At 64.5% G+C, this 113,503-nt stretch carries 104 protein-coding genes and 4 tRNA genes (1 of these 108 cut by a window edge); 72 read left to right on the top strand and 36 right to left on the bottom strand.

Going from position 1 to position 113,503, the window contains the following annotated elements; translation table 11 throughout:
- A protein-coding gene (locus tag CEY08_RS00535; RefSeq protein ID WP_042792679.1) for a glutathione S-transferase crosses the window boundary here: on the bottom strand, positions 1-309 show its 5' portion. The gene continues 300 nt to the left of window position 1, outside the view; 309 of the gene's 609 nt are visible here — the first part of the coding sequence; it begins with the start codon at positions 307-309; its stop codon lies off the left edge, out of view.
- 161 nt (positions 310-470) lie between these two features.
- Between CEY08_RS00535 and purB the strand changes: the two genes are divergently transcribed.
- The 3 genes from purB (at position 471) to CEY08_RS00520 (ending at position 3,238) form a co-directional block, all read left to right on the top strand.
- Positions 471-1,847 (top strand): adenylosuccinate lyase, encoded by a 1,377-nt coding sequence (purB, locus tag CEY08_RS00530; protein ID WP_076812157.1) that lies wholly within the window; start codon positions 471-473, stop codon positions 1,845-1,847.
- A gap of 56 nt (positions 1,848-1,903) precedes the next feature.
- Entirely contained in the window at positions 1,904-2,362 is a 459-nt protein-coding gene (locus CEY08_RS00525; RefSeq protein WP_042792681.1) for a c-type cytochrome, read from the top strand.
- 126 nt (positions 2,363-2,488) lie between these two features.
- Positions 2,489-3,238: a class I SAM-dependent methyltransferase gene (locus CEY08_RS00520; protein WP_076812161.1), complete on the top strand. Its 750-nt coding sequence runs from the start codon at positions 2,489-2,491 to the stop codon at positions 3,236-3,238.
- A 54-nt stretch (positions 3,239-3,292) separates the two neighbouring features.
- Here the strand turns inward: CEY08_RS00520 and cml are convergent, their stop codons facing one another.
- The 4 genes from cml to CEY08_RS00500 all read right to left on the bottom strand — a co-directional run bounded on the left by cml (position 3,293) and on the right by CEY08_RS00500 (position 6,587).
- Positions 3,293-4,480 (bottom strand): CmlA/FloR family chloramphenicol efflux MFS transporter, encoded by a 1,188-nt coding sequence (gene cml, locus CEY08_RS00515; protein WP_084738513.1) that lies wholly within the window; start codon positions 4,478-4,480, stop codon positions 3,293-3,295.
- 132 nt (positions 4,481-4,612) lie between these two features.
- A complete protein-coding gene (locus CEY08_RS00510) occupies positions 4,613-5,305 on the bottom strand; it encodes a cytochrome b/b6 domain-containing protein (RefSeq protein ID WP_076812165.1) in 693 nt (230 codons plus the stop codon).
- Positions 5,306-5,389: 84 nt separating this feature from the next.
- Positions 5,390-5,671 carry a hypothetical protein gene (locus tag CEY08_RS00505; protein WP_076812168.1) on the bottom strand — a complete coding sequence of 94 codons (282 nt, stop codon included), beginning with the start codon at positions 5,669-5,671 and terminating at the stop codon, positions 5,390-5,392.
- 556 nt (positions 5,672-6,227) lie between these two features.
- Positions 6,228-6,587 carry a hypothetical protein gene (locus CEY08_RS00500; protein ID WP_042792684.1) on the bottom strand — a complete coding sequence of 120 codons (360 nt, stop codon included), beginning with the start codon at positions 6,585-6,587 and terminating at the stop codon, positions 6,228-6,230.
- 90 nt (positions 6,588-6,677) lie between these two features.
- Here CEY08_RS00500 and CEY08_RS00495 point away from each other — a divergent pair, with 90 nt between their 5' ends.
- The 5 genes from CEY08_RS00495 to CEY08_RS00475 all read left to right on the top strand — a co-directional run bounded on the left by CEY08_RS00495 (position 6,678) and on the right by CEY08_RS00475 (position 11,369).
- Entirely contained in the window at positions 6,678-7,196 is a 519-nt protein-coding gene (locus CEY08_RS00495) for a GNAT family N-acetyltransferase (protein WP_082884683.1), read from the top strand.
- A gap of 155 nt (positions 7,197-7,351) precedes the next feature.
- Complete coding sequence (locus tag CEY08_RS00490) at positions 7,352-8,065, top strand: DUF3053 family protein (RefSeq protein WP_063961866.1); 714 nt, start codon at positions 7,352-7,354, stop codon at positions 8,063-8,065.
- A gap of 54 nt (positions 8,066-8,119) precedes the next feature.
- On the top strand, positions 8,120-9,211 hold the full coding sequence (locus CEY08_RS00485) for an AI-2E family transporter (protein ID WP_076812172.1): 1,092 nt from the start codon (positions 8,120-8,122) through the stop codon (positions 9,209-9,211).
- Positions 9,212-9,329: 118 nt separating this feature from the next.
- Positions 9,330-9,551: a hypothetical protein gene (locus tag CEY08_RS00480; protein WP_076812175.1), complete on the top strand. Its 222-nt coding sequence runs from the start codon at positions 9,330-9,332 to the stop codon at positions 9,549-9,551.
- 243 nt (positions 9,552-9,794) lie between these two features.
- Positions 9,795-11,369 carry a sensor domain-containing diguanylate cyclase gene (locus CEY08_RS00475; RefSeq protein WP_076817559.1) on the top strand — a complete coding sequence of 525 codons (1,575 nt, stop codon included), beginning with the start codon at positions 9,795-9,797 and terminating at the stop codon, positions 11,367-11,369.
- A 27-nt stretch (positions 11,370-11,396) separates the two neighbouring features.
- Here the strand turns inward: CEY08_RS00475 and CEY08_RS00470 are convergent, their stop codons facing one another.
- Positions 11,397-11,669: a 6-phosphofructokinase gene (locus CEY08_RS00470; protein WP_076812178.1), complete on the bottom strand. Its 273-nt coding sequence runs from the start codon at positions 11,667-11,669 to the stop codon at positions 11,397-11,399.
- Between the two features lie 149 nt (positions 11,670-11,818).
- On the opposite strand from CEY08_RS00470, the gene yddG reads away from it, so the two are divergent.
- Entirely contained in the window at positions 11,819-12,727 is a 909-nt protein-coding gene (yddG, locus tag CEY08_RS00465) for an aromatic amino acid DMT transporter YddG (protein ID WP_063961868.1), read from the top strand.
- Positions 12,728-12,756: 29 nt separating this feature from the next.
- Here the strand turns inward: yddG and CEY08_RS00460 are convergent, their stop codons facing one another.
- Positions 12,757-12,948 carry a hypothetical protein gene (locus tag CEY08_RS00460; protein WP_013392602.1) on the bottom strand — a complete coding sequence of 64 codons (192 nt, stop codon included), beginning with the start codon at positions 12,946-12,948 and terminating at the stop codon, positions 12,757-12,759.
- 261 nt (positions 12,949-13,209) lie between these two features.
- Here CEY08_RS00460 and CEY08_RS00455 point away from each other — a divergent pair, with 261 nt between their 5' ends.
- From CEY08_RS00455 to CEY08_RS00445, 3 genes are all read left to right on the top strand, one after another.
- On the top strand, positions 13,210-13,458 hold the full coding sequence (locus CEY08_RS00455) for a hypothetical protein (protein ID WP_076817561.1): 249 nt from the start codon (positions 13,210-13,212) through the stop codon (positions 13,456-13,458).
- Positions 13,459-13,595: 137 nt separating this feature from the next.
- Positions 13,596-13,787 (top strand): hypothetical protein, encoded by a 192-nt coding sequence (locus CEY08_RS00450; protein ID WP_076812181.1) that lies wholly within the window; start codon positions 13,596-13,598, stop codon positions 13,785-13,787.
- A gap of 186 nt (positions 13,788-13,973) precedes the next feature.
- Positions 13,974-14,882 (top strand): hypothetical protein, encoded by a 909-nt coding sequence (locus CEY08_RS00445; RefSeq protein WP_088607553.1) that lies wholly within the window; start codon positions 13,974-13,976, stop codon positions 14,880-14,882.
- Positions 14,883-14,955: 73 nt separating this feature from the next.
- On the opposite strand, the gene CEY08_RS00440 is transcribed toward CEY08_RS00445, so the two are convergent.
- The 3 genes from CEY08_RS00440 to egtD form a co-directional block, all read right to left on the bottom strand.
- Positions 14,956-15,032: transfer RNA gene (locus CEY08_RS00440), tRNA-Met, on the bottom strand.
- Positions 15,033-15,191: 159 nt separating this feature from the next.
- Entirely contained in the window at positions 15,192-16,508 is a 1,317-nt protein-coding gene (gene egtB, locus CEY08_RS00435) for an ergothioneine biosynthesis protein EgtB (protein WP_076812184.1), read from the bottom strand.
- A 35-nt stretch (positions 16,509-16,543) separates the two neighbouring features.
- Positions 16,544-17,521 (bottom strand): L-histidine N(alpha)-methyltransferase, encoded by a 978-nt coding sequence (gene egtD / locus CEY08_RS00430; protein ID WP_076812187.1) that lies wholly within the window; start codon positions 17,519-17,521, stop codon positions 16,544-16,546.
- A gap of 420 nt (positions 17,522-17,941) precedes the next feature.
- Here egtD and CEY08_RS00425 point away from each other — a divergent pair, with 420 nt between their 5' ends.
- Both CEY08_RS00425 and CEY08_RS00420 read left to right on the top strand, forming a co-directional pair.
- Positions 17,942-18,277: an ElaB/YgaM/YqjD family protein gene (locus tag CEY08_RS00425; protein ID WP_042792695.1), complete on the top strand. Its 336-nt coding sequence runs from the start codon at positions 17,942-17,944 to the stop codon at positions 18,275-18,277.
- An 11-nt stretch (positions 18,278-18,288) separates the two neighbouring features.
- Positions 18,289-19,773, top strand: a complete 1,485-nt coding sequence (locus CEY08_RS00420) for a phospholipase D-like domain-containing protein (RefSeq protein ID WP_076812191.1) — start codon at positions 18,289-18,291, stop codon at positions 19,771-19,773.
- 18 nt (positions 19,774-19,791) lie between these two features.
- Here CEY08_RS00420 and CEY08_RS00415 read toward each other — a convergent pair whose 3' ends face one another.
- The 5 genes from CEY08_RS00415 to CEY08_RS00395 all read right to left on the bottom strand — a co-directional run bounded on the left by CEY08_RS00415 (position 19,792) and on the right by CEY08_RS00395 (position 26,084).
- The gene (locus CEY08_RS00415) at positions 19,792-21,462 is read right to left on the bottom strand and encodes an FMN-binding glutamate synthase family protein (protein WP_042792697.1); all 1,671 of its coding nucleotides are present in this window, start codon (positions 21,460-21,462) and stop codon (positions 19,792-19,794) included.
- An 84-nt stretch (positions 21,463-21,546) separates the two neighbouring features.
- Entirely contained in the window at positions 21,547-22,773 is a 1,227-nt protein-coding gene (locus CEY08_RS00410; protein WP_162726397.1) for a YeeE/YedE family protein, read from the bottom strand.
- Between the two features lie 153 nt (positions 22,774-22,926).
- The gene (locus CEY08_RS00405; RefSeq protein WP_076812194.1) at positions 22,927-24,207 is read right to left on the bottom strand and encodes an arsenic transporter; all 1,281 of its coding nucleotides are present in this window, start codon (positions 24,205-24,207) and stop codon (positions 22,927-22,929) included.
- A gap of 11 nt (positions 24,208-24,218) precedes the next feature.
- Positions 24,219-25,163, bottom strand: a complete 945-nt coding sequence (locus CEY08_RS00400; protein ID WP_076812198.1) for an AEC family transporter — start codon at positions 25,161-25,163, stop codon at positions 24,219-24,221.
- A 27-nt stretch (positions 25,164-25,190) separates the two neighbouring features.
- Positions 25,191-26,084 carry a DMT family transporter gene (locus tag CEY08_RS00395; RefSeq protein WP_088607551.1) on the bottom strand — a complete coding sequence of 298 codons (894 nt, stop codon included), beginning with the start codon at positions 26,082-26,084 and terminating at the stop codon, positions 25,191-25,193.
- Positions 26,085-26,197: 113 nt separating this feature from the next.
- On the opposite strand from CEY08_RS00395, the gene CEY08_RS00390 reads away from it, so the two are divergent.
- Positions 26,198-26,647, top strand: coding sequence for a GNAT family N-acetyltransferase (locus CEY08_RS00390; RefSeq protein WP_376785018.1), 450 nt, complete (start codon positions 26,198-26,200; stop codon positions 26,645-26,647).
- 223 nt (positions 26,648-26,870) lie between these two features.
- Here the strand turns inward: CEY08_RS00390 and CEY08_RS00385 are convergent.
- Positions 26,871-26,955, bottom strand: a tRNA-Leu gene (locus tag CEY08_RS00385).
- 161 nt (positions 26,956-27,116) lie between these two features.
- Here CEY08_RS00385 and CEY08_RS00380 point away from each other — a divergent pair.
- Entirely contained in the window at positions 27,117-27,728 is a 612-nt protein-coding gene (locus CEY08_RS00380) for a tRNA-uridine aminocarboxypropyltransferase (RefSeq protein WP_076812205.1), read from the top strand.
- A gap of 146 nt (positions 27,729-27,874) precedes the next feature.
- Here the strand turns inward: CEY08_RS00380 and CEY08_RS00375 are convergent.
- Positions 27,875-27,959 (bottom strand) — tRNA-Leu (locus tag CEY08_RS00375).
- 296 nt (positions 27,960-28,255) lie between these two features.
- On the opposite strand from CEY08_RS00375, the gene rnr reads away from it, so the two are divergent.
- The 12 genes from rnr to CEY08_RS00315 all read left to right on the top strand — a co-directional run bounded on the left by rnr (position 28,256) and on the right by CEY08_RS00315 (position 40,941).
- Positions 28,256-30,733, top strand: a complete 2,478-nt coding sequence (gene rnr, locus CEY08_RS00370; RefSeq protein ID WP_063641615.1) for a ribonuclease R — start codon at positions 28,256-28,258, stop codon at positions 30,731-30,733.
- Positions 30,734-30,863: 130 nt separating this feature from the next.
- Positions 30,864-31,601: a 23S rRNA (guanosine(2251)-2'-O)-methyltransferase RlmB gene (gene rlmB, locus CEY08_RS00365; RefSeq protein WP_042792700.1), complete on the top strand. Its 738-nt coding sequence runs from the start codon at positions 30,864-30,866 to the stop codon at positions 31,599-31,601.
- A gap of 52 nt (positions 31,602-31,653) precedes the next feature.
- A complete protein-coding gene (locus CEY08_RS00360; protein WP_042792702.1) occupies positions 31,654-32,898 on the top strand; it encodes a cystathionine gamma-synthase family protein in 1,245 nt (414 codons plus the stop codon).
- A gap of 61 nt (positions 32,899-32,959) precedes the next feature.
- Positions 32,960-33,640, top strand: coding sequence for a Fe2+-dependent dioxygenase (locus tag CEY08_RS00355; RefSeq protein ID WP_042792703.1), 681 nt, complete (start codon positions 32,960-32,962; stop codon positions 33,638-33,640).
- A gap of 353 nt (positions 33,641-33,993) precedes the next feature.
- Complete coding sequence (locus CEY08_RS00350; RefSeq protein WP_003812968.1) at positions 33,994-34,266, top strand: HU family DNA-binding protein; 273 nt, start codon at positions 33,994-33,996, stop codon at positions 34,264-34,266.
- Positions 34,267-34,421: 155 nt separating this feature from the next.
- A tRNA-Val gene (locus tag CEY08_RS00345) sits at positions 34,422-34,497 on the top strand.
- A gap of 317 nt (positions 34,498-34,814) precedes the next feature.
- Positions 34,815-35,618 carry an energy transducer TonB gene (locus tag CEY08_RS00340; protein ID WP_076812209.1) on the top strand — a complete coding sequence of 268 codons (804 nt, stop codon included), beginning with the start codon at positions 34,815-34,817 and terminating at the stop codon, positions 35,616-35,618.
- A gap of 1 nt (position 35,619) precedes the next feature.
- Positions 35,620-36,615 carry a MotA/TolQ/ExbB proton channel family protein gene (locus CEY08_RS00335; protein WP_042792706.1) on the top strand — a complete coding sequence of 332 codons (996 nt, stop codon included), beginning with the start codon at positions 35,620-35,622 and terminating at the stop codon, positions 36,613-36,615.
- Positions 36,615-37,097: an ExbD/TolR family protein gene (locus CEY08_RS00330; protein ID WP_063641614.1), complete on the top strand. Its 483-nt coding sequence runs from the start codon at positions 36,615-36,617 to the stop codon at positions 37,095-37,097. Before CEY08_RS00335 ends, CEY08_RS00330 begins: the two co-directional genes overlap by 1 nt.
- Before the next feature lie 65 nt (positions 37,098-37,162).
- Positions 37,163-37,834 carry a response regulator transcription factor gene (locus tag CEY08_RS00325; protein ID WP_006218435.1) on the top strand — a complete coding sequence of 224 codons (672 nt, stop codon included), beginning with the start codon at positions 37,163-37,165 and terminating at the stop codon, positions 37,832-37,834.
- Between the two features lie 66 nt (positions 37,835-37,900).
- Positions 37,901-39,016 (top strand): sensor histidine kinase, encoded by a 1,116-nt coding sequence (locus tag CEY08_RS00320; RefSeq protein WP_223306431.1) that lies wholly within the window; start codon positions 37,901-37,903, stop codon positions 39,014-39,016.
- Positions 39,013-40,941, top strand: coding sequence for a potassium transporter Kup (locus CEY08_RS00315; RefSeq protein WP_042792707.1), 1,929 nt, complete (start codon positions 39,013-39,015; stop codon positions 40,939-40,941). Before CEY08_RS00320 ends, CEY08_RS00315 begins: the two co-directional genes overlap by 4 nt.
- A 197-nt stretch (positions 40,942-41,138) precedes the next feature.
- On the opposite strand, the gene argG is transcribed toward CEY08_RS00315, so the two are convergent.
- Positions 41,139-42,479 (bottom strand): argininosuccinate synthase, encoded by a 1,341-nt coding sequence (gene argG / locus CEY08_RS00310; RefSeq protein WP_042792708.1) that lies wholly within the window; start codon positions 42,477-42,479, stop codon positions 41,139-41,141.
- Between the two features lie 82 nt (positions 42,480-42,561).
- Entirely contained in the window at positions 42,562-43,488 is a 927-nt protein-coding gene (locus CEY08_RS00305) for a LysR family transcriptional regulator (protein WP_063641612.1), read from the bottom strand.
- A gap of 97 nt (positions 43,489-43,585) precedes the next feature.
- Between CEY08_RS00305 and CEY08_RS00300 the strand changes: the two genes are divergently transcribed.
- The 4 genes from CEY08_RS00300 to CEY08_RS00285 all read left to right on the top strand — a co-directional run bounded on the left by CEY08_RS00300 (position 43,586) and on the right by CEY08_RS00285 (position 46,586).
- Positions 43,586-44,452: an amidohydrolase family protein gene (locus CEY08_RS00300; RefSeq protein ID WP_076812213.1), complete on the top strand. Its 867-nt coding sequence runs from the start codon at positions 43,586-43,588 to the stop codon at positions 44,450-44,452.
- 70 nt (positions 44,453-44,522) lie between these two features.
- A complete protein-coding gene (locus tag CEY08_RS00295) occupies positions 44,523-45,476 on the top strand; it encodes a Bug family tripartite tricarboxylate transporter substrate binding protein (RefSeq protein ID WP_076812215.1) in 954 nt (317 codons plus the stop codon).
- 2 nt (positions 45,477-45,478) lie between these two features.
- On the top strand, positions 45,479-46,009 hold the full coding sequence (locus tag CEY08_RS00290) for a carboxymuconolactone decarboxylase family protein (protein WP_042792711.1): 531 nt from the start codon (positions 45,479-45,481) through the stop codon (positions 46,007-46,009).
- A 13-nt stretch (positions 46,010-46,022) separates the two neighbouring features.
- Positions 46,023-46,586, top strand: a complete 564-nt coding sequence (locus tag CEY08_RS00285; RefSeq protein WP_084738660.1) for a DUF4286 family protein — start codon at positions 46,023-46,025, stop codon at positions 46,584-46,586.
- Between the two features lie 70 nt (positions 46,587-46,656).
- Here CEY08_RS00285 and argF read toward each other — a convergent pair whose 3' ends face one another.
- Positions 46,657-47,598: an ornithine carbamoyltransferase gene (gene argF, locus CEY08_RS00280; protein WP_076817569.1), complete on the bottom strand. Its 942-nt coding sequence runs from the start codon at positions 47,596-47,598 to the stop codon at positions 46,657-46,659.
- A gap of 58 nt (positions 47,599-47,656) precedes the next feature.
- Entirely contained in the window at positions 47,657-48,838 is a 1,182-nt protein-coding gene (locus CEY08_RS00275) for an aspartate aminotransferase family protein (protein WP_076812222.1), read from the bottom strand.
- A gap of 236 nt (positions 48,839-49,074) precedes the next feature.
- Between CEY08_RS00275 and CEY08_RS00270 the strand changes: the two genes are divergently transcribed.
- Complete coding sequence (locus CEY08_RS00270; protein ID WP_013392635.1) at positions 49,075-49,365, top strand: DUF3579 domain-containing protein; 291 nt, start codon at positions 49,075-49,077, stop codon at positions 49,363-49,365.
- Between the two features lie 78 nt (positions 49,366-49,443).
- Here the strand turns inward: CEY08_RS00270 and CEY08_RS00265 are convergent, their stop codons facing one another.
- A complete protein-coding gene (locus CEY08_RS00265) occupies positions 49,444-50,163 on the bottom strand; it encodes a GntR family transcriptional regulator (RefSeq protein WP_076812225.1) in 720 nt (239 codons plus the stop codon).
- Positions 50,164-50,409: 246 nt separating this feature from the next.
- Between CEY08_RS00265 and CEY08_RS00260 the strand changes: the two genes are divergently transcribed.
- The 8 genes from CEY08_RS00260 (at position 50,410) to CEY08_RS00225 (ending at position 59,510) form a co-directional block, all read left to right on the top strand.
- Positions 50,410-51,159 (top strand): aspartate/glutamate racemase family protein, encoded by a 750-nt coding sequence (locus tag CEY08_RS00260; protein ID WP_076812228.1) that lies wholly within the window; start codon positions 50,410-50,412, stop codon positions 51,157-51,159.
- A gap of 73 nt (positions 51,160-51,232) precedes the next feature.
- On the top strand, positions 51,233-52,810 hold the full coding sequence (locus CEY08_RS00255) for an ABC transporter substrate-binding protein (protein ID WP_042792715.1): 1,578 nt from the start codon (positions 51,233-51,235) through the stop codon (positions 52,808-52,810).
- A 61-nt stretch (positions 52,811-52,871) separates the two neighbouring features.
- Positions 52,872-53,864: an ABC transporter permease gene (locus CEY08_RS00250; RefSeq protein WP_063641605.1), complete on the top strand. Its 993-nt coding sequence runs from the start codon at positions 52,872-52,874 to the stop codon at positions 53,862-53,864.
- Positions 53,854-54,795 (top strand): ABC transporter permease, encoded by a 942-nt coding sequence (locus tag CEY08_RS00245; RefSeq protein WP_042796869.1) that lies wholly within the window; start codon positions 53,854-53,856, stop codon positions 54,793-54,795. Before CEY08_RS00250 ends, CEY08_RS00245 begins: the two co-directional genes overlap by 11 nt.
- Before the next feature lie 24 nt (positions 54,796-54,819).
- The gene (locus CEY08_RS00240) at positions 54,820-56,013 is read left to right on the top strand and encodes an amidohydrolase family protein (protein WP_076812231.1); all 1,194 of its coding nucleotides are present in this window, start codon (positions 54,820-54,822) and stop codon (positions 56,011-56,013) included.
- Complete coding sequence (locus CEY08_RS00235; RefSeq protein WP_076812234.1) at positions 56,013-57,500, top strand: amidohydrolase family protein; 1,488 nt, start codon at positions 56,013-56,015, stop codon at positions 57,498-57,500. Before CEY08_RS00240 ends, CEY08_RS00235 begins: the two co-directional genes overlap by 1 nt.
- A complete protein-coding gene (locus CEY08_RS00230) occupies positions 57,497-58,537 on the top strand; it encodes an ABC transporter ATP-binding protein (protein ID WP_084738514.1) in 1,041 nt (346 codons plus the stop codon). Before CEY08_RS00235 ends, CEY08_RS00230 begins: the two co-directional genes overlap by 4 nt.
- A complete protein-coding gene (locus CEY08_RS00225) occupies positions 58,527-59,510 on the top strand; it encodes an ABC transporter ATP-binding protein (RefSeq protein ID WP_076812237.1) in 984 nt (327 codons plus the stop codon). The genes CEY08_RS00230 and CEY08_RS00225 overlap by 11 nt, the downstream gene beginning before the upstream one ends.
- A 723-nt stretch (positions 59,511-60,233) precedes the next feature.
- Here the strand turns inward: CEY08_RS00225 and CEY08_RS00220 are convergent.
- The 3 genes from CEY08_RS00220 to CEY08_RS00210 all read right to left on the bottom strand — a co-directional run bounded on the left by CEY08_RS00220 (position 60,234) and on the right by CEY08_RS00210 (position 63,124).
- Positions 60,234-61,511, bottom strand: a complete 1,278-nt coding sequence (locus CEY08_RS00220) for a TRAP transporter large permease (protein WP_076812239.1) — start codon at positions 61,509-61,511, stop codon at positions 60,234-60,236.
- A gap of 35 nt (positions 61,512-61,546) precedes the next feature.
- Positions 61,547-62,047 (bottom strand): TRAP transporter small permease, encoded by a 501-nt coding sequence (locus CEY08_RS00215; protein ID WP_076812242.1) that lies wholly within the window; start codon positions 62,045-62,047, stop codon positions 61,547-61,549.
- 102 nt (positions 62,048-62,149) lie between these two features.
- Complete coding sequence (locus CEY08_RS00210; protein WP_076812245.1) at positions 62,150-63,124, bottom strand: TRAP transporter substrate-binding protein; 975 nt, start codon at positions 63,122-63,124, stop codon at positions 62,150-62,152.
- Positions 63,125-63,227: 103 nt separating this feature from the next.
- Here CEY08_RS00210 and CEY08_RS00205 point away from each other — a divergent pair, with 103 nt between their 5' ends.
- The 9 genes from CEY08_RS00205 to CEY08_RS00165 all read left to right on the top strand — a co-directional run bounded on the left by CEY08_RS00205 (position 63,228) and on the right by CEY08_RS00165 (position 72,100).
- Complete coding sequence (locus CEY08_RS00205; protein WP_063962288.1) at positions 63,228-65,759, top strand: ABC transporter permease; 2,532 nt, start codon at positions 63,228-63,230, stop codon at positions 65,757-65,759.
- Positions 65,759-66,181 (top strand): group II truncated hemoglobin, encoded by a 423-nt coding sequence (locus tag CEY08_RS00200; protein ID WP_042792721.1) that lies wholly within the window; start codon positions 65,759-65,761, stop codon positions 66,179-66,181. Before CEY08_RS00205 ends, CEY08_RS00200 begins: the two co-directional genes overlap by 1 nt.
- Positions 66,171-66,908 carry a 3-deoxy-D-manno-octulosonic acid kinase gene (locus CEY08_RS00195; protein WP_063641600.1) on the top strand — a complete coding sequence of 246 codons (738 nt, stop codon included), beginning with the start codon at positions 66,171-66,173 and terminating at the stop codon, positions 66,906-66,908. Before CEY08_RS00200 ends, CEY08_RS00195 begins: the two co-directional genes overlap by 11 nt.
- 145 nt (positions 66,909-67,053) lie before the next feature.
- On the top strand, positions 67,054-68,157 hold the full coding sequence (locus CEY08_RS00190; RefSeq protein ID WP_042792723.1) for a polyamine ABC transporter substrate-binding protein: 1,104 nt from the start codon (positions 67,054-67,056) through the stop codon (positions 68,155-68,157).
- A 6-nt stretch (positions 68,158-68,163) separates the two neighbouring features.
- On the top strand, positions 68,164-69,291 hold the full coding sequence (locus CEY08_RS00185; RefSeq protein ID WP_042792724.1) for an ABC transporter ATP-binding protein: 1,128 nt from the start codon (positions 68,164-68,166) through the stop codon (positions 69,289-69,291).
- Positions 69,288-70,208, top strand: coding sequence for an ABC transporter permease subunit (locus CEY08_RS00180; protein WP_042792725.1), 921 nt, complete (start codon positions 69,288-69,290; stop codon positions 70,206-70,208). Before CEY08_RS00185 ends, CEY08_RS00180 begins: the two co-directional genes overlap by 4 nt.
- Positions 70,205-71,014: an ABC transporter permease subunit gene (locus tag CEY08_RS00175; protein WP_042792726.1), complete on the top strand. Its 810-nt coding sequence runs from the start codon at positions 70,205-70,207 to the stop codon at positions 71,012-71,014. Before CEY08_RS00180 ends, CEY08_RS00175 begins: the two co-directional genes overlap by 4 nt.
- Complete coding sequence (locus tag CEY08_RS00170) at positions 71,011-71,367, top strand: arsenate reductase (RefSeq protein ID WP_042792727.1); 357 nt, start codon at positions 71,011-71,013, stop codon at positions 71,365-71,367. Before CEY08_RS00175 ends, CEY08_RS00170 begins: the two co-directional genes overlap by 4 nt.
- A gap of 46 nt (positions 71,368-71,413) precedes the next feature.
- On the top strand, positions 71,414-72,100 hold the full coding sequence (locus CEY08_RS00165; RefSeq protein ID WP_063962289.1) for a DNA-3-methyladenine glycosylase: 687 nt from the start codon (positions 71,414-71,416) through the stop codon (positions 72,098-72,100).
- Between the two features lie 35 nt (positions 72,101-72,135).
- Here CEY08_RS00165 and CEY08_RS00160 read toward each other — a convergent pair whose 3' ends face one another.
- Positions 72,136-72,834 carry a PhoP regulatory network YrbL family protein gene (locus CEY08_RS00160; protein WP_088607550.1) on the bottom strand — a complete coding sequence of 233 codons (699 nt, stop codon included), beginning with the start codon at positions 72,832-72,834 and terminating at the stop codon, positions 72,136-72,138.
- 139 nt (positions 72,835-72,973) lie between these two features.
- On the opposite strand from CEY08_RS00160, the gene CEY08_RS00155 reads away from it, so the two are divergent.
- The 5 genes from CEY08_RS00155 (at position 72,974) to phoU (ending at position 79,325) form a co-directional block, all read left to right on the top strand.
- On the top strand, positions 72,974-74,350 hold the full coding sequence (locus tag CEY08_RS00155) for a DNA recombination protein RmuC (RefSeq protein ID WP_042792728.1): 1,377 nt from the start codon (positions 72,974-72,976) through the stop codon (positions 74,348-74,350).
- 119 nt (positions 74,351-74,469) lie between these two features.
- Positions 74,470-75,999: an amidase gene (locus tag CEY08_RS00150; protein WP_076812248.1), complete on the top strand. Its 1,530-nt coding sequence runs from the start codon at positions 74,470-74,472 to the stop codon at positions 75,997-75,999.
- A 60-nt stretch (positions 76,000-76,059) separates the two neighbouring features.
- The gene (locus tag CEY08_RS00145; protein ID WP_076812252.1) at positions 76,060-77,721 is read left to right on the top strand and encodes an isovaleryl-CoA dehydrogenase; all 1,662 of its coding nucleotides are present in this window, start codon (positions 76,060-76,062) and stop codon (positions 77,719-77,721) included.
- 37 nt (positions 77,722-77,758) lie between these two features.
- Positions 77,759-78,439, top strand: coding sequence for a ribose-5-phosphate isomerase RpiA (rpiA, locus tag CEY08_RS00140; RefSeq protein WP_042792731.1), 681 nt, complete (start codon positions 77,759-77,761; stop codon positions 78,437-78,439).
- A gap of 169 nt (positions 78,440-78,608) precedes the next feature.
- Positions 78,609-79,325 (top strand): phosphate signaling complex protein PhoU, encoded by a 717-nt coding sequence (gene phoU / locus CEY08_RS00135; protein WP_063641595.1) that lies wholly within the window; start codon positions 78,609-78,611, stop codon positions 79,323-79,325.
- A gap of 48 nt (positions 79,326-79,373) precedes the next feature.
- On the opposite strand, the gene CEY08_RS00130 is transcribed toward phoU, so the two are convergent.
- From CEY08_RS00130 to argA, 3 genes are all read right to left on the bottom strand, one after another.
- Positions 79,374-81,323, bottom strand: coding sequence for a phosphocholine-specific phospholipase C (locus CEY08_RS00130; RefSeq protein WP_076812255.1), 1,950 nt, complete (start codon positions 81,321-81,323; stop codon positions 79,374-79,376).
- A gap of 149 nt (positions 81,324-81,472) precedes the next feature.
- Positions 81,473-81,745: an oxidative damage protection protein gene (locus tag CEY08_RS00125; RefSeq protein ID WP_042792733.1), complete on the bottom strand. Its 273-nt coding sequence runs from the start codon at positions 81,743-81,745 to the stop codon at positions 81,473-81,475.
- 96 nt (positions 81,746-81,841) lie between these two features.
- Entirely contained in the window at positions 81,842-83,200 is a 1,359-nt protein-coding gene (gene argA / locus CEY08_RS00120; RefSeq protein WP_063641593.1) for an amino-acid N-acetyltransferase, read from the bottom strand.
- Between the two features lie 215 nt (positions 83,201-83,415).
- On the opposite strand from argA, the gene hrpA reads away from it, so the two are divergent.
- On the top strand, positions 83,416-87,345 hold the full coding sequence (hrpA, locus tag CEY08_RS00115) for an ATP-dependent RNA helicase HrpA (protein ID WP_063962021.1): 3,930 nt from the start codon (positions 83,416-83,418) through the stop codon (positions 87,343-87,345).
- Between the two features lie 57 nt (positions 87,346-87,402).
- Here hrpA and lpxO read toward each other — a convergent pair whose 3' ends face one another.
- On the bottom strand, positions 87,403-88,302 hold the full coding sequence (gene lpxO, locus CEY08_RS00110; protein ID WP_042792734.1) for a lipid A hydroxylase LpxO: 900 nt from the start codon (positions 88,300-88,302) through the stop codon (positions 87,403-87,405).
- 140 nt (positions 88,303-88,442) lie between these two features.
- Between lpxO and dnaE the strand changes: the two genes are divergently transcribed.
- From dnaE to CEY08_RS00075, 7 genes are read left to right on the top strand one after another with little or no spacing between them, the layout of a single operon-like run.
- Positions 88,443-91,937, top strand: a complete 3,495-nt coding sequence (gene dnaE, locus CEY08_RS00105; protein ID WP_063641591.1) for a DNA polymerase III subunit alpha — start codon at positions 88,443-88,445, stop codon at positions 91,935-91,937.
- On the top strand, positions 91,937-93,037 hold the full coding sequence (locus CEY08_RS00100; protein WP_042792735.1) for a glycosyltransferase family 4 protein: 1,101 nt from the start codon (positions 91,937-91,939) through the stop codon (positions 93,035-93,037). The genes dnaE and CEY08_RS00100 overlap by 1 nt, the downstream gene beginning before the upstream one ends.
- Positions 93,034-93,882 carry a polysaccharide deacetylase family protein gene (locus CEY08_RS00095; RefSeq protein WP_076812258.1) on the top strand — a complete coding sequence of 283 codons (849 nt, stop codon included), beginning with the start codon at positions 93,034-93,036 and terminating at the stop codon, positions 93,880-93,882. Before CEY08_RS00100 ends, CEY08_RS00095 begins: the two co-directional genes overlap by 4 nt.
- Positions 93,879-94,631: a glycosyltransferase family 2 protein gene (locus tag CEY08_RS00090; protein WP_076812262.1), complete on the top strand. Its 753-nt coding sequence runs from the start codon at positions 93,879-93,881 to the stop codon at positions 94,629-94,631. Before CEY08_RS00095 ends, CEY08_RS00090 begins: the two co-directional genes overlap by 4 nt.
- Positions 94,628-95,752 carry a glycosyltransferase family 4 protein gene (locus CEY08_RS00085; RefSeq protein ID WP_042792739.1) on the top strand — a complete coding sequence of 375 codons (1,125 nt, stop codon included), beginning with the start codon at positions 94,628-94,630 and terminating at the stop codon, positions 95,750-95,752. Before CEY08_RS00090 ends, CEY08_RS00085 begins: the two co-directional genes overlap by 4 nt.
- A gap of 9 nt (positions 95,753-95,761) precedes the next feature.
- Positions 95,762-96,487 (top strand): polysaccharide deacetylase family protein, encoded by a 726-nt coding sequence (locus CEY08_RS00080; RefSeq protein ID WP_088607549.1) that lies wholly within the window; start codon positions 95,762-95,764, stop codon positions 96,485-96,487.
- Positions 96,462-97,610, top strand: coding sequence for a glycosyltransferase family 4 protein (locus CEY08_RS00075; protein ID WP_042792742.1), 1,149 nt, complete (start codon positions 96,462-96,464; stop codon positions 97,608-97,610). Before CEY08_RS00080 ends, CEY08_RS00075 begins: the two co-directional genes overlap by 26 nt.
- 31 nt (positions 97,611-97,641) lie before the next feature.
- Here CEY08_RS00075 and CEY08_RS00070 read toward each other — a convergent pair whose 3' ends face one another.
- From CEY08_RS00070 to CEY08_RS00060, 3 genes are read right to left on the bottom strand one after another with little or no spacing between them, the layout of a single operon-like run.
- Positions 97,642-97,932 (bottom strand): YkgJ family cysteine cluster protein, encoded by a 291-nt coding sequence (locus CEY08_RS00070; protein WP_063641588.1) that lies wholly within the window; start codon positions 97,930-97,932, stop codon positions 97,642-97,644.
- Complete coding sequence (locus CEY08_RS00065; protein WP_063641587.1) at positions 97,923-98,687, bottom strand: YdcF family protein; 765 nt, start codon at positions 98,685-98,687, stop codon at positions 97,923-97,925. The genes CEY08_RS00070 and CEY08_RS00065 overlap by 10 nt, the downstream gene beginning before the upstream one ends.
- Before the next feature lie 16 nt (positions 98,688-98,703).
- On the bottom strand, positions 98,704-99,675 hold the full coding sequence (locus CEY08_RS00060; protein ID WP_063641586.1) for a glycosyltransferase family 9 protein: 972 nt from the start codon (positions 99,673-99,675) through the stop codon (positions 98,704-98,706).
- 106 nt (positions 99,676-99,781) lie between these two features.
- Here CEY08_RS00060 and msbA point away from each other — a divergent pair, with 106 nt between their 5' ends.
- The 5 genes from msbA to CEY08_RS30095 all read left to right on the top strand — a co-directional run bounded on the left by msbA (position 99,782) and on the right by CEY08_RS30095 (position 105,409).
- Complete coding sequence (msbA, locus tag CEY08_RS00055; protein WP_063642299.1) at positions 99,782-101,557, top strand: lipid A export permease/ATP-binding protein MsbA; 1,776 nt, start codon at positions 99,782-99,784, stop codon at positions 101,555-101,557.
- Between the two features lie 181 nt (positions 101,558-101,738).
- Entirely contained in the window at positions 101,739-103,544 is a 1,806-nt protein-coding gene (locus tag CEY08_RS00050; protein ID WP_042792746.1) for a monovalent cation:proton antiporter-2 (CPA2) family protein, read from the top strand.
- 121 nt (positions 103,545-103,665) lie between these two features.
- Positions 103,666-103,896 carry a hypothetical protein gene (locus CEY08_RS00045; RefSeq protein ID WP_042792747.1) on the top strand — a complete coding sequence of 77 codons (231 nt, stop codon included), beginning with the start codon at positions 103,666-103,668 and terminating at the stop codon, positions 103,894-103,896.
- A 40-nt stretch (positions 103,897-103,936) separates the two neighbouring features.
- Positions 103,937-104,779 (top strand): cache domain-containing protein, encoded by an 843-nt coding sequence (locus tag CEY08_RS30100; RefSeq protein ID WP_249278894.1) that lies wholly within the window; start codon positions 103,937-103,939, stop codon positions 104,777-104,779.
- A 27-nt stretch (positions 104,780-104,806) separates the two neighbouring features.
- Positions 104,807-105,409, top strand: a complete 603-nt coding sequence (locus tag CEY08_RS30095) for a diguanylate cyclase (protein WP_249278893.1) — start codon at positions 104,807-104,809, stop codon at positions 105,407-105,409.
- A gap of 146 nt (positions 105,410-105,555) precedes the next feature.
- Here the strand turns inward: CEY08_RS30095 and CEY08_RS00035 are convergent, their stop codons facing one another.
- A complete protein-coding gene (locus CEY08_RS00035) occupies positions 105,556-106,257 on the bottom strand; it encodes a DUF3053 domain-containing protein (protein WP_042792749.1) in 702 nt (233 codons plus the stop codon).
- A 179-nt stretch (positions 106,258-106,436) separates the two neighbouring features.
- Positions 106,437-107,330 (bottom strand): LysR family transcriptional regulator, encoded by an 894-nt coding sequence (locus tag CEY08_RS00030; protein ID WP_042792750.1) that lies wholly within the window; start codon positions 107,328-107,330, stop codon positions 106,437-106,439.
- Positions 107,331-107,548: 218 nt separating this feature from the next.
- Between CEY08_RS00030 and CEY08_RS00025 the strand changes: the two genes are divergently transcribed.
- The 4 genes from CEY08_RS00025 (at position 107,549) to CEY08_RS00010 (ending at position 111,304) form a co-directional block, all read left to right on the top strand.
- Positions 107,549-108,088 (top strand): TRAP transporter small permease, encoded by a 540-nt coding sequence (locus tag CEY08_RS00025; RefSeq protein ID WP_232033752.1) that lies wholly within the window; start codon positions 107,549-107,551, stop codon positions 108,086-108,088.
- Positions 108,085-109,356: a TRAP transporter large permease gene (locus CEY08_RS00020; protein WP_076812273.1), complete on the top strand. Its 1,272-nt coding sequence runs from the start codon at positions 108,085-108,087 to the stop codon at positions 109,354-109,356. Before CEY08_RS00025 ends, CEY08_RS00020 begins: the two co-directional genes overlap by 4 nt.
- 66 nt (positions 109,357-109,422) lie before the next feature.
- Positions 109,423-110,409: a TRAP transporter substrate-binding protein gene (locus tag CEY08_RS00015; RefSeq protein ID WP_076812276.1), complete on the top strand. Its 987-nt coding sequence runs from the start codon at positions 109,423-109,425 to the stop codon at positions 110,407-110,409.
- A 61-nt stretch (positions 110,410-110,470) separates the two neighbouring features.
- Positions 110,471-111,304: an NAD-dependent epimerase/dehydratase family protein gene (locus CEY08_RS00010; protein WP_076812279.1), complete on the top strand. Its 834-nt coding sequence runs from the start codon at positions 110,471-110,473 to the stop codon at positions 111,302-111,304.
- A gap of 2 nt (positions 111,305-111,306) precedes the next feature.
- Here CEY08_RS00010 and rng read toward each other — a convergent pair whose 3' ends face one another.
- The gene (gene rng, locus CEY08_RS00005) at positions 111,307-112,770 is read right to left on the bottom strand and encodes a ribonuclease G (protein WP_042796885.1); all 1,464 of its coding nucleotides are present in this window, start codon (positions 112,768-112,770) and stop codon (positions 111,307-111,309) included.
- Positions 112,771-113,503: the final 733 nt, after the last annotated feature.

Below are 113,503 nucleotides of genomic sequence, written 5' to 3'. Positions count from 1 at the left end.
GGCGTCCAGGAGGCCATCGGCGATGGCTTCCCAGCATTTGACGGCCGCGCGGTCACGCCCCGGCTGGGGGATCAGGCGAGCGACGGGAGACAGCGTGTCGACGTACTCGACGATGACGCGAGAATCGAAGAGGGCGCCGCCGTCTTCCATGACCAGGCAAGGCACCTTGCCCAGCGGGTTGTACGTTTGGATCTGCGTGTCGGCGGACCAGACGTTTTCGAGTTCAAGCCGGTAGTCCAGCTTTTTCTCGGCCATAACGATACGCACTTTGCGCACGTAAGGACTGGTAAGCGAGCCGATCAGTTTCATGGAGTCACAAGCGGAGTCGGAAAGCGGCCGAAGTATAGCAGGCCGTATGACGGCAAGACGGTCAAGAGGCCGGAATCTTCGTCAGTTTGCCACAATGTTGCGTGCTTCCGGATGATAAAATCGGCCGATTCGCTCATTCCCCGCTTTTTCTTTCCCAGACCATGCAAATCGCCGATCAGCTCAGCCAACTCAACGCCCTCTCGCCATTGGATGGCCGTTACGCTTCCCGGGGCGACGCGCTGCGCGGCCTGCTTTCCGAAGCCGGTTTCATGGCGCACCGCGTCGAAGTCGAGGTGGCCTGGCTGATCGCATTGTCCGATGCCGGTCTGCCGGAACTGCCCACCTTCTCCGAAGCCGCCCGCGCCCGTCTGCAACAATTGGTGCGCGACTTCTCGGAGGCGGATGCCGCCCGTATCAAGGACATCGAACGCGTCACCAACCACGACGTCAAGGCCGTCGAGTACTGGCTCAAGGAAAAGGTGGCCGATGACGCCGAACTGGCCCGCGCCGCCGAGTTCATCCATTTCGCCTGCACCTCCGAAGACATCAACAACACCTCGCATGCGTTGATGCTGACGCGCGCCCGCAATGAGGTCGTGGTGCCGCGCCTGCGCGAAGTCGCTGCCAAGCTCAACGACATGGCGGTTGCCCAGGCTGATCAACCCATGCTTTCGCGCACGCACGGCCAGCCTGCCAGCCCGACGACCCTGGGCAAGGAATTCGCCAATGTGGCCGCGCGCCTGAATCGCGCCATCGCCGCCATCGAGGCCGTCGAGCCCCTGGCCAAGCTGAACGGCGCCACCGGCAATTACAACGCCCACCTGTCGGCCTATCCCGAGATCGACTGGCCCGCGTTCAGCCAGCGCGTGTTGGCAGGCCTGGGCCTGACCCAGAACCGCCACACCATCCAGATCGAGCCGCATGACTGGATGTCGGCCCTGTTCGACGCCATCACGCGCGCCAACATCATTGTGCTGGACCTGGACCGCGACGTCTGGGGCTATGTGGCGCTGGGCTACTTCAAGCAACGCCTGAAGGAAGGCGAAGTCGGTTCGTCCACCATGCCCCACAAGGTCAACCCGATCGACTTCGAAAACTCGGAAGGCAATCTGGGCCTGGCCAATGCCGTGCTGCGCCACCTGTCGGACAAGCTGCCGATCTCCCGTTGGCAGCGCGACCTGACGGACTCCACCGTGCTGCGCAACCTGGGCGTGGGCCTGGGCTACAGCGTGGTGGCCTGGGATGCCTGCATGCGCGGCCTGGGTAAGCTGGAGGTCAACTCCGTCGCGATCGACGCCGATATCGATGCTTGCTGGGAAGTGCTGGCAGAGCCGGTGCAGACCGTCATGCGCCGCTATGGCCTGCCGCAGCCGTACGAACAACTCAAGGCATTGACCCGGGGCAAGGGCATTACCGAGGAAGGCCTGCGAGAATTCATCCAGGGCCTGGCCCTGCCCGAAGAACCCAAGGCTCGCCTGCTGGCGATGACCCCGCGTTCCTACATCGGGCTGGCGGCTGACTTGGCCCGGGCGGTATAGTCGCCTAGCCGCGCGCTTGGCGCGCGCGGCCTCTGTTGAACTTACGGGAGATTGCAATGAAGAAGTTGTCCACGCTCGCCGCGTTGGCCTGTATGACGGTTGGGCCCCTGCTGGCGACGAGCGCGTCCGCGCAGTTCGCCAAGCCCGAAGACGCGGTCAAGTACCGCCAATCGGCGCTGACGCTGATGGCTTCCCACTTTGGCCGCATGGCGCCGGTGGTCAAGGGCCAGCAGCCCTACGACGCCGCGCAGATCAAGGCCAATGTGGAAGTGCTGAAGACGCTGTCCGGCTTGCCCTGGGCGGGTTTCGGGCCAGGCACCGAGGGTGGCGACGCCCGTCCCGAAGTCTGGAGCGACGCTGCGGGCTTTAAGCAGAAGCAGCAGGCCTTCCAGGACAACATCGTCAAGCTGTCGGCCGCCGCCGATGCGGGCGACCTCGACAAGCTGCGTGCCGCGTTCGGTGATGTCGGCGCAAGCTGCAAGGCTTGCCACGACGCATACCGCAAAAAGAAATAAAGCGCCTGCCGTTCGCGGGCGGCTGGGGGCAAAGAGGCGTCAGCGCAAGCGTTGGCGCCTTTTTTTCGTCATTGCATGGGCGTCGCGGTTTCCGGAATCCCAGGCATCCTTCGTAGGGGAGAACCGATGAGACCCTTTGATGATCTGGTGGCGGAGGCCGAGGCCGCGGATGTCAGCGGCTGGGGCTTTGATTGGCTGGCCGGCAGGGCTACCGAGGAACGTCCGCCATGGGGCTATGCCAGGCTGCTCGCGCAGCATCTGGCTGGCGTGCAGGCGGCGCTGGATCTGGATACGGGAGGCGGCGAGGTGCTTGGCGAAGCATCCCGGTTCCCGCCGGTGATGTATGCGACCGAAGCTTGGCCGCCCAATGCCAGAAAGGCGCACGACCTTCTGGTCGGACGCGGTGTACAGGTCATCCAGACCGCGCCAGGCGCCGCCTTGCCATTCGCCGACGCTTCATTCGAGTTGGTGACGTCCAGGCATCCCGTGAATCCGGACTGGGCAGAGATACGCCGCGTCCTTAAACCTGGGGGGCGCTACTTGGCGCAGCATGTAGGCGCTGCGTCGGCCTTTGAGTTGATCGAGCATTTTCTTGGGCCATTGCCGCAGCAGCGGCGCCTGCGCGACCCGCAGGAAGAAGCGGCGGCCGCCGCGGCTGCCGGGCTTACCGTGATGGATTTGCGTTCTGCACGCTGCCGGATGATCTTCCATGACGTGGGCGCCGTGGTCTGGATACTGCGCAAGTGCGTGTGGTGGGTGCCGGATTTTTCTGCCGACAAGTACCGCGGGGCCTTGCTGGCGCTGGATGACCGGATGCGCGCCGGGGAGCCGTTCGTCGCCCATTCGACCCGGCACCTGATTGAAGCACGGCGTTGAGCGGACCCTGGCCGGCAGGCAGCGCAGCGAGCGAACGCAGGGTCCGGAGGCGCATCAATCGTGTTTGCCGGTGAAAGACAGGCAAAGCACCGCGGTGGCCAGGCCCAGACAATAACCCGTGATGGGCCAACTGGTCTCGTTTGGGAGCAGGGTGATGGCGAGCGTGCCAAGTCCACCCAGTATCAGCCCGCCCAGGCAGAAGTACAGTGCGGTGGCGGTTCCTGCCATGTGGTCGTGGCCCTGCAGCGCGCCGTCGGGGGCCACGGAGACAGCCATGGCGATGCCGGCGCCCACCAGCCACATCGGAACGATGAGGCCCAACACTGAATGCGGCGCAAGCAATTCGGTAATGGCGAGGCAGGTAGCTCCGGCTATCATGCCGCCCATCCCGAACCGCAAGGTCTTCAGTTTGCCCCACCGGGGAATCATGCGTCCGATAAGGCGCGCCGTCCCCATCATCGCGAGCGCCACCGTCGCGAACAGCAGACTGAAATTCAGCTGCGACAGCCCTTGGCGCCCCATCATGAGCCAGGGCGCGGTCGAGAAAAAGACGAAGAAGCTGCCCATGGCCGCGCTGTAGCCTAGCGTATAGAGCCAAAAGCTACGGCTTGCGGCGGGCTCAAGGAGCCGGGGCCGTTGAGTGGGCTTCGCTTTCCGAGGCCTGGTCTCGGGCCAAAGCAGCCAGGCGGCAATGACGGCCCCTGTCATCCCGGTTCCCAGCAGACCGAAGATGGCGCGCCATCCCAGCCAGGCATCGACCAGGGCGCCCAGCAACGGGCCTGCAGCAGGTACCATCGCGAGCAGTGAGCCCAGCATGCCGTAGATGACGTGGCTTTCGTTGCTGCCCGCGTAGGCGTCGCGCACGGTTGCGAAGGTGGCAACGAGGCAGGCCGAGGCGCCGCAGGCCTGAAGGATGCGCAGGCCCAGAAACGCGTCAGGCGAGGAGGCTGCTGCGAGACCGAACGACGCCGCGCAGTAGGCGAGGCCGCCTCCCAGCAGGACCGGCCGACGGCCCAGCCGGTCGGACAGTGGGCCGAACACAAGCTGTCCGGTCCCAAGCAGAACCAAATAGGACGTCAATGTCCATTGGATCGTTGCGGGGCCGGTGCCTAGTGCATCGGCCATGAAAGGCACCACGGGCAGGTACATGTCCATGCCCAGCGAGGCCAGCAGATCGAACGGTGACAACAGGAAGAGTGTGGCGACAAGCGAGTGCCGCCAGGGAGAACCATTTGAGCGCACGAAACCATCTCCTTCAAAAAGGATCAGGCGGCGCTCTCCTTGAGCGACTGCAATCGTGAGAACGCCGCAACAACTAAAAAAAGCGAGTTGTTGCGGCTTACTTGTCTGCTTGCTTGGCGGTGTTCATGGGCATCAGGAAAAGGACATGTCGGCCGCCACTTCCAGCGACCGGATCCACAGCACCAGGCCGGTTACGCAGGCGCCCAGCACCAGGGCTCGCAGCCAGACGGCTAAACCGTCCTGGGTGGGCGGCGTGCCCGTGGGTACGTCCTTGGCGTCGACCTTGCCCGTGATGATCGCGCGCACGAGCCGTTTGCGGCGCACCAGTGCGTACCAGAGCACTGCGGCAAGATGCAGGGCGACCAGGGCCAGGATGACCCATTCATTGAGCTTGTGCCAGGAAGTCATTGCGGCCGACACGGCTTCGTTGACGTGGCCGAACAGCGGGCCCTGCGTCATGATGTCGTCAGTGGTGAAGAGGCCGCTGACGGCCTGCAAGCCGATGACGAGCAGCAGCGCCAGCACCGACAGCGCGCCGAGCGGATTATGGCCAGCGGGGGCTGCGGCCCCCTTGAGATAGCGGGCCACGGCGGCCGGGCCGCGCACGAACTGCGAGAAGCGTGCGTAGCGGGGGCCGAAGAATCCCCACAGCAATCGAAACAGGATGAGGCCCAGCGCGGTACAGCCGAAGCGCACGTGCCAGTCCATGTACAGGCCACCGAGTTTGACGCTCACGAATGCGCCGACGATGCAAACGACCAGCGCCCAATGGAAAAGGCGGGTGGGGAGGTCCCAGATGTGGACCGCGAGACGATTATTCTGCATGGGGGGATCGCCAGGGCTGTATTGCCGGGGACTTTATCACGCATAAATTGCCCCGTTGCAAGCGCAACGGGGCGGGGCACTGCTTCAGTGGGTGCTGTGGCGCACCGATTCAATGCGATGCACGTGCTCGTGGCGGAACCGGATGCGCTGGCCGGGGGCCTTTTGCGCGGGAGCTCCGCAGGGCACGATTTCGGTCGTGTAGGTCGTCGTGCCGTCGATGGGCGCGTTGTAGATGACCGTGGCGCGGATTTCCGGGCCGTTTGCAGGTTTCAGGTAAACGATGTCGCCGACATGGATCGGCGTGTTGTCCAGCGTGGTGTGAGCCGGGCGTCGGATCAGATCCGAGGTAGTGAAACGAGTATTCATGGTGTTTGTTCTCTTGGTTTCTAGTTATGGGAAAAGCCGCGTCTGGCCACGTGGCGCGCGGTATTGCCGCCGCGTGCCGCTGCCAGCCGTATCGAATCGGGCAGGCTTGTCGTGACACTAACGCATAAGTGCCGCCATTCCTTTGCGCATTCTCATGTTCTGCGCGCATGGGCGGACGGCGCGATGCTGCCCATCAGTCCGGGACGGCATCAATTGGGTTGCGGCACGCGAGTATGCGCAAGGCAGGCTTGCCGGGCGCCGCTGATGATGTGGTTGCTTCGTGCCAAGCCGGACTGGCGGTTTGGTGAAGGCGTTTTGTTCCTGGCCGCTATCCGGATTTATGTTCCGTCGACCGTGGGAGAGTGTTGGCAGGGATTTGCCCGGGGGGAGCGCTATGGCTCACCCTATTGGCCCACCCTGATTTCGCCGCTTTATTTTCGTTCTTTTCGAGTAAAAGCTGGCGTGGGTGGTGGACCCAACCGTTAATATTAATGCTTGCCGCTTGATTTTGCAAGCGTTTTTTCGCGAGGGGGGCGAGCCCCTCTTTTATTGACCGTTAATGTGCGGCAGGACGGGCCTGGCGTTGGGCTTCGATGATCAGGCCTTCCAGGCGCGCCGACATGCGCAGCGCTACTTGCGCGCTCGTCTGGCCGTCTGGCTGGCGCTCGGTTTCCAGGGCAAGTTCGATGCGTTCATTGTCGAATGCCTCGGGCGCGGCCTGGATTTCCACGTAGCGGGCCAGCAGGGCATCGACCGCCTTCTGCGCATCCGCCAGCGCTTCGTCAGACAACTGGCCGGGGCTCAGGTACTGGTTGACCACCCGTGCCAGGTCGTTCATGAAGAACAGCAGGGCGGCCGCGCCGCGGCAATCGGGATGGGCAAAGCCCCAGGTGTCGGAAGTGGCGTGTTGAGTCATGTCTTGGGGCTAGCCTGTGTCGCGAGGCCATTGTGGCCGAAGGCGCCATTTTATGGGATCGGGCTGCTGGCCCGCATGAGGCATACTGCCATGCCTATGATCAGACTCGCACGACCCTCAGACTTGGCCAGCCTGGCCGATATCGAACGTTCCGCCGCAGAGCGGTTTCTGGACACGCACATGGCGTGGGCCGCTGGCGACGGCACCGTGCCGGCGGCCGACCTGGCGCAGGCGCAAGCCGCCGGCCTGCTCTGGGTCGCCGAGACCGCCGACGGCGCAGCCGCGGGCTTCGCGCTGACCCGGCCCATGGACGGCGATCTCTACCTGGCCGAGATGGCGGTGGCTTTGCCGTGGCAGGGGCGTGGCCTGGGGCGTGCGCTGCTGCGTGCCGTATGCGCGCATGCTCGCGCTGCGGGCTGCTATCGGTCGGTGGTGTTGACCACCGACCGCGACTTGCCCTGGAACAAACCTTTTTACCAGCGACAAGGTTTTACCGAGGTGCCGGCAGCCGCGCTCTCGCCAGGCTTGCGGGCGCGCTTGCATTTCGAGCATGCCGCGGGTTTCGATGCCGCGCGCCGCTGCGCCATGATGTACCCCCTGGAACCTTGATGCGCGCGGCCGACCCTGTGTCAACACGCTTCGATGGCAACAAAATCCGCCCACCAGGGATGGCGGGAAGCGCCTTCGGGATAATCTGCCGGAAGGCGGCCTCCCTGGTTGGGGGCGGCGCCGATTTCGCGAACCCCCGTGCAAGGAGGATGGGCATGGCACTGCTGCGAGCTTGCCTGCTGGGCCTGACGATGGCCTCGATGCTGTTTCTGGCGGCTTGCGTCAATAAGGAGCCCCAGGAGCGGGCCGCGTTTATCCAGTTGCTGCAAAGCCGGATGAGCAGCGCGTCCTTGCTGCCGATAGGCTCGCTCGGCGAGCCGGAAAAAGAAGCCATCGGCGACTACGCCGATGCCTACGAAGTGATCACCGATTTCCAGCAGGCCATGGCGCAGTCGGCCGCTTCCCTGCTCGACGTGCTGGAAGTCGAGAGCATCCATTCGGTCGCCGAGATCGTGGAGCGGCGGACCCGCTTCGAGGCAGCGCGCAAGACACTGGCCGAGCAGGCTGCCGAGGTCCAGCAGGCCCAGGCGAAGGCAGACAAGGCGCGGGCTGCCCTGGCCTTGCCGGCCGATCTTGCGCCCGTCTATGACGGTGTCTATGACGAAGCCGTGACAGCGCCGGCAGCCGAATTGCTGGATGCCGCTGCCGGCATGGACGCCGTGGCGCGCGATGCGCTGGGCGTTGCGGATTTCGTGGCGGCGAATGCCCAGGATATCCTGCTGGCGGACGGGCAGGCGCGCGTCGCGACTCCCACGCTGCAACAGGAGCTGAACTTGCGTCTGCAGGGGCTGAACGCGCGGTCGGACGTCCTGGAGCATGCGCGCGCCGCCTTGCTGCAGGTCACCGGGCAGCCGCCGGACGCCCGCTGAGCGGCGCTTTGTACAATGCGGGTCTCGCGGCGTCAGCCGAGCCTGGGACGTAACATGAGCCAATCTTCCAGCGTGCACTACAGAACCTTTCTGCTCCTGCTGGTGGTGGTCACCATCGCATTCGGCTGGTTGTTGTGGCCTTTTTATGGCGCTGTTTTCTGGGGCGCCGTCCTCGCCATCATTTTTGCGCCTCTGCAGCGCCGGCTCGTGCCGCGCATAGGCGGACGGCGCAACCTGGCCGCGCTGATCACTTTGCTCCTGGTGCTGCTGCTTGTGATCCTGCCGCTCATCGTCATCAGCGGATCGCTGGTGCGCGAAGGGGCGAACCTCTATCAAAGCATCAAGTCCGGACAGATCAACTTCGGCGCTTATTTCCAGCAGGCCATGGAGGCTTTGCCGCCGTCGGTGCACGACCTGCTGGCGCGCTTCGACCTGGCGGACATCCCGAGCTTGCAGGAGAAGCTCAGCGCGGGCGCGATGCAGGCAAGCCAGTTCCTGGCGACCCAGGCCCTGAGCATTGGACAGGACACGTTCCAGTTCGTGATCAGCTTCGGCATCATGTTGTACCTGTTGTTCTTCCTGCTGCGCGATGGTCCGCTGTTGTCGGCGCGGCTCAAACGCGCCATGCCACTGAGCGACACGCATAAGCAGCATCTGCTGCGCAAGTTCACCACCGTCGTGCGCGCCACCGTCAAGGGCAACGTCGCGGTGGCGGCGGCGCAGGGCGCGCTGGGTGGCATCATCTTCTCCATCCTGTCCATCCAGGGCGCGCTGCTGTGGGGCGTGATCATGGGTTTCCTGTCCTTGCTGCCCGCGGTGGGCGCGGGGCTGATCTGGGCGCCGGTCGCAATCTACTTCCTGTTGACTGGCGCCACCATCAAGGGCGTCGCGCTGATTCTGTTCGGCGTGCTGGTCATTGGCATGGTGGACAACGTGCTGCGCCCCATTCTGGTGGGCAAGGACACCAAAATGCCGGACTACGTGGTGCTGATCTCTACGCTGGGCGGGATGGCTTTGTTCGGGCTGAATGGCTTCGTGATCGGCCCGCTGATCGCCGCGCTGTTCATGGCGAGCTGGGATTTGTTCGCCCCGCCGGTGGACGGGTTGCCCGGCAGCGTCGAAGATAAGCCGCGCGCAGAAAAGTAGGCGGGGCTTGCGCAGTGGCAATCCGCCCGTGCCAAGACGGGTGTATGGTGTAGCAGCGCCGGCTTCCATCGGGGCCGGTCTTTCGTATCAACCTCGTTTATTCGGGAGCGCGTGGGATATGGAATGGAAACTGCATCGATCCGGCTGGATCGAAGAACGCAACTTCGACATCGAATTCGCCGAGACCCCGGAGGGGTATCACACCCGCGTGCGGGTCTTCGGCTTTCCGGTGCTGGAAGACACCAAGCATGTGTTCCCCAACGAGGCGCTGGCCGAGAAGGGGGCGCTGACTTTGCTCAAGACTCAGTTCACCGGCACCCCGGATCTGGAAGATCAGTAAGGCCGGCAGCCTTTGTGCGTTCGAGATAAATCGGGGACGCAACTCTTCCACCACATCTGTATCGACGCGGCGAGGGGATTCCCATGGCGCGGATTGTGCGTTTGCGAACTTCTGCAATAATTTCTGACGTTCGTTCGTCCTCTGGAAATGGGCCGGGCGGAGCGTTTCGGGAGGCGCATGGGTCCAGAGGTGTGGTTTCGATCGGCAGGCCGACGCTTGCGCACGTCGCAGGGCGAGGTTCCCGTGGGTGACGGCGAAAGCCTGGTGGGCGCGCGGGTTCGCCGGCCGCGCCGCTATTCCATGCGCGCGGGCCTGCTGACCCTGGTCTTCGCCTGTATCACGCCCGCGCTGGTCATGGCTTCTGTGGCGGTCTACGAAAGCTATGTCATCCAGAAAGAGCGGATTTTCCGCGATACGATTTTCCTGGCGCGCAACCTTACCGCCATCCTCGACCGCGAACTGACCGGCGTCGAGGCCGGCTTGCAGATGCTGGCGTCGTCGCCGGACCTGGTGGCGGGCGATCTGGCCGGTTTTCATCGGCGGGCGCGTGAATCCGTGCGCTTCCAGATCATAGACAGCTACGTCCTGACCGATAAGGCTGGCCGCCAGCTCATCAATACGTCCGTGCCTTTTGGCAATCCGCTGCCGACCACCGGCGCCTCCATTGAACTGGCCCAGGTGTTCCAGACCCGCGCGGCGGTGTTGACGGGTCTCTTCACGAGCAAGGTCAATCAAGGTCCCCTGATTGCGCTTGGCGTGCCGGTGTTGCGCAACGGCGAGGTTGCCTACAGCCTTAATGTCGGCATCCTGCCCGAGCGCATCGGCAACCTGCTGGGCAGGCGGGCTTTGCCGGACGGTTGGGTGGCCGCCGTGCTGGACGATAGCGGCACGATCCTCGCGCGCACGCGCGACACGGCTAAGTTCGTGGGCCAGAAGGCCGTTCCCGAACTGGCGCGCGCGGTGCAGCAGGAAAGCGAAGGCTCGCTGGAGACCGTCACCAAGGAAGGCACGCCCGTCTATACCGCGTTCAGCCGTTCGTCGCTGTCGGGTTGGACCGTCGCGGCCGGCGCGCCGATGAGCCTGCTGACCACGGACCTCTACCGCTCCATCGCCTGGATCGCCCTGGGCACGCTGGTGGCATTCGGCTTGGGCTTGCTGTTGGCTCTGCGGCTCGCCAGCCGCTTGACCTCATCGGTGCAAAGCCTGGTCGAGCCCGCGCTGGCGCTAGGCAAGGGGCATGCGGTCACGGTGCCGGGCACGCGCGTCAAGGAAGTCGCGGAAGTCGGCGGAGCCTTGGTGCAGGCGTCCCGCATGCTGACGCATGCCCAACACCTGGCGCATTACGATCCGCTGACCGGCCTGTGCAATCGGGTGCTGTTCAACGAACTGGTATTGCGCGAACTGGCGGTGGCGCAGCGCAGCGGGGAATCCTTCGCGATTCTGGCCATCGATCTGGATGGTTTCAAGGCGGTCAATGACTTGCATGGCCATGCGGCCGGCGATGCGGTGCTACAGGAGGCGGCAGAGCGCATGGCCGATGCGATCCGCGTATCGGACGCGGCGGCGCGGCTGGGCGGCGATGAATTCGCCGTGCTGCTGCTGGGCGCGGACAAGGAGAATGCGCGGCGTGTGGCCCAGGCATTGGTCGAGAGTCTGTCCATGCCGTATCCCGACATTAGCGTCGCCGTATCCGCCAGCGTGGGGATCGCCGTCTATCCGCAATCCGGCATGGCCGTGCGCGAATTGCTGGAGCGCGCCGACATGGCGCTGTACAAGGCGAAAGGGCAGGGCAAGCGGCGGGTGGAGGTGGACCAGTGATCGCATCCGGCCGCCGGCGACGCGTCATCAGATATCGTGGCGAGGCGGCGTCAGGGCGGTAAGGACCTCGCCCGATTTCAACCGATACCGGTTCCGATCCAGCGGCAACACCCGCTCCCCCTCCGTCGTCCGGAGTATGTAGCGGGCCGCGTCAGGTCGCGCCGCGTCAGGCCGGGCCGCGTCAGGCCGCGCCGCGGTCACGCCCGGCTCGCCCGCTCGCAGAAACACTTCAATCCGGTAAAGCCGGCCCGATTCCGTGCTGGCAAGCACGTCGCTCAATCTGCGTATGGATATGGTCATGCGGCGCTTGCTCCTTCTTCTGTCCTGTTCGGGCGAGCATGTCGGTTTGAGGCGCTGGTTTTCCGCCAGCCGGAGACCGGCCGCGGGGCAAGCGGGTTTTCGCTACACTGCCCCGCTTGGCGCCCTATAACGGGCAATCGGAATCGGTAATGCAACTCTCCCTGAGCCGGAACACGGCGACTTCACTGGGCTTGCTGGCGGTGCTGTTATGGGGCACCGTGGTCGGCCTGATCCGCAGCGTCAGCGAAAGCTTCGGTCCCATCGGTGGCGCCGCGCTCATTTATACGACCGGCTCCGCATTCCTGGTGCTGCTGCTGGGCTTTCCAAAGCTGCGGACCTTTCCGCGCTCGTATCTCATCGTTGGCAGCCTGCTCTTCGTCGCGTACGAGATCTGCCTGTCGCTCTCGCTGGGATTCGCGGCCAACCGCGGGCAGGCGATCGAACTGGGTATCGTCAACTATCTCTGGCCCTGTTTTACAGTGATTCTTGCCATGCTCATCAATGGCCAGCGGGCCAGCGCATGGGTGGTGCCCGGCATATTGCTGTCCTTGGCCGGCATCGTCTGGGTCCTGGGTGGGTCCGGCGGGCTTTCCTGGGATCGCACCATTGCCAACGTCTCCAGCAATCCCCTCAGTTATGGGTTGGCCTTCAGCGGCGCCATCATCTGGGCCGTGTATTGCAACGTGACCACGCGATTCGCCGACGGCAAGAACGGCGTCGCCCTGTTCTTCATGCTGACGGCAGCGGCCCTCTGGATCAAGTACTTGGTGGGTGCCGAGCCTGCCTTGACCTTCACCTGGCCGGCCACGCTGGAATTGGCGGTGACGGGTGGCGCCATGGCGGCAGGCTATGCGCTATGGAATCTGGGGATACTCAAAGGCAACCTGACCTTGCTGGCCACGGCCTCCTACTTCACTCCCGTGTTCTCGACGTTCTTCGCGGCCGTGTGGCTCTCCACCCGCTTGACTGCCTCGTTCTGGCAGGGCGTGGCCATGGTGACCGCCGGGTCGCTGCTGTGCTGGGCGGCGACCCGCGGCAAGGCCGCCCGGGGCGCGTAGCCCCAGGCGCGAGTGTCGCGACTATGGAATTATTCGATCAACACGGTCTGCGCAACCGCGTAGCCGAGCGGAATCAACAAGAGTGAAGCGAACAGGGAACTGACTATCGCCGCCGAGATTTTCAGCCAGGGTTCGGACCCTGCGCTTTGAACCGTTTGAATCACCAACGCGACGATACCCACAACCATCAAACAGCTCATAACCACTGCTACATAAGTCATGTTGTCTCCGTCCTCGCCTGATTAAAGGGATGCGGCTGCCGCTGAGCGGTCTAGATGTTTGTATTGATTGTGCGCCTGTATTCGGGCAATAGGCCCTAGGGTTTTCCTGACGCGATGCGCGGTTTGTGGCGTATTTGCCTCGGGGGGTGCAGCATGAATTCATGTGCGGGCGCAGCATTTCCGCCGCCTGTTCGTGGGGGCGTGTTTGCTCGGGCATCTTGCGCTACGATGGCGGCGTCGAATCACGATAAAGGCCGCCACATGCCGCAACTGCGCCCAGGCACGCGCGCCACGTTGCAAGTCAGGCAGTTGATGCCGGGGGAGTTCGCCTGGATCATCACCCTGTTTGACCCCGAAACCGGCAATGTGCGCAGCACCAATTATTCGGCCAGGCGTTACGCCAGCCAGGACGAAGCGTCCGCGGCGGGAAAGGCCGCCGTCGTCGAATTCCTGGGGGCCGACAGTCAAAAATCCGCCGAACAGATCAGGGACGCCAAGAGCAAATCCTGATCAAGCACTGTGCGGTCTTGCTCGCCGCCCGCACGAAAGCCCTCGCAAGAGGGCTTTTTTATTGCTGCCGGCATGGACCGGGAATGCGGTTTGCTGAGAGGGGGGCGGCGCGCTAGGCGCCGCTTGAGGAGACCACTATGTCCCAGTCCATGCATCGGGAACCTGGCGGGGGCGACGAGCCTGCGCCCGATGATCCCGCCTTTCCCAATAATCCGCCACCGGACGATCCGCCGCTGGATCCGAAGCGCCCGCGTAACGATCCCGATGTCATCGATCCCGTGCCGCCGCCGCCGGACCCTCGGGCGCCCGGCACGATTGATCTGGCCTGAATGCTGCGCCCAGCGCGCAGGACATTATTCAAGGAGGTTTTATGCGTTCCATTTTGTTGTGGCTGCTTGGCGTGCCCATTCCCATCATCATTTTGCTGGCGCTTTTCTGGCATTGATCCGCGAGGCTTTCCTGCCGCGGCGGCGTGTGTGCGCGGCTGCGTTGAATCATGAACAAGGAACAAATCCATGGAAAACCCATCTTCATTGAGTCAGCCATATATGGGCGGAGTGCCTCCCCGGGAGTCCGCCATTTCTGCCGTGTCCTGGGCCGCCGTCATCGCCGGCGCTGTCATCGCCGCAGCGCTTTCCCTGGCGTTGTTCGCTGGCGGGACCGGCTTGGGCTTTCTTTCGATCTCGCCGTGGAGCGGCGAGGGAGCTACGGCGCCAGCGATAGGCATCGGTCTCATCGTCTGGATGTTGGCAACGCAGATCGTCGCCTACGGTATCGGAGGCTATGTCGCTGGGCGGCTGCGCACCAAATGGGTCGACGTGCATTCGGACGAGGTCTATTTCCGCGACACGGCGCACGGGTTCCTCGTATGGGCATTGAGCGCGGTTGTCAGCGCCGTGTTGCTGGGGGCGTCCATTGCTACCCTGGCATCCGGTGTTGCCCGGGCGGGAGCCTCCATGGCGGCAGGGGCCGGCACGGCCGCCACGGCAGCGGCTGCTGCGGGCGGAGGCGACGCAATGGCGCAGGTCCAAGGCTATTTCTCCGATGCGCTGCTGCGTTCGGAACGGCCTGATGCAGTGTCCGACCGCAACGGCGCGCGGGAAGAAGTGGGCCGCATTGTGGCGATGAGCGTGGCGCGCGGCTCCATGACGGGCGAGGATCGCGACTACGTCGTGAAAGTCGTGGCGGCGCAGACCGGCATGGATCCCGCGGCGGCGCAACGCCGAGTCGAGCAGGCGGTGCAGAACGTGAAGCAGGCCGCGGACGATGCCAAGCAAAAGGCCAAGGAAGCGGCGGACCAGGCGCGCAAGGCCGCGGCCGCATTCGCGCTGTGGGGTTTTGCTTCGATGCTGATAGGCGCCTTTGTGGCCAGCCTGGCGGCAACTTGGGGCGGCAGGCGCCGCGACGCGGTACGCCTGCCCTGAGGAGCACCCGCCTAAGCGCAACCCAAGCTGCAATGCAAAAGGCCCTCGCCGAAGCGAGGGCCTTTCTTGATTCTGGTGGCGCATCCCTGATTCGAACAGGGGACCTGCGGATTATGATTCCGTCGCTCTAACCGGCTGAGCTAATGCGCCATTTCGTTTGATCCCTGCGGCCGGTCTTGCGGGGTACTTGCGTGGTACTTCTTACGCAGAGCCGTTTGTTCAGCAGGAGGTGATCAACGAAGAACGAAATTCTAGCACGATTTTTTTGGCGTTTGCAAGCGGTCCGTCATCAAATATTCAAAGAATTCTTCAGGCGTCCCGCGCCAGCCGAATGCCCGAGAACTGCCAGCGGGCCTCGGGCGGGAAAAAGTTGCGGTAGCTGGGCCGGATATGGTCCCGGGGCGTAGCGCAGGATCCGCCTCGCAGCACGTACTGACCGCACATGAACTTGCCGTTGTATTCCCCCACGGCGCCACTGTCGGGCTTGAAGCCGGGGTAGGCGTCGTAGGCGCTGCAGGTCCATTCCCACGCGTCTCCAAACAGTTGCACGGGGCCGCCGGAGCCGCTGCGCGTGGGGGCGGGGCGTGTGTCCAGGTGGCCGTTTTCCAGCATGTTGGCGCGCCCCGTCAGCGCGCCTTCGGGCAATTGGCGGGCGGCATGCTCCCATTCGGCTTCGCGCGGCAACCGCACGCGGGCCCAGCGCGCGTAGGCATCGGCCTCGAAGTAGCTCACGTGCGTCACCGGCGCCTGCAGTTCCAGTTCCTGCATGCCGCGCAGCGTGAAGATGCGCCAATCGTCGCGCTGCCCTTCCCAGTAGAGAGGCGCGCGCCAACCTTCGGCGCAGACCCGGTCCCAGCCCAGCGACAACCAAAGCTCGGGCCGCTTGTAGCCGCCATCGCGGATGAAGGCTAGGTACTCGTGCTGGGTCACCAGGCGGTCGGCCAGATGAAAGGGGGCCAGCAGCACATCATGGGCGGGGCCTTCATTATCGAAACCGAAGCCGTGACCGTCATGGCCGATGCGGGTGATGCCGCCTGCGTAGCGAGTCCAGCCCACCGGGGTGGAAGGCGGCAGCGCGGGCGGCCCGGGCGCCACATAGGCAGGCTTGAGCGGATTGGCGGACAGCATGTGCTTCAGGTCGGTGAGGATCAGCTCCTGATGCTGCTGTTCATGGTTCAAACCCAGTTCCAGCAATGCGTCGAACGCGGGGTCGTTGCCGCCCAGGCGCGAGATCAGCTCGTGCATGGCGCTGTCCACGTGCCGGCGATAGTGCTGCACCTCCGCAAGCGCGGGGCGCGACAGCAGGCCGCGGCGCGGACGCGGGTGCTTGGCGCCGACGGCGTTGTAGTAGGAGTTGAACAGCATGCGGTACTGCGGATGGAAGACGGAATAGGACGGATGAAAACGCGTCAGCAGGAAGGTCTCGAAGAACCAGGTCGTATGGGCAAGATGCCATTTGACGGGGCTGCAGTCCGGCATGGACTGCACCTGGCAATCTTCGGGACTCAGTGGGGCGGCCAGGGCCGTGCTGGTCGAACGCACGGCATCGTAGCGGTCGTGCTGGCCCGCCTGGCCGGCAGCATAGGGTCCGGTGGCAGGGTGAGTCAGCAGGCACGCAGGTTCCATGGCGATCCTCCAGTGGCGTTAAGGGCGGGCCCGCGTCATGCGCGGGCGCTGAAAATTGAGAACCAGCCGCGGGAATCCGACCAGTGCGCGACGTCGCGGTAGCCGGCGCTTTGCAGCAGGTCGGCAAAGGCTTGCGGGGTGAACTTGTAGGAATTTTCGGTGTGGATGCGTTCGCCAGCGCTGAATGCGCGCGCGCCACCGGGCCACGCCACACGCACCGCGCGTTGCGCTTCCAGATGCATCTCGATGCGCGAGCTGGCGCTGTTGAAGAGCGCAATGTGGCGCCAGTCGTCCACGTCGAAGTCGGCGTCCAGCACGCTGTTTACGTGCCGCAACAGGTTCAGGTTGAAGGCGGCGGTCAGATGCAGCGCGTCGTCGTAGGCGGGTTCCAGGACGTGCTTGGGCTTGACGCGGTCCACGCCCACCAACAGTCCGCCGCCGGCGCATTGTTCACGGATCCGCCGCAGCATGGCGTGCGCGTCCTCGGGACTGAGATTGCCGATGCTGGACCCCGGATAGAAAAACAATCGCTGTTCGGCCGGGATCCCGGCGGGCAGGGCCAGTTCGTGGGTGAAATCCTGTCCGATGGCGGTGATCTGCAAGTCGGGATACGAAAGCTGCAGGCGGCGCACCGCAGCCTGCAGGTAGTCCGCGGAGATGTCGATCGGCACATAGTGGCGAGGCCGCAGGCTGGGAAAGAGGCGTTCGGCCTTGACGCAGTCGCCCGCGCCCAGATCTATCATCGATAGCACCGGTCCGATATGGCGCGCGATGTCGGCGCCGTGGTGCTGGAAGATCTCGGATTCGCAGCGCGTCGGGTAGTACTCCGGCAGCTGGGTGATCGCGGTAAAGAGCGCCGAGCCCAAGGCGTCGTAGAGGAACTTCGGATCGATGTGTGCAGGACGCGCCATCAAGCCTTCGCGCAGTTCGACTTGTTCGGCGCTGGGGGGCTGCGGGTTTTGCGCGATGAACTTCGGCGCGGTGGGGGCAAACAGTGCGGAAGGCGAAACCATGCGTCTGTTCCTTTTTTTGCCGGTTGGCGATCCCGCTTGGGCGCATCCCCGGAAGGGAGGGCCTGGCGGGGGGCGCACGGCGTTGGGAGGCTCAGTCCAGGCGGGGTTCTGGCGCATTGCAAAAGCTTATTGTGGCCGCCAGGGCGGGGCCGGTGTCAAGCGCCAAGCTGCTGAATGCAATGGACTTTTACGAATTTGGAACCGGCGGTTGCCATATGGGCGCCAGCGTGGGAGAACAGCCGCCGACACGTTTGCTTGCGCTGAAATATCGGTTTACGGCTGGTTGCCAAAGCTCTGGCGGGGGCGGCCGATGATCGTCACAATGGGGCCTGCAACGCGCAGCCCTGTCTGGGAACACGGCATGCTGCGTTGCGTCAGGCGGCCCGACTCCGTGAGGCCCAACAACGACAAGGAGCGACCATGAACCGAAAGCACCAACGCGCCGAAATGGCCCTGCATCGTGAACGGGTGAGCGACAGTCTCCATGAATTGCTGGCGGGAACCGAAGACCTGCTGCGCTCCACGGCTTCGTACACGGGCTCCGAAATCGAGGCGGCGCGCGCGCGCCTGAAGCGCCAATTGGCCGACGCGCGCGAATCCGCGGGCGATTGGGAGGGCGCGGCGCGTGAACGCGCGCGTCGTGCGACGGCCTATGCCGACGAGTACGTGCATGAGCATGCCTGGAAGTCGGTGGGGGTGGCAGCGCTGGTGGGCGCCGTGCTCGGTTGCCTGCTGGCGTCGGGTGGCCGGCGCTAAGCCGTAATGCCATGAAGCCGCCAGCGGCCGCATGCCGGCTGGAACTGCGGCGGTGGCGGAACGTGCGCGCGTGGCTGGCCAGCGCGCATCGGTGGCTGTTGCCGCTGATGTGCGCGGTCTTGCTGGCGGCGTGCGCCAGCGTTCCCGATGCCGCGGAGCGCCGCGCTCGCGAATCGCAGGCCAGCTTGTCGGCCGATGCGGCGCTCCAGAGCTATCGCCGCGGGCAGGGCATTGCCGCGGATCCGCGGACTCCGAAGGATGACTTCCTTGCGCGCCACCTGGCTGTGGAGCAAGCGGTCAGCGGCGCGCCATTGGTGGCGGGCAATCGCGTCAAGCTGCTGGCCGATGGACCCAGCACCTATCGCGCGATGCTGCAATCCATCGCCCAGGCCCGCCGATACGTGCACATGGAAACCTATATCTTCGATGACGATGCAGAGGGGGCGCGCTTTGCCGAAGCGTTGATCGCGGCGCGCAATCGCGGGGCCGAGGTGTCGTTGATGGTTGACGCGGTCGGCACGATCAAGACGCCGGATGCGTTGTTCCAGCGCCTGCGCCATGCGGGGGTGCAGGTGGCGATATTCAATCCGGTCAATCCGGCGGGCGCGCGAGCAGGTTGGTCGCCGAACCAGCGCAATCATCGCAAGGTGCTGGTGGTGGACGGCAAGGTGGGATACCTGGGCGGCATCAACGTCAGCAGCGTCTACGAGTCTTCACCAGGGTCAGGGTCGGGCTCCGGCTCCGGTGCGGGAGCGGGAAGCAGCGCCGGCAAGGCCGACGCGCCGGCAGCGGGGGATGCCAAGGCCGCGCCGTGGCGCGATACGCATTTGCGCATCGAAGGGCCTGCGGTCGCGCAGCTGGAGCAGGTCATCCGCTCGGGCTGGGAATCGCAGTCCAAAGAGCCCATCAAGGGAGGAGATTCGCGCGTGTCGCCGTCGGTGGGCGCAACGAGCGTGCGGATCCTCGCAAACCAGCCCGACCGTAGCGACGGCTACACCGTCTACCTGACGCTGATGTCGGCATTTGAAAGCGCGCAGGAGTACATACACATCACCATGGCGTACTTTGTGCCGGATCCGGCCTTCATCGAAGTGCTGACGGATGCGGCGCGGCGCGGGGTCGACGTGGCGCTGGTGTTGCCCGGTTTCAGCGATTCGTCGCTGGTATTCCATGCGGGGCGTTCACATTACACGGACCTTCTGCGCGCGGGCGTGAAAATCTACGAGCGGCGCGACGCGCTGCTGCATGCGAAGACAGCCGTGGTCGATGGTGTGTGGTCCACGGTGGGATCCAGCAATATGGATTGGCGCAGCTTTGCGCTGAACTACGAAATCAATGCCGTAGTGCTGGGGCCAGACTTCGCGGCGGAAATGGAGGCGCTGTTCCAGCGCGACGTTGCCGATTCGGTCGCGATCACGCCCGAAGCCTGGCAGGCCCGGGGCGTGGGAGACCGTTCAATGGAATTCTTCTCGCGCATGTTCGAGCGCTGGTTGTAGCGTCCGGCGTCCACCGGCTCAGACTTGGGCGGCCGCGGGCGTTGCGTGGGCGGCGTGTTCTTGTGCCAAGGCCGTGGTGATGTCGTGGGTCGGTTGGAACGAACTCGCCTGCGCCATCGCCCAGCCCGCACGGAATACCTGGTGGCGGAACTCCCCGCGCAGCAATTCGCCGGGCGCAAGTTCCGGGAACAACGCCGATAGCAGCCGGATTTCGCTGGGCGAGATACGGCGCGCGATATGGTGCGGGCGCAACTGGCCGGGATGGGTCAAACCGGCCGCCGCCAGCAGTTCCGCCAGCGCATGCAAGGTGTTGTGATGGAAATTGGCCACGCGCTGCGCTTTGTCCGGCACCACCAGCGCGCGCTGCCGCAGCGGATCTTGCGTGGTCACGCCCGTGGGGCACTTGCCGGTGTGGCAGGCCTGGGCCTGGATGCAGCCGATGGCGAACATGAAGCCGCGCGCGGCATTGCACCAGTCCGCGCCCATGGCCATGACGCGCGCCATGTCGAAGGCCGTGATGATCTTGCCGGATGCGCCCAGTTTGATGCGATCGCGCAGGTTCACGCCGATCAGGGTGTTGTGGACCAGGCGCAGCGCTTCGCGCAGGGGCGTGCCGACATGGTCCACGAATTCCACGGGCGCGGCGCCCGTGCCGCCTTCTGCTCCGTCGACCACGATGAAGTCCGGAGTGATGCCGGTTTCGAGCATGGCCTTGACGATGGCGAACCATTCCCAGGGATGGCCCACGCAGAACTTGAAGCCCACCGGTTTGCCGCCGGAGAGCTCGCGCAGGCGCGCCACGAACTTCATCAGCCCGATGGGGGAATCGAAGGCGGAGTGCGTGGCCGGCGAGTTGCAGTCTTGCCATGCCACGACGCCCCGCGCTTCGGCGATCTCGGGCGTGACCTTGCCGGCGGGCAGGATGCCGCCGTGGCCGGGCTTGGCGCCTTGGGACAGCTTGATCTCGATCATCTTGACCTGCGGCGTACAGGCATTCTTGATGAAGGCCTCTTCGGAGAATGCGCCTTGTTCGTCACGGCAGCCGAAGTAGCCCGAGCCGATGTTCCAGACCAGGCTGCCGCCCGGCTGGCGGTGGTAGCGGCTGATGCCGCCTTCACCGGTATCATGCGCGAAATTCCCTTGGCGTGCGCCTTCGTTCAGGGCCAGGACGGCATTGGCCGACAGCGCGCCAAAGCTCATCGCCGACACGTTGAAAACCGACATGGAATAAGGCTGCTTGCAATCGGGGCCACCCACCGTGACGCGGAAGTCGGTGTCGGCAATCTGCGATGGCGACATGGAATGGTTGATCCATTCGTAGCGGTCGCCGTAGACATCTTCCTGGGTGCCGAAGGGGCGTTTATCGATTTCGCGCTTGGCGCGCTGATAGACGATGGAGCGCTGCGCGCGCGAGAACGGCGCGGCCTGCGTGTCGTCTTCAAGGAAGTACTGGCGGATCTCGGGCCGGATGAATTCGAACAGGAAGCGCAGGTTGCCCAGGACCGGATAGTTGCGCCGGATGGCGTGCCGGGTCTGGATCAGGTCATAGAGGCCGAGCGCCGCCAGCATCGTCAGCGGCACGGCCAGCCAAAGCCACCAGGGCGAGCTGGACGCTGCCAGGGCGGCGGTGACCGCGGCGCCGATCAGGGTCAATAAAAAGGCCGTGTAGCGGCCGAAAATCCAGCTCATGTCCATCTCCGTATTTCGGGATGGAGCAACCATACACCAGGAGTAGTCCCGCCGCGCCGCGGGACGGTCCTGGAATTCTGTTTCTCAGCAGCTGGACGCCGCCGGGGTTTTTTCGACCGCCAGGCCGAACGCGGGACGCAGGCGCACGCCCAAGGCGCTGCCGGCAAAGGCGGCGGGCAGCCACAGCCAGGCGTGCAGGCTGCCGGACAGGATGCCGCTGAAGTAGGCGCCGATATTGCAGCCGAAAGCCAGGCGCGAACCGTAGCCCAGCAGCAGCCCGCCGATGATCGCACCGGCCAGCGAACGGGCAGGCACCTTCCAGACCGGCGCAAATTTGCCGGCCGCGCTAGCGGCGGCAAGCGCGCCCAGCATCAGGCCGATGTCCATGACGGTGGTGACGTCCTGGCGCAAAGGCGCGGCCAGCGAGGGTTGCTTGGCCCAGTAGGCCCAGGTAGCCACGTCGCCGCCCATGGCGTCCAGGGTCTTGGCGCCCCACAACGCGAAGGCCGACGTGATGCCCCAGGGGCGGCCGGCCAGGGCCAGCGTGGCGAAGTTCAGCACCACCAGCGCCACGCCGCCCCAGATCAGCGGCCAGGGGCCTTGCAGCAGGGAAACAGGCCGCGCGGTGCGCGAGGCGAACGAAATCACGTGGCCGTGGCGGCGCTTTTCCAGAGCGGTGGCCGCCCAGGCGATCAGGGCGAACACCGCCAGGTTTGCGATCAGCGCGGGAGCCAGGCCCCAGGTCTTGATCAACGAGGTCGGAGCCAGCGCCGGCAGGTTCGACCACCAGCCGAAGTTAGCGGTTGCGATGACCGACCCAATGATGAAGAACAGCAGCGTGACCACCATGCGGGTGTTGCCGCCGCCGACCGCAAACAGCGTGCCCGAGGCGCAGCCGCCACCCAGCTGCATGCCGATGCCGAACAGGAAGGCGCCCAGCAAGACCGAGATGCCCGGGGGCGACACGAAGCCGTTGACGGGCTGGCCGAACAGGGTGCCTGCCGCAAGGAAGGGGAAAAACAGCAGCACGCCCGCGGCCAGCATCAGCATCTGTGCGCGCAGCCCGGCGCCGCGGCGGTCGGACACGAAGACGCGCCAGGCCTGCGTGAAGCCGAAAGAGGCGTGATAGAGGGTCACGCCCAGCAGGGCGCCCACCACCCACAGCGCGCCCTGGCGCCAGCCGACGGTCTGGTGCAGATACAGCGTGCCGGCCAGTACCAGCAGCAAGGCGATCCAGAGCGGCTTGCGGTTGATCTGGATGGGCGGCAGGGCGGAAGACGGCAGGGGGAAAGTCGTGGCGTTGGTGCTCATGGGCGAGTCCCGGGATCTGATGCGTAAGAAAGCAAAACGGGCGCGCGCAGGCACCCGTGGGATGTCGAAAGTCTAAAGTGGCGGATGCCTGACTCAAACCATCAATTAATGTCTTTTAAATAACTAAAAGTAATATTGAGCTGGCCCGACGGGCTACTGGAGTCGCCACGCCAGTGCGGCTAATGTCAGCAATAGCACCGGCAGCGTCAGTACGATACCGACTTTGAAATAGTAGCCCCAGGTGATGCGCAGGCCCTTGCGCGCCAGCACGTGCAGCCACAGCAACGTCGCCAGGCTGCCGATCGGCGTGATCTTGGGGCCAAGATCGCTGCCGATGATGTTGGCGTAGATCATCGCGTCTTTCACCGCTCCGGTGGCACTGGTGTCCGCGATCGACAGCGCGCCCACCAGCACTGTGGGCAGGTTGTTCATGATGGACGAAAGGAAGGCGGTGATGATGCCCGTGCCCATCGCCGCGCCCCAGACGCCATATTCCGCGCACCGGTCCAGCACTTGCGCCAGATGCGCAGTCAGGCCGGCATTGCGCAGGCCATACACCACCAGGTACATCCCCAGCGAAAAGACCACGATGTGCCACGGTGCCTCGCGCATGATGCGCCGCGTGCCCACGATGTGCTGTCTGCCGGCGATCAGCAGCAGGCCCAGTGCGCCGACGGCGGCAATGGCGCTGACGGGGATGCCCATCGGTTCCAGGATGAAAAAGCCCGCCAGCAACAGCCCCAGGACGACCCAGCCCGCACGAAAGGTGGTCAGGTCGCGGATGGCGGAGGAGGGCGCGGGCAGCTGGTTCACGTCGTAGCGCGGCGGAATGCTACGGTGGAAAAACAGCAGCAGCACGGCCAGCGTGGATGCAACGGCCATCAGGTTCACCGGCAGCATGATCGACGCGTACTCGCCGAAACCGATATTGAAAAAGTCGGCCGATACGATGTTGACAAGGTTGGACACGATCAGCGCGATGCTGCCCGTGTCGGCAATAAAGCCCGCGGCCATCACGAAAGCCAGTGAGGCACCAGGGCCGAAGCCCAGCGCCACCAGCATTTCCATGACGATGGGTGTAAGGATCAGCGCCGCGCCGTCGTTGGCGAACAGTGCGGAAACCGCTGCGCCCAGCAGCACGATGAGGACGAACAGCAGCCGGCCCCGGCCCGCGCCCCAGCGCGCCACGTGCAGGGCCGACCATTCGAAGAAACCGGCTTCGTCCAGGATGAGGCTGGTGACGATGATGGCAATAAAGGTGGCAGTGGCGTTCCAGACTATGCGCCAGACATCCGCGATGTCGGCAAGGTGCACCACGCCCGTGGCCAGCGCCAGGGCTGCGCCCAGCACGGCGCTCCAGCCTATCGACAACCCCCGGGGTTGCCAGATGACCAGCGTAATGGTGACAACGAAGATGGCGGCGGCGAGCAGCATGGCGGGTTGCTTCAGGAAATCGGGTGGGCGCTGATCCACGCGACCAGCAGGCTGACGGTCAGTACCGATGCCACGGTGGAGACGAGGATGGCGCGCGAGGTCACTCGGGCGTCGCGGCCGTACATTTGCGCCAGCATGAAAGGGCCGGTGCCTATGGGCAGCGCGCTCATCAGCACGGCGGTCCAGGCCCAGACCGGCGGCATGGCGAAGACATAGAACGCCAGCAACGCGGTGACGGCGGGCTGCAGCAGCAGCTTGCCGCTGACCAGGCGCATGACGCCCGGGCCCGAACTGGAGGTTTCCGTCTGCGCCAGGAACAGGCCTATCGTGACCAGCGCGCACGGGCTGGCGGAGGCCCCCAGCAAGGCCACGTAGCGGTCTACCCCTTCAGGCAGCGCGAGACCGGTGAAAGCCCAGGCCAGGCCCAGCAGCGGCGCCGCCAAGAGCGGATTGCGCAGCAGCGCGCGTCCGACCTTGTATAGGGTGGAGGGCAGGTTGGGTGTTTGTTGGCGGTCGAATTCGATCAAGGCGATGGCGAAACCGAACAGCACGCTTGCAGTCAGCAGTGTGGTGAACGTGGCGGGCGCCATGCTGTTGGGTCCCAGCAGCGCCAGGCACAGCGGAATGCCCATATAGCCCGCATTGGCGTAGGATGCGGCCAGTCCCTGGATGCTGCGGTCGGTCAGTGCGCCTTGCGTGCGTCGCGCGCCGATGAACGATGCCAGGAACGTGACGGCGATGCCGCCCGCGAAGGCGCCCACGAAGCCCCAGTGCGCCATATGCGCCAGGTCCACCTGCGTCATGGCGCGGAACAGTAGCGCCGGCAGGGACAGGTAGACGACGTAGCGGTTCAACGCATCGGTGGCGCCGGGGCCAAGGATGCGCCAGCGGGCGGCGAGCCAACCGGTCAGGATCAGTGCGAAGACCGGCAGGGCAGAGGTAATGACGGCATTCATGGACGAGGACCTGGAAGGGCGCTCATTCTACTTGGCGGCCGCGCGTCCCGTGCGCGTCACCAGCAAAATCCCGAGCGCGGCCAGGGCCATGCCCGGCCAGGCCAGCGCCGGGATGGCTTCGTCCAGGATGAGCAGGGCGATGATGGCCGTACAGGGCGGAACCAGGAAGAACAGCGCGGACACGCGCGAGGCCTCGCCGTATCGGATCATGGTCAGCAGCAACGTGATGGCCACCAGCGAATTGCCCACTACCAGGTAGGCCAGCGACGCCAGCAGGGGAGCGGTCCATTCGATGTGCATCGGCTCCAGCCAGAATGCCAGTGGCGCCGTGGCGATCAGGCCCACCGCGTACTGAACCATATTCGACGTGACGGGGTGCGTCTGCACGCCAAAGCGCTTTTCATACAGCGTGCCGCCGGTGATGCAGAGCAGGGCGCTGATGGCGAACGCCAGGCCCAGCGGAGAAAGCACGTCGATCGAGGCCTTGGCGATGATCACCAGTGCGGCGCCCGACACGCCCAGGCCCAGGCCCGCCCAGCGGCGGGCGTCGACCTTCTCATGCGCGATCGCCGGCGCAAACAGGCCGATCAGGATGGGCTGCAGCGACGTGATCAACGCCAGGGCGCCGGCCGACATGCCCTGCTTGAGCGACAGATAGGTAAAGCAGAAGTAGCCTGCCTGCAACAGCAGCCCGACCATCGCCAGATGGCCCCACGCGCTGGCGCCGTGCGGCAGCGGCGGGCGCAGGACCAGCAGGAAAGGCATAAGAATCAGCACCACGCAGGCGTAGCGTAATGCCAGGAACGTCATGGGATCGGCATAGGCCAGCCCCACTTTGAGCACGACGAAACCGCTGGACCAGAGAAGCAGGAAGAGCGCGGGCGCGGCTTTCAGCCAGGCGGGGGGAGCGGCAGGCGGCATGTGGCGGAACCTGGACGACGTGGGCAAGCCGCGATCGTACCCCCTTTTGGCCATGGTTCATCCCTGCCAAAATGCGGCGTAGGATTCTTTTATTCATTTGCTGCACGCGAGGGATGGACATGTCGACCAACAAACAAGCTACGGTGCGTATCGCCCTGGGAACCTGGGACCGCTTGCGCGACGACGCGTATTCGGTGCGCCACGAGGTGTTCGTCGTCGAACAGAAAGTGCCGCCGGAGGTGGAGCTGGACGACGATGACGCCGTGTCCGTGCATGCCGTGGCCTATGGCCCGGATGGCACGCCAATGGGTACCGGCCGGCTCTTGCCCGACGGCCACATCGGTCGCATGGCGGTCCACAAGAGGGCGCGTGGAATGGGAGTGGGCGGGCAGTTGCTGGACGCCCTGATCGACCAAGGCCATGGCGACGGCCATCGCATGCTGGTGCTGCATGCGCAGACGCACGCGGCGGGCTTCTACCAGGCGCACGGTTTTAACGTGGAAGGCGAGGAATTCATCGAAGCCGGCATTCCGCACGTCGTCATGACGCGCGTGCTGAAGTAGGGAGAGGCTTGCCCCGGCTCAGCGATATGCGGGCCGGGCACCACAAATCGGCTGTGCAGTACACCCTTGCGAGGTTGATCGCGCCGCAGTTGGCCGAACGTGCATCTGGCCGCACATGCAGTTGGCCGAACATGCATTTGTGCCGCGCAAAGAAAAAACCCCGGACGCTTACACGTTCGGGGTTTTTTTGGCGCATCACGCAGGTACCTCGTGATGTAATAATTGGTGCCCAGGAGAGGACTCGAACCTCCACACCTTGCGGCACATGGACCTGAACCATGCGCGTCTACCAATTCCGCCACCTGGGCGCTGTTGCTTCACTTGTCGCTTCGCTTTCGCGTTGTTTCTTGTTCAGCAGCAGAGGAATGAGATTATGCACACTTTTTTAGAAGTGTGCAAGTCGCGCGGCTTTTTTTTCATATTTTTTTGCAGTCGGGCCGCTCGCGAACTTTCGATATAGTGTCGCCCCATGTCCCGCGCCCTCTGCACGCATTGCCTGCGTCCCCGATCGCACTGCTTGTGCGCCCTGATTCCTTCGCTTTCCTGCCGCACTCAAGTGGTCGTGTTGCAGCATCCGAGCGAGGCGCGCCACGCCTTGAACACGGCGCGACTGGCCGTCCTGGGCCTGGAGGGCGCGCGACGCGTGGTGGGCGAGTATTTTTCGCAAGAGGATTGGGCCTTGCCAGGTCACCTGCCTCGCTTGTTGTTTCCCGGCGAGGGCGCAGAGGTTCTGATGCCTGGTTACGGGCGGGATCTGGACAAGCCCATCCGATTGATCGTGCCTGACGGCACCTGGGGGCATGCGCGCAAGCTGCTGCATATAAACCCCGGGCTGGCCGCGTTGCCGCGCGTGATGTTGCCGGCGGGATTGTCCACGCGTTACCGGGTTCGTCATGCCGATGTGCCCGGAGCGCTGTCCACGATAGAGGCCGTGACGCATGCCTTGAACGCCATCGAGGCGCCGATGAATTTCGATGCCCTGTTGCGGCCTTTCGAGGCATTGATCGATGGGCAGATCGAAGGCATGGGCGCCGATCTTTACGCGCGGCACCATTTGAATCGGAAGGTGCCGTGGCGCTAAAGGGCAGGGCGGGCGCGGGCAAGGCGTGCGGATGCAAGAGGCGTCCGCGGATCCGCAAAGCAAAAGCCCCGGAAATCTTGCGATTTCCGGGGCTTTTTAGCCTTTGTCATCAAGACTGGCTTGCCTGGTCTTGATCGAAAATTCCGTGGTGCCCAGGAGAGGACTCGAACCTCCACACCTTGCGGCACATGGACCTGAACCATGCGCGTCTACCAATTCCGCCACCTGGGCACTGAGAGATACTGTCAGAACTATGTGATACGCTGCGGCTCTAGTTGCATCGCTTCAGTTAAAACACATTAACTAAAACATGCGTCTAAAGTGCAGTTGGTTCTACAATAAGGTTTTAAGCAACTTTGATTTCAACTTTGCTTTCAAACCCCGGCCAAGTTTTTAAGTTTGAAGTTCTAAGTTTCTTTTAACTTAAGCTTAAACTTAACAACCGAGCCTTTCTGACCATTTTCTGCTTCAGTGTTCAGCCTTGGGCGAACCACAGAAGCTGCGCATTATATACGGAAATTTTAGCTTTGGCAAAACGATCGAATAACGAATCGAATAACAACAGATCAACACCCTTGCCCGAAGCGCCGCCGGACTTCGATCCCGATGTCCCGTCTCGTGAAGCCATCCTGAAAGCGCTGCGCGCCGCCGGCTCGCCGCTGTCTCCCGTGGAACTGGCCGAACGCATGGGCGTCGAGCGCGCCGCGACGATGGTGGGGTTTGAACGCCGCCTGGGCGCCATGGAGCGCGACGGGCAATTGATGCCCAATCGCAAGGGCGTGCTGCTGCTGGCCACCAAACTGGACTTCATCGCCGGCAAGGTGCTGGGGCACCGCGACGGCTTCGGCTTTCTGCTGCGCGATGACGGCGGGCCCGATCTGTTCCTGTCGCCTCGCGAAATGCTCAAGGTGCTGCATGGCGACCGCGTGCTGGTCAAACCCTCCGGCGAATACCGCGGCAAGCCTGAAGGCACTATCGTCGAGGTCATTGAACGCCGCACCAACAAGCTGGTGGGACGCTTTCTGCACGAGCATGGCCTGTCCATCGTCGTCCCCGAAGACCAGCGCATCAAGCATGACATCCTGATTCCGCCCAGCGACACCAACGGAGCCCAGCATGGGCAGGTGGTCGCTGTTGAAATCATGGAGCAGCCCACGCGCCACACGCAGCCGCTGGGCCGCGTGGCCGAAGTGCTGGGCGAGATCGACGATCCCGGCATGGAAATCGAGATCGCGGTGCGCAAGTTCGACGTGCCGGTCGAGTTTTCGGAAGCTGCGCTCAAGCAGGCCGCGCGCCTGCCGGACGTGGTCCGCAAGGCCGATCTCAAGGATCGCGTGGACCTGCGCGACGTGCCGCTCATCACGATCGACGGCGAAGACGCGCGCGACTTCGACGACGCTGTGTACTGCGAACCCGTCGAGCTGGGCACGGGCCAGCGCAAGCGTCCGGGCTGGCGCCTGCTGGTGGCCATCGCCGACGTTAGCCATTATGTGCGTCCGGGCGATGCGCTGGATGATGACGCGATCGAACGCGGCACCAGCGTCTACTTTCCGCGCCGCGTCATTCCGATGCTGCCGGAATCGTTGTCCAACGGGCTGTGTTCGCTCAACCCGGACGTCGACCGCCTGGTGCTGGTCTGCGACATGGTCATCCCGGCCAGCGGCGCCAAGGCGGGAACGGTCACGGCTTACCAGTTCTACAACGCGGTCATGCACTCGCATGCGCGCACCACCTACACCAACATCTGGGCCGCGCTGCAGCAGCCCGGCGGTCCAGCCGCGCACGCCATGCGCAGCGTCATGCCGCAGGTCCAGCATCTGTATGAGCTCTACCAATTGCTGGCGCAAGGGCGCAAGAAGCGTGGCGCCATCGACTTCGACACCGTCGAGACCAAGATCGTCTGCAACGAACTCGGCCGTATCGAGCAAATCGTGCCATCGGTTCGCAACGATGCGCATAAGCTGATCGAGGAATGCATGCTGGCCGCCAATACCTGCGCGGCCGACTTCATGACCCGCAGCAAGCATCCTGGCCTGTTCCGCATCCACGAAGGGCCGACGCCCGAACGCCTGCAGTCGCTGCGTGAATTCCTGCGCACCATGGGCCTGTCGCTGGGCGGGGGCGAGACGCCCACGGCCAAGGACTACGGAGACTTCCTGGATTCGGTGCGCGGTCGCCCTGACTACCAGCTGCTGCAGACCATGTGCCTGCGCTCCATGCAGCAGGCAGTCTACAGTCCCGACAACATGGGGCACTTCGGCCTCTCGTATCCCGGCTACAGCCATTTCACGTCGCCCATCCGCCGCTATCCCGACCTGCTGACTCACCGTGTCATCAAGGCATTGCTGGCCGCAGAGCGGTATGTGCCCAGCCTGGAAGACCAGCCGGTGGTCATTGGCCGGACCCAGCGCGAACATGAACACGCCATCTGGGAAAAGCTGGGACTGGTCCTGTCCGCGAGCGAGCGCCGCGCCGACGAGGCCTCGCGCGATGTCGAGGCCTGGCTCAAGTGCTGGTTCGTCAAGGAGCGTGTGGGCGAGGACTTCAGTGGCACGGTGACCGGCGTCGCCAGTTTCGGCATCTTTGTCACGCTGGATACCCTGCACGTCGAAGGGCTGGTGCATGTTTCCGAGCTGGGCGGCGAGTACTTCCAGTTCAACGACGCCTTGCACGAGCTGCGTGGCGAGCGCACCGGCATGCGTTACCGCCTGACCGACAAGGTCCAGGTACAGGTGTCGCGCGTGGATCTGGAGGCGCGCCGCATCGAGTTCCGCCTGGTGCAGGGCACGAGCTTTGACGCCTTGCGCAAGGCGTCGGCCCGCGGGCCCGACGAACCCTCGCGCCGCGTGAAGAAGGCGGCGTCGCCCAAGCCCGCGGCGCTGAAGGGCCAGACGGCCAAGGAACGGCGTGCCGAGGCCAAGAAAGCCAGCAAGCCGCCCAGGGCTCCCAAGAAGGCCCCCAAGCGCGCCGCGCCGGCCAAGAAAGCCACGCACAAGCGCCATTGATACTTCTTTATGGCCACGCCGTCGTTTGGCGGCCTGGCCATAAGGGGTAACATTGCGTCTATGCCCGGCTCGATCCGGTGGCCCGCCCCGCTCTGGGGCGGGTATTCGTTTATCTAAAGGTATTGCATTTATGGCGTCGACCCAAGTCCTGGCCGGGTTTCACGCGGTAGTCGCGCGGCTGCGCCACGCGCCCGACTCAATCAAGGAAATCTATGTAGAGGCGTCGCGCCGCGACAAGCGGATGCAGGCGTTTATCGAGCAGGCCGAGAAAGCGGGCTGCCGCCTGCATCCGGTTCCGATGGAACGCCTGGACGGCCTGTCCCGCGGCACCCGCCATCAGGGGGTGGTGGCGCTGGCCGAAGAGCGTCAGCTGGCGGTGGACGTGGACGAGGTGCTCGACGTCATTGAAGGGCCGCCGTTGCTCTTGATCCTGGACGGCGTGACCGACCCGCACAACCTGGGCGCTTGCCTGCGCACCGCGGACGCCGCGGGCGTGCATGCCGTCATCGCCCCGCGGGATCGGGCCGTCGGCCTGAATGCGACCGTGCAACGCGTCGCCTGCGGCGCGGCCGATACGGTTCCCTATCTGATGGTGACCAACCTGGCTCGCACCATGCGCAGCCTGAAGGACCGCGGCGTCTGGCTGGTGGGCACCGATGACCAGGCGGCGGACAGCATGCACCAGATCGATGCCCGCCAGCCCATGGCCTGGGTCATGGGGGCGGAAGGCGAGGGCATGCGTCGCCTGACACGGGAAACCTGCGATCAGTTGGTGAACATTCCCATGCTGGGTTCGGTGGAAAGCCTGAACGTCAGCGTGGCCAGCGCCGTCTGCCTGTACGAAACCGTGCGCCAACGCCGTGCCTGATATCTCCGCCTTGCCTATCTTGTAGACCCCATCTTTTTAGCGTCAGCTCATCATGCACCAGAACGGCTTTACCACCACGATCCTCCATTCCGACCGCAAGCAATCCGTCGAGCACGGAGCGGTGCACAAGCCCATGCATCCGTCGTCGGAGTTCGCCTACGACGACGCGCGCGAGCTGGCCGCGGTGTTCCAGGGCAAGGCGGGCTTCACCTATGCCCGTCAAGGCACGCCCACCACCACCGCGCTGGAGGCCAAGGTCAACCAGATGGAAGGCGGCAAAGGCACGGTCAGTTTCGCGACCGGCATGGCAGCGCTGGCGGCTATCTTCACCACGTTGCTGCGCCGGGGCGACCATCTGGTGTCCAGCCAGTTCGTCTTTGGCAACACGAACAGCCTTTTGGGAACGCTGCTGGAGCTGGGCGTGGAAATCACCTTCGTGGATTCCACGGATTCGTCGCAAGTGCGCGCGGCGATCCAGCCCAACACCCGCATGGTCTTTACCGAAACCATCGCCAATCCGGGTACGCAAGTCGCCGACCTGGCGGTTATCGGCGAGATCTGCCGCGAGAAAGGGCTGGTCTATGTTGTCGATAACACGCTGACGTCGCCCTGGATGTTCCGTCCTGCCTCGGTCGGCGCGTCGCTGGTCATGAATTCGCTGTCCAAGTACATCGGCGGCCACGGCAATGCGCTGGGCGGAGCGGTGACGGACACCGGCCTGTATGACTGGTCCGCGTACTCCAACATTTACGATGCCTATCGCAAGGGGCCGTCCACCAGCTGGGGTCTTACGCAGATCAAGAAAAAGGGCCTGCGCGACATGGGCGGCACGTTGGCGGCCGAGCCCGCGCACCGTATCGCCGTGGGGGCCGAGACCCTGGCCTTGCGCATGGCCAAGCATTGCGCCAACGCGCTGGCGCTGGCGCGCTTCCTGGAAGAGCACCCGGGCGTGGCCAAGGTGCATTACCCCGGTCTGGCAAGCCATCCGCAGCATGCGCGCGCCGCAGCGCTGTTCGGATCGCGCTTCGGCGGCTTGCTGGGCGTTGAGCTGGCCGATGGCGTGGACTGCTTCGACTTCCTGAACCGCCTGCGCATCGTGCTGATGGCGACCCATCTTGGCGATACCCGCAGCCTGGCGCTGCCCGCCGCCCACACCATCTATTACGAGATGGGCGCCGAGCGGCGCAAGCAGATGGGCATTGCCGACAGCCTCATCCGCGTCTCGGTGGGCATCGAAGATGAGGCCGATTTGCTGTTTGATTTCGATCAGGCGCTCAACGGCTGTCTGCAGGGATAATGCTGCGGCACGCGCGCGACCATCGGGCGTGCGCGCTTGCAACACAATCGGGATAGCGCCCATGCTTATACAGATCGCAGAAGTTTTTACGCCGGAAGAGGCTGCCGAAATCCGGCGACGGCTGGACGCCGCTGATTGGGTCGACGGCAAGGTCACGGCGGGCTATCAATCGGCCGAAGTCAAACGCAATCGCCAATTGCCCGAGCAGCATCCGCTGGCGCAGGAGCTGGGCAACCTGATCCTGCAACGCCTGGCGGGCAACAATCTGTTCATGTCGGCCGCGTTGCCGCGCAAGATCTTCCCGCCTTTGTTCAACCGCTACGAGGGTGGCGAGGCCTTCGGCTATCACGTGGATAACGCCGTGCGCGGCATTACTGGCACCGCCGAACGCGTGCGCACCGACCTGTCGGCCACGCTGTTTTTCTCGGAGCCTGATTCCTACGATGGCGGCGAGCTGGTCATCGACGACACCTATGGTCCGCGCGCGGTGAAGCTGCCGGCTGGGCACATGGTGCTGTATCCGGGCACCAGCCTGCACAAGGTCAATCCGGTGACGCGCGGCGCGCGCGTATCGTCCTTTTTCTGGATGCAGAGCCTGGTGCGCGAAGATAGCCAGCGCGCGCTGCTGCTAGAGATGGATGTGGCCATACAGCGCTTGAATCAGGACGCCGCAGGGCATGCTTCCATCGTGCAGCTCACGGGCGTTTATCACAATTTGCTGCGCCGATGGGCCGATGTCTGACGCAAGTTAAATATCGTGTTCGGGGGTGTCGCACAAACCCCAAAATGCGTGTTTCTGTTTATTGCGAAACGGTCTAAAAGCTAGTATTGACGCGGGTTGTGGTGAGGTTTTCGCTTGACAGCCGCGCTACGCCAAGGCCTAATACACGTCTGCGTCGCTGACGATTTGAAGGCAATTTGCCATTGAATCTAAGCGGCGCAGCAGTTTAAAAGTTGTGCTTCGCAGCGCAAGAAAAAAGTTTATCCACTGTCTGTTCGTCGTTTGTCGGGTCTTGCGTCTTCAGCGGCGTCCAATCATGACGGCCATGAACTGCACTACCGACAGACTCCATACCTTGTGAGGGGTACACCTGAATGAACAAAACCGAACTCATCGATCACATCGCCAGCAAGGCCGACATCTCCAAGGCTGCCGCTGGTCGTTCGCTCGACGCCCTGATCGGTGCCGTGAAGACCACCCTGAAGAAGGGCGGTACGGTTACGTTGGTTGGCTTTGGCACGTTCGCTGTGTCGGCTCGCGCCGCACGCACCGGCCGTAATCCGCGCACCGGCGAAACCATCAAGATCAAGAAGGCCAAGGTGCCGAAGTTCCGTCCGGGCAAGGCCCTGAAGGATGCCGTCAACTAATGGACGGCAGGCAGATCGCAGGCATTCAGACCTGCTGATTTGCCGACAATTGCGCGGTCCGGTATACTCCGGCCCGCGTATTGCTTTTGAGTGCCCCGGTTGGCAGTTGCTTGTACGGATTTTTCGCGAATTTCGTCTTGAGGCTGCATCAGAATGGGTGCTTAGCTCAGTTGGTAGAGCGGCGCCCTTACAAGGCGTAGGTCACAGGTTCGACCCCTGTAGCACCCACCAAAAGCCCAGGCTGTATCCGATACGCGCTCCGCACAAAACCCGCACACGTCATGGTGGCGGGTTTTTTGTTTTTGGCGTTGATCTGTCGCCGTGCTGCTCCATGCGCGTGGGTCGCTGCCTGTAGTGTCCGCCTCGAGACGCATCGCTTGAATCCATTGATCCAGGTCAGAAATGTAGGACCGGATCAGATGAAATAGGACGTGCGAATCATTCGCATTTAAGATATTATTGTGGGCTTGTACCGGTCAGCCGGCGTCGCCATCGCGTGTGCGTCTTTCCCTGGCTGGCCGGATAAGTCAATGCACCCTGGCTGATTCATGCCTAGTTTTCAACGCGGTTGGAATTCATCTTCGCGCTCTTCATTCGGTATACGCGCAGGCGCTGGCCTGACGGTCCTGGCGCTTCATGCGGCAGTGATCGGCGCCATCTTCATGGCCCCCGAGAATCGCCCTGAACTCGAGGAACCGGAAGCCATCATGGTGAGCGTGGTGGATGCGCCCATTCCCCAGATCGCCAAGGCCGAGCCGACTCCCGAGGAACAGCAGCCGGTGACGGAAACACCGCCGGAGCCGCAGCCCGAGGTTGAACCCGAGCCCGAGCCTGAACTCAAGCCCGAGCCGGAGCCTGAACCCGAACCGGAACCGGTGGTTGAAAAGCCGCCGATGCCGGCGCCCAAACCCAAGCCCAAGCCGCAGCCCAAGCCTAAACCCAAGCCCGAGCCCAAGCAGGACGTCAAGCCCGAGCCCAAGCCCGAACCGCCCAAGGCGCCGCCCAGCGGCGCGCCCGAGGGCACGCAGGCGCCGCAAGGGCCGCAGCAGGGGCCGCCGCCGGACCAGCCGGTGCTGGTGTCCAGCATCGAGTTCCAGGGCGCGCGTCCGATGCCCAATTACCCGATGGCTTCGCGGCGCATGCGGGAGGAGGGCCGAGTGGTCGTGTTGGTCGAGATCAATACCCAGGGGCTGGTCGAGCGGGCAACCATCGACGCATCCTCGGGCTTTCCGCGCTTGGACGAATCGGCGCTGGCAGCCGCCCGCAAGGGCCGTTTCAAACCGTATACCCGTAACGGCGTGGCCTATCCCGCCAAAGCCAAAATTCCGTTCGATTTCGTAATGAGGAACTGAGATGTCCAACGCACTGCATAGCGCCACCCTGGTGGCGCAGGCGACCACCAGCCCGGCGGCGCCGGCTGCCGCCGCCGCTGCGCCCTCCGCGGCTGGGGCCGCGCCCGCAGCCCAACAAGCCGCCGAGACGGTCGGTGCCGCGGCTCAGCAAGCCGCTGGCGCCGTTCAGCAATCGGCCGACGCGCTGCACGGCGCCGCTGCCGCGCTGCCCTCGGCGTTGCCGGCCGCTCCGGCTCCCGCCGCGGTTCCCGACATGGGCTTTCTGCACTTTGTGGCGCAGAGCGACTTCGTCGGCAAGAGCCTGTTCATCATCCTGATCCTGATGTCGCTGGTGACCTGGTATCTGATCCTGGTCAAGGTCGCCAGCAACGTCAGCATGCGCAAGCGCTCGGCGGATTTCCTCAACAAGTTCTGGAATGCCAGTTCGCTTGAACAGGTCGAAAACGAGATCGTCACGCATGGCGCCCGCGATCCGTTCTCGCACCTGGCCAGCCACGCCATGCATGCGCAGGCGCATCACAACAAGTTCGGCGCGACCAAGCTGGAAGAGTCGGGCAGCAATTCGGATTTCGTCACGCGCACCATGCGCAAGGTGATCGACGAAGAAACCGCCAAGCTGGAAAACGGCCTGACCGTGCTGGCTTCGGTGGGTTCGACGGCGCCCTTCGTAGGTCTGTTCGGCACGGTTTGGGGCGTGTACCATGCCCTGGTCGGCATCGGCCTGTCCGATGGCGTGACCATCAACCGTATCGCCGGTCCGGTGGGTGAAGCGCTGATCATGACGGGCCTGGGCCTGGCGGTCGCCATTCCCGCGGTGCTGGCTTACAACACCTTCGTGCGCAACAACCGCGTGTTCCTCTCGCGCCTGGATGCTTTCGCGCATGATTTGTTCGCGTTCCTGACCACCGGCCAGCAAGTCGCGCTGTCCGACGGCAAGGTGCGCGCCCTGCGCCGCCAGGGCGGCAATGGCGCAGTGGCTCAACGCGGGAGCGAATAATGGCCTTTGGCAGCTTCGAGGGCAAAGGGTCCGGAAGCCATACGGTTTCCGAGATCAACATGGTGCCCCTGATCGACGTCATGCTGGTGCTGCTGGTGATCTTCATCATCACCGCGCCGCTGCTGGCGCATTCGATCAAGATCAACATGCCCCAGGTGGCCGCCGAGCAGATCGAGGAAGAGCCCAAGACCGTCGACCTGGCCATCGACGCCAGCGGCGCGTTGTTCTGGGACGAGAAGCCGGTCAATATCGACGACCTGCCCAACCGCTTCAAATCGATCGCCGGCACCAAGCCGCAACCCGAGATCCGCATCCGCGCGGACCAGAACACCCGCTACGAGACGCTGGCCAAGGTCATGGCCTCGGCGCGCCGTTCGGGCATGACGCGCATCGGGTTCGTCACCACGCCGCCCTCGGGCGGCGCCGCGGGCGCGGCAGCTCCTGCCGCTGGCGGGGCCGCCCCCGCTCCGTCCGCACCTTGAACGCTTCCCGGCCCCGGGGCGCATTTCGCGCCCCGCTCCGGCCGGGATCGCGCTAGAATCGCCGCATGCGAGTTCTGGTAATCGAAGACGACACCACCCTGGGCCATGCGCTCCAGGAATTTCTGGCCGACCAAGGCTATGCGGTCGACTGGCTGACCGAGGGCGACCGGGTTCTGGGTGCCTTGGCAGGCCAGCCCTATGACCTGATGCTGCTCGACCTCAACCTCCCGGGCATGAGCGGCCTGGACGTGCTGCGGCAATTGCGCCAGGACGGCAATCAGGTCCCCGTGCTGATCCTCACCGCCCGCGATGGCATCGAGGATCGCGTCGCCGGCCTGGACGCCGGCGCCGACGATTACGTCACCAAACCTTTCGAACTTCCCGAGCTGGCGGCGCGTGTGCGCGCTTTCGGCCGGCGTCGCGCCGGCCAGGCGCAGCCGCTGATCGAAGTCGGTCCGCTGGTGTTCGATACCGTCGGCCGCGAGGTCCGCGCCAATGGCCAGCGCCTGTCCTTGTCGGTGCGCGAGCTCTCCGTCCTGGAAATGCTGATGGCCCGCGTCGGCCGTGTCGTGACCAAGCGCCAGATCGTGAACTCGCTTTCGGCCTGGGATGCCGACTTCAGCGAAAACGCCGTCGAAGTCTATGTGTACCGCCTGCGCAAACGCCTTGAGGGCACAGGCGCCAGCATCCAGACGGTGCGCGGCTTTGGCTACATGCTGGATGTGGAAACGGCCTGACGGCCCGGCTACGGCCGGATTGCGCCGGCCGAGCGCATCCATCCGCCTAGGCGAGGGCATTGCGTCATGATGCAGGAACGCACTCCTACCGCTACCCCGGTTGCCCGTCCTTTGCTCCCCTCCCGTTCGCTTGCGCGGCATCTGGTCATCCGCCTGATGCCGCCGATCCTGCTGCTGGTCCTGCTGGACCTGGCGGCTACCTGGGTCATCACGCACAAGATCGACATGTCGCTCTGGATGCTGGAAGATTTCTTCTGGCTGATGGTGGTGGGGCAGGTGGCGCTGATCGCGCTGTTCACATGGGTCGTGGTGCAGGGCGTGCGATCCGGGCTGCGTTCGGTAAACCACCTTTCCGAAGAGATCAGGCAACGTTCCATCGACGACATGCAGCCGCTCGAAGTGGCCGGCGTGCCGGTCGAGATCGAGCCGCTGGTCACGCACACCAATGACTTGCTGCTGCGCCTGGATGCCTCGCTGGCGGCGCAGCGGCGCTTTATTGGCCATGCCGCGCATCAGTTGCGCACGCCCTTGTCCGGGCTGCGCCTGGAGTCCGAATTAATGCTGGCGCGTCCCTTGCCCGACGACGTGCGAGCTCGGGCTGAACGAATCAAGGCCGTGAGCGACCGCATGATACGCCTGGGCCAGCAGCTGCTGGTCCTGGCGCGCGCCGACCCCAACGCCCGCCCGCAAGACAGTTTCGTGCGCATCGACTTGTGTGAATGGGTGCGGGCGCACGGCGCGGAATGGTTTCCGCGGGTGCGCGAGGCGCACTATGAACTGGACCTGGTTGCTCCCGACGCGCCCATCTGGATCGACGCCGATCCCTTATTGCTGGCCGAGCTGCTGGGCAATCTCATCGACAATGCGCTGCGCTACGGCAACAAGACCGGCCGCATCACGCTGATCGTCGGTGCGAATCCGCCGTCGCTGACCGTGGAGGACGACGGGCCTGGGATTTCGCCGGACGAGCGCGAACGCGTATTCGAGGCTTTCTATCGTTCGCCCACGGCGACCGCGGGCGGGTCCGGCCTGGGCCTGGCCATTGTGCGGGAAATCGCCCACGCGCATGGCGCCTGGTGGAAGCTCACCAGCCGCCCGGACTTTGCAGGAACACGGCTGTCCGTCGTGTTTCCCGGCCCTCGCAAGGGGGCCCAACTTACTCGTCAAGAACCGACATCATGAGCCAAGGTTCGGTCAGCGTACCTACGTCGTCCAATGCGCAAGCCCCGGGCGGCCACGCCCCCTCGTCGCGGGCCGCACTCATCCTGGGGGCGCTGGGCGTGGTGTATGGCGATATCGGCACCAGTCCTCTTTATACGTTGCGGGCCTGTTTGACGGGCTTGAGCGTGCACACCGACTTGGAGCCTGCGCACCTGCTGGGCGTGCTGTCCATCCTGTTCTGGATGCTGATGGTAGTGGTGTCGTTCAAGTACGTGACCCTGGTGCTGCGCGCCGACAACCGCGGCGAGGGCGGCACGCTGGCCCTGCTGGAACTGGCAGTGCGCGGGCGCGAAGGCAAGCTGCGCTGGGTACTGATCGTGCTGGGAATCTTCGGGGCGGCGCTGTTCTATGGCGACAGCATGATCACGCCCGCGATTTCGGTGCTCTCGGCGCTGGAAGGGATAGGCATCGTGTCGCATCAGCTGGACGCCTGGGTCGTGCCGCTGTCGCTGGTGGTGCTGATCGCGCTGTTCGCGATCCAGTCGCACGGCACGGGCGCCATGGGCAAGCTGTTCGGCCCGGTGATGTTGCTGTGGTTCGGCACGCTGGCCGCGCTGGGCGGCTGGCAGATCTGGCAGACGCCGGAAGTGCTGCGGGCGCTGAATCCGATGTGGGGATTGCGCTTCATCGTCGAGTTTCCCTGGATCAGCTTCGTTCTGCTGGGCGCGGTGGTGCTGGCTCTGACCGGCGCCGAGGCGCTGTATGCAGACATGGGCCACTTTGGCCGTCCGGCGATCCGCCGGGCCTGGTTCAGCATGGTGCTGCCGGCCTTGACGCTGTGCTATTTCGGGCAGGGCGCACTGTTGCTGCGCGACCCGACCGCGATACGCAATCCGTTCTTCATGATGGCCCCGGAATGGGGGCTGGCTCCGCTGGTGGCGTTGGCAACCGTCGCGACCATCGTGGCTTCCCAGGCCGTGATCTCGGGCGCCTATTCGGTTACCCGCCAGGCGGTGCAACTGGGTTTCTGGCCGCGCATGCAGATCCTGCATACCTCGGCCATCGAGAAGGGCCAGATCTATCTGCCGCAGGTCAATGCGCTGCTGCTGTGCGCGGTGCTGATCCTGGTCCTGCTGTTCCGCAATTCGGACAACCTGGCTGCCGCTTATGGTTTCGCGGTGACGGGCACGATGTTCACGACGTCGGTGCTGGCTTTCGCGGTGTTGCCGCGCGGTTCGACCGGCCTCAAGCGTGTGCTGTGGATGGTGGCGCTGGGCCTGTTGCTGTTGTTCGACGTGCTGCTGTTTTCGGCCAACGTATTCAAGATCCACGAGGGCGGCTGGCTGCCGCTGCTGGTGGCGATCGTGGTGTTCACGCTGATGATGACGTGGCGTCGTGGCCGCCGGCTGCTGTCCGAGATGCAGCAGCGGGACCGCCAGCCGCTCAAGGAATTCATGTCGCAGCTCGAAGAGTATCCGCCGTCGCGGGTGCCGGGCACCGCGATCTTCATGACGATGAATTCCGGCAATGTGCCGCCGGCGTTGCTGCACAACCTGAAGCACAACAAGGTGCTGCACGACCATGTGCTGTTCCTGACCATCCTGGTGGCGGATGTGCCCTATGTATCGGCCGAGGAGCGCTTCTCCGTGACCAAGCTGTCGGCATCGAGCTGGCAGGCGACGATCAACTACGGCTTCAAGGAAGACCCGGATGTGCCGGAGGCGTTGCGGCTGGTGGCCGAGGCGTATCCGGAGATCGATCTGGAGCCGATGCGTACGTCGTATTTCCTGTCGCGGCAGACCGTGGTGGCAGCGAAGAAGCCGGCCTTGTGGCGGTGGCGGCGTGCCGTGTTTTCCTTCATGGCGCGCAATTCGACGCGGAGCACCAAGTTTTTCAAGATTCCGGCCAATCGGGTGGTGGAGATGGGGATGCAGGTGGAGCTTTAGGCTACTGCTTGCTGCTTGACGGCGCGTTGCATTCTTTTGACGCCTGGGGCGGGTTTGGTGGAGGATATTGCGGGGCTTGCCCCCTGCCGGCCGCGCGGGCGGCCTCTGGGGGCTTGGGTGTGTCTTGCGATTGGTGTTTGTAAAGCAAAAAGCCCTTCGGCATGCCGAAGGGCTTTCTGGTTTTTGGCGTTGAAGAATTACTTCTTCTTGCCTTCGTCGCTCAGCTGGGGCAGCGAGGTGCCGGAGGAGGCGAGCAGGCCGGTCTTTACGTAGGTGAAGAGCTTGCCGCGGGTGTCGACGATGTCGAGGTTGCGCATGGTGAGCTGACCGATGCGGTCCGCGGGAGTGAACGGAGCGTTTTCGACCTTTTCCATGGACAGACGCTCGGGAGCGTAGGTCAGGTTGGGCGATTCGGTGTTCAACAGCGAGTAGTCATTACCGCGGCGCAGTTCGATCGTGACTTCGCCGGTGACGGCGCGCGCGACCCAGCGCTGGGCGGCTTCGCGCAGCATGATGGCTTGCGGGTCGAACCAGCGGCCTTGGTACAGCAGGCGGCCCAGCTTGCGGCCGCTTTCGCGGTACTGCTCGATGGTGTCTTCGTTGTGGATGCCGGTGACCAGGCGTTCGTAGGCGATGAAGAGCAGGGCCAGGCCCGGGGCTTCGTAGATGCCGCGGCTCTTGGCCTCGATGATGCGGTTTTCGATCTGGTCGCTCATGCCCAGGCCGTGGCGGCCGCCGATGCGGTTGGCTTCGAGCATCAGTTCGACCGGGTCGCTGTATTCCACGCCGTTCAGGGCGACCGGATGGCCTTCCTCGAAGCGGACGGTGACTTCCTCGGCCTTGACGGCGACGTCGTCGCGCCAGAAGGCGACGCCCATGATGGGCTTGACGATGCGGATGCCGGAGTTCAGATGCTCCAGGTCCTTGGCTTCGTGGGTGGCGCCCAGCAGGTTGGAGTCGGTGGAATAGGCCTTCTCAGCCGACATCTTGTAGTCGAAGCCGGCTTGGCGCATGTATTCCGACATTTCGGAACGGCCGCCGAGCTCGTCGATGAAGCGCTGGTCCAGCCAGGGCTTGTAGATCTTCAGGTCCGGGTTGGTCAGCAGGCCGTAGCGGTAGAAGCGCTCGATGTCGTTGCCCTTGAAGGTGCTGCCGTCGCCCCAGATGTTGACGTCGTCTTCCTTCATGGCGGCCACCAGCATCGTGCCGGTGACTGCGCGGCCGATCGGGGTGGTGTTGAAGTAGGTGATGCCGGCGGTCGAGATGTGGAACGCGCCCGATTGCAGGGCGGCGATGCCTTCGGCCACCATCTGCGCGCGGCAGTCGATCAGGCGGGCCTTCTCGGCGCCGTAGGCCATGGCCTTGCGCGGGATCTCGTCATAGTCGGACTCGTCGGGCTGGCCCAGGTTCGCGGTGTAGGCGTAGGGGATGGCGCCGTTGTTGCGCATCCACAGGAGCGCCGCGCTGGTGTCCAGGCCGCCGGAGAAGGCGATGCCGACCTTCTGGCCGGTGGGAAGGTTCGGGAGGATAGTGGTCATTGTTTGAAGTGAGACGCCAACAGGACTTTGACAGCAGACTTTGACAGCAGCTAGCCGCCAAACAAGAAAAACAGACTCTATTTTAACTCTTTTGGTGGGAGCGGCCCGGCGGGGCGAACAGCGCCGGCAGCTCCAGCCGCCGGATCAGGAGCGCGGTGGCGGTAGCGAGCCGCGTGGCCGGCCGGTGGCGGGCGCTGGCCAGCACCAGGTTGTTGGTGATGGTGGGGGCCACGATGTCGCACAGCGACAGTTCGTGTTCCGCGGCGGGACCGCGCGCTGCCGAGCGCGGCAGGATGGCGTAGGCGTCGCCCTGGGCGGCCAGCTCGACGATGGTCTGGACCGCGTCGACCTCGACGGCGATGGTCAGGCGCACCCCTTGGGCGCGGCACACGCTCTCGACCAGGGTGCGGATGGCGTTGGGCAGGCTGGGCACGACCAGCGGGTAGCTGCCCAGTTCCGCCACCGCGATGCTTGGGGGCAGGGCGGGCCGGTGTCCGGCCGCGGCCACCAGCACCAGGTCTTCGCGGAACAGGGATTCATAGGCGAGCTGGGGCGAGGGCGCCGGGTCGTAGAGCAGAGCCAGGTCGACCCGCCCGGCCAGCAGCCATTCGCGCACCTGGGCGCTCAGGCCTTCGGCCACGGCAATGGAGGCCTCCGGGAAGCTGCGGCGGAAGGCCTGGACCAGCGGTGGCGTCAGCACCCGCGCGATCCGGGGCGGCAGGCCCACGACGACCTTGCCGGTGGGCGTTTCGCGCAGGGTTTGCAGGTCTTCCTTGGCACGTTCGGCCAAGGTGAGCAGGGCGCGCGCGTGTTCCAGAAAGCGCAGCCCGGCCTCGGTGGGCTCGGCGCCGCGTCCGTTGCGGTAGAGCAGGTGCTGGCCGAGCTCCAGTTCCAGCAGGCGCACCTGGCGGCTGAGCGTGGGCTGGGCCACATCCAGCATTTCGGCCGCGCGGGAGAAGCTGCGCCTCTCGGCCACACGCAGGAAGTACTCGATTTGCTTGAGGTCCATAAGATATTTGGAAAATCTATATCTGAAATCAAAGATATAGCATTGTTGGGAGGCGAGCAATCCGGGACCATGGCGTTTTCAACGTAGGAACCCGCCCGTGTCCGATTGCCGTCCTCCGCTCGCGTCGCCGTCCCGCCCCCGTCACGCTTTGCCGCCGGGCGCGTGCGATGCGCATTGCCACGTATTCGGGCCGGCGGACGTATTCCCATATGCCGAAGGCCGTTCGTACACCCCGCCGGACGCGCCCTACCAGGCCATGGCGGCGCTGCATGAGCGCCTGGGCGTGGAGCGCGCGGTGGTGGTGCAAGCCAATTGCCATGGATCGGATCATCGTGCCTTGCTGGACGCGCTTGCCCGCAGCGCAGGGCGTTATCGCGGCGTGGCGCTGCTGGGGGCGGATGCCACCGAGGCCGCCGTCAGCCAACTGCATGATGGCGGCGTGCGCGCGGCCCGCTTCAACTTCGTGCCGCATCTGGGCGGCGCGCCGGATCCGGCGGTCTTTGACCGGGTGGTGGCGCTGATTGCGCCCCTGGGCTGGCATCTGTGCCTGCATCTCGACGGCGCGATGTTGCCTGAGTTGCTGCCGCGCCTGACGGCGCTGCCGCTGCCTTTCGTGGTCGATCACATGGGGCGCCTGAAGGCGGGCGACGGGCTGGAGTCGCCGGCGATGAGGGCGTTGCTGGACCTGTCGAGCGTGCCGCAAGCCTGGGTCAAGGTGTCGGGCATCGACCGCATCTCGTCCGGCAAGCGGCCGTTCGCGGAGGGCCTGCCCTTCGTGCGAGCGCTGGCCGAGGCTTTGCCCGACCGCTGCCTGTGGGGCACGGATTGGCCGCATCCGAACGTGGCGGGCGACATGCCCGACGACGGCGAGCTGGTCGACCTGCTTTTTGATGCCTGTCCCGACGCGGCCCTGCGCCAGCGCATCCTGGTGGACAACCCGGCGCGGCTGTACGGATTCGAGTAGGCGCGGCAAACGCGGCCGCCATCAGACGGTGCGTGCAAGACAAGAAAATTCCATTCAATCAGGAGACATCATGTTCAAGAAAATACTGTCCGCCGGCTTGCTGAGCCTGGCCGCCCTGGGCGCAGCCCGGGCCGAGGGGCCCGTGCGCCTCATCATTGCCTTTCCCCCTGGCGGGCCGGTGGACCTGGTCGGCCGGGTACTGGCCGAGCAGCTGGGCAAAGAGCTCAAGCAGCAGGTCATCGTGGAGAACAAGGCCGGCGCCAATGGCAACATTGCCGCGGCCTACGTGGCCAAGGCGCCCGCCGATGGCTCGGTGCTGTTCCTGACCAGCGTGGGGGCGGTCGCGATAAGCCCGGCGCTGTACAAGGACTTGCCGTACGATCCTGCGCGCGATTTCGCACCCGTGTCCAAGGTGGTGAACAACGCCACGGTGTTCGTGGTGAACCCCTCCAATCCGGCGGTCGACGCGGCGGACTTCGTCAAGAAGTCGCAGGCCGCGACGCAATCCGTCGCGATTGGCTCGTCCGGCATAGGCAGCATTCCCCACCTGACCCTGGAAATGTTCGCCGACGCCAGCAAGGCGAACGTGATGCACGTGCCCTACAAGGGCGCCGCTCCGGTCATCAACGACGTGATGGGCAACCAGGTGTCGGGATTCTTTGGAGATGTGCCCGGTCTGATCGGCCATATCCAGGGCGGCAAGCTCAAGCCGCTGGGTATCGCCGCGCCGACCCGCCACCCTCTGCTACCCGAGGTCAAGACCCTGGCCGAGCAGGGCATCGCCGGAGTGGAATCCAACAACTGGTATGGCATCGTCGCTCCTGCCGCTACCCCGCCGGCCACCATCGACAAGCTCAACCAGGCCGTGCGCGCCGCGCTGGGGGCGGAGAGCGTGCGTGCCCGCCTGGAGAAGTTTGGCGCCCAGGCCGCGCCTGGCAGCCCGCAGGAACTGGCGAACCTGATCGCGTCCGATCGTGAGAAATGGACCGCGCTGATCCAGCGCAAGAACATCCGTCCGGAGTGAAGATGAACGCATGCAGAGTAGGGTTGGTGACGCCGGGCACGCGCCCGGAACTGGCTGACGTCGAGGCGCGGATTGCGGCGGCGCGCGGGCGCATTTCGCCCCTGTACCAGGTGCTGCTGAACAGTCCGGCCGTGGTGCAGGGGTGGGAAGCCATGCTGACCGCGATCCGCCTGAATACGGCCGTGCCGCCGCGCCTGCGCGAGCTGATCATCCTGCGGGTGGCGACGTTGAACAACGCGCCCTATGAGTTCGAGGCGCATGTGCCGCACGCGCTGGCTGCGGGAATGCCGCAGACGCTGGTCGACGCGTTGCGCGGCGGTCCGGCTGCGTCGGCGCTGCAGGGCCTGGAGCCGGGCGAGGCCGAGGTGCTGGCGCTGACGGACGCCATGACGCGCGACATCGAGGTACCCGATGCAGTGTTCGCGCCGCTGCGGGCGCGCTACGATGACACGCTGCTGGTGGAGCTGGCCGCCACCGTCGGCGCGTACAACATGGTGTCGCGCTTCCTGGTGGCCTTGCGCGTCGGGCATTGAAAAGGAGATGACTGTGCCGGAAACCGTATTGCTGGTGTCGCTGGGAGAACGCTTCGACGAGCCGCGCGGCCGCGATCTTGCGCAGACGCTGACCCAGGGACTGGAGGGCGTGCGCGCCGCCGCGTATGCCGCCGTGGACGAGGACGAGACCTACGTCTATCTGCATGGACCCGCAGCGTCCTTGCCGGAGGTTCTCGCGCGTCTGGCCGAGAGTTTTCCGGGCGCGCGGGCGCGCGTACTGCATCCCACGCTGGAGCTCGCTGGCGCCTCGGCGGGACAGGACGCGCCTTGGCACTACGTCGTGGAAACCGACGTGCTACCCGAGGCAGAGGCCGACTTGAACGCCTGGTACGACCAGGAACACCTGCCGGGCCTGGCTTCGGTGCCGGGCACCGTGCGCGCCATGCGCTTTGAATGCCGCGATGAATCGCCGCGCTATCTGGCGTGCTACGACCTGCATACGCGCGAGACTTTCGGCAGCCCGCCCTGGCTGGTCGTGCGCGCCAGCGACTGGAGCAGCCGCGTGCGACCGTCGTTCCGCAACACCCGCCGGACCATGTTCAAGCGGATCGCCTAGGCGTTGCCCGCGCAAGAAAAAAGGCCTGCGCATCGAAAGATGCGCAGGCCTTTATTTTGCTGCGGGGGCCTTACTTGATCTGGCCCAGCAGCAGGAACTCCATCAGCGCCTTTTGCACGTGCAGGCGGTTTTCGGCTTCGTCCCAGACCACGCTTTGCGGGCCGTCGATGACTTCGCCCGTGACTTCCTCGCCGCGGTGGGCGGGCAGGCAATGCATGAACACGGCTGCGGGATCGGCGGCGGCCATCATTTCGGCGTCCACGCACCAGTCGGCGAAGGCAGCGCGGCGCTCTTCGTTTTCGGCTTCATAGCCCATACTGGTCCATACGTCGGTGGTGACCAGGTGCGCGCCCTTGCAGGCTTCCATGGGGTCCTTGAACTGGCGCAGCACCTTGGCTAGCGGAGTGCCGATGCGCGAGGCTTCGAGCTCGTACCCGGCCGGGGTGGACACATGCAGCGTGAAGCCCAGCATTTCGGCGGCCTGCAGCCAGGTGTATGCCATGTTGTTGGCGTCGCCCACCCAGGCTACCGTCTTGCCGGCGATGGGGCCGCGGTGCTCGATGTAGGTGAAGATGTCCGCCAGGATCTGGCAGGGGTGGAATTCGTTGGTCAGGCCGTTTATCACGGGCACGCGCGAATGCGAGGCGAAGCGCTCGATGCGCGTTTGCTCGAACGTGCGGATCATGACGATATCGACCATGCGCGAAATGACGCGCGCGGTGTCTTCGATGGGCTCGGAGCGGCCCAGCTGCGAATCGTTGGAGGTCAGGTTGATGACCGAACCGCCCATCTGGTACATGCCGGCCTCGAACGACACGCGAGTGCGCGTGCTGGCCTTTTCGAACACCATCGCCAGCGTGCGGTCGTGCAGCGGCATGTGGGGTTCATAGCGCTTGAACTTGTCCTTGATCAGGCGTGCGCGGTCCAGCACATAGGCGATCTCGGCGGACGAGAAGTCCTTGAACTGCAGGAAGTGCCGCAACGGGCCGTTTTGGGTCGTGGGAGGAGTCATGGTGATGTCGCAGGTCATAGGGCCCGGCCAGGCTCATGGCCCGGACGGGACGTTGATTTTATGGTGTTTCGGCCAGGAATTCCTGGATGAGCGGAACCAGGATGGCGACGATGCGGTCGGCTTCGTCACGGCTGAGGATCAGCGGCGGCAACATGCGGATGACGCGGTCGCGCGTAACGTTGATGAGCAGCCCTGCCTCCATGGCGCGCATGGCGAGCACGCCGCAGGGGCGGGCAAGCTCGATGCCCAGCATCAGGCCTCGGCCTCGGATTTCGGTGACGCCCCGCGTGCCGGCCAAGGCATTGGCCAGGGCGGCTTGCAGGTGCTGGCCCACGGTGTGGGCGTTGTCCAGCAATCTTTCGGATTCCAGCGCGTCCAGTACGGCCAGCCCGGCCGCGCACACCAGCGGACCGCCGCCGAACGTGGTGCCATGGCTGCCGGGCGTGAGGACGCCGGCGGCGGGGCCGGCGGCAAGCATGGCGCCGATGGGCACGCCGCCCGCCAGGCCCTTGGCCAGGGTCATGACGTCGGGCACGATGTCGGCCCACTGGTGGGCGAACCATTTGCCGGTGCGGCCGATGCCGGACTGGACTTCGTCGATCATCAGCAGCCAGCCGCGCTCGGTGCAGAGTCGGCGCACTTCCTGGAGATAGGCGATATCGGAGGGGCGGATGCCGCCTTCGCCTTGCAGCACTTCAAGCAGAACGGCGGCCACGCGCGGTTCAGCGTCGCCGGCGGAGCGCACCGCGTCCACGCTGTTGTAGGGCACCTGGATGAAGCCCGAGGGCAGCGGTTCGAAGCCTTTGCGCGCCTTTTCGCTTCCCGTGGCCGCCAGCGTGGCCAGGGTGCGGCCATGCCAGGACGAATCCATGGTGATGATGTGGGCGTGCTTGTTGCCGCGCTGGTAGGCGTAGTAGCGCGCCAGCTTGATCGCGGCTTCGTTGGCTTCGGAGCCGCTATTGTTGAACGCGACTTCCTGCATGCCGGACAGTTCGGTCAGGCGGGCGGCCAGCGCGGTCTGCTGCGGCACTTCGTAGATGTTCGAGGTATGGATGACGCGGGCGGCCTGCTCGCTGATGGCTGCCACCAACTTCGGATGGGCGTGCCCCAGGCAGGACACGCCGATGCCAGCCAGCGCGTCCAGGTACTTGCGGCCCTGGTCATCCCACAGCCAGACTCCCTGGCCGTGCGTGAACGCTACGGGCAGCCGTGAGTAGATGTTGGCCAGAGGCGAGGTCATTGCGGATCCTCCTGGGGATGAAGCGGATTTCGCCGGGACTGGCCGGAGTTCCTGTCGGAAGCTGCCGGTCTGGAGCTGCGGGCCGGAAGTTGCCTGCCTGGCAGCCGGTTTCCCCGGGCGAATCGCTTTTTGAAAGAGGGCAAAGGATCAATCATATACAATTCGCGGCGCAGGGCGCATGTTTGATCACGCCGAAGATCCGGCTTTCGTGAAGGGCGCGCTGTAGTGAAGAACTCATGGCAACTCGCGTCAGACAATTCGTAATTCATGGCGTTACCGAAAGCGGTAGCCGCTTTCGCCCCAGCGACTGGGCGGAACGGCTCGCCGGCGTAATGGCACAATTCCGGCCCGCCGGCTGTGCCGGTAACCACCTCACCTATTCGCCCTATGTGCTGCCCGTCGTGATCGACGGCGTGCGCGGGATCGTGGTCGATTTGCGTTTGCGCGATCTGGAACCGCTGGCGTACAAGTTCGTGGTGGATTTCGCTCGCGACAACAACCTCAAGACGGAAGAACGCGAAATCTAGCCTTCCTGAACCAAAAAGCGCCCGAACCGGGCGCTTTTTCGTTGGGGGCTGCGGCACGCCCGTCGGGCGGGGCCGCCCCTACGTGCCGTAACGGTCCAGGATCTTGCGGATATCGCGCACGCCCGGGCCGTCCGCGGTCAGCAGGGCGCGCGCGGTCACCGACTCCAGGTGATGCTCCAGCAGGTGCAGCACGTGCTTTTCGTCGCGCGCGCGCAAGCCCGTCACGATCTCCATATGTTCGCTGACCGCGCATTCGCTCGAATGCGGACGGCCGTAAAGGGCCAGGATCAGCGAGCAGCGCGACACGATTTCATTGACATAGCGCGCATACACGGCGTTGCCCGAGAGCTCCGCCATCAGGATGTGGAATTCTCCGGACAGCCGGATGGACTCGTTGGTGCTGTTGCGCTTGCGGGCTTCCTCTTCCTGGGCAACGTGCTGCTCCAGCCGGGCCAAACCGGCTTCTGTGATGTGCTGCAGCAGCCGGCGCGCGACGTCGCGTTCCAGGCAGCGGCGCGCCTCGAAGATGTCATGCGCCTCTTCCAGGCTGGGCCGGGCCACCGCGGCACCGCGATTCGGCCGCAAATCCACCAGCCCTTCGCTGAACAGGCGCGTCAGCACGCCCCGCACGATGGTTCGACTGACGCCGAAACGCTCGCCGATGATGTCCTCGGGCAGCTTGTCGCCGGGTAGCAGGGCCTGCTCGATGATGGCGCGGCGCAAGTTTTTGTATACGATTTCGTTGCGGCTGACGTCTTTCTTGGCGGGCTCGTTGGCCGGTGGCGCGAGGGACTTCATCTTCTTCTTTGGCTCCTATGCCTGCGCGCTTTCAGAGTATTGGAATAGTGCGGCAGACGCTGCCGGCGCGCATTTTTCTCAGTGCGGAAAGCATACTACACCCTGGGCTAAGGGTTAGCGATAGCTTGTCGCCGCAATTGTGCGGAGTACATTGGCGACATAAATCGTATACAAGTTTTTATACAAAACAATCTGGATTGTCTTAAAAGAATCTTATTGTTTGTATACAAATCAAAAGGCTGATCCATGTCCGCAGTACCCCAGGCCGCCGCCACCGCGCAGTCCGTTTCTTCGCCATACCGCCTGTTGGTGGTCAATGGCAACACGACGTCCGAACTGACCTCCAGCCTGGCCAGTCAGGCCGAGGCCTTTTACGGCGGTTCGGTCCATATCCATGCCGTCACGGCCGGGTTCGGCCCTGCCTATATCGCCAGCCGGGCGGAGGCGGCCATCGCTGCCCACGCCGTGCTGGACGTCGTGGAGAAGGCGGTGGAAACGCCGGCTGGGTTCGACGCCTGCCTGCTGGCGTGTTTCGGCGAGCCCGGCATCGGCGCGGTGCGCGAACGCCTGGATGTGCCCGTCGTCGGCATGGCCGAGGCCTCGATCATGAGCGCCATGCAGCGGGGCGACCGCTACGCCATCGTGACAGTGGGGCAGCGCTGGCCCGGCATGCTGCGTGAACTGATCCGCCAACTGGGGCTGGAGTCCCGGTGCGCCGCCATCCTGGCCCTGCCGGGCAATGCCCTGGACTATGTCTCGCGTTCGGCGGAGTCCGCGCTGCACGTCAGCCGGGCGCTGGACGCCGCAGTGGCGCAGGGAGCGGACGTCGTCATCGTGGCCGGCGCCGCGCTGGCCGGCTACCTGCCCAGCCTGCCGCGCCTGCCTGCCGTTCCCATCATCGATTCCTACCGCGCCGCCCTGGCCCAGGTGCTCGCGCTTGCGTCCCTGGAGCGCGCGCAGCGTTTGTCTCTCATCCGCGCGGACGCGCATTCCTAGCTTTTTGCCGTACCCACCGCGCCGGGCACGACCCCGGCGAGATCAGACCGATACACAAGGGAGAGTTGCAGCCATGAAGACTTTGCTCAAGTGGACCGCGGGCGCCGTGATCGCGCTGTCGGCCATGACCGGGGCCAGCGCCGCCAACACGTTGAAGTGGGGCGCCGCCCGGGACCTGGATTCGCTGGATCCGTATTCCTACGGCAGCACGTTCAACCTCGCGTTCCTGAACCATGTGTACGAAGCGCTGATCCGCTATGACGACAAGTTCAACATCACGCCCGCCTTGGCGGAATCCTGGGAGAGCACCTCGCCCACGGTATTGCGTTTTCACTTGCGCAAAGGGGTGAAGTTCCACAATGGCGCGCCGTTTTCGGCGGACGACGTGGTGGCTTCGATGACCCGTGTTTCGGATGACGCCTCGCCATTGAAGGGCAACCTGCCGGCCTTCAAGGCGGTGCGCAAGGTGGACGATTACACGGTGGATATTGAAATGACGCATCCGTACCCGCTGATGCTCAATGACCTGACCAACATCTTCATCTTCAACCGCCAGTGGCTGGTGGACAACAACAGCCTGAAGCCCACCGACGCCGCCAAGAAGATCGAAGGCTACGCCACGCACAACGCCAACGGCACCGGCCCCTTCAAGGTGGAGTCCTACCGTCCCGACACGCGCACCGTGCTGGTCGTCAACCCGGGGTGGTGGGACAAGCCGCGCCACAATCTGGACCGCATCGAATTCACGCCCATCGCCTCCGCGCCCACGCGGGTGGCGGCCTTGCTGTCGGGCGACATCAACTTTACCGAGAATGCGCCGCTGCAGGACCTGGACCGGCTGCGCGCGGCAACCAACGTCAAGGTGCTGGCCTCCACCGAGCTGCGCACGCTGTACTTCGGCTTCAACCTGGGCGACAAGCTGGTCGGCTCCAACATCACCGACAAGAACCCGTTGAAGGATCTGCGGGTGCGCCAGGCGCTGTACATGGCTTTGTCGCCGGAGCTGATCCAGAAGCGCGTGATGCGCGGCCTGTCGCGTACGACGGGCGCGCTGGTGGCGCCATCCATTCCGGGCTACGAGCCCAAGCAGGAAGAGCGCCTGCCGTTTGACGCCGCCCGCGCCAAGAAGTTGTTGGCCGAGGCCGGCTACCCGGACGGATTCACGGTGTCGCTGCTGTGCTCGAACGATATGTTCGTCAACGAGGAGGAAATCTGCCAGGCGGCTGCGTCCATGTGGGCGCGTATTGGCGTCAAGGCCTCGCTGGCCAGCGGCCCGCGCTCCCTGCAGAACCCCAAACGTTCGCGTGGCGAGTTCGACATCACCATCCATGGCTGGGCCAACGAGCCGCAGATCGACGCGCTTTCCATCCTGCTGCAGGTGATGCACAGCCGCAGCGGCCCCGCTGGCGTCTTCAACTGGGGGCAATGGGGCGATCCGGCGCTGGACGCCAGGATCGATGCGGCCGCGGCCGAAATGGACCGTCCCAAGCGCGTGCAGATGATGGCCGGCGTGCTGCAGACGCTGCACGACGACGTGCGCTTCGTGCCGTTGCATCAACAGCCCATGGCCTGGGCCGTGGGCCAGAACGTGGGTGAAGTCCTCCAGATGCCGGACAACAAGGCGCGCCTGTGGACTGTGCGCATGCAATGACGCCGCAAGCCGCCGCCCGCCGGCGGTCCTGGGAACGACAACGGTCTGAAGGGAGCCGCAGATGTTGGCATTCATAGTGAGAAGGGTCTTTAACGCAGTCGGCGTCATGCTGGCGGTAGCGTTGCTGGCCTTTGTGATCTTCCGGTTCGTCGGCGACCCCGTCGACATGATGCTCAATGAGCAGGCCTCGCAGACGCAGCGCGATGAACTGCGCGAACGGCTGGGCCTGAACGCTTCCGTGGGCATGCAGTTCGTGCATTTCGTGACCAACGCGGCCCAGGGGGAATTCGGTATTTCCTACCGTAACCAGCAAGACGTGTTCGCGCTGGTGGCCGAGCGCTTTCCTGCGACGTTCGAACTGGTCCTGATGGCGACGCTGCTGTCGCTGATCATCGGCGTGCCGCTAGGCGTGCTGACCGCCATCTACCGCAAGTCGCGGCTGGCGCAGGCGCTGCAGTTCGTCTCCATCCTGGGCATATCGCTGCCCAGCTTCGTGGTGGGGATCATGCTGATCCTGATCTTTTCGGTGCAACTGGGCTGGCTGCCGGGCTTCGGGCGCGGCGACACGGTGAAGATAGGCTGGTGGACCACAGGCCTGCTTACGCCGTCGGGGCGCGCCGCGTTGGTACTGCCGTCTATCACGCTGGCGCTGTTCCAGATCACCTTGATCATGCGCCTGGTGCGGGCCGAGATGCTGGAGACGCTGCGCACCGAGTTCATCAAATTCGCGCGGGCGCGCGGTCTGCCGGACCGGGTGGTGCATTTCCGGCTGGCCCTGCGCAATTGCCTGATGCCCGTGATCACCGTGACCGGCATGCAGATCGGCAACCTGATCGCCTTCGCGCTGATTACGGAAACGGTGTTCCAGTGGCCGGGAATGGGGTTGCTGTTCATCCAATCGGTCATGTTCGTGGACATTCCTGTCATGGCCGCCTACCTGGTGATCGTGTCCTTCATCTTCGTGGCGTTGAACACGCTGGTGGACATGATGTATGGCGTGGTCGATCCGCGCCTGCGCAGCCAGCACGTCAAGGGGGGAGCCAATGCTCACTAAACCATTTGCCGGAGCGGGCGAGGGCCGGCTTGCACGCTTCCTTCGAAGCGATCTGTGGTGGAGCCTGCGCCAGGACTACGTGGCCATGGGGGCGGGCATCGTGTTGCTGGCCGTGGTGTTGCTGGCGGTGTTCGCGCCCTGGATCGCGCCGCAGAATCCGTATGACCTGGCGCAGTTGGACCTGCTGAACGCGGAGTTGCCGCCCGTCTGGGAGGCCGGCTCGGATCCGCAGTTCCTGCTGGGCACGGACACGCAGGGCCGCGATGTCTGGTCCGCCATCCTGTACGGTTCCCGCATGTCGCTGGTGATCGGACTGGCGACCGTGGTGCTGTCGTTGGCGATCGGTCTGCTGGTGGGGCTGGCGGCCGGCTATTTCGGCGGCTGGATCGACAACGCGCTGATGCGCCTGGGCGACACGCTGCTCAGCATCCCGACCATTCTGGTCGCGATCCTGGTCACGGCGGTGTTCCGCCAGCTGCTGCCGCCCGGGATGCGCGAAACGCTGTCCGCGGTGATCCTGATCCTGGCGATCTCGATGACCAACTGGGTGCAATACGCGCGGACGGTGCGGGCCTCGGCACTGGTGGAGCGGGGCAAGGAGTACGTGCAGGCCGCGCGCCTGATCCGGGTGAGTTCGCTGCGCATCATGCTGACGCACATCCTGCCCAACACGTTGACGCCGGTCATGGTGACCGCCACGCTGAACCTGGGCCTGGCGATCCTGATCGAGGCCACGCTCAGTTTCCTGGGCGTGGGCATGCCCCCTACCGAGCCTTCGCTGGGCACGCTGATCCGCCTGGGCAACCAGTTCCTGTTTTCGGGACAGTGGTGGGTGGTGGTGTTTCCCGCGCTGTACCTGAGCCTGATCGTGCTGGTCGTGAACTTGCTGGGCGATTGGCTGCGCGATGCCCTGAACCCCCGTTTGCGCTGAACGCAAACCGACAAGAGTAGAACCATGGAAAACGCAACGCTGTATACCCAAGTCCGCCCCGCAGGCGGCGAGATTACCTCGGTGCTGGTGCGCGACGGCCGCATCCAGGCGCTGGGCGGACCGGTCCCCGCCGGGGTGGAAGTCGTGGACGGGGAGGGCGCCCTGATGCTGCCGGGCCTGATCGATGCCCACGCGCATCTGGACAAGACCATGTACGGCATGCCCTGGTACCGCAACGAGGTCGGCCCGCGCCTGATCGACAAGATCGAGAACGAGCGCGCCGAAAAAAAGCGCCTGGGCATCGATCCGTACCGCCAATCGGCCCGACAGCTGGTGATGTCGATCGGCGACGGCACCAGCCACATCCGCAGCCATGTGGACGTGGACACGGACATCGGGCTGGGCGCGATCGAAGGCGTGATGCGCGCGCGTGAACAGTATCGCGACCAGATCGACGTGGAAATCGTGGCGTTCCCGCAGAGCGGACTGCTGATCCGTCCGGGCACGCTGGAACTGATGGACGAGGCCCTGCGCATGGGCGCGGAAGTCGTGGGCGGATTGGATCCGGCCGGCATGGACCGTGATCCCAAGGGGCATCTGGACGCCATTTTCGGCCTGGCCGAAAAGCATGGCAAACCCATCGACATCCATTTGCACGAGGCCGGCGAGCTGGGTGCGTTTTCGATGCAGATGACCATAGACCGCGTGCTGGCGCTGGGCATGCAGGGCAAGGTGACGCTGTCGCATTCCTTCTGTCTGGGCATGCCGGACACGCAGGCGGTACAGGCCCTCACGGAAGGCTTGCTGAAGGCCGGCGTGCACATCATGACCACGGGCTCGGCCTCGCGGCCAGTGCCGAACGTGGCGCGGCTGCACGCGGCCGGTGTGACGGTCTGCACGGGCAATGACGGCATGCGCGATACCTGGGGGCCGTACGGCAAGCCGGACATGCTGGAACGCACCATGCTGGTGGGCTTGCGCAATAACTTCCGCCGCGATGACGAACTGGAACTGGCGCTGCATGTGGCCACCTACGGCAATGCGCAGGTGATGGGCCTGTCCGATTACGGCCTCGCGCCGGGCTGCCGCGCCGATTTCGTGCTGGTGGATGCCGAGACGGTGGCGCAAGCCATCGTCTCGCGTCCCGTGCGCAAGCTGGTCGTCAAGAGCGGGCGCGTGGTCGCGCGTGGCGGACGCGCCCTGGCGGAGGCGCCGTAATGAGCGCGCTACAGGGGCCCATCCTGCTCACCGCCCGCTGGGTGGTAGGCCACGAGAACGGCCGCCATTGCCTGTACGAGAACGGCGAGGTGGTATTCGAAGGCGACCGCATCCTGTACGTGGGCCACCGTTATCCCGGCCAGGTCGCCCAGCGCCGCGATTATGGGCGGGCGCTGATCGGCCCGGGGTTCGTGGACCTGGATGCGCTGTCGGACCTGGATACGACCATCCTGGGTTTCGACAACTCGCCCGCCTGGAGGAAGGGCCGTATCTGGCCCGAGACCTATATGAAGCAGGGGCCGTACGAGATGTACTCCGCGGCCGAGCTGGCATTCCAGAAGCGCTACGCTTTTGCCCAGTTGATCAGGAACGGCATTACCACGGCGCTGCCGATTGCTTCGCTGTTCTACCGAGTATGGGGCGAGACCCGCGATGAGTTCCTGTCAGCGGCCCATGCAGCCGGCGAACTGGGTCTGCGCGTCTATCTGGGTCCGGCCTACCGTAGCGGCCATACCTATGTAGACGCCGATGGCAAGATCCGTTGCCACTACGATGAAGCCCGTGGCATGGCGGGGCTGGCCGACGCCCTGGCTTTCTGCGACGAAGTGGAGGGCCGGCACAATGGCCGCGTGCGCGGCATGCTGTCGCCGGACCGCATCGAAACCTGCACGCCGGCGCTGTTGCGCGCTTCCGCGACGGCGGCGCGCGAACGGAACCTGCCGATCCGGCTGCACTGCTGTCAGTCGCGCCTGGAGTACGACCTGGTGCTGGAGCAGCACGGCATGAGCCCGCCGGAGTGGCTGCAAAGCCTGGATTTCCTGTCCGAGCGCGCCCTGCTGCCGCACGGCACTTATGTGTCGGGCACACGCCATATCGACCGGCCGGGGCGCGACGTGGAGATCATCCGCGATTCGGGTGCGAGCATCGTGCATTGCCCCCTGGTGTCGGGACGGCACGGCGCTACGCTGGAATCGTTTGCGCGTTACCGCAGGATGGGCGTGAATATCGGCATGGGCACGGACACCTGGCCGCCCGACATGGTGCTGAACATGCAGGTGGGAATGATGCTGTGCCGTGTGACCGAAGGTTCGACCGAGGCGGTGCGCTCAGAGGACTACTACGACGCGGCCACGGTGGGCGGCGCCGATGCGCTCGGGCGGCCGGACCTGGGGCGGCTGGCCGTGGGCGCCAAGGCCGACATCGTGGTCTTCGATTTTTCGCATGACCGCAACGGCCAACTGGTAGACCCGATACAGACGCTGATGGTGAGCGGCAGCGGGCGCGACGTGTCGCAGGTGGTCATCGATGGCCGTTTCGTCATGGTGGATGGCCATATCCCCGGTTTTGACGCGCGCCTGGCGCAAGAGCAGGCGCAGATGCAGTTCGACGGACTGGTGGGCCGCTACCCGGACCGCACCTGGGGCCATCCTCCGGTCGAACAGATTTTTTCCTCCAGCTATCCGCGTCCGGCAAGGAGTCCGTCATGATGGCAATCGTCCCAAGCACCGCGCAGCCGCCAGCCGCGGCCAACACCAGCGCCGGCCCGACCTTGTCGGTGCGCGGACTGTCGGTCGAGTTTCCTACTCGCCACGGCGTTCTGGTCGCGACGCGCGACATCAGTTTCGACATTCACCCGGGAGAGATCCTGGGCATGGTCGGTGAGTCCGGCGCGGGAAAATCGCTGACCGGCATGGCGGTGATCGGCCTGCTGGAACCGCCAGGCCGGCTGGGGGGCGGCGAGATCCGCCTGGCGGGCAGGCGCATCGACGATCTGCCGCCCAAGGCGCGCCAGCGCTTGCGCGGCAAGGAGATCGGCGCGATCTTCCAGGATCCGCTGACCAGCCTGCATCCGCTATTCACGGTGGGAGACCAACTGGTCGAGACGATCCGCCACCATGACAAGGTCACGGCGCAGGCCGCGCGCCAGCGGGCGCTGGAGCTGCTGCTTGCGGTGGGCATCCCCGCGGCCGACAAGCGCATCGATCACTACCCGCACCAGTTTTCCGGCGGCATGCGCCAGCGCGTGGTGATCGCGCTGGCCTTGGCGGCCCGGCCTGCGCTCATCATCGCGGACGAACCGACCACGGCGCTGGACGTGTCTGTGCAGGCGCAGATCACGGCGCTGTTGCGCCGCCTGTGCCGAGAGCAGGGCACGTCGGTGCTGCTGGTGACGCACGACATGGGGGTAATCGCCGAGACCGCCGACCGCGTGGCGGTGATGTACGCGGGCCGCATCGTCGAGATCGGGCCGGTGCTGGACGTTTTGCGTCGCCCGGGCCATCCCTACACGCAGGGCCTGATGAACGCGATTCCCGGCCTGCGCCAGCGTGCTGCCCGGCTGAACCAGATCGACGGCGCCATGCCGCGCCTGCACGCCATGCCCGACGGCTGTGCTTTCCACCCGCGTTGCGCCATGGCGGGTCCGCGCTGCGGCCAGCAGCGCCCGCCGCTGGCGGCGTCCCCGACCGGGGCTACCGTCAGCGCCTGCTGGCTGCATCAAGGAGGAGTCGCCCATGCCGCATAACGATGATGTGCTGTTGCGGGCCGAAGACCTGGCCTGCTGGTTCGACGTGTCGCCGCCCTGGTTGGAACGCACCTTGTCGCGGCAGCCCGAGCAGACGCTGAAGGCGGTGGACGGGGTGTCGCTATCCGTGCCGCGAGGCACGACGCTGAGCATCGTGGGCGAATCGGGCTGCGGCAAGTCGACGCTGGCGAAGTTGCTGGTGGGACTGGTGGCGCCGACGCGCGGAACGTTGCGGTACGGGCGCAACCGCAAGGGCGGAGTGCTGCATCCGCAGATGATCTTCCAGGATCCGTATGCCAGCCTGAATCCGCGCTGGCGGGTGGGCAATATCGTGGCCGAACCGATCACGACGCTGGGCTTGCGGGCCACGCCAACCGAGACGCGGCGTCGCGTCGACGAGCTGCTGGAGCTGGTGGGCCTGTCCGCCAGCGACGCCGGTCGCTTTCCGCACGAGTTCTCTGGCGGCCAGCGCCAGCGGATTTCGATCGCGCGGGCGCTGGCCACCGAGGCGGAATTCCTGGTGTGCGACGAACCGACCTCGGCGCTGGACGTGTCGGTGCAGGCGCAGATCCTGAACTTGATGGGGGATCTGCAGAAGGAGTTCGGGCTGACTTATGTGTTCATCAGCCACAACCTGTCGGTGGTGCGGCACGTGTCGGACAGCGTGGCGGTGATGTACCTGGGGCGGATCGTGGAACAGGCGCCTGCCGATCAGTTGTTCGATTCGCCACAGCATCCGTATACGCGGATGCTGCTGGATACGATTCCGGACCTGGACGATCCGCGGCGGGATCGGGAGCCGATGGGGGGAGAGGTTCCCAATCCTATTTCGCCGCCGTCGGGGTGTACGTTTCATCCCCGGTGTGCGATGGCGCGGGAGCAGTGCAAGCTGGAGGCGCCGGCGGTTGCCAGCGTTGGCGGACGTCAGCTGCGGTGTCATGCGGTGACTTGGGATGTGGTTCAGGCCGCATGAGTCTATGGCTGGGCGGCGTTGGTTCTTAAGACGCCAGCCGCGCCGTGGGCCTGGGGCGAGCGGTGTCCTTGGCATTTTTTTCACGAGCGGCGTAGTGGAGGCGGGTCTTGCGGGGCCCGCCCCATGCCGGCCGCCCGGGCGGCCTCTTGGGGCTTACGCGGTGTCTTGCGATTTGCGATGACGCTGCGCGCTGTTGGTGGCTGATCTCAAGCGCCAAGACACAGTCAGCGAACATCGTTATTTCAACTCCGCCGCCGGATGGGTGGCGCGCGCGAACGGATCTCGATGCGTAAACGGCTGCTCGCCGCGCGCCACCCATCACCGCCCACACCCCAGATGCCGGTGCCATTAGCAAGCAGTTCCTCGCATTCGCGCAAGCGCGGATAGCCACGACGACCACCACCACGTATGCTGCTTGCGGCCGCCCGCGCGGCCGCAAGCAGCGGGCAACGCAAGAATCGCCACTAACCACGGGTCCAGCAGCGCAACAGGCCAAGAATTCGGTAGTTCGCCGGCGCGGGCGCCTAAGGGGCGAGCAACCTCGATGCGCCCGAGGGAATCGGAAGGAACCGCCGTAGGCGGTGACGACGATGACGACGGGGAAGTCCGGAGCGAACGCTCCGGACCGCAATCGTGGGCGCTCGCCCTTCAGGCGCCCGCGCCGGCGAGCGGCCTACGAAGAAGCTCTGACGCCCGCCACTACAACAGAACCTGCAAACAGACCTACTTCGCGTAGACCAGATCCCGCAACCCCAGCGACAACCCCGGCCAATAAGTAATGATCACCAGGCAAACAATCACCACCGCCACAAACGGAATCAACGGTTTGATCAACCTCTCCAACGGCAGTTTCGCCACCGCGCAAGCCGCGAAAAGATTGACCCCGAACGGCGGCGTAATCATCCCGAGCGCCAGGTTCACCACCATGATGATTCCGAAGTGCACCGGCTCCACGCCGAACTTCAGCGCCACCGGCAGCAGCAAGGGCGCCAGCACGACGATGGACGCCGAGGTCTCGATGAACATGCCGATGATGAACAGCGCCGCATTCACGCCCATCAGGAAGGTGAACTTGGTGTCGAAGATCTGTGCCAGCCACACGCCCAGCGCGTCGGGAATGCCCGCGCGGTTGAGCAGGAAGCTGAAGATGCCGGCGTTGGCGATCACGAACATGATCACCGCCGTCGACACCACCGACTTGTGCAGCGTGTCGGAGAGCTGCTTGAAGCTCAATCGGCGGTAGATGAATTTGCCCACCACCACGGCATACATGACGGCCACCACCGAGGCTTCCGTCGGGGTGAAGACGCCGCCGTAGATGCCGCCCAGGATGATCACCGGCATCAGCAGCGCCAGCCACGCATTCTTGAAGGCAGGCCAGAGCGGCAGGCGGCCTTCGCCGTCGCGTTTGCCCAGGTTGTTGCGCTTGGCGTAGAGCCAGACATAGAACATCAGCGCCACGCCGATCAGGATGCCCGGCATGACCCCGGCGATGAAAAGTTCGCCGGTCGAGGTGTCGGTGGATACCGCGAACAGAATCATGGGGATGGAGGGAGGAATGATCACGCCCAATTCCGCCGCGCTGGCCTGCAGCGAGGCCGCGAAGGGCGCGGGATAGCCGTGCCGGATCATGGCGGGAATCAGGATCGCGCCGACCGCGAACGTGGTGGCGACGCTGGAGCCGGCCACAGCGGCGAAGATCATGCAGGTCAGGACGCAGGTGCAGGCCAGGCCGCCCTGGATGCCGCCCACCACGCTCTTGGCGAACTCCACCATGCGTTCGGAGATGCCGCCGGCTTCCATCAGGTTGCCGGCCAGGATGAAGAAGGGAATTGCGACCAGCGGGTACTTGTCCAGCGCCGCGAACAGTTGCTGGGCTACTACCACCCAGGGCAGGCCGGCGGCGCCGACTCCCGCCAGGCTGGCCAGACCGATCGACACGGCGACCGGCACGGACAGCCCGAAGAAAATCAGCATCGAGACAATCATTAATTGGGACATGGCGATATCTGCTGCTTATGTTCGATAGGGGCGGCTCAGCCTTGCGCGTCGTTGCGCACGGGCACGTCGTCTTCTTCGCCGGCGCACCAGCGGGCCAGCACGGCGATGGCGGCCAGGGTGGCGCCCACGGGGATGGCCAGGTAGATCCAGGAAATCGAGATGTCCAGGCTCGGCACGTTCTGGAAACGCACGCGATAGGTCATATTGCCGCCGATCCAGGCCAGAAAGCCCAGGAATCCGGCGCAGATCAGGCCGATGATGGCTTCGAGCACTCGGCGGCGCGTGCCGCCCAGCATGTTGCGCAGCAGTTCCACGCTGATCATGGCGCCGTGGCGGAAGGCCAGGGCCACGCCCAGCAGCACGGTCCAGATCAGGAGGGCGCGGGTCAGCACCTCGCTCCAGTCGGCGGGTGAGTGCAGCACGAAACGCGCGATGACTTGGTAGAAGGCGGCGGCCGCGGCGGCGACCAGCAGCAATTGGGCAAAGACCGAGACCACTTTGAACAGGCAGCGGTCGAAGGCGCTGAGCAAACGCATGATGAATCCCGTTGGCGTTGTACGCAAAGGATGGGAACGAAAGCGGCGGGACCGGAATCCCGCCGCCAGGAGCGATCCGCCCCGGGTTGGGGCGAGCCCTGCTTACTTGGTGTCGCGGATCGCGTCGATCAGCTTCTTGTCGAACTTTTTGTAGTACTCGGGGTAGGCCGGCTCGACCGCGGCGGCAAAGGCGGCACGGTCCACCTCGGTCACCTGCATGCCTTCCTTCTTGAGCTGCTCGACGCCAGTCTTTTCGATGTTGTCGACGTAAGCGCGCATGGCCTGGGCGGATTCCTTGCCGGCCTTGTCGAAATTGGCCTTGTCGGCGGCCGACAGGCCGTCATACACGTTGGCCGACATCAGCACCAGGGCCGGGCCATAGACGTGGCCGGTCAGCGACAGGTACTTCTGCATTTGCGACAGCTTGGCCGAAGTGATCACCGACAGCGGGTTTTCCTGGCCGTCGATGGTGCCTTGTTGCAGGGCGGTGGCCACTTCAGGCCATGCCATGGGCGTGGGCAGGATACCGATCTGGCGGAAGGCCGTGATGTGGATCGGGTTTTCCGTCGTGCGGATTTTCAGACCCTTGGCGTCGGCCGGCGTCTTGACCGGGCGGACGTTGTTGGTCAGGTGGCGGAAGCCCTGTTCGCCCCAGGCCAGGGCGATGATGCCGCGGCTGGGGAACTTTGCCAGCATATCTTGTCCGATCTTGCTGTCCAGCACATTGCGGGCGTGGGGCAGGTCGCGCAGCAGGAAGGGAATGTCGAAGACCCCGGTCTCGGGCACGAAGTTCAGGGTGGCGCCGGTCGACACGATGGCCAGATCGATGGTGCCGATCTGCAGGCCTTCGATCACTTCGCGCTCGCCGCCCAGAGCGCTGTTGGCAAATTGCTGTACCTTGTACTTGCCGCCGGTGGAGGCTTCAATGGATTTGGCCAGCGCGTCGGCGCCCGCGCCGTAGTGCGACGACGTGGACAGCGCATAGGCCATCTTCAAGGTGTTCTGTGCCGCGGCGGGCAGGGCGGTTGTGGCCGTGCAGGCGGCCAGAATCGTGGCGGCAAGCCAGGATTTACGCATCGTCTTCTCCAGGTTTTGAGTATCTTTATGGGTGGCTTTGCCTCCCGCCCCGGGATGATATCGGGATTCGGCCCCGATCTAGGCCGTTGGTTAACATTGTGGAATGATGGATTTCCCTGATACGTCAAGGGCCAGGCGCCCAGGTTTTTGGTCCACCTTGCGCCAGGGCGCCAGGATGATGATGCGCGACGCCCGTGCCGGGGAACTGCGGCTGCTGGTGCTGGCGCTGGTCGTGGCAGTGGCCGCGGTGACCAGCGTGGGCTTCCTGGCGGACCGGGTTGGCCGGGCGCTGGAGCGCGACGCCGGACAGATGCTGGGCGCCGACCTGGTGCTGGATGCTGATGAACCGGTGCCCGCGGCCTTCATGGATCAGGCCCGCGAACGCGGCCTGACCGTCTCCAGTACATGGCAATTTCCGTCCATGGTGGGGGCTGGCGACGGCGCCCAATTGGCCGCGCTGAAGGCCGTGGAGCCAGGTTATCCGCTGCGCGGCGCCCTGCGCGTGGCCAGCGCGCCCTTCGAGCCCGATGCCGCGACACGCGACATCCCGCCCGAGGGCGCGGTCTGGGTAGACGGCCAATTGCTGTCCCTGTTGAACCTCAAGGTGGGCGACACGCTGAACGTCGGCGACGCCCATCTGCGGGTGGATCGCGTCATCACCTATGAGCCTGACCGCGGCATGCAGTTCGTCAACGTGGCCCCGAGGGTGCTGTTGCGTGCCAGCGACCTGCCCGCGACCGGCCTGATCGCGCCGGGCAGCCGCATTGGCTATGCCATGCTGGTTGCCGGCCAACCCGATGCCGTGGCCGGTTACTCGACTTGGCTCAAGCAGAACCTGAAGCGAGGCCAGAAGGTCGCCACCCTGGAATCCGGCCGCCCGGAAGTGCGCCGCACGCTGGACCGGGCGCAGCGCTTCCTGTCGCTGGTTGCGCTGTTGGCGGTGCTGATATCCGCCGTGGCGGTGGCCCTGGCGGCCGGCCGTTACATGACGCGCCATCGTGATGGCATTGCCGTCATGCGCTGCCTGGGCGCGGTGCAGTCGCAGGTTTCGCGCATGCTGACCCTGGAATTCACCCTGGTCGGGCTGTTTTCATCGGCGGCCGGCTGCCTGCTGGGCTATGCGGTGCACCAGGTGCTGGTGATATTGCTGGGGTCGTTGATTGACACCAGCTTGCCCGCGCCATCGGCCATTCCGGCCCTGCAGGGGCTGCTGACCGGCCTGCTGCTTTTGCTGGGCTTTGCCTTGCCGGCGCTGGCTCAACTGCGCCACGTGCCGCCTGCCCGCGTGCTGCGGCGCGACGCCGACACGCTGAGCGCGCGTAGCGCCCTGGGCTATACCCTGGGCGCCGCGGGGTTCGCCCTGCTGATCTGGTGGTTTGCCGGTGACGCGAAGTTGGGCGGAGTGGTGGCGGGGGGCTTTCTCGGGGCCTTTGCCGTGTTCGCGTTGGTGGCGTGGCTCTGCATCCTGGGTCTGGCGCGCGTGCGCCGGCTGGCTGCCGGCCTGCCGGCGCTGCGCTTTGCCTTGGCCGGCGTGGTGCGTCGGCGTGCCGCCACCATCACCCAGGTCTGCGCGCTGGCGGTAGGCTTGATGGCGCTGCTGTTGCTGACCATGACGCGTACCGACCTGATCCAGGGCTGGCAGCGGACCCTGCCGCCGGATGCGCCCAACCGATTCCTGATCAATGTGCAGCCCGACCAGCGTCAGGCCGTGACGGACGCGCTCACCCGCGAAGGCCTGGGGCGCATCACGCTGGCGCCGATGGTGCGGGGCCGGCTTATCGCCATCAACGGCAAGCCCGTCGGGCCGGATGATTACGAGGAGCCCCGCGCCAAGCGGCTGGTGGACCGCGAGTTCAACCTGTCCTATGGCGACGAATTGCCTTCCTCCAACCGGATCGAGCAGGGCCGCTGGCTGGAGCCGGGTTCGGCCGAAGTGTCGCTGGAGTCCGGCCTGGCCAAGACGCTGGGCATCTCGCTGGGCGACAAGATGACTTTCGACGTGGCGGGCCAGCAGGTCGAAGTGGCCGTTTCAGGTACGCGGCGGGTCGATTGGGATACGATGCGCGTCAATTTTTTCGCCATCCTGACCCCCGCCTCGCTGGCTGACATGCCCCAAAGCTGGATCACTTCCTTCTATCTGCCGCCCGACAAGGCCGCGGTGCTGCCCGCGCTGGTTCGCGAGTTCCCGAATCTGACGGTATTCGACGTAGGCGCCATCCTGCAGCAATTGCAGTCCGTGCTGAACGAGGTGGGCCGCGCGGTGCAATTGCTGTTCCTGTTCACGCTGGCGGCGGGCGTGCTGGTGCTGTCCGCGGCGCTGACCGCCACACGCGACGAACGCATGCGCGAAGCCGCCGTGCTGCGGGCGCTGGGCGCGACCCGTAGCCAGTTGGCGCGCTCCCAGCGTATCGAATTGTGGGCCGTGGGCGGCCTGGCTGGCCTGCTGGCGGCGGCCGGCGCCACTGCGATCGCTTGGGCTTTGTCAACCCAGGTATTTGATTTCACTATTACTCTTAGCCTTTGGCCGTGGCTGGCGGGTATCGGCGCGGGCATGCTGGGCGCCTGGGCCGGAGGCGCCCTGGCCCTGCGGGGCGTGTTGCGCACGCCGCCCCTGGTCACCCTACGAGAAACCTGATGCCGACGCGCGTCCATACGATTACCGAACCCGTGGAAAATTCCAGCAGCATTTTTGACCTACTTGGGGGCGAGCCTGGCGTGCGCGCCCTGGTGGACCGCTTCTATGACCTGATGGACATGGAGCCCGACCTGAAAGCGTTGCGCGCCGCCCATGGCCCCAGCCTGGACCAGGCACGCGACAAGCTGTTCTGGTTCCTGTGCGGTTATTTCGGCGGCCCGGACCACTATATAGAACGCTTCGGCCATCCGCGGCTGCGCGCCAGGCACCTGCCGTTCTCGATAGGCGAGGTCGAACGGGATCAATGGGTCACCTGCATTGGACGAGCCATGGAGGACCAGGGCATAGAACCTGCCCTGGTCGAACGCCTGCTGCAATCTTTCTACGGCGTGGCCGACTGGATGCGCAACCGTGAAGGCTGAAGGCGATTCCCGATCCGGCGAGCGGCGCCAGGCGTGGTCCGGCCCCTTGGGCGGAGCCATGCTCAGCGATCCCTCGCGGCTGGCCGAGGCCGGTCCGGAACTATTCAACCCCGCGCATTACGGCGATCGGGCCCGGCCCGTGGACGCCGGCGGGCGCCAGGCGGCCTGGTTCGTGCAGGGCGCGGGCTGGCAGGGCGTGCTGCGGCGCTACCGCCGAGGCGGGATGATCGCGCGCATCAGCCGCGATGCCTATCTCTGGAACGGCGAGGCCCGCACCCGCAGTTTCCGCGAGTACCGCCTGCTGGCCGCCATGCGTGCCCAGGGCCTGGCAGTGCCCGCTCCGCTGGCCGCCGCCTATTGGCGGCAGGGCCCGATCTATCGCGCCGCCATCGTGGTCGAGCGCATTCCCGGCGTGCGGCCCCTGGCCCAGACGCTGGCCGAACCGGTCTGGCAGGCGGCTGCCGAGGCCATCGTGCGCATGCACAGGGCCGGCGTATGGCATGCCGATCTCAACGCCTTCAACATCCTGGTGGGTAGCGACGGCCGCGTCTGGCTGATCGATTTCGACCGCGGCACGCAGGGCTCCCTGTCCGAGCGGCAGCGGCTATCCAACCTGGAGCGCCTGCGCCGGTCATTGCGCAAGGTGGCCGGGGAAGAGGGCGAGCGCTTCTGGCTGCGGCTGCGCGACAGCTACTGGACGGCCTGGGGCGTTGGAATCCAGCCCTGATTCGCGCGAGGGCGGCAGTTTGCCGCCCGGGGGCCCAATTCGCGCCAATTACCCCGCAAAGTTGGGCAGGTCATCGCTAAAAAGCTTTATCATTTCGCCTTTTGGTACTCCTGTCACATACGGCATAACGCAAAGGGGGCTGGTGATGAAATTACGGGCGGGTATGCGCTGGGCGCTTGGAGCGATGCTGGTCACGGCGGCCTCCTCGGCGGCAATGGCGCAGAACAAAGTCGTCAACGTCTACAACTGGGCCGAATACACGGCCCCGGACACGATTCCCGGTTTTGAAAAGGAAACCGGCATCAAGGTCCGTTATGACGTTTACGACAGCAACGACACCCTCCAGGCCAAGCTGCTGGCCGGCAAGTCGGGTTATGACGTCGTTGTCCCGTCCACGCATTACGCCTCGCGCCAGATCGAAGCCGGCCTGTTCCAGAAGCTGGACAAGTCCAAGATTCCGAACTGGAAGTACCTGGATCCTGAAATCATGGCGCTGGTCGCCTCCGTCGATCCGGGCAACGAGCACGCCATTCCCTGGGGCTACGGCACCAACGGCCTGGGCTACAACGTCACCAAGGTCAAGCAGATCATGGGCGACGGCGTGGACCTGGCCAGCTGGGACATGATCTTCAAGCCCGAGAACGCCGCCAAGCTGAAGGAATGCGGCATTTCCATGCTGGACGAAGCCGCGCAGGTGTTCCCGGCCGTGCTGAAGTACCTGGGCAAGGATCCCAACAGCACCAACGCGGACGACTACAAGGCCGCGCTGGACGTGCTGATGAAGATCCGCCCGTATATCCGCCAGTTCAGCTCGTCGGGCTATATCGACGAGTTGGCCGTTGGCGACCTGTGCATGGTCTACGGCTTTTCCGGCGACGTCATGATCGCCCGCAAGCGCGCCCAGGACGCCAAGAAGTCCTATGAAGTGAACTACTTCATTCCGAAGGGCGGCGCGCCTGCGTGGTTCGACCTGATGGTCATCCCCAAGGATGCTCCGCATCCCGAAGAGGCGCTGGCCTTCATCAATTACATCGAAACGCCCAAGGTGCACGCGGCCATCACCAACACCATGTTCTACCCCAACGCCAACAAAGAGGCGCGGCAGTATGTGGTGAAGGACGTGGCCGACAATCCCATGATCTACCCGCCGGCGGAGGTCTCCAAGACCTTGTACGTGATCAAGGCGCTGCCCTTGAACATCCAACGCCTGCAAAACCGGATGTGGTCCGAGCTGAAGTCTGGAAGATAAGTCATCATGAGCGATAGCCGTTACTCGGCGCAGCATTCGGCCGATCCGGACGAGTTCGTCCGGATTTCCGATGTCGTAAAGATCTTCGGCGATGTGGTCGCCGTCCGTTCCGTCAATCTCGCGGTCAAGCGCAACGAGATCTTCGCCCTGCTCGGCAGTTCCGGCAGCGGCAAGTCCACGCTGCTGCGCATGCTGGCGGGCTTCGAGGAAGCCACGTCGGGCCAGATTTTCCTGGACGGCGAGGACATCACCCATGTGCCGCCGTACCGGCGACCCGTGAACATGATGTTCCAGTCCTACGCGCTATTCCCGCACATGACGGTGGAGGCCAATGTGGCTTTCGGCCTGAAGCAGGAAGGCGTGGACCGGGCCGAAATCCATGACCGCGTGTTCGAGGCCCTGGATCTTGTCCAGATGGCCGGCTATTCGCGCCGCAAGCCCAACCAGCTGTCGGGCGGGCAGCAGCAGCGCGTGGCGCTGGCGCGCAGCCTGGTCAAGCGGCCCAAGCTGCTGCTGCTGGACGAACCCATGTCCGCGCTGGACAAGCAGATTCGCCAGAAGACCCAGATCGAGCTCGTGAAGATCCTCGAGCAGGTCGGCGTGACCTGCATCATGGTCACGCACGATCAGGAAGAAGCCATGACCATGGCGCACCGCCTGGCCGTCATGACCGAAGGCCAGATCGTCCAATGCGGCACACCGCAGGACGTCTATGCCTTCCCGAATTCCCGTTTCGTGGCCAGCTTCATCGGGTCGACCAATATGTTCACCGGGACCATTGTGGTCGATGAGCCCGACCACGTCGCCATCGAATGCGGCGAACTGACCCGTCCGCTCTTCGTCAACCACGGTGTGAGCGAACCGCTGGGCATGGAAGTGCACGTCTCCATCCGTCCGGAACGGCTGGTCGTGTCGCGCGAGCAGCCTGACGCCGAATACAACTGGGCCCACGGCATGGTCAGCCACATGGCGTGGATGGGCAGCTATGCGCTCTACCAGATCCGCCTGGATTCCGGCAAGACGGTGGAGGCCAGCGTGCCCAGCCAATTGCTTGTCCAGATGGATGCGCCTGGCATTGACGAAGAAATCTTCGTCAGCTGGGACGCCGACAGCGCGACGGTGCTGGCGTCATGATCCGCATTTCGCCCCGCGACTGGTTGCCGTCGGGCCGGGCGCTGGCGGTGGTGCCGCCATTCGCCTGGCTGGTGTTGTTCCTGCTGGTGCCGTTCCTGCTGGTCCTGAAGATCAGCTTTGCCGAGCTTAAATTCGGCATTCCGCCGTACACGTCGCTGGCGGAGTTCAAGGACGAGGCGGTGCAGTTCAGCCTGCATCTGCGCGGCTACATCCTGCTGTTCACGGACAGCCTGTACTTCGCCACCTATCTGAATTCGGTGAAGATTGCCGCCGTCACCACGCTGTGCTGCGTGCTGATCGGCTACCCAATTGCCTACTACATTGCGCGCTCGTCGCCTTCGGTGCGCAACCTTTTGCTGCTGGGCGTGATCCTGCCGTTCTGGACTTCGCTGCTGCTGCGCGTGTACGCCTGGGTCGGTATCCTGCGCAACGATGGGTTGCTCAACAACCTGCTGCAGGGCCTGGGCATTATCTCCAGTCCGCTGGAAATCTACCGCACGGACATAGCGGTCTACATCGGCATGGTGTATGCCTACCTGCCGTTCTTCATCCTGCCGCTGTACGCCACGCTGGTGAAGATGGACCTGCGCCTGCTCGAAGCCGCCTACGACCTGGGCGCCAAGCCCTGGCAGGCGTTCTGGCAGATCACCGTGCCGTTGTCGCGCCAGGGCGTGATCGCGGGCGCCATGCTGGTGTTCATCCCGGCCGTGGGCGAATACGTGATCCCGGAAATGCTGGGCGGCGCCAATACGCTCATGATGGGCCGCGTCATGTGGAATGAATTCTTCAACAACGCCGACTGGCCCATGGCGTCGGCCGTGACCTGCGTGATGGTGCTGTTGTTGCTGGTGCCGCTGGTGGTCTTCCAGTACAACCAGGTCAAGCAGCAGGAGCAGGCGAACGGAGGCCGCAAATGAACGGTCCCAACAAGACTTTGCGCGCCGTGGTGCTGGGGCTGGGGTACTTCTTCCTGTACGTGCCCATCATCAGCCTGATGGTGTTCTCGTTCAACGAATCGCCCACCGTCACGTCCTGGACCGGTTTTTCGTTCCGTTGGTATCACTCGCTGTTCAACGACGACGCGCTGTTGCGCGCGGCCTGGCTCTCGTTCCGCATCGCCGCCATGACCGCCACCGCAGCGGTCATCATTGGCACCTGGGCCGGCTACGTGCTGGGCCGCATGGGACGCTTTCGCGGTTTTGCGCTGTACGTGGGCATGCTCAGCGCGCCCCTGGTCATTCCCGAAGTGGTGCTGGGCATTTCCTTGCTGCTGATGTTCGTGGAACTGCGCGGCAGCCTGGGGTGGCCCGCGGAAAACGGCATCTTCACGATCTGGGTGGGCCACGTAACCCTGTGCATGGCCTTTGTGGCGGTCGTCATCCAGACTCGCATCCGCGACCTGGACCGTTCGCTGGAAGAGGCCGCCCTGGACCTGGGCGCCACGCCCATGACCGTTTTTTTCAAGATCACGCTGCCGCTGATCGCGCCGGCGCTGGCTTCGGCCTGGCTGTTGTCCTTCACTTTGTCGCTGGACGATGTGGTGCTGGCGTCATTCCTGTCCGGCCCCAGCTCCAGCACGCTCCCGATGGAAGTCTTTTCGCGGGTGCGCCTGGGCCTCAAGCCCGAGATCAACGCATTGGCGACCCTCTTCATTCTGGCGGTTGGAACCTGCGTGATCCTGGCCAATCGCATGCAATGGCGCAAGGAGTCTGAACCCAAATGAAGCAAACCACCCTGTACGGCCTGACGAAGTGCAGCACCTGCGTCAAGGCGCGCGATTGGCTGACCGCGCATGGCGTCGATCACGCGTTCGTGGACTACCGTGATAATCCAGTGCCCGCCGCCACCCTGAAATCCTGGGCGGACCAGGTTGGCGGATGGGAAAAGCTGGTCAACCGTACGTCCATGACCTGGCGCAACCTGCCCGAAGAGCGCAAGACCGCGCACACCGATGCCCAATGGAGCCAGCTGATTGCCGAATACCCGGCGCTGGTGCGCCGTCCGGTCACGGTGACGCCCGATGGCGAGGTGAGCGTTGGCTTCAGCGAAAAACGCTACGGCGAACGCTTCGCCTGAGGCCCAGCCTCGGCGGGACCGCGCGCAAGACCCCACCGGCCGGGCCTTGCCCGACGCCTTCTTCGACCGCGACGCCGCGCAGCTGGCGCGCGAATTGCCGGGAAAGGTCATACGGCATCGCGTCGGTGACCTGTGGCTGTCCGCCCGCATCATCGAGACCGAGGCGTATTACCTGGAAGAGAAGGGCAGCCATGCGTCATTGGGCTACACCCACAAGCGGCGCGCCCTGTTCATGGACGGCGGCACGGTCTACATGTATTACGCCCGCGGCGGGGATTCGCTGAACTTCAGCGCCGCAGGGCCCGGCAACGCCGTACTGATCAAATCCGCCTATCCCTGGACCGACGGGGTCTCCGGCCCGCAGGCGCTGGCCCGCATGCTGGAATTGAACCCCGATGCGCAGGGGCGGCCCAGGCCCGTTTCAGGCCTGTGCGCCGGCCAGACCCTGCTGTGCCGGGCGCTGGGCTTGAAAGTGCCGGATTGGGACGCGCGCCGTTTCGATCCGCAAGCGCTGTATGTGGAAGATGTGGGCCAATCGCCCGAGGCACTTATCTGCACCACGCGGCTTGGCATCCCCCCGGGACGGGACGAACACCTGCACTACCGCTATGTGGATCCGGCCTACGCTGCCTTCTGCACGCGCAATCCCTTGCGCCGCGGGCAGCGGGCCGGCCATGACTATGTGTGGGTGGACCGCCAGGGCGTCGTGCTGCCGGAAGCGCCGGGGCTATAGGCGCCTTGGTGGCGCCCTCGCTTCGAAGGAGCGTTTCAGAAGCCGCCCGTGGCGATGCGCTCGGCCAGGGCGGCGCGCATGCGCGTGTACTTGCGATGAATGCGGCGGCTGTTCAGGCGCTTGCTCCAGGCATATAGCGGTATCAGAGGCAGCCCGCCGAAACCGTCGATCAGGTACAGGCCCTGTTTGCCATCGGCGTTCAGGCCGCAGGCGATATTGCTGGCGGAGACGTCATGCAGCACCACGTGGGCATCGGCCAGGTCCAGGAAGAATTCATCCAGCTGGGCGCTGAGGGCGTCGTCCAGCTTGCCCTGCTTGGCCAGGTCCGTGACCGTGGGCGCGAGGTTGCCGTCCGCGTCGCAGATTTTCTCGACCACCAGGCCCAGGCCGAGGGTGGTCTGCGCGACCCCGAGGATGCGCGCCATCGGCACTTGCCACACGCCTGACGGGCGGGTCGTCGTGGTGACGTATTCCGAAATCTCCGTCAGGTAGACGCGGTAGGCGCTTTCACGCTGGTACTGCTTATACCAGCGCTTGAACGGCCGTGCTTCCAGATAGATCGCGCGGGCGCGCATATCCATGACCTTGACGAGCAAGGATGGCATGTTGGGGTGTTGGAAGATATGCCTGTCGTGGCCAGAGGCGAGCGGCGTGGCGGCGTTCAGGTCCAGCGGGCCAAATATGGACTGGAATGACGCCGCGGGGATACAGGGGAAGGGGTCTGCAGGATTCAAGGGCGGAGGAACCTGTTTGGATATATCAGAGTTTAATCCCTTGTTCCAGGTAACTAGTCTGACAATGCAGGCTTCTGAAGGGATGCGCTGCGGCAGACGTGGCCCGGGTCCTACAATCCTGGCTTTGGAGACGTATCTTTTGAACGACATTCATCTGCTTTGGATCGCCGCGGGCGGCGCTGTGCTGGCATTTTTGGCTGCCTTGCTGGCCTGGTTGCGCCGGCCGGCGCCGGATGCGCGGCTCGACGCGCTGCTGGAGAGCCTGGAACGCACCGAACGCGCGTTGCGGTCCGACATCGCGGAAGGGCAACGCGGCCTGCGCAGTGAATTCGCGGACTCGACACGCGCCTTGCGGGTGGAGCTGTCGCAGTCGCACGGGGACCTGCGCGCCGGGTTGTCGCGCGACGCGCAAGCCGCGCGAGCGGAATCGGCGGAATCCCTGGCGCGATTTGCCGCGGGCTTTTCCGAGCAGTTGCAGGGGCTGATACAGATCAACGAGCGGCGTCTGATGGAAGTGCGCTCCACGGTGGATCAGCGCCTGCAATCGTTGCAAACCGACAACAGCGCCAAGCTCGACGAAATGCGCCGTACCGTGGACGAAAAGCTCCACGCCACGCTGGAACAACGTCTGGGGGAATCCTTCAAGCTGGTGTCGGATCGCCTGGAGGCGGTGCACAAGGGGCTGGGGGAAATGCAGGCGCTGGCAGCCGGCGTGGGCGACCTGAAACGGGTGCTGACCAACGTGAAATCGCGCGGCACCTGGGGCGAAGTGCAACTGGCCAGGCTGATAGAAGACAACATGACGCCCGACCAGTACGCTAGCAATATCAAGCCCGTTCCCGGCAGCGACGCGGTAGTGGAATTCGCCATCCGGCTGCCGGGCCGTGGCGACGGCGGCGAGCCGGTCTGGCTGCCCATCGACGCCAAGTTCCCCAAGGAAGAATACGAACGCCTCATGGACGCGCAGGAAGCGGCCGACGCCGAGGGCGTGAGGAGCGCCGGCGCCGCATTGGGCCGTGCCGTGGAATTGCAGGCGCGCCTGATTGCCGGTAAGTACGTCGCTCCGCCGCACACCACGGACTTCGCCATCATGTTCCTGCCCACCGAAAGCCTGTATGCCGAAGTCCTGCGCCGGCCGGGCCTGCTGGACAAGCTGCACGACCTGCGCGTCAACGTGGCGGGCCCCAGCAACCTGGCTGCCTTGCTGAACAGCTTGCAGATGGGCTTTCGCACGCTGGCGATCGAGCAGCGCTCTTCCGAAGTCTGGCAGGTGCTGCGCGCGGTCAAGACGGAATTCGGCAAGTTCGGCGAATCGCTGGCCAGCGTCAAGAAGACGCTGGACACCGCCAGCAACAAGATCGGGCAGACGGAAGTCCGAACCCGCGCCATGCTCAAGAATCTCAAGGCCGTCGAGGCGCTGCCCGACGCCGATGCCCGGCTCCTGCTGGGCGGCGCTGACGAGGCCGACGCGGAGGACGACGAGGAACAGGACGCCCCAGCCACCGGAGCGAACTGATACGGCTGCCGGGGCGTGGCAGTGCGCGGCACGAACCGTCTGAGCTTGTTGCCCGGTGCCGCACCCGATATCCTGGCGCATAGCGGCAATCCGCCGTCGACTCCTGGAGCATTGCAAGCATGAGCACCGCTGAACGCCATGATTCCTCTACCCTCGACGCGACGGCGCTGGGCGCCGACATCGCGCGCGGGGCCACCACTGCGCTTGCTGCGATGCAGCAGGCAGTGGACCGGGTGGCGGCCCGCAATCCCTCGATCAACGCGGCCTGCGGCCTGCAGCCGGAAATCGGCCTGCGCCTGGCGCAGTCGCTGGACGAAGAACTTGCCGGCTTGTCGCAGGAACAGCGTTTGGCGCGGTTGCAGGACCGCCCGTTCCTGGGCGTGCCCACCTTGCTCAAGGACCTGGGCACCGCCGCGTTGGGCTTGCCCAGCGGCATGGGCTCGGTACTGTATGGCCAAGTCGAATGGAATGTCGATTCCGAAATCGTCAAGCGCTATCGCCGTGCCGGCCTGATTCCGTTCGGCCGCAGCACCAGCGCCGAACTGGGCCTGAGCCCCACTACCGAATCCCCGGCCTACGGGCCGGCGACCCAGAATCCCTGGAAGGCAGGCCATAGCGCGGGCGGTTCCAGCGGCGGCGCGGGCGCGGCGCTGGCCAGCGGCATGGTGCGCATCGCGCACGGCAGCGACGGCGGTGGATCGATTCGCATCCCCTCGTCCTGCTGCGGGGTGCTCGGCCTGAAGCCCTCGCGCGGGCTGATGCCACTGGGCCCGCTGAAGGGCGAGGGCTGGGGCGGCCTCGCAACCGAGCACATGATGACCCTGTCGGTGCGCGACTGCGCCGCATCGCTGGATATCAGTGCCGGGGCCGATGTGGGCGCGCCCTATGCGGCGCCCGCCCAGCCCGTGGACTCCTACCGCGCCGTGGTCGCGCGCGTTGCCGCCGATCCGCAGTCCGCGGCGCGACGCCGCATCGCTTTCGTCAATACGACGTACGAAGGCGAGTCCATCCATCCCGAAGTCGCGGCCACGGTGGACGAAGCCGCGCGCTTTTTCGCCTCGCTGGGCCATGAGCTTGTGCCGGCCGCGCCGCCGGTCGGCTCCGAGGAGGTGCTGTCGCCCATGCTGCCGCTGATCGCTAGCGCAGCGGCCAATGCCATCGACGCCTTCGTGGCGGCCCGGGGCCGGCGTCTGGCGGCCGATGAATTGCAGCCGACTACGCTGGGCGCGCGCGAGTACGCCCGTGCCATTTCCGGGGCGCAGTACGTGGCTTGCGTCGATACCTGCCATGAGATCACGCGCCGGGTCGGCCGCTTTCTGCATCGCGACGGCGCACAGGGTTACGACCTGTTCCTGAGCCCCGTGCTGGCGCTGCCGCCTGCGCCCATAGGCCGCTACGCCATGGACAACGCCGATTACCTGGCCTACCGTCTGGGCAAGAAGGGCGTCATTGGCTATTCGCCGTTTGCGCCTTTGGCCAACCTGACCGGCATGCCCGCCATTTCCATCCCCTTCGGCATGTCGTCCGACGGCCTGCCCATCGGCATACAAGTCATGGGGCCGTTGGGTACCGAGGCGCTGTTGTTGGAACTGGCGGTGCAGGTCGAAGCGCTGCGGCCCTGGGCCCTGGTGGCGCCGATGGCCAGGTAGGGAAGGGGCTGACTGCGCCGCGGGCAGGCGGCGCGCCTACGGATCGATCCAGGGGGGACCATGTCATCGTTCGTGACGCACACCGTATCCAACCAGGTGCCGCCCCTGGAAGACTATTCCCTGTACGAAACCGATCCTGCCTTGCGCGAGGCAGTGGCGCGCGAAGGCGCGCAAGCCTGGGCGGCGGACCTGGCGGCGCACGGCGCCTGGCTGGGCCGGGCGCAGACGCTGGAGGCCGGCGCGCAGGCCAACCGCTGCCCGCCGCGCCTGATCAGCTACGACCGCAGCGGCCATCGCGTCGACCGCGTCGAGTTCCACCCTTCATGGAATGCACTGATGGGCGGCATCATGGCGCGTGGCCTGCACAGCCGCGCCTGGGCGCAGTCCGAGCCGGGCGCGCAGGTGGCGCGGGCCGCCGCGTATGTCATGCAGGGCCAGGTGGAGGCGGGCACCTTGTGTCCGACCACCATGACCTTTGCCGCTGTGCCGCTGCTGCAACGCGAGCCGGCGGGTGCGGTGGACTTTGGCGGACAGTGGCTGAATGCCTTGTATTCGCGAGAGTTCGATGGCGCCGACGCGCCATTGGGCGCCAAGCGCTCGGCCCTGATAGGCATGGGGCTGACCGAAAAGCAGGGAGGCTCGGATCTGCGCGCGGTCACCACGCGCGCCACGCCGGTGGATGCTCCGGGCCGGGGACGCGCCTATCTGCTGGTGGGGCATAAATGGTTTTTCTCGGTACCGCAGGCGGACGCGCATCTGGTGCTGGCGCAGACCGATGAGGGGCTCAGCTGCTTTTTCGTGCCGCGCTGGATACCGGGCGGCCCGCGCAATGCCGTGCGCGTGCGCCGGCTTAAGGACAAACTCGGCAATTGCAGCAATGCCAGCGCCGAGGTCGAGTTCGAGGATGCCTGGGGCGTGATGGTGGGCGAGCCGGGCCGCGGTCTGACAGTGTTGCTGGAGATGGCCGCCACCACGCGGCTCGATTGCGTGCTGGGCAGCGCGGCGTTGTTGCGACAGGCGCTGGTGCAGTCCGCGCATCACGCCCGGCATCGGCACGCCTTCAGCAAGCCCTTGATCGAACAGCCGCTCATGCGCAACGTGTTGGCGGATCTGGCGCTCGAGAGCGAGGCCGCCATGGCCTTGGGTTTGCGGCTGGCACGCGCCGTGGACGAACGCGCCGATGACGGGGCGCGCGCCCTGGTTCGCGTGGGCACCCCAGCGGCCAAGCTGTGGGTCTGCAAGCGTGCCATCGCCGCGGTGGCCGAGTGCATGGAAGTCTGGGGCGGCAATGGTTACGTAGAGGAAGGCCCCATGCCCAGGCTGTACCGCGAAACACCGGTTAATTCCATATGGGAAGGATCGGGCAACGTGATGGCGCTGGATGTGCTGCGGGCTTTGCAGCGTGAAGCGGGCGCCTTGCCCGCCCTGGAACGCGAACTTGCGCGGGCGACGGGTCAGTACCAGGACTTCGACGACGCGCTGGCGCGCTGGCGGACGCTGCTGGCCGACGGCGCCCAGGCCGAGTTCCAGGCACGCCGCATCGCTGGCGGCCTGGCCCGACTTTGGCAGGCCGCCTTGCTGATCGAGCATGCGCCCGGGGCGGTGGCGCAGGCATTCGTCGCCAGTCGCCTGGGCGCCTGCGGCGGCGTGTTCGGCGAATTGGCGGGCGGCACGGACGCGCAGGCCATCCTTGCGCGGGCGTGGCCTGCCGCCGCATGCTAAATTTCCCCGCTGGACAAACCTTCCCGCATTTTTCGCCATGCTTTCCCAGCAAGAACTCAAGCAGCAAGCCGCCGACGCGGCCCTGGAATTCGTTGAACAAGTCGCCGGTCCGGACGCCATCATTGGCGTGGGCACGGGATCCACGGCGGATCTTTTCATCGATGGCCTGGCCCGTTTCAAGGGCCGGATCGGCGGCACGGTGGCCAGTTCCGAGCGCAGCGCCGCCCGGCTCGCCGCGCATGGGCTGAAGGTGCTGGACCTGAACGACATCACGACCATGCCCATCTACGTGGATGGCGCGGACGAGATCGACGGCAACCTGCACATGATCAAGGGCGGCGGCGGCGCGCTGACGCGCGAGAAGATCGTGGCCTCGGTGGCCGAACGTTTCATTTGCATCGCCGACGAGTCCAAGCTGGTGCAGACCATGGGCAAGTTCCCTCTGCCCGTGGAAGTCATCCCCATGGCTCGCGAGTCCGTGGCGCGCGCCCTGGCGGCGCTGGGCGGGCAGCCGCGGTTGCGCGAGGGATTCGTCACCGATAACGGCAACGTCATCCTGGACGTTTCCGGCCTGTCCATCACGGATGCGCCGGGCCTGGAAGCCCGGGTCAACAACCTGGCTGGCGTGGTGACCTGCGGCCTGTTCGCTATCGCCGGCGCCGACGTGGCCCTGCTCGCCACGCAGAACGGCATCCGCCGCCTGGATCGCCGCGCCTGAGTCCCGCTCCGCCTCCGGCATGACCCCGGCCGCCTCGTCTTGTAGGGGGGCGGGGTCCGCATTCATAATCCTGTCACACTTGGGTCATAACCTTGCGGGTTGTGCAGGCCCATCTCGTAATATCTTTTTTCAGGGCAATGCAATGAGATCAACCACGCAGGGAGCCCGGATGTCGGAGCATACAAACAAGCAGTTCGATGCGGATCTGGAAAGTGTCCGTTCGCAGTTCCTGCAAATGGGCGGCTTGGTGGAAGCCATGATCCAGGAAGCCATCGACGCGCTCGCCAGCGGAGACATTTCCCTGGTCGAGAAGGTCCGTGAGCGGGAAAAGGAAGTCAACCGCCACGAAGTCGAAATCGACGAGAGCATCAGCCGCATCCTGGCCCGCCACCAGCCCACCGCCATCGACCTGCGCATGCTGATGGCCGTGTCCAAGATGCTGACCGACATGGAGCGTTCCGGCGATGAGGCTGAAAAAGTCGCCACCGTCGCTCGCCGCATCCACGAGGCCGAACTGCGCCATATTCCTGTGATCGAACTGCGCCACATGGCCGCCAATGTGCGCACCATGCTGCATCAGGCGCTGGACGCGTTCGCCCGGCTGGACCCCATCCTGGCCGCCGCCGTTGTGCGTAGCGACAAGGAAGTGGACAAGGAATGGAAGGGGGCGCTGCGCCACCTGATCACCTACATGATCGAAGATCCGCGCACCATTTCGCGCGCCATCGACATGATCTTCATTGCGCGCGCGTTGGAACGCATCGGCGACCATGCCAAGAACATGTCCGAGCGCGTGATCTACATGGTCAAGGGTGCCGACGTACGTCACACTGGCGTGAAGAACACCGAGCGCCTGGCGCGCGGCGAAGAAGAGTCGGAAGAGTAAACGCCTGTAGCCGGAAGGCCGGCAACTTTGCCGGCCGGGCTTGCGGCGTCAGTCCAGGGGTAGCCCGGCGCCGGCCTCCAGGCGCGGGTCCGGCAAACCGGGCTTGCTTGCGTCGATGCGGCCCGCCAGCCTGCGGCCGAACGCTGGCATCGCGGGCGCGCTGATTTCCACGTCATACCATCCTTGGCAACCACCATAGGCAAGGTCCAGCGTGCCGTCCGCCTGCACGTGCGCCATGGCGCACCAACCGTCGCCCATGCGCGACTCCAATTTCACCGGCTGCGGTTCCTCGCCGCGATTGATCAGGCGCACAAGCACGCCCGCAGCGGCCGGTACGAGCTGGGCTTCCAGCATCCCGGCATCGCGAGCATCGCCGCGAAACTGCCGGTGCAGGCCGTCCGGGCCCAGCAGCCATAAATCATAGGCGCCGCCGCCGTGCAGGCGCCAGCCGTCGTCCAGCCGCGACCCGACGCCCACGGTGTAGCGGCGCGGGGCATGCTCCAGCGCGTGACGGTCATAGACATGCAACACCGCGCCGGCAGCGCCCTGGTTGCGCAGGGTCAGCCGGTAATGGCCGCCATCCGCCGCCATTCTGCCCTGGACATCCAAGGCATACGGCAAGGCGCAGGCCCGGCGCTGCTTGCCGTCGCCCGGGTTGCGCGCCAAGGCAAAATCGAAGGCCGAGGTGAGGTCGCCGGCGACTTCGCGCCGCCAGGCGCTGATGTTGGGTTCGAGCACGCCGAAGCGCGCTTCCAGGAAACGGATTACCGACGTATGGTCGAACACCTGCGAATTAACCCAGCCGCCGCGGCTCCAGGGCGATACCACCAGCATGGGCACGCGGGGTCCCAGGCCGAACCCACGGCCATGCAGGCTCGCCGGGTCGTCCGGCGTGTTGGCGCTGGGGCCGCGACGGGCGTCGTGGTATTCACCGTCCAGTTCGACCGTGGACAGGCCGCCGGATTGGCCGTCCGCCGTCCGGGCGGGCGGCGCTGGGGGCGGCATGTGATCGAAGAAGCAGTCGTTCTCGTCATAGGTCACGAAGAACACGCAGCGGCTCCAGACCTCGGGATTGCGCGTCAGGATGTCCAGCACGCGTTCGGTATAAGCGCCGCCCCGTGCAGGGGAAGAGACCTCGGGATGCTCGGAGTCGGCCGTGGGCGCGATGATCCACGAGACTTGCGGCAGCGTGCCACTGGCGACGTCGCGGGCCAGATCGTCGAGCGTATGCGTGGACAGCGCGCGGTCGCGCAAGGGCGCGTCGGCATTGCCGCCCACGTGCTGCCGGCGGTACTGCCGAAATCCGGCCAGCGGGTTGTCGTGGTAGTTATCCGCCATGTCCTGATAGATGCGCCAGTCCACGCCCGCGCCATGCAGGCGTTCAGGGTAGGTGGTCCAGGCGTAGCCCTCTCCGGCGGGCCCCAGGCGGTCAAACGTGTTGACCAAGGCCGGGCCGCCGGCCAGGCCTTGCGGGTCATTGGTGCCGGTCCACAGGAACAGGCGGTTGGGATTGGTGCCGGCGTGGATCGAGCAGTGATAGGCGTCGCACAAGGTAAACGCATTTGCCAGCGCGGTCTGGAACGGTATTTCCGCACCCCGGTAGGCGCCCATGCCGAGCCGGCTCTTGGCGGGCAGCCATTGGTCCATGCGGCCGTCGTTCCAGGCTCGCTGCGCGTCGTCCCAGGTGTGCGGCGTGATGTAGCCGACCTGCGCATCGCTGGCGTACTCGGCCTGCAAGGCATAGGGACGGGTCCGTGCCGCGCCATCCACCTGCGTCAACACATCGCCCGCCAGCGTGGGCGCGGGATGCGGATCCGCGAAGCCGCGCACGCCGGGCAATGTACCGAAATAATGATCGAAAGACCGGTTTTCCTGCATCAGGATCACCACGTGCTGCACGTCCTGCAGCGTGCCTGTGCGGCGGTCGGGCGCGATGCCAAGCGCGCGTTCGATGGGGGAGGAGGCGGCGGTGGAGGGCGGGCGCGATTCTTGTTTCATGACAGCGATGATACGACCAGCAATGCTCGAATCTTAATGCCGCGCCGGCGGGGCGCTGGAGGCGGAAACGAACAGCCCCTCGCAAGCGAGGGGCCCGATCAGGCCGGCAGCCGTTCGCGGCTCCAGCCAGGACGAGAACCGCAGCGGGTTCAGGCCGAGGGCGGGACGTAGCCCTGTGCTTCGACGGTGCCGTCTTCGAACAGGAAGCGCTCCATCTGTTGTTGCAGGTACTTGCGGGCGCGCGCGTCCGCCAGATTCAGGCGGTTTTCGTTGACGAGGCGGGTCTGGATCCCTTTCCATTCTTCCCAAGCTTCCTTGGAAATACTCTGCCAGATCTTGGTGCCGAGTTCGCCGGGGTAAGGCGGAAAATCCAGCCCTTCGGCTTCACGCTTCAATTTCACACAGTTGACGATACGGGCCATGGTTCGCTGCCGGAAGAAATGAGTAATTCCGCATTTTAACGGGCTTGGCGCGTTGGCGGCGCCAAGCCCCTGCGGACTCTGCGGGTAGCCCCCGTGTTACAGCTTCTTGATAAAGACGAGGCTGTTACGCGAACGGTTGTAGTTGTTCTGCTTTTCGCGGGGCAGGTCGGCGATGCCGCCCTGTACGAAACCGCGCTTCATGAACCAGTGCGAGGTGCGCGTGGTCAGCACGAACAAGCGCTTGGCGCCAACGGCGCGCGCGCGCGATTCCATGTGGCGCAGCAGGATCTCGCCTTCGCCGGAGCCCTGCCATTCCGGATGCACGATCAGGCAGGCCATTTCGGCCATCTGCTCTTCGGGGAAGTTGTGCAGGGCCGCGCAGCCGTAGATGACGCCATCGTGTTCCAGCACGGTGAAGTTTTCCACGTCGCGCTCGACCACGCTGCGCGGGCGCGGCACCAGGGTGCCGTCCGCTTCCAGGGGTTCGATCAGGCTGAGGATGGCGCCCACGTCGTCGATCGTGGCGGCACGCAGGTCATCCAGCGTGTCTTCCACCACCATGGTGCCCACGCCGTCGTGGGTGAAGATTTCCAGGAGCACACTGCCGTCCAGGGCGAACGGCAACAGGTGGGCGCGTGCCACGCCGCGCTTGACCGCCAGCGAGGCGTATTGCAGGAACGAGTGGGTTTCCTCGTCGAGTTCGCCGCCGGCCAGCAGCGCGTCGGCGTCCACGCGGGCCAGTTCGGTGTCCAGCGTGCCGTCGTCATTCAGCACGCCCTGGGAATTGGACAGGAAAATGAGTTTCTCGGCGCGTAGCGCCACGGCGACGCTGGTGGCAAGGTCTTCCATGGCCAGGTTGAAGGCATCGCCGGTGGGCGAGAAGCCCAGGGGCGACAGCAGCACCACGGAAGAGCCCTTTTCGATGGCGAACTTCAGCGCCTCGACGTCGATCTTGCGCACCTGGCCGGTGTGCTTGTAGTCCACGCCGTCCAGCACGCCCGTGGGGCGGGCAGTGACGAAGTTGCCGGAAATCACGCGGATATGGGCGTGGGACATCGGCGTGTTGGGCAGCCCCTGGCTGAAGGCGGCTTCGATGTCCAGACGGATCTCGCCGGCGGCTTCCTTGGCGCATTCCAGGGCGGCGGCGTCCGTGGGCGACAGGCCACGGTCGAATTGCTGGGTAAAGCCCTTCAGGCGCAGCTGTTCATTGACCTGCGGACGGGAGCCGTGCACCAGCACCAGGCGGATGCCCAGCGAGGACAGCAGCGACAGATCCTGCACCAGCGCGTTCAGCGCGCCAGCCTGCACTAGTTCACCGCCAAATGCCACCACGAATGTCTTGCCTCGGAACGCATGCACATAGGGCGCCACTTCTCGGAACCATCGGACGAACTGGGCGGGTGCGAATTCTGGGGCTTCGAGGGCGGAGACGGTGTCTGGTTCCAGGTCGGGCATGATGGGTGGAAGGATTCCTGAGAGTCGGTAAAAGCGCGGCGAGGGCCGCGCCGTAGCGCCGCCAGGCGACGGCGTGGCGAAATTATATGACCGTCGCCCGCCGCGGCAGGAGGAAAAGAGTGCCAATTTGGTGCCGGATTTTCCGGTTTGCGCTCGCCGCGCCAGCAGGAGGCCCGTGGAAATTTATAATGCCGGGCTAACCGGACAAATCGTACATGCCTGAATCTTCCCGCCCGCGTGCGCCCAAGGCCGCGGACCCGGCGGCTCCGGCGGCAGCCGCGGATGCGCAGAATGCGCGCCGCGCGCCGCGTCCCGAGCGGCCCATACCCGTGGTGACCTATCCCGAAGACCTGCCCGTCAGTGCGCGGCGCCAGGAGATCGCGCGCGCGATCGCCGGCCACCAGGTGGTGATCGTCAGCGGGGAAACCGGCTCGGGCAAGACCACCCAGCTGCCCAAGATCTGCCTGGAACTTGGGCGCGGCCGCCAGAAGATGATCGGCCACACCCAGCCGCGCCGCCTGGCCGCGACCTCGGTGGCCAAGCGCATCGCCGAAGAGCTGAACACACCCATGGGCGAGGTGGTGGGCTACCAGGTGCGCTTTAACGACCGCACCGGCCCCAACGCGTCCATCAAGCTGATGACCGACGGCATCCTGCTGGCCGAGTCGCAGCGCGACCCGCTCTTGCGCCGCTACGACACCATCATCATCGACGAGGCGCACGAGCGCAGCCTGAACATCGATTTCCTGCTGGGCTACCTGAAGCAGCTGCTGCCGCGCCGCCCGGACCTGAAGATCATCATCACCTCGGCCACGATCGACGCCGAGCGCTTTGCCCGGCACTTCGGCGTCTCCGAGGACCGGCCGGCGCCTGTCATCGAAGTGTCCGGCCGCCTGTATCCGGTCGAAGTCCGCTACCGCCCCGTACGCGAAGAACTGGACGAAGACGAAGCCGCGCCGGCCAAGTCCGGCCGCGACCGCGAACGCATGTCGGGGGACGAAGAGCGCGACCTGATCGATGCCATCGTGGACGCCGTGGACGAATGCGCGCGTCATGGACCGGGCGACGTACTGGTGTTCCTGCCTGGCGAGCGCGAGATCCGCGAATCCGCCGAGGCGCTGCGCAAACGCCATCCCGCCGGCACCGAGGTGCTGCCGCTGTACGCGCGCCTGTCGCAGGCCGAACAGGAGCAGATTTTCCATCCACGTACCAACGCCCGGCGCATCGTGCTGGCCACCAACGTGGCGGAAACATCGCTGACCGTGCCCGGCATCCGCTTCGTGGTCGATAGCGGCCTGGCTCGTATCAAGCGCTATTCCTGGCGCAACAAGGTCGAGCAGCTGCGCATCGAGCCTATCAGCCGGGCCTCTGCCAACCAGCGCGCCGGCCGTTGCGGCCGGGTCGGCCCGGGCGTCTGCATCCGCCTCTACGACGAACTGGATTTCAACAACCGGGCGCCGTTCACGGATCCGGAAGTGCTGCGCTCGTCCCTGGCTTCGGTCATCCTGCGGATGAAGTCGCTCAAGCTCGACGACATCGAGCAGTTCCCCTTCGTCGAAGCCCCTCCGGGCCGCGCGGTGGCCGACGGCTATCACCTGCTGCAGGAGCTGGGCGCGATCGAGCTGGCGTCGGCTTCGGACGACGACGCCGATGCTTCCCGCACGGGCTCGTCCTTTGTCTTGACGCGCACGGGCCACGAATTGGCCAAGCTGCCGGTGGACCCGCGCATCGGCCGCATGATCCTGGCGGCGCGCGAACACCAGTGTCTGGCGGAAATGCTGATCATCGCGTCGGCCCTGTCGGTGCAGGACGCGCGCGATCGCCCCATGCAGGAGCGCGAGGCCGCCGAGGCGGCCCATGCCAAGTTTGCCGACGACAAGTCCGAATTCATTTCCTTCCTGAAATTGTGGCGTTGGTACGGCGAACAGGTGCAGCACAAGGCCTCGCAGCGCAAGCTGGTGGCCTTGCTGCGCCAGAATTTCCTGTCGCCGATCCGGCTGCGCGAATGGCACGACGTGCATACTCAGCTGGCGGCGCTGGTGGGCGAACAGGGCTGGCGCCTCAACCAGACCGAGGCCACCTACGAACAGTTGCACATGGCGCTGCTGTCGGGCCTGCTGGGCAATATCGGCTTCAAGAGCGACGAGGGCGGCCACTACCAGGGCGCGCGCGAAATTCGCTTCCACATTCATCCGGGCTCGCGCCTGGTGAAGAAGGCGGGGCGCTGGATCGTCGCGGCCGAACTGGTCGAGACCACGCGGCTTTATGCGCGCTGCGTGGCGCGGATCGACCCTGTATGGCTGGAAAAGGTGGGCGCGCATCTGATTCGCAAGAACTGGTCCGACCCCCGTTGGGAAAAGAAGGCCGGCCAGGTCGTGGCCAACGAGCGGGCCACGCTCTACGGCCTGACCATCTACACCGGCAGACGCATCCATTACGGACGGGTCAATCCCACGCACGCGCGTGAATTGTTCATACGCCAGGCCCTGGTGCCCGGCGAGATCGACACGCGGCTGGCTTTCGTGGCGCACAACCGCAAGTTGATCGCCGGCATCGAAAAGCTGGAACACCAGACCCGGCGTCCCGACATCCTGGTCGACGACGAGCTGATCTACGCCTTCTACGACCGCCAACTGCCGGCCGACATCTCGCAGACGGCCACGCTGGAGAAGTGGGTATCCGGGCTGGACAAGGCCACGGCCGCCAAGCTCATGCTGACGCGTGACGAACTGATGCGGCATGAAGCCGCGGGCGTCACGACCGATGTCTTCCCCAAGAAGGTGGAATGGCAGGGCGTGTCGATGGCGCTGGACTACCATTTCGAGCCCGGTTCGCCGCGTGACGGCGTGACTCTGTCGGTGCCCTTGTTCGCGCTCAACCAGATCGACCCGGCGCGCTGTGAATGGCTGGTGCCCGGCATGCTCAAGGAAAAGGTGCACTTGCTCCTGAAGTCGCTGCCGCAGAAGCTGCGTCGCCATTGCGTGCCGCTGCCGGACTACGCCGCGGGCTTCTACGACCGCTGGTTCGAGCGCCTGGCCGATCCGCAGCAGGGGCTGGTGGACGCGATCATCGCCGATATGTGGGACCAGGTGCAGGTGCGGCCAGCGCCGGGCGATTTCAAGCTGGAGACCCTGCCGGCCCACCTATTCATGAATTTCCGCGTGGTGGACGAGCATGGCCGCATGCTGGCGGCCGGGCGCAACCTGGCGCAGCTGCGCGCCGAATTCGGCAAGCAGGCGCAGGCCACGTTCCAGCAACTGGCGGCCAGCGACACCCAGGTCGCCCAGGCGCTGGCGCACGAGAACCTGACTTCCTGGTCTTTCGGGCCTTTGCCGGAAATCATGGAAATCAAGCGGCGCGGACAGTCGGTGATCGGTTATCCCGCGCTGGTGGACCGGGGCGCGCATTGCGACCTGGACGTGTTCGATGATCCGGACGAAGCGCGCAAGCACCATCGCGCCGGCCTGCTCAGGCTGTTCCGCCTGGGCTTGCGCGAGCAGGTCAAGTTCCTGGAAAAGAACCTGGCCGACCTGACCAAGATCAGCATGCTCTACATGACGCTGGGCACGCAGGAAGAACTACGCGACCAGATCATCGATTGCGCGCTGGGACAGGCCTGCCTGGCCGACCCCTGGCCAGTCAACGAGCAGCAGTTCGAGGCCCGGCGGGCCGAAGGCAAGGGCCGGCTGGGCTTGCTGGCGCAGGAAGTGGCGCGCCTGGCGGGCGCGGTGCTGACGGAGTACGCGGCGGTACAACGCAAGCTGCCCCAGGCCAAGCCGCATGCGGCGGCCTACGCGGACTTGCAAGCGCAACTGGGCGCCTTGATGCCTAAGTGGTTCATCCGCGACACGCCCTATGCGCAGCTTTCGCATTTCCCGCGCTATCTGAAGGCGGTACAGGCGCGCATCGACAAGCTACGCGCGGATCCCGCGCGGGATGCGAAGCTGGTGGCCGAAATGGCGCCGTTGCTGACCCAGTACCAGCGCGCGCGCTCGGCATTGAAGGGGGCGCCGGATCCGCGTTTGGATGAATTCCGCTGGTTGCTCGAGGAGCTGCGGGTGGCGCTGTTCGCGCAGGAGTTGCGCACGCCCATGCCGGTTTCGGTCAAGCGCCTGATGAAGAGCTGGGAATCCTTGCAGCGCTAGGGCCCAATGCACTAAAGGCCGCATTGCTTGCGGCCTTTAGTGTTTCACAGAGTTGTTTTACAGAGCCAGGAACCCTGCGATGACCAGGACGATCAGGCCATACTTGGTAGCCTTGTAGACCGTGCGGTTCCAGGCCTTGAAGGCCTTGCGCTTCTGGTCGATGACCCAGTGGGCGTGGGTCAGCTTGTTGATGGCGCCGGTCTGGTCGCCGCCATCGTTGGGCGAGCTGGCAGCCGACATGACGACGCGGCCAAACCACCGGTTGAAGGCTTCGGCCCAGCGCCATTTGAGCGGGCGCTCCACGTCGCAGAACAGGATGATCCGGTTCTGGTCGGTGTGGTTGTAGGCCTCGTGCACGTAGGTTTCGTCAAACACCACGCTTTCGCCGTCGCGCCAACTGTAGTGCTCGCCGTCCACGATGATGTGGCAACCGTCATCGTTCGGGGTGACCAGGCCCAGGTGGTAGCGCAGGGATCCCGCGAACGGGTCACGGTGCGGGTTCAACTGGCCGCCCGGAGGCAGTTCGGCGAACATCGCGGCCTTGACCTTGGGCAAGGTCTTCAGGATGGCGACGGTCTTGGGGCAAAGTTCCTCGGCGGACGGGTGGCGGGCGTCGTACCACTTCAGGTAGAAACGCTTCCAGCCGTACTTGAAGAACGAGTTGAAACCGATGTCGTTATGGGTATCGGCGGCCTTGATACGGCGCAGCTCGGCCATCTGTTCGGCTTCTTCGCGGATCGTTTCCCAGTTGTCGTCCAGCACCTTGAGTTCGGCAATTTCGCTCGTGGTGAGGTAGGGCGTGGTCGGTACCCGCGAGGTCAGCACCATGAAGGCATTGATGGGGGCGAGCAGCACGGAATGGTCCAGCAATTGCCGGCCCAGCGGAAGCTTGACGCGGCCTCGGAAGTGCGCGAACAGGATGGCGCTCAGCCAGATCCCGGGAATTAGCCATTTCATAGGTGAATCTCGTGCGTAAATCTCATGTCAGCAGTGGGCGATGACGTGCAACGTGTATTGTTACACAGGCGCCCGCATAGTCCTTTGCGCAACCGCAGGGGCCTCGGCTTGGACCGCGTTGACTAGGTACAATTCCCCTTATGTCCGAAGAAGCCGTAACAACCCCGTCCCCATTTGTTCACCTGCGCGTACACTCCGAATTTTCGGTCGTGGACGGCATCGTGCGCATCCCCGACCTTATCAAGCGCGTGGCCAAGCTGGGCCAGCCTGCCGTCGCGCTGACGGATCTGTCGAACCTGTTCGGCCTGATCAAGTTCTACAAGGGCGCACGCGGCGCCGGCATCAAGCCCATCGCTGGCTGCGATGTCTGGCTGTCCAACGATGACGACCCTGCCAAGCCTTTCCGCCTGCTGCTGCTGGTGCGCAACCACCAGGGCTATCTCAATCTCTGTGAATTGCTGACCAAGGCCTTCCTGACGAACCAGGGCAGGGGCCGCGCGGAAATCCGCCGCGAATGGTTGCAGGGGCAGGAGGGGCTGATCGCACTGTCGGGCGGACGCGGCGGCGACGTGGGGCAGGCGCTGGACGCGGGCAACGCCGTGTCGGCGCTGGCGCTGGCTCGCCAATGGGCGCACCTGTTCCCGGGCAGCTACTACATCGAATTGCAGCGCGCGGGCATGGACGGCGACGAAGCCTATACCCAGGCCGCCATGCGCCTGGCCAGCGAGGCCGGCCTGCCGGTGGTGGCGACGCATCCGGTGCAGTTTCTGGACGAATTCGAATTCCAGGCGCATGAGGCCCGCGTCTGCATCGCCGAAGGCGAAATCCTGGCCAACCCGCGCCGCGTGCGCCGGTTCAGCAAGGAGCAGTACCTGCTCAGTTCCGAGGAAATGGCGCGGCGCTTCGCCGATGTGCCCTCGGCGCTGGCCAACACTGTGGAAATCGCCAAACGCTGCAACCTCAGCCTGGTGCTGGGCAAGCCGCGCCTGCCCAACTTCCCCACGCCGGACGGCGTGAGCCTGGACGACTATCTGGTCCAGCTATCGGAAGAGGGGCTGGAAAAGCGCATGGCGTTCCTGTTCCCCGACGAGGCCGAACGCGAGTCCAAGCGCGAACAGTACTACGAACGCCTGCGCTGGGAATGCAAGACCATCATCCAGATGGGCTTCCCGGGCTACTTCCTGATCGTGCAGGACTTCATCAACTGGGGCAAGAACAACGGCGTGCCGGTGGGACCGGGACGGGGTTCCGGCGCCGGCTCGCTGGTGGCCTATGCCCTGGGCATTACCGACCTGGATCCGATCCGCTACGACTTGCTGTTCGAGCGCTTCCTGAATCCCGAGCGGGTCTCCATGCCCGACTTCGATATCGATTTCTGCCAGGACAACCGCGAACGGGTCATTGACTACGTCAAGGAAAAATACGGCCGAGCCGCCGTGAGCCAGATCGCCACTTTCGGCACGCTGGGCGCCAAGGCCGTGGTCCGAGACGCTGGCCGCGTGCTGGACATGCCCTATATGTTCTGCGACGGCCTGTCCAAGCTGATCCCGTTCAATCCGATGGATCCCTGGTCCCTTGAACGGACCCTGAAGGAGGAGCCCGCCTTCAAGGACCGCTACGAGCAGGAAGAGGAAGTGCGCGCGCTGGTGGACCTGGCGAAGCCGCTGGAAGGCCTGACCCGCAACATCGGCATGCACGCTGGCGGCGTGCTGATCGCCCCGGGCAAGCTGACCGACTTCTGCCCGCTGTATTGCCAGCCTGGCCAGGAGAACAGCGCAGTCTCGCAGTTCGACAAGGACGACGTCGAAGCCGCCGGCCTCGTGAAGTTCGACTTCCTCGGCCTGCGCAACCTGACTATCCTGGATTGGGCCGTGCGCTACGTGCGCCAGTTCAACGAGGACAAACGCGACTTCGACGTCATGGCCCTGGCGCTGGACGATCCGGCTGCCTACAAGATCCTGTGCGACGCCAACACGACGGCGGTGTTCCAGCTGGAATCGCGCGGCATGAAGGAGCTGCTGAAGAAGCTGCGGCCCAACACCTTCGAAGACATCATCGCCATGTTGGCCCTGTATCGACCGGGGCCGCTGGAATCGGGCATGGTGGACGACTTCGTCAACCGCAAGCACGGCCGTGCCGCGGTGGACTACTTCCACGACGACCTGGAGAACACCCTCAAGAGCACTTACGGGGTCATCGTCTACCAGGAACAGGTGATGCTGATCTCGCAGATCATCGGCGGCTATTCACTGGGCGGCGCCGACCTGCTGCGGCGCGCCATGGGCAAGAAAAAGCCCGAAGAAATGGCCAAGCACCGCGAGTTGTTCGAGAAAGGCGCCAAGGAAAAGGGCCACGATCCGGACCTGGCCGTCAAACTGTTCGACCTGATGGAGAAGTTCGCGGGCTACGGCTTCAACAAGTCGCACTCGGCCGCGTATGCGCTGATCTCCTACCAGACCGCCTGGCTCAAGGCCTACCATCCCACGGAATTCCTGGCCGCGACCATGTCCTCGGACATGGACGACACCGACAAGGTCCAGATCTTCTGCCGCGATGCCCAGGACAACGGCGTCGAGGTGCTGCCGCCGGACGTGAACTTCTCGGGCTACCGCTTCGAGCCGGTCGCCGACAAGCACACCAAGAATGGCAAGCCGCCGCGCACCATGCGGTATGGCCTGGGCGCGGTCAAGGGCACGGGGCAGGGCGCGGTCGAGGAAATCCTGCGCGCGCGCAAGGAAGGCGGCCCCTTCCAGAATCTGTTCGACTTCTGCCGCCGCGTCAACAAGCACGCGGTCAACCGCCGCACCATCGAAGCCCTGATCAAGGCCGGCGCCTTCGACACCATCGAACCAAACCGCGCGGCGATGCTGGCTTCGGTGCCCACCGCCATGGAAGCCGCCGAACAGGCGGCCCGCAGCGCCAACCAGGCTTCGCTCTTCGGCGACGACAGCGGCGACGTGGTGGCCGGCGAACTGGCCAAGGTCGCGCCCTGGGATCTGCACAAGAAGCTGACCGAAGAAAAGTCCGCGCTGGGCTATTACTACAGCGGCCACCTGTTTGACGCGTGGCGCGACGAAGTGCGCCGCATCGTGCCGATGCAGTTGGTGCGCGTGGAACCGCAACGCGACCTGCAATGGATGTGCGGCGTGCTGGCCAGCGTGCGCGTCATGATGACCCGCCGCGGCAAGATGGTCTTCGCCGTGCTGGACGACGGCACTGCGCAGGTGGAAATCTCGGTCTTCAACGAGCTCTACGAAAAGCACCGCAACCGCCTGCGCGAGGACCAACTCGTCATCGTCCAGGGCAAGGTCAGCAACGACGACTACTCGGGCGGCATGCGCATCGTGGCCGAGCAGCTCTACGACCTGCAGCTGGCGCGCGAAGCCCGCGCCAAGTCCCTGCGCGTCAAGCTCAATGGCAGCGCCGACGCGGCGCGCCTGCGGCAGATGCTGAATCCCTTCCGGGCCGAGCCCGAGAACGGCATTCCCGGCGTGCCGGTCGATATCGTCTATACCAAGAATAATTTCCTGTGCACGGTCCGTCTGGGCGAGGAGTGGCGCGTTCGCATGGCCGACACGCTGCTCGCCAACCTGAATGAATGGACCAAGCCGGATGGCGTGGAGGTCACTTATTGATGCCTAACCTGCGTATCGTTCACTCGGAAGCCGCTACCAGTTTCGGCGGCCAGGAAGGCCGGATCTTCAAGGAGATGACCGCCATGCGCGCGCGCGGCCATCACATGGAGGCGATCTGCCAGCCCAAGGCGCAGTTGGCCGAACGTCTGTCGGATGCTGGCTTTCCCGTGCACACCCTGGAAATGGATGGCGCGGTGAATTACCTGAAAGGCATTGCGACCATCCGCGGCATCCTGCGCGAAGGCCGCTTCGACGTGCTCAATACCCACAGCCGGCGCGACACGGTCATCGCGGCTGCCGCCGGCCGGCTGGCAGGAACGCCGCTTATCGTGCGGACGCGCCACTTGTCCAACAAAGTGGGATCGCTGTGGTCCTACACCTGTCTGCCGCACAGGGTCACGACGGTCAGTGACCATGTGCGCCAACACCTCATCGACCGCGGCGTTCCCGCCAGCAAGGTCGCGACCGTCTACTCGCCCATCGTGCTGCCACCGCCCGTGGAACGCTCCACGCTGCGCGAGGAACTGGGCCTGGCCGATGACGACATCGTCGTGGGCTGCGTGGCCGTCATGCGCGCGACCAAAGGGCACAAGGACCTGATCGACGCGGTTGCGCCCCTGATGGCCAGTCGCCCCAAACTGCATCTGGTATTTGTCGGCGGCGGTTCGCCGGTGTTCGAACAGACGCAGGCCTATGTGGCCGAACTGGGGTTGCAGGACCGCATCCATCTGATGGGTATGCGGCGCGACGTGCCCAACCTGTTGGCGGGCTTCGACCTCTTCGCCCTGGCGACGCAGCAGGAAGCGTCCGGTACCGTCTACGTGGAGGCGCAGGCCAGCGGCCTGCCGGTCATCGGCACGGACGTGGGCGGCGTGTCCGAAATGTTCCGCGACGGCGAAACCGGCATCCTGGTCCCGCCCAAGGATCCCGAGGCGCTGAGCGCCGCCCTGGTGCGCTTGATCGACGACGCCGGCTTGCGGCAGCGCATGGGCGAAGCGGGCCGCAAAATGGTCTGGGATGAAGGCGTGTTCTCGCCCGCCCGCCTGGCGGAAACCACCGAAGCCGTCTATGCCAAGTGGCTGGCGGAGCGCGCGGGATGAATGCGCCCAACGTCCCGGTGCTGATGTATCACCACGTCACGCCGGCGGGCGGCATGATCGCGGCCACGCCCGACGTGTTCGAGGCGCAGATTTCGCGCCTCGCCCGCGCCGGTTACCAGTCTTTGTCCGCTGGGGAGTTCGCGGCCTATCTGGCCGGTGGCGCGGTGCCCGAGCGTTCGGTGCTGATCACGTTCGACGACGGCTACCTGAACAATTGGGTGCATGCGCATCCGGTGCTGGCGCGCCATGGCATGCGCGCGGTGTTGTTCACCATCACCGGCTGGATTGGCGACGGGCCGGTGCGACCGCATGCGGGCCAGGGCGGCGCCTTGCCGGCCACCCCCGACCACGACGCTTGCAAGCGGCTGGTGGCGGAGGGCCGGGCCGACGAGGCCATGCTGCGCTGGAGCGAGATCGAAGCCATGCAGGCGGCGGGCACCTTCGAATTCCATTCCCACACGCATACGCATACCCGCTGGGACAAGGTTTGCGGCGCCGATGTCGACGCCAAGCGCGCCCATATCGCCCAGGAATTGCAGGAGTCGCGCGACACCCTGACCCGCCGCCTCGGAGCCGCCAGCGACCACCTCTGCTGGCCGCAAGGGTACTTCGATGCGGACTACGTCGCCGCGGCGCGCGAGGCCGGGTTCCGGCACTTGTACACTACCGACCCTTTTGGCCAGAACACCCCCGGCGCCGATCCCGAACATATTTATCGTTTCGCGGTGCGCAACCAGGCGGGCTCCTGGCTGAACCGGCGCATCTGGCTGTCGCGCGATCCCTTCTGGGGGCCGCGCTTTCATGCCTGGAAGGCCTGGAAAAAGCGTCTCAGGAATCGCGGATGAAGCTATCTGTCATCATCATTACCAAGAACGAGGCGGCCAACATCGCCGCCTGCCTCAAGTCCGTGGCGTTCGCCGACGAATTCATCGTCGTGGACTCGGGCAGCACCGACGGCACGGTTGAAGTTGCCCGCGCCTTGGGTGCGCGGGTGGAAGTCACTGCGGACTGGCCCGGTTTCGGTCCCCAGAAGAACCGCGCGCTGGATCTCGCCACGGGCGATTGGGTCCTGTCCATCGACGCTGACGAACGCGTCACCCCGGAACTGGCCCGGGAAATCCAGGAAGTGCTGCGCGCGCCGCAGTCGGACACGTACGAAATCGCGCGCCTGTCCAATTTCTGCGGCCGCGATATCCGTCACAGCGGCTGGTGGCCGGATTACGTGCTGCGCCTGTTCAAGCGCGGCACGGCGCGCTTCTCGGACGCCGCCGTGCACGAACGGGTGGTGCCGGCCAACGGCAAGCCCTTGCAGATGCGTGGCTATTTCCACCACTATCCCTACGACAATCTGGATGCGCTGATCACCAAGGTCAACCGCTATTCGTCCGATGCCGCCGCCATGATGTACGCCAAGGGCCGGCGCACGTCCGTTTTTGGCGCGCTGGGCCACGGCTTCTGGACCTTCGTGCGCATCTATCTGATCCGGCGCGGATTCCTGGATGGCAAGCACGGCCTGGTGTTGGCCGTTACTGCCGCGGCCGGCAGTTTCTTCCGTTATTCGAAGCTGATGTTCCTGGCCGAGAAGAAGAAGTGAAGATCCTCTACACCAACTTCCACGCCGGCAATGGCGGGGGGCACGTCACCTACATCATCAACCTGGCCAAGGCTTTGTCCAAGGACCACCAGATCACCGTCGCGGCGCCGGCCACCAGCCGCCTGCACCGCTATGCCAAAGCGATTCCGGGCGTGAGGGTGGAGGACATGCAGTACACGACACGGCCGTCGTCCTGGTTCAAGGACCGCGCGCAGCTGCGCCGCCTGATCAAGTCCGGCGGCTTCGACATCATCCACGCCAATGGGTCTGCGGACCATAAGCAGGTCATGCTGGCCACGCTGGGCATGCGCAAGCGGCCGCGCATCGTTTTCACCAAGCACAACGATCATCCGCTGACCAGCTTCGGCCACAAGTTGCGGGTGGCGCTGGCCACCGACCATGCCATCGCGGTCAGCGATTACGTCCACCGCCTGATGCAGCAGTCGCCTTACGGCAAGCGTCCCATCACCACCATCCGCCACGGCATCGACACCAATTTCTTCGCGCCGCCGCCGCCGGAAAGCCTGGACAAGCTGCGCGCCATCTTCTTCGGGCCCGATTGGCAGGGCAAGCTGTTGCTGGGCAGCGCTGGCGGCACCGACTACGACAAGGGCTGGCTGGACCTGGTGGCGGCGGCTGCCGCCTTGCCGCCCGAGGATCGCGCGCGCGTGCTGCTGATGGTGGCCGGCGATCCGCCCAACGAGGCCAAGCTTGCGCGGGTGCGCGAACTGGGCATGACCGACCAAGTCCGGTTTCCCGGCCTGCTCGACGACGTGCGGGCGGCGCTGGCATCCTGCCACGCAGGCTTCGTGCTGTCCTATCGCGAAGCGCTGTCGTTTGCCTGCCGCGAAATCATGGGGCTGGGTCTGCCCGCCCTGGTCAGCGACGCAGGCGGCCTGCCCGAGAACGTGACCGACGGCGTCGACGGCTGGATCGTGCCGGCGCGCGACGTGCCCGCCATTACCGCCAAGCTGCGTTTCATGCTGGACCATCCCGACGCCGTGCGCGCCATGGGGGCCAAGGCCCGGGAGACCAGCCTGCGGGACTTCAATCTGGAACGTTTCGCCGCCGCCACACTGGACGTATACCGACGCACGCTGGGGCAAGACCGGGCTTTATAATCTGTCCCTATGTCTATCCCCATACTCATGTACCACCAGATCGGCGAGCCCAACCCCAAGGGCACGCCGTTTCGCGGGCTGACGGTGCACCCCGACAGCTTTGCCCGGCAGATGCGCTGGATGCGCAGGCTGGGCTATCGCGGTCTGTCCATGCGCGACGTCATGCCGTACGTGCGCGGGGAACGCCAAGGCAAGGTTTTCGGCATTACGTTCGACGACGGTTACCGCAATGTGCACCACAATGCCATGCCGGTACTGAGCGAACTGGGCTTCACCGCCACCAACTATTTTGTTGCGCACCAGTTCGATGGCGGCAACGTATGGGACCTGGAAAAGGGAATTCCTTTTTCGGCGCTGATGACCGTAAACGAAATGCGGGAATGGGCGCAGGCCGGCAACGAAGTCGGTTCGCACACGCTGGATCACGTGCATTTGCCCCAGATGTCGCCCGACGAGGCCCGCCGCCAGATCGTCCAGTCCAAGGACGAGCTTGAGCAGGCCCTGGGCGCGTCCGTCACCGCTTTTTGCTATCCCTACGGCGATCACGGCCCGGAGCACCGGGCGATGGCACGCGAGGCCGGCTACGACAATGCCACGCTTACCCAGCGCGGGCTGGCGGCCGCTACCGACGATCCTTTCGGGCTGCCGAGAGTGACGGTGTCGCGTTCCACCAATATCATCCGTTTCCTGCAGAAGTGCCTGACCCGGTATGAAGACTCCCGCCGGCGCGGTTGAGCGGCGGCTGCGCATCGCGCTGCTGGTCGATCGCTTCGGCAACCGGTTTGGCGGCGCCGAAGCCTACGGCGTGGAACTGATGCGGGTGCTCGGCCAGCGCCATGACGTATCCGTCGTGGCGCGCGATTTCGACAGCGATCTGCCTTTTCCATTTTTGCCCGTGCGCTTTCCAGGCTGGCTGCCCAGCTGGATGCGGGTGCTGTACTTCGCCTGGCGGGCCGACCGCCTTACCCGCGGCCGTTACGACATCGTGCATTCGCACATGAACGGTTGGGCTGGCGAAATCCAGGTCATGCATGTGACGCCCGTGCGCTACAACCGGCTGACTCGCGTCAAGCCCTTGCAGCGCCTGACCGCCTGGCTCAGTCCGCGCCTGGCCACCTATCTTCTCCTGGAGAAGCTGCGCGTGCGTCAGGCGCCTGCGCGGCGGGTAGTGGCCGTATCCGGTCTTATCATGGACCAGCTGCACCGCAGCTATGGCCCCCAGTTGCCGGTCGACATCATCGCGCCCGGGGTCAAGCTGCCGACTGCCGCGCAAAGGGAAGGGCGCGAGGCGACTCGCGCCAGCCTGGGCTGGGACGCCGGCACCATAGGCTGTCTGCTGGTCGCCCGCAATCCCTTGCGCAAGGGATTGCCCGCGTTATTGGACGCGCTGGCGCAATTGCCGCCGCAGTACCGGTTGCTGGTGGTCGGTGCGGACGATGCCACCCGTGAACGCGTGCGCGCGTCCGGCGCCATCGCCAGCCGCGTCACCCTGATCGACCCCACGCCTGATGTCGCCCGCTACTTCAGCGCGGCCGACATTTACGCGCATCCGACGCTCAACGACAGCTACGGCATGGCGCCCTTGGAAGCCATGTCGCACGGGCTGCCCGTGGTGGTGAGTTCTCCGGCGTATTGCGGTTTCGCGCAGTATCTGTCGGCTGGCAAGGACGCGCTGATCCTGCAGGATCCGCGTGACGGTGCTCAGTTGGCGCAGGCCTTGGAGCGCCTGGGCTCCGAACCCGAACTGCGGGCGGCCTTGACCGAACGCGGCCTGGCGATCGCCCGCGAGCAGAGCTGGGAGACGGTGGCGGCGCGCTACGAAGCGCTATACGACAAGGTGCTGCAAGAGCGGGGCTGAATCGGGGGCAGGCTCGGTTGCGCCGCCGGTTTCAATGGCCCGGCGCCGTCGCCTGCTCAAGCTCGCCCAGCCAACGGATCGCATGCTCGCGGCCGGTGCCGCACATCTCGGCCTGCGGTTGCAACCCGCCACAGAAATCCGGCCGCGACGGCTGGCCGAAAATCGCGCAGCGCATGTCCGGCAAGAGCTGGATGCAGGGCACGCCCGCCGGCTTGCCCTGCGGCATGCCGGGAATCGGTCGGGTGATCGACGGCGCGATACAGCAGGCGCCGCAGCCGGGCCTGCAAGCCAGTGCGGCCGCCGGCTGCTGGTTCAGACCCATCCACGCAGCCAGTAGACGAACAGGCCGGCGTATTCCTTGATGATGGAGCGGCTGGCGTCGAAGGTGCGCTGGTCAGGGAGCCACAGGGGCAGCGAACCATCCGTGGGTGCCACGATTTGCGGGGGCGCCGGGGCGGCGATGGCCTCCACGCCTTGCTTGGAGAAGGCCGCCATGGCGCGCGGCATATGCAGCGCCGAGGTCACCAGCAGGACCTTGCCGATTCCGCGGGACTTGAGCTGGTCCTCGGTCAGGGCCGCGTTTTCATAGGTGGTTCGGCTGGCGTTTTCGAGGATCAGCGCGGTTTCCGGCACGCCCTGCTGGCGGATGGCATGTGCCATGCCGCGGGCTTCGCTGACGTCGCCTTCCAGCGCTCCGCCCGACAGCACGACCTTGGGCGCGCGCCCGGCCAGATAGAGCTGTGCGGCAGTATCCACGCGCACCACTGCCGTGTCCTTGTCGTAGGGCAGGAACCAGTTGGCGCGGCCATTGGCGGTATTGCCGCCCAGCACCACGATGGCATCCGCCGTGGGGGATTCCGACGGGGCAAGGTGCGGATAACGGGATTCCAGCGCGCCGCCCAGCCACAGCGAGGTGACGGGTAGCGACCAGGCCAGCGCCCAGAGCAAGCCGGCGGCAATAAGGGCGCCGCCGGTCTTGCGCAGGCGGAACAGTCCCAACACCAGTCCGATAACGACCAGGGTCAGGCATAAGTTGTAAGGAATGATCAGATTCGCGAGATAGCTGGACAAAGGCATCTTAAAAAAATCCTGATTACTGCGTCTCGTCCAGCAGGAGGTTGGCTTGCTGCTCAACTTCCTCGGCGGACGGCCATGCATGCTCCGAGCCGACGCATACCGCACGCGGCGACCACGGGCCGGTTCGTCCTGGACGCGTGACGCCGAACAGGGTCAATTCGCGGGCATTGGCTGCCGCAGCCACGTGCGAGACGCCGGAGTCGTTACAAATTACCAGCGCCGCCCGCGCCGTCAGCGCCGCGAATGCGCCCAGGGACAGGGGAGGCAGCAGCAGCGCCGTGGGAGCATTGCGCAGCGCCTCCTCGGTTTCGGCCGGAGGGGGGCACATTACCACGGTATGGCCGCGAGCCTGCAGGGCGCGGGTAAGTGTATCGAATCCAGGCCAGACTTTGATCTTGCCTTTGTGCAGCCCCGTGGCGGTGGGCGCGATCAGCACAAAACGCTGCCCCGCCAGCCCGGCGGCTTCGATCGCCAGGTCGGCGGCGCCCTGATGGGCGGACGTCAGGGGGAGATCCAGGGTCGGGCCAGGTTCGGCCGGGCCGCTGGGCAGGCCCCAGCGGGCCAGGGCCTCGCGGGTCAGGTGATGCCAGGACTGGACCGCGTGCAGCGCGTCGCTGGGCTTGGCAAACGGCCAGCGCAAGAGAAAGCTGCGACCGTCGTCGCGATAGCCGGCCGAAGGCAGTCCCGCCAGCCGGAACACCAGCGCGCTGGACAAGGAGTCCGGCAGCAGCAGTCCCCGGGCGCGGCGTCCCTGGACGCCCAGGCCGCGGCGGTGCGCGCTGACCGCCGCCCGGTCGGGACCGACCTTGCCGCGCATGGGTATGAAGTCTTGCTTGGCCACGCCGTCGAGCAGGTCGCGGGCCCAGGGGCGGGCGCAGATCACCAGGGGCAGGCCGCTGGCGTGCAAGGCGCGCAGGCTGGGCAGGCTCATGCAAACATCGCCCACCCAATTGGGTAACCGGACGTACAGGCAGCTGATATCGGACATGGAAGGGCGCTAGGCGCGTTAGGGCTGAAGGGGCATGACTCGGAGGGCGACTTGTCGCGCAGCCGGTACAATTCTCGCCACGATTGTATAAAAGCGAGTGATCCCTTTGAATTCTGCCGCACGCAACGCGCCCGCGAGTTCCCAACCCGTCAAAGCTGAACTCTGGAGTCGGATATACAGCCGCGTGGGCTCCTACTGGAAGGGATTGTTGCTTGCCGTCCTGCTGATGGCCGGTGCGGCGGCTACCCAGCCGGTGCTGGCCGTCATCATGAAGCCTCTGCTGGACGGGGGCTTTTCGGGCGCCAAACCGTACTACGTCTGGGCTTTGCCGTTGGCGGTGGTGGGGCTGATCCTGCTGCGTGGCATCTGCAACTTCTTCAGCGATTATCTGCTGGCCTGGGTGGCCAACAACGTGCTGCTGGGCATGCGCAAGGACATGTTCGAGCGACTGCTCGGGCTGCCCGACGCCGACTTCAAACAGGGCGACACCGGCCGCTTGCTCAACCGCTTTACCATCGACGCGGGCAACGTCACCGGTTACGCCACCGACGTGATCACGGTGCTGGTGCGTGAAACCCTGGTGGTGGTCGCCCTGATCTGCGTGCTGTTGTACATGTCCTGGGTGCTGACGCTGATCATCCTGATCATGCTGCCGGTGTCGGTGCTGATCTCGCGCTTTTTCATCAAGCGTCTGCGCCGCATCAACCGCGAAACCGTGAACATGAACGCCGAGTTGACCCGCGTCGTCGGCGAAGGCATCGACGGCCAACGCGTCATCAAGCTGTTTGACGGCTATGAAGTCGAACGCGGCCGTTTTGATTTCGTCAGCCGCCGCCTGCGCCGTTTCGCCATGCGCACCGCCACGGCGGATGCTGCCCTGACGCCGCTTACCCAGGTCTGCATTTCGATCTCGGTCGGCGCGGTCATTGCCGTGGCGCTCAGCCAGGCTAACCATGGGGCGCTGACCGTGGGCAGTTTCGCTTCCTTCATGGCGGCCCTGGCCCAGATCTTCGACCCCATCAAGCGTCTGACCAACGTGGCCGCCCGCATGCAGAAGATGCTGGTATCGGCGGAAAGCGTGTTCACCTTGATCGACCAGAAGCCCGAAAACGATACTGGCACCAAGGAACTGGCCGAGCCCGTGCGAGGCAAAGTGGAATTTCGCGGCGTCACGCACCGCTTCCCGGACGCCGACCGCGATACCGTCAATAACATTTCCTTCACCGTGGAACCTGGGCAGACCGTGGCCCTGGTGGGGCGGTCCGGCAGCGGCAAGACCACCTTGGTCAATATGTTGCCGCGCTTCGTGCTGGCCGACAGCGGTTCCATCCTGGTGGACGACACGCCGATCGACGAGCTGACGCTGCGCAGCCTGCGCTCGCATCTATCGCTGGTCAGCCAGGATGTGGTGCTGTTCGACGACACCATCGCCGCCAACGTCGGCTATGGCGCGCTGGGCAAGTCCAGCGAACAGAAGGTGCGCGATGCCTTGGCCGCAGCCAACCTGCTGGAATTCGTCGAAGGGTTGCCGCAGGGCCTCAATACCCCGGTGGGCGAAAATGCCGCTCGCCTTTCCGGGGGCCAGCGCCAGCGCCTGGCGATTGCCCGCGCATTGATCAAGAACGCACCCATCCTGATCCTGGACGAAGCCACGTCCGCGCTCGACAACGAATCCGAGCGCCAGGTCCAGGCTTCGCTGGAGCGCCTGATGAAGGGCCGTACGACGCTGGTCATCGCCCACCGCCTGTCGACCGTGCAGAACGCCGACCGCATCATCGTGCTGGACGCCGGCAAAATCGTCGAGCAAGGCCCTCATGCCGAGCTGCTGGCCGCCAACGGCTTGTACGCATCGCTCTACAAGATGCAATTCCGCGAGGATTGATCTGCTGCCGCTGGGCGCCCGGAGCGGGTCGCCTGCCGGTTGTCTCTTCCTGTCGCATTTCCGGATTGCCAAGTGTCCGGATTGCCGGAAAATGGAGCCGGGCCTGACGGCAGGCCCGGCCCCGCCTGTTGCGCGGGGGGCGCCTCGAGGCGCTTTGTTCCGCCGTGCTCAGGAGCGCCCCATGTCCCTGCCTTCCGAAGGCAATCAGCTAGTCAATGTCGTCGTCCTGCTGGGGGCTGCGGTTGTCGCGGTTCCGCTGTTCAAGCGCCTGGGCTTGGGATCCGTCCTGGGATATCTGGCCGCAGGCCTGGTAATCGGCCCATTCGGCATCGGCCTGTTTTCCGATCCCAAATCCATCCTGCATGTGGCCGAACTGGGCGTGGTGATGTTCCTGTTCATCATCGGCCTGGAAATGCAGCCGTCCCGCTTGTGGAAGCTGCGCGGCGAGATCTTCGGGCTGGGGGTGGCGCAAGTGCTGGCCTGCGGCGCGCTGCTGACGGTGGTCGGCCTGCTGGCCGGGCTCTCGGGTCCTGCGGCCTTCATGGCGGCAATGGGTTTTGTGCTGTCGTCCACCGCAATCGTCATGCAGATCCTGGCCGAGCGGGGGGAAACAGCCAGTGCTCAGGGCCAACGCATCGTTTCCATCCTGCTGCTGGAAGATCTTGCCATCGTGCCCTTGTTGGCCCTGGCGACCCTGCTCGCGCCGGTGGACGCTTCCAGTCATGGCGACCCATGGACGCAGTCGGCCATCGCGGTGGCCTGCATCCTGGCCCTCCTGGCCGCCGGTCGCTGGCTGCTCAACCCGCTATTTCGGCTACTGGCGGCCGCCCATGCGCGCGAGGTTATGACCGCTGCCGCCTTACTGGTGGTGCTGGGGGCGGCCCTGCTGATGGAACTGGGCGGCCTGTCCATGGCCATGGGCGCCTTCCTGGCAGGCGTGCTGTTGTCGGAATCTACCTTCCGCCACCAGTTGGAGGCGGAAGTCGAGCCTTTTCGCGGCATCTTGCTGGGCCTGTTTTTCCTGGGCGTCGGCATGTCGCTGGACCTGTCGGCAGTGGTACGCGAGTGGCCGCTGATCCTGGCGGCGGTGGTGGTGTTCATGCTGGTGAAGTCGGTGGGCGTATATGTGGTGGCCCGGGTGCTGCGAGCCTCGCACGCCGAGGCCATGACGCGCGCGGCCTTGCTGGCGCAGGGCGGCGAATTTGCCTTCGTGCTGTATGGGGCGGCCGCCGCCGCAGGTATCTTCGACGCCCATACCGGCGCAGTGCTGACCGCGGTCGTCATAATTTCCATGGCGCTTACGCCGTTGTGCGTGCTGGCGCTGCGCTGGCTGCTGCCCAAGGAAGCGCCCTCGATGGAAGGCGTGGACGTGGCCAAGGACCTCGAGGGCTGTGCGCTCATCGTGGGCTTTGGACGCTTCGGCCAGATCGTGACCCAGGCGATGCTTGCCCGCGACCTGACGGTCTCCATCCTGGATACCGACACCGATGCAATCCGGGCGGCCGCCAAGTGGGGTGTCAAGGTCTATTACGGCGACGGCACCCGCATCGACATGCTGCGCACCGCCGGCGCCGAGAATGCCTGCGCCATCCTGATCTGTATAGACGACCCGAAAGCGGTCAACCATATGGTCAAGCTGATCAAGGCGGAGTTTCCGCTGGTGCGGGTCGTGGTGCGCGCCTACGACCGCATTCATTCGCTGGCGCTGGCCAAGGAAGGGGTGGACTACCAGGTGCGTGAAACGCTGGAATCGGCGTTGGCTTTTGGCGAAGCTGCGCTGCGCGTGATCGGTGTTCCCCCCGACGAGGCCGCGGAAGTCGTGCAGGACGTCCGCAGGCGCGACACGGAACGGTTTGATCTGGAGGTCGCAGGCGGCTTGTTCGCTGGCCGTTCGCTCCTGTACGGCAACATGACCAGCGCACCGGACGGCAAGAACGACAAACCCGACCGGGAAACCGAGAGCGCCGCCGCCAGCCCAACTGCGTAACCAAGTATTTCGTCATTTTTGCATTACTTTTCGCATCATTTCATGCTCAAGCCCCGATGGCTAAGGTAGATTTATCCGCACAGACTTTTCTTTTTTGACGCGCATATGCCAGGGGGCTGCCATGCTGCAATCGGATCGGATTTCCACGACGCCGCAAGCTGTTTGCGTAGAACTGGCCCGGCGGCAGGCCTCGGCCTTGCGCTGCGGGTTCTCGGCGGGCTCCATGCGCCAGCTGGTATCGCACACGGGCGGATCGGGCCCCGCTTGGTCGATCAGCGCGCACCGCGAGACCGACAAAGTGCGGGGCGCGAAGGCCTTTCCGTTCCGCATCGCCACGGCAGCGGTAACCTGAGCGCAGCCACTCCCGATATTTCTTGTGCAGGAGCGCCGTATTGAAGTCTCGCGGGCTTATGCATCGCGCGCTGTATGCATTGGCGGTGCTCGTCGCACTCGGTATCTGCGCGGCGGCGGTCGCGCTGCTCTGGATCGACCGGCGCGCCACCTGGGACGCCGCGCAAGCCTCGGCACGCAACATTACCGGGGTGCTGTCCGCGGATATCAGTCGTACCCTGCATGTCTATGATTTGTCGCTGCAAGGCATGGCCGAGCGTCTGCGTGAACCCGGCCTGGACCGGCTTGCGCCCGAAACGCTGTACCGCTTCCTGTTCGACCGGCCCTCGGCGGCCGAGTACCTCGGCGCTGTCGTGGTGCTGGATAAGGAGGGCAATATCCGCTATCACTCGGGCTCCGTGGATGCGCCAGCAGGAAGTTTCGCCGACCGGGATTTCTTCCAGGTGCATCGCGATGCGGACGACGTCGGCATGTACGTCAGCAAGCCTTATCGCAGCCGCCTGCGCGACGGCGATGAAAGCATCGCCATCAGCCGGCGGCTGTCCAACCCGGACGGCAGTTTCGCTGGCGTGGTCGCGGGTTCGCTGCGCCTGGCCTATTTCCGTGACCGCTTCGCCGCGTTGTCGATCGGCGAGCGCGACGAGATCAGCGTCTTTCGCAATGACGGCCTGGTCCTGCTGCGAGCGCCATACTCCTTGAATGACCTGGGTAGCGACATCGGCATGGCGCTGGAATTCCAACAATTCCTGATCCGTCGTGAGGGCTCGTTCGTGGGCGCGTTGTCTCCGGACGGCGTGAACCGCTATTACACGTTCGCAAGCATCGAGGACACGCCGCTCATCATCGACGTGGCCATGGACGTGGATGAACTGCTTGAACCCTGAAATCGCCGCGCGTGGTTCATCATCCCGGTGACCACGGCATTGTTGCTGTCGGTCGTCGCGCTGATCGTACTGTTCAGACGGGAAATGACTCTGCGAAAGGCGGTCGAGACGCAATTGGCGATACAGGCCCATACGGACGGCTTGACCGGGCTGGCCAACCGTCGCGCGTTCGACGAAGCGCTGCAGCGCGAGTGGCAGAATGCGCGCCGCGAACGCTCGCCGTTATCGCTGCTGTTCCTGGATGCAGACCATTTCAAGCGCTACAACGACCGCTACGGCCATCAAGAAGGGGACCAGTTGCTCAAGCGGCTGGCGCTCTCGCTCAAGAAAAAGGTGCGGCGCCCGCGCGATCTGGTCGCGCGTTACGGAGGCGAGGAGTTCGTCGTGCTGCTGCCCAACACCAGCCGCCAGCGCGCCGCGGAGATCGCCGAGAACATCCGGCGGACGGTTGCCGCCCTGAAAATGCCGCACGAAGGCGCCGACGGCGGAGTCGTCACGATAAGCGTTGGTGTCGCAACTGCAGTTCCTCAGGCCGACGGCACCGCTGAGAGCCTCGTCGAGGCGGCCGATGCCGCCGTGTATCGGGCCAAGAAGGCCGGGCGCAACCGTGTGGCGGTGGCCGAGGCCTGATTCATCGCTGAAAAGAACGGCCCCCACGCTGCGCCTTCGGCTTGCTGCCCCCCGAGGGGGCGCTTTTTTTGCCTTGGGGCGGCCCGGCGGCAAAAAAAAGCCCCGCCGCGCGATGAGCGCGGCGGGGCTTTTATGCCAGGCTTCGGTTAGCGGCCGACCATGACGGCTTGCATGCGGGTCTGCGCCTGCTGCACGTTCTTGGCCTGCGCATTCAGATCCTGCAGCAGCTTGTTCAATTCGGCCTGCACGGCGGGATCCTGCACCTTGACGATGGGGCCGGAAATGTCGATCTGCGCGGCGTGCGCGGCGACGTAATCGGCGATCTTCAGGCTGCTGTCGAAGGTTGCGTTCAATTGCGGCAGCACATCGCGGAAGGTGTCGGCCGGGAGGCTGACCGTCTTCTCATAAGCTTTGTCGTACACCGCCTTCAGGTCTTCCGGTTGCTTGAGCTGAGCGCGCGCGGCATCAGCCTTGGCCTGTTGTTCCTTCAGCGCTGCTCCCATGTCATTGAGCGAGGCCTGGACGGCCTTCAGGTCATCGCGGCGGGCCACAATATCGTTCAGCGAGCGCATGGAGCCTTTCTGCATGATGCCGGACAAGGGTTTGACCGATGCGTCCATGCCGGCGTTGAAGTCGGTGATCACTGCATATTGCGCCGCATAGTCGCCAAAGGATTTCTTTTCTTCCTCCGTCAACTGCGGGACACGCACGCCGGGCTTGTCGACGATGCGGGTCTGCAGGAACTGCGTGAACGCGGCACGCTGTTCAGGTTCCTTGTTGCCGCAAGCGGCCAGCACCAGGGGCAGGGCTGCGGCCAGTATCAGGAACGGACGGAATAGGGACTTCATTGCATCAATCTCCGAGAAACGAAAGAAATGGTCAGGGTATACCCTGAAGGCGCCCGCAGCTTATCGGGTCATCCTCTCTGCCGCCATCGCTTTCAGAAATGATTGCAATCGAATTATTAAGTCACATTATTCGCACATAATGAAGTGAAATTCCATTTGCCACCTGCTAGGGGCATAGGTCATTCCTGGGTCGCGATTTCCCGCAATGCTGCTGTCAGCAATTCAGCGGAACGCGACAGCGACCGGCCGGCCCGCCGCAAGATGCCAATATGGCGGTATAGCGGCGGCGTATTGATCGAAACGCAACGCAGGCGGTTGGTGTCGCCTTCCCGGGCCGCCAGCTCAGAGAGAATGGCCACGCCGAGGCCCTGCGCCGCCATCGCCAAAACAGTCGAGTTGTAGACGACTTCATACGCTGCAGGCAGCGAAATCTTCAATTTGTCTGCCGCTGCTTCGATGTGGGTGCGGATGCTGCTTTCCCGCACCGGCAATATGAGCGGATGTTCGGCCAAATCCTTGAGCGTCACCGAGTCCGGCGCGGCCCAGGGATAGTCATGGGCCATGTAGGCGCAAAAGCGGTCAGTCACCAGTTGCTCCCACACCAGCTCCTGATCGCGCTTGATCGGACTGCCTATTCCGAAATCGACCTCTCCGCTGCGGGTCATGTCGTTGACACGCGAGGCAACTGTGTCCCGCACACAGACGGTGATGCCGGGGTAGTCGCGGTTCAGCCGGTGAATGGCCTGGGGAAGCAGGCCAGCTGCCAGGGAGGGTAGGACGGCGACCGTGACGGTGCCGCGTTCGCGATCGCTGGTGTCCCGGGCGTAGGTGACCAAATCCTCGATTTCGGCCACCAGTTTTTCGATCCGAGGGTAGAGCTCCTGGCCCCGCGGTGTCAGGCTGACGCTCCGGTGGTTCCGGTCGAACAACCGCGTGCGCAGATGGGACTCGAGTTGCTGGATCTGGATGGTCAATGCCGACTGCGAAATGTTCAGTTCATGCGCGGTCCTGGTGAAGTTGCCCAGCCGGGCGATCGTGAGAAAAGCGCGCAACTGCTTGAGATCACTCAACATTATTGAAACCCCGCTCCCTGGCGTGAAGGCTTAGCCATCGATTTTTTTGAAAAGAATGTTCCGTTATTTGAATTTTACGAATCGCATGCCGCTGAGTATATTTCTTATCCAACGCCTGGCTCAAAAAGGCGTGAATAAATAAATGAGACAAGAAGGGAGGGCTCCGCATGGCCGGGTATTGTGCCTCACACGAGAGGTTTCAAACGCTGCAGCGAATAATGAATTCGATAAACGGTGCGGCGGAAAAATGCGCCGGACTGTTTCTTATAGGAATGGTTCTGGCGATTTCAATTTCTGTTTTTGTACGGCTGCTTTACACCTATTCCGGTATTCCGCTTTCCACGCCCTGGGCGGAAGAACTGGGCCGTTTCATGATGGTCGGCAGCGTCTTTCTTGGCGGTGCTGTCGCTACCTATCGCCTGCGCCTGATTGGCGTGGACGCTTTCATCGGAATGGTGCCCGAGTCGGTCGCTCGCTGGCTGCGCGTGGTGGCGCATGTGCTGACTTTGATGCTTGCGCTCCTTCTGGCCTGGAAATCGATCAGGCTCTTAGAGCTCGGCCTGCGGCAAACCTCGCCCGCGATGGAAATGCCCATGGCATATATCTACGTATTCATGTTTATCGGCTGCGTGCTGATGAGCCTGAATACCCTCACGCATGTCGTCAAGGAACTCGCGAATATAGAGGTGTCCCGCGAGGGTAGCGAGACGGAGCGCGCCGCGGCGGCGATGCAGAATAGCGAAGGAGGGGCACTGTGATCCCGGTCCTGTTTTTATCGTTTACGGCGATCTTGATTATCGGCGCACCCATTGTCACGGCCCTGGGCATGTCCGCTGCATTCGCCTTGCAGGCGGGCGACCGTTCGCTTCTGATCGTGGCGCAAATGGCGTTCCAGTCGCTGGATTCGTTCAGCCTGATGGCGGTGCCGTTCTTTATCCTGGCCGGGCATCTGATGTCCTCGGGCGGGGTGGCCACCCGCCTGGTTCAGTTGGCGAATGCTTTCGTTGGCTGGATCCGGGGCGGGCTGGGGGCGGTTGCGGTATTGACGTCGTTGTTGTTCGCAACAGTCTCCGGCTCCTCCTCCGCGACGACCGCCGCGATCGGCTCCGTGCTCATCCCGGAAATGGAGAAAAAGGGCTATCCGAGATCATTTGCGGCGTCCATTGCCGCTTCTTCCGGAGAGCTGGGGGCAATCATTCCGCCATCGATTCCGATGATTGTGTATGCGCTGACGGCGAACGTGTCGGTCGGCTCGCTATTTCTTGCGGGCATCCTGCCCGGACTGCTGATTACCGTCTCGCTGATCCTCACGGTTTGCCTGGTTGCTCGCATCCAGGGCTTCGATGAGGTCAGCGCTGTCAGCTTCACGGGATGGCTGAAGGGCGTCCTGATCGCCCTGAAGGATGCGACGCTCGCGTTGATGATGCCAGTGATCATTCTGGGCGGCATTTACGGTGGATTATTCACTGCAACGGAGGCCTCCTGCATCGCGGTGCTTTATGGCTTGGCGCTCGGGCTCTTTGTCTACAAGGAAATAACGGTCAAGGATCTGCTTGGCATTTTCGCGCGGTCCGCAGTGATGTCTTCCATCATCTTGCTGATCGTAGCGTTCGCCGCCGTGTTCGCGTACCTGCTGACGATCAACCAGGTGCCGCAGCAAGTCGCCGCCATGCTTGGCTCGGGGACCACCAATCCGATCGTGTTCCTGCTGTTGGTGAACGTCATGCTGTTCCTGGTCGGCATGTTCATCGAGGCATTGGCGGCAATCCTGATCATCGTGCCGATCCTGGCGCCCATCAGCGTGGCTTTCGGCATCGATCCCATCCATTTCGGAATGATCGTCATCACCAATCTGGCGGTCGGCATGGTGACCCCGCCGGTCGGTGTAAACCTGTTCGTCGTGTGCGAAGTCGCCCAACTGAAAATGCATCACTTGGCGAAGTACCTGGTGATATTCCTCGCCGTGCTCGTGCTCGATGTGCTGATTATTTCTTACGTGCCTGCCATAAGTACCTTTTTCTTATAAAGAATAAATCGCCCGCCCGATGGGGATATATGCCCCGGGGCGGCTAGAAAATCGAGGAGACGGAAAATGAAAATACTCAAGAAAATCCTGGGTGCCAGCATCGTGGCCTCCTTCGTGTGCGCCGCCCCGGTGCATGCGGTGAACATGGACGTCGGGCATACGCTCACGACGGACAGTCCCTTTCACGTCGGTGCGCAGAAGTTCGCCGATGTGCTGAAGACCAAGTCAAACGGGAAAATCACGGTGTCCGTGTTCCCGCACTCGCAGCTGGGTGGTGAACTGACCATGATCCAGGGCGCCGTGGCCGGCGCCACCGATCTGGTCATCACGGGCCAGCCGACCTTGAACGGCATCGTCAAGGAATTCCTGGTGTTTGACTCGCCGTTCCTGTTCGATAGCGTCGAGCAGGCCAACCAGATCCTCAATGGTCCTGCCGGCGACAAATTCATGGAAGTCCTTCCCAAGTACGGTCTGGTCGGCCTGGGCTGGTTTTCGGCAATCGAGCGCAACGTCTTCGGCAATAGACCCGTCAATTCGGCCGAAGACCTGAAGGGCATGAAAATCCGCGTCATTCAATCGCCGGGATATGTCGAAAGCTATAAGGCTCTGGGGGCCCAAGCCACGCCCATGGCCTATTCGGAACTCTACCTGGCTCTGCAGCAAAAGGTTCTGGATGGCGGGGAAACGACCCCGGACCAGTTTGTTTCGGACAAATTCATTGAGGTCTCCAAGTACTTCAACATGACGCACGTCAATATCCATCCGGCGTTGCTGCTCATGTCCAAGGACCGCTGGGACCGGTTTTCGCCCGAAGAGCAGAAAATCATCAAGGAGTCCGCGAACGAAGCCATGGCCTACGCGCGTGACTATTACAAGAAGGTCTATGACGAAGGCATGAAAACGATGGAAACGAAAGGCGTCTCCATCGTCTATCCCAGCAATCTTGATTCGCTGGTGCAAGCCACGCGGCCTGTCGTGAAAAAACTCGTCGGCGAAGCTCCCAATGGTCAGGCGCTGTATGACGCGCTGATCGCCGCCAAGCAAAAGCCGTAATGGACGCGCGCGGCTTTGCTCGCCGCCGCGTCTTCACTCTAAATAGAGACTGGACTGATTGATGACACCCTTTAACAAACCCGAAAATCTGCGCGTGCTGATTACCGGAGCGGCCGGCAACATCGGTCTTTGCCTGCGCTCGCAGCTGCGCGAGCGCTACGCCTTGCTGCGTTTGGCGGACATCGCCGCGCAGGAGCCCGCAGCGGAGAACGAGGAAGTCTGCACGATGGATGTCAGGGACATCGCGTCCCTGGAGCGCTGCATGGAAGGTATCGACTGCGTCATCCATCTGGCCGGCATTCCCGGGGCCGATGTCTGGGAAAAGATCCTGCCCATGAATATCGAGGGTTGCTACAACGTGTTCGAGGCCGCCCGGCGCCAGAACGTGCGGCGAGTGGTTTTCGCGAGCTCGAACCACGCCGTCGGCTATCACCGGCGGGAAAGATTCCTCGACGACACGGTCCAGCCCAGGCCCGACTCGCTGTATGGCGTGTCGAAAGTGTTTGGCGAGGCCCTGGGCCGCATGTACGCAGACAAGTTCGGCCTGTCAGTCGCCTGCTTGCGGATCGGGACCTTCCGCACACCGGACCGCCCCAGTGAAGCCCGGCAACTGCTGACCTGGATCAGCCACCGCGACATGGCGCAGTTGGCGGCCCGTTGCGTGGAGCACGAGTCCTATCATTTCACGGTGGTCTATGGGGTGTCGAACAACCTGCGCAACCGCTGGGACAATTCCAACGCGAAGTTCCTGGGCTATGCGCCGCAAGATGACTCCGAGGTGTTTGCCCCCGAAATCCTGGCGCAGAACATTCCGGAGGATCCTGTCGCGGCTCAGTTCCACGGCGGTTTTTACTGCCCGCTGGAATTTGTCGGCACCACGGACAGGATCTCCTGAAATCAGACGAGGATGATGTCGTATTGCTCTTGCGAGTACGCGCCTTCCACTTCCAACGATATGCGTTTGCCCACGAAGTCGCCCAGCATCGCCAGATGCTGGCTTTCTTCTTCCAGGAATAGATCGACCACCTCTTGCGAGGCCAGGATGCGGAATTCCTTGGGATTGAATTGCCGCGCCTCGCGCAGGATCTCGCGCAGGATTTCATAGCAGACGGTGCGCGGCGTACGCACGTTGCCGCGCGCCTCGCACATGGGGCAAGGTTCGCATAGCTGATGTGCCAGCGAATCGCGGGTCCGCTTGCGGGTCATCTCCACCAGGCCGAGCTGCGTGAAGCCGTTGACCGTCATGCGGGTGCGGTCGCGCGACAATGCCTTCTTCAGCTCGGCCAAGACCGTTTCGCGGTGCTCCTGCTCCTCCATGTCGATGAAGTCCAGGATGACGATGCCCCCAAGATTGCGCAGCCGCAACTGGCGTGCAATGGCCTGGGCCGCTTCCAGATTGGTCTTGAAAATGGTGTCGTCGAAATTGCGGCCGCCCACGAAGCCGCCGGTATTGACGTCCACCGTGGTCAACGCTTCGGTCTGGTCGATGATGAGGTAACCGCCGGATTTGAGGTCGACCCGGCGTGAGAGCGCCCGCGCAATCTCATCGTCGACATTGGCGGTGTCGAACAGGGGGCGCTCCCCGCTGTAATGCTGGATCCGGTCCACCACCGAGGGGGTATAGACCCGTGCCCATTCCAGCATCGCCGCGCTGGTTGTGCGGGAATCCACCAGAATGGCGCCGGTGTTCGGACCCACCATGTCCCGTAGCACGCGCTGCGCGAGCGTCAGGTCCTGATGCAGCAGGGCAGGGGCAGGCTGGCTGCGGGCAGCCGCCTGGACGCTGCTCCACAACTTGCGCAGGTACTCCAGATCCGCCGTCAGTTCGTCATCGTTGGCGCCTTCTGCCTGCGTGCGAACGATAAATCCACCTTTTTCCTCGGCGGGCATCAAGGCCTGCAGGCGTTCGCGCAACTGGATACGCTCGGATTCGTCATCGATTTTCTGCGAGATGCCGATATGCGGGTCGTGCGGCAAGTAGACAAGCATCCGGCCCGCCATGCTGATCTGGGTCGACAGCCGCGCGCCCTTGGTGCCTAGCGGGTCTTTGACCACCTGCACCATGATGGTCTGTCCCTCGAACAGCAGCTTTTCGATGGGCGTGGGAGTGAGTCCCTGGCTCCTTTCGCCGCGGTTCTCGCGCAGGTCGGCGATGTGGATGAAGGCCGCGCGCTCCAGTCCGATATCGATGAACGCGCTCTGCATTCCCGGCAGCACCCGCACCACGCGCCCCAGGTAGATGTTGCCGACATGGCCCCGCTGAATGCTGCGTTCTACGTGCAGTTCCTGTACCGATCCTTGTTCCACCAGCGCAACGCGGGTTTCAAAGGGGGTGACATTGATCAGGATATCTTCGCTCAGGGCGATGGCTGGGGGCATAGCGTGTTCGTCTCCAGTTGGGTACGTCGTACAGGCGAATAGTAAACGTAGGGCAGGCGGGGCGAGACAACTATCTATATATAGAGATCGCATGGCGAGCACTATAGGTAGGCGGGGGCACGAGACGAAGGGCGAAGACGGAAGTCCGGATACTGGCCCCCACGGTCCAAAACTTGTGCTATAGTCTCGCTCCTTCGCAGTTCGGGCAGTTCTGAGCCGCGAAGCCAAGCAAGCACAACGGATCGGGCACGAGAAATCAGCCGGGTCTGCCACCAGGCGGTCAGTAATGAAAGCCAAGCGGTTATTGCAAGGACTGCAGCAACTTAGGCAAAAGCCAGTTGCGCAATCTGCAAAAATCGTGTTATAGTCTTGGGCTTGGCAGTTGCCGAAAACTTAGGGTTAACCCTGATATTTCGATAGCTGCTAAGAGAGGCGGACCTGAAGAGGTTGCAAGCCAAGTGAGCGAAACGAAGGTTGTGACGCTAACTTGACAAGCTAAAAAAACTTCTTCATAATCTCGTTTCTCTGCTGCTGACAACGCAGCGCTAGCGAAAGCAGGCGCCGCTGCCAGTGGGCAGTAAGTAGTACCGAATTTGGCAGTACCGCTCTTTAACAATTAAACAACCGATAAGTGTGGGCGCTTGATGCGAGTGCACAGTGATTAGGTTGGGTTTAAAACCCCGTCCTGATCGCAAGCACAAGAAATCAAGTGCTC

The organism is Achromobacter insolitus (genome assembly GCF_002209555.1).
Taxonomy (GTDB): Bacteria; Pseudomonadota; Gammaproteobacteria; order Burkholderiales; family Burkholderiaceae_B; genus Achromobacter; species Achromobacter insolitus.
Note: the sequence above shows the minus strand (reverse complement) of the source record. Positions and strands in the feature narration are given on the sequence as shown.

Bases quoted from the DNA above. Each gene is read 5' to 3' on its own strand.
- purB (WP_076812157.1), top strand. From the start codon at position 471: ATGCAAATCGCCGATCAGCTCAGCCAACTCAACGCCCTCTCGCCATTG.
- CEY08_RS00525 (WP_042792681.1), top strand. From the start codon at position 1,904: ATGAAGAAGTTGTCCACGCTCGCCGCGTTGGCCTGTATGACGGTTGGG.
- CEY08_RS00520 (WP_076812161.1), top strand. From the start codon at position 2,489: ATGAGACCCTTTGATGATCTGGTGGCGGAGGCCGAGGCCGCGGATGTC.
- CEY08_RS00510 (WP_076812165.1), bottom strand. From the start codon at position 5,305: ATGCAGAATAATCGTCTCGCGGTCCACATCTGGGACCTCCCCACCCGC.
- CEY08_RS00505 (WP_076812168.1), bottom strand. From the start codon at position 5,671: ATGAATACTCGTTTCACTACCTCGGATCTGATCCGACGCCCGGCTCAC.
- CEY08_RS00500 (WP_042792684.1), bottom strand. From the start codon at position 6,587: ATGACTCAACACGCCACTTCCGACACCTGGGGCTTTGCCCATCCCGAT.
- CEY08_RS00495 (WP_082884683.1), top strand. From the start codon at position 6,678: ATGCCTATGATCAGACTCGCACGACCCTCAGACTTGGCCAGCCTGGCC.
- CEY08_RS00490 (WP_063961866.1), top strand. From the start codon at position 7,352: ATGGCACTGCTGCGAGCTTGCCTGCTGGGCCTGACGATGGCCTCGATG.
- CEY08_RS00485 (WP_076812172.1), top strand. From the start codon at position 8,120: ATGAGCCAATCTTCCAGCGTGCACTACAGAACCTTTCTGCTCCTGCTG.
- CEY08_RS00480 (WP_076812175.1), top strand. From the start codon at position 9,330: ATGGAATGGAAACTGCATCGATCCGGCTGGATCGAAGAACGCAACTTC.
- CEY08_RS00470 (WP_076812178.1), bottom strand. From the start codon at position 11,669: ATGACCATATCCATACGCAGATTGAGCGACGTGCTTGCCAGCACGGAA.
- yddG (WP_063961868.1), top strand. From the start codon at position 11,819: ATGCAACTCTCCCTGAGCCGGAACACGGCGACTTCACTGGGCTTGCTG.
- CEY08_RS00460 (WP_013392602.1), bottom strand. From the start codon at position 12,948: ATGACTTATGTAGCAGTGGTTATGAGCTGTTTGATGGTTGTGGGTATC.
- CEY08_RS00455 (WP_076817561.1), top strand. From the start codon at position 13,210: ATGCCGCAACTGCGCCCAGGCACGCGCGCCACGTTGCAAGTCAGGCAG.
- CEY08_RS00450 (WP_076812181.1), top strand. From the start codon at position 13,596: ATGTCCCAGTCCATGCATCGGGAACCTGGCGGGGGCGACGAGCCTGCG.
- CEY08_RS00445 (WP_088607553.1), top strand. From the start codon at position 13,974: ATGGAAAACCCATCTTCATTGAGTCAGCCATATATGGGCGGAGTGCCT.
- egtB (WP_076812184.1), bottom strand. From the start codon at position 16,508: ATGGAACCTGCGTGCCTGCTGACTCACCCTGCCACCGGACCCTATGCT.
- egtD (WP_076812187.1), bottom strand. From the start codon at position 17,521: ATGGTTTCGCCTTCCGCACTGTTTGCCCCCACCGCGCCGAAGTTCATC.
- CEY08_RS00425 (WP_042792695.1), top strand. From the start codon at position 17,942: ATGAACCGAAAGCACCAACGCGCCGAAATGGCCCTGCATCGTGAACGG.
- CEY08_RS00420 (WP_076812191.1), top strand. From the start codon at position 18,289: ATGAAGCCGCCAGCGGCCGCATGCCGGCTGGAACTGCGGCGGTGGCGG.
- CEY08_RS00415 (WP_042792697.1), bottom strand. From the start codon at position 21,462: ATGAGCTGGATTTTCGGCCGCTACACGGCCTTTTTATTGACCCTGATC.
- CEY08_RS00410 (WP_162726397.1), bottom strand. From the start codon at position 22,773: ATGAGCACCAACGCCACGACTTTCCCCCTGCCGTCTTCCGCCCTGCCG.
- CEY08_RS00405 (WP_076812194.1), bottom strand. From the start codon at position 24,207: ATGCTGCTCGCCGCCGCCATCTTCGTTGTCACCATTACGCTGGTCATC.
- CEY08_RS00400 (WP_076812198.1), bottom strand. From the start codon at position 25,163: ATGAATGCCGTCATTACCTCTGCCCTGCCGGTCTTCGCACTGATCCTG.
- CEY08_RS00395 (WP_088607551.1), bottom strand. From the start codon at position 26,084: ATGCCGCCTGCCGCTCCCCCCGCCTGGCTGAAAGCCGCGCCCGCGCTC.
- CEY08_RS00390 (WP_376785018.1), top strand. From the start codon at position 26,198: ATGGACATGTCGACCAACAAACAAGCTACGGTGCGTATCGCCCTGGGA.
- CEY08_RS00380 (WP_076812205.1), top strand. From the start codon at position 27,117: ATGTCCCGCGCCCTCTGCACGCATTGCCTGCGTCCCCGATCGCACTGC.
- rlmB (WP_042792700.1), top strand. From the start codon at position 30,864: ATGGCGTCGACCCAAGTCCTGGCCGGGTTTCACGCGGTAGTCGCGCGG.
- CEY08_RS00360 (WP_042792702.1), top strand. From the start codon at position 31,654: ATGCACCAGAACGGCTTTACCACCACGATCCTCCATTCCGACCGCAAG.
- CEY08_RS00355 (WP_042792703.1), top strand. From the start codon at position 32,960: ATGCTTATACAGATCGCAGAAGTTTTTACGCCGGAAGAGGCTGCCGAA.
- CEY08_RS00350 (WP_003812968.1), top strand. From the start codon at position 33,994: ATGAACAAAACCGAACTCATCGATCACATCGCCAGCAAGGCCGACATC.
- CEY08_RS00340 (WP_076812209.1), top strand. From the start codon at position 34,815: ATGCCTAGTTTTCAACGCGGTTGGAATTCATCTTCGCGCTCTTCATTC.
- CEY08_RS00335 (WP_042792706.1), top strand. From the start codon at position 35,620: ATGTCCAACGCACTGCATAGCGCCACCCTGGTGGCGCAGGCGACCACC.
- CEY08_RS00330 (WP_063641614.1), top strand. From the start codon at position 36,615: ATGGCCTTTGGCAGCTTCGAGGGCAAAGGGTCCGGAAGCCATACGGTT.
- CEY08_RS00325 (WP_006218435.1), top strand. From the start codon at position 37,163: ATGCGAGTTCTGGTAATCGAAGACGACACCACCCTGGGCCATGCGCTC.
- CEY08_RS00320 (WP_223306431.1), top strand. From the start codon at position 37,901: ATGATGCAGGAACGCACTCCTACCGCTACCCCGGTTGCCCGTCCTTTG.
- CEY08_RS00315 (WP_042792707.1), top strand. From the start codon at position 39,013: ATGAGCCAAGGTTCGGTCAGCGTACCTACGTCGTCCAATGCGCAAGCC.
- argG (WP_042792708.1), bottom strand. From the start codon at position 42,479: ATGACCACTATCCTCCCGAACCTTCCCACCGGCCAGAAGGTCGGCATC.
- CEY08_RS00305 (WP_063641612.1), bottom strand. From the start codon at position 43,488: ATGGACCTCAAGCAAATCGAGTACTTCCTGCGTGTGGCCGAGAGGCGC.
- CEY08_RS00295 (WP_076812215.1), top strand. From the start codon at position 44,523: ATGTTCAAGAAAATACTGTCCGCCGGCTTGCTGAGCCTGGCCGCCCTG.
- CEY08_RS00290 (WP_042792711.1), top strand. From the start codon at position 45,479: ATGAACGCATGCAGAGTAGGGTTGGTGACGCCGGGCACGCGCCCGGAA.
- argF (WP_076817569.1), bottom strand. From the start codon at position 47,598: ATGACTCCTCCCACGACCCAAAACGGCCCGTTGCGGCACTTCCTGCAG.
- CEY08_RS00275 (WP_076812222.1), bottom strand. From the start codon at position 48,838: ATGACCTCGCCTCTGGCCAACATCTACTCACGGCTGCCCGTAGCGTTC.
- CEY08_RS00270 (WP_013392635.1), top strand. From the start codon at position 49,075: ATGGCAACTCGCGTCAGACAATTCGTAATTCATGGCGTTACCGAAAGC.
- CEY08_RS00265 (WP_076812225.1), bottom strand. From the start codon at position 50,163: ATGAAGTCCCTCGCGCCACCGGCCAACGAGCCCGCCAAGAAAGACGTC.
- CEY08_RS00260 (WP_076812228.1), top strand. From the start codon at position 50,410: ATGTCCGCAGTACCCCAGGCCGCCGCCACCGCGCAGTCCGTTTCTTCG.
- CEY08_RS00255 (WP_042792715.1), top strand. From the start codon at position 51,233: ATGAAGACTTTGCTCAAGTGGACCGCGGGCGCCGTGATCGCGCTGTCG.
- CEY08_RS00250 (WP_063641605.1), top strand. From the start codon at position 52,872: ATGTTGGCATTCATAGTGAGAAGGGTCTTTAACGCAGTCGGCGTCATG.
- CEY08_RS00245 (WP_042796869.1), top strand. From the start codon at position 53,854: ATGCTCACTAAACCATTTGCCGGAGCGGGCGAGGGCCGGCTTGCACGC.
- CEY08_RS00240 (WP_076812231.1), top strand. From the start codon at position 54,820: ATGGAAAACGCAACGCTGTATACCCAAGTCCGCCCCGCAGGCGGCGAG.
- CEY08_RS00235 (WP_076812234.1), top strand. From the start codon at position 56,013: ATGAGCGCGCTACAGGGGCCCATCCTGCTCACCGCCCGCTGGGTGGTA.
- CEY08_RS00230 (WP_084738514.1), top strand. From the start codon at position 57,497: ATGATGGCAATCGTCCCAAGCACCGCGCAGCCGCCAGCCGCGGCCAAC.
- CEY08_RS00225 (WP_076812237.1), top strand. From the start codon at position 58,527: ATGCCGCATAACGATGATGTGCTGTTGCGGGCCGAAGACCTGGCCTGC.
- CEY08_RS00220 (WP_076812239.1), bottom strand. From the start codon at position 61,511: ATGTCCCAATTAATGATTGTCTCGATGCTGATTTTCTTCGGGCTGTCC.
- CEY08_RS00215 (WP_076812242.1), bottom strand. From the start codon at position 62,047: ATGCGTTTGCTCAGCGCCTTCGACCGCTGCCTGTTCAAAGTGGTCTCG.
- CEY08_RS00210 (WP_076812245.1), bottom strand. From the start codon at position 63,124: ATGCGTAAATCCTGGCTTGCCGCCACGATTCTGGCCGCCTGCACGGCC.
- CEY08_RS00205 (WP_063962288.1), top strand. From the start codon at position 63,228: ATGATGGATTTCCCTGATACGTCAAGGGCCAGGCGCCCAGGTTTTTGG.
- CEY08_RS00200 (WP_042792721.1), top strand. From the start codon at position 65,759: ATGCCGACGCGCGTCCATACGATTACCGAACCCGTGGAAAATTCCAGC.
- CEY08_RS00190 (WP_042792723.1), top strand. From the start codon at position 67,054: ATGAAATTACGGGCGGGTATGCGCTGGGCGCTTGGAGCGATGCTGGTC.
- CEY08_RS00185 (WP_042792724.1), top strand. From the start codon at position 68,164: ATGAGCGATAGCCGTTACTCGGCGCAGCATTCGGCCGATCCGGACGAG.
- CEY08_RS00180 (WP_042792725.1), top strand. From the start codon at position 69,288: ATGATCCGCATTTCGCCCCGCGACTGGTTGCCGTCGGGCCGGGCGCTG.
- CEY08_RS00175 (WP_042792726.1), top strand. From the start codon at position 70,205: ATGAACGGTCCCAACAAGACTTTGCGCGCCGTGGTGCTGGGGCTGGGG.
- CEY08_RS00170 (WP_042792727.1), top strand. From the start codon at position 71,011: ATGAAGCAAACCACCCTGTACGGCCTGACGAAGTGCAGCACCTGCGTC.
- CEY08_RS00150 (WP_076812248.1), top strand. From the start codon at position 74,470: ATGAGCACCGCTGAACGCCATGATTCCTCTACCCTCGACGCGACGGCG.
- CEY08_RS00145 (WP_076812252.1), top strand. From the start codon at position 76,060: ATGTCATCGTTCGTGACGCACACCGTATCCAACCAGGTGCCGCCCCTG.
- rpiA (WP_042792731.1), top strand. From the start codon at position 77,759: ATGCTTTCCCAGCAAGAACTCAAGCAGCAAGCCGCCGACGCGGCCCTG.
- phoU (WP_063641595.1), top strand. From the start codon at position 78,609: ATGTCGGAGCATACAAACAAGCAGTTCGATGCGGATCTGGAAAGTGTC.
- CEY08_RS00130 (WP_076812255.1), bottom strand. From the start codon at position 81,323: ATGAAACAAGAATCGCGCCCGCCCTCCACCGCCGCCTCCTCCCCCATC.
- CEY08_RS00125 (WP_042792733.1), bottom strand. From the start codon at position 81,745: ATGGCCCGTATCGTCAACTGTGTGAAATTGAAGCGTGAAGCCGAAGGG.
- argA (WP_063641593.1), bottom strand. From the start codon at position 83,200: ATGCCCGACCTGGAACCAGACACCGTCTCCGCCCTCGAAGCCCCAGAA.
- hrpA (WP_063962021.1), top strand. From the start codon at position 83,416: ATGCCTGAATCTTCCCGCCCGCGTGCGCCCAAGGCCGCGGACCCGGCG.
- lpxO (WP_042792734.1), bottom strand. From the start codon at position 88,302: ATGAAATGGCTAATTCCCGGGATCTGGCTGAGCGCCATCCTGTTCGCG.
- dnaE (WP_063641591.1), top strand. From the start codon at position 88,443: ATGTCCGAAGAAGCCGTAACAACCCCGTCCCCATTTGTTCACCTGCGC.
- CEY08_RS00100 (WP_042792735.1), top strand. From the start codon at position 91,937: ATGCCTAACCTGCGTATCGTTCACTCGGAAGCCGCTACCAGTTTCGGC.
- CEY08_RS00095 (WP_076812258.1), top strand. From the start codon at position 93,034: ATGAATGCGCCCAACGTCCCGGTGCTGATGTATCACCACGTCACGCCG.
- CEY08_RS00090 (WP_076812262.1), top strand. From the start codon at position 93,879: ATGAAGCTATCTGTCATCATCATTACCAAGAACGAGGCGGCCAACATC.
- CEY08_RS00080 (WP_088607549.1), top strand. From the start codon at position 95,762: ATGTCTATCCCCATACTCATGTACCACCAGATCGGCGAGCCCAACCCC.
- CEY08_RS00075 (WP_042792742.1), top strand. From the start codon at position 96,462: ATGAAGACTCCCGCCGGCGCGGTTGAGCGGCGGCTGCGCATCGCGCTG.
- CEY08_RS00070 (WP_063641588.1), bottom strand. From the start codon at position 97,932: ATGGGTCTGAACCAGCAGCCGGCGGCCGCACTGGCTTGCAGGCCCGGC.
- CEY08_RS00065 (WP_063641587.1), bottom strand. From the start codon at position 98,687: ATGCCTTTGTCCAGCTATCTCGCGAATCTGATCATTCCTTACAACTTA.
- CEY08_RS00060 (WP_063641586.1), bottom strand. From the start codon at position 99,675: ATGTCCGATATCAGCTGCCTGTACGTCCGGTTACCCAATTGGGTGGGC.
- CEY08_RS00050 (WP_042792746.1), top strand. From the start codon at position 101,739: ATGTCCCTGCCTTCCGAAGGCAATCAGCTAGTCAATGTCGTCGTCCTG.
- CEY08_RS00045 (WP_042792747.1), top strand. From the start codon at position 103,666: ATGCTGCAATCGGATCGGATTTCCACGACGCCGCAAGCTGTTTGCGTA.
- CEY08_RS00035 (WP_042792749.1), bottom strand. From the start codon at position 106,257: ATGAAGTCCCTATTCCGTCCGTTCCTGATACTGGCCGCAGCCCTGCCC.
- CEY08_RS00030 (WP_042792750.1), bottom strand. From the start codon at position 107,330: ATGTTGAGTGATCTCAAGCAGTTGCGCGCTTTTCTCACGATCGCCCGG.
- CEY08_RS00025 (WP_232033752.1), top strand. From the start codon at position 107,549: ATGAATTCGATAAACGGTGCGGCGGAAAAATGCGCCGGACTGTTTCTT.
- CEY08_RS00015 (WP_076812276.1), top strand. From the start codon at position 109,423: ATGAAAATACTCAAGAAAATCCTGGGTGCCAGCATCGTGGCCTCCTTC.
- CEY08_RS00010 (WP_076812279.1), top strand. From the start codon at position 110,471: ATGACACCCTTTAACAAACCCGAAAATCTGCGCGTGCTGATTACCGGA.